At 69.6% G+C, this 113,025-nt stretch carries 108 protein-coding genes (2 of these 108 running past the window's edge); 64 read left to right on the top strand and 44 right to left on the bottom strand.

Annotated elements, in window-relative coordinates:
- Positions 1-447 carry the 3' portion of a maleylpyruvate isomerase N-terminal domain-containing protein gene (locus AB0M56_RS00765; RefSeq protein ID WP_364169374.1) on the top strand. It extends 183 nt beyond the left edge of the window, so 447 of the gene's 630 nt are visible here — the last part of the coding sequence; the start codon falls outside the window, past its left edge; the stop codon is at positions 445-447.
- On the opposite strand, the gene AB0M56_RS00760 is transcribed toward AB0M56_RS00765, so the two are convergent.
- A complete protein-coding gene (locus AB0M56_RS00760; protein WP_364169372.1) occupies positions 444-1,358 on the bottom strand; it encodes an aldo/keto reductase in 915 nt (304 codons plus the stop codon). The two genes, AB0M56_RS00765 and AB0M56_RS00760, sit on opposite strands and share 4 nt — an antisense overlap.
- Before the next feature lie 61 nt (positions 1,359-1,419).
- Here AB0M56_RS00760 and AB0M56_RS00755 point away from each other — a divergent pair, with 61 nt between their 5' ends.
- Positions 1,420-2,241, top strand: coding sequence for an LLM class F420-dependent oxidoreductase (locus AB0M56_RS00755; protein ID WP_364169369.1), 822 nt, complete (start codon positions 1,420-1,422; stop codon positions 2,239-2,241).
- A gap of 113 nt (positions 2,242-2,354) precedes the next feature.
- Entirely contained in the window at positions 2,355-3,386 is a 1,032-nt protein-coding gene (gene fbaA, locus AB0M56_RS00750) for a class II fructose-bisphosphate aldolase (protein WP_364169366.1), read from the top strand.
- A gap of 80 nt (positions 3,387-3,466) precedes the next feature.
- Here fbaA and AB0M56_RS00745 read toward each other — a convergent pair whose 3' ends face one another.
- Positions 3,467-4,660 (bottom strand): hypothetical protein, encoded by a 1,194-nt coding sequence (locus AB0M56_RS00745; RefSeq protein WP_364169364.1) that lies wholly within the window; start codon positions 4,658-4,660, stop codon positions 3,467-3,469.
- Positions 4,661-4,892: 232 nt separating this feature from the next.
- On the opposite strand from AB0M56_RS00745, the gene AB0M56_RS00740 reads away from it, so the two are divergent.
- The 4 genes from AB0M56_RS00740 (at position 4,893) to AB0M56_RS00725 (ending at position 7,004) form a co-directional block, all read left to right on the top strand.
- Positions 4,893-5,303, top strand: a complete 411-nt coding sequence (locus tag AB0M56_RS00740; protein ID WP_220245289.1) for a DUF3151 domain-containing protein — start codon at positions 4,893-4,895, stop codon at positions 5,301-5,303.
- Positions 5,304-5,532: 229 nt separating this feature from the next.
- Positions 5,533-6,030 (top strand): DNA topology modulation protein FlaR, encoded by a 498-nt coding sequence (locus tag AB0M56_RS00735; RefSeq protein ID WP_364169361.1) that lies wholly within the window; start codon positions 5,533-5,535, stop codon positions 6,028-6,030.
- A gap of 49 nt (positions 6,031-6,079) precedes the next feature.
- Positions 6,080-6,544: an FxsA family protein gene (locus AB0M56_RS00730; RefSeq protein WP_364169358.1), complete on the top strand. Its 465-nt coding sequence runs from the start codon at positions 6,080-6,082 to the stop codon at positions 6,542-6,544.
- A gap of 28 nt (positions 6,545-6,572) precedes the next feature.
- Positions 6,573-7,004: a very short patch repair endonuclease gene (locus AB0M56_RS00725; protein WP_364169355.1), complete on the top strand. Its 432-nt coding sequence runs from the start codon at positions 6,573-6,575 to the stop codon at positions 7,002-7,004.
- Here the strand turns inward: AB0M56_RS00725 and AB0M56_RS00720 are convergent.
- Entirely contained in the window at positions 7,001-8,095 is a 1,095-nt protein-coding gene (locus tag AB0M56_RS00720) for a DNA cytosine methyltransferase (protein WP_364169353.1), read from the bottom strand. The genes AB0M56_RS00725 and AB0M56_RS00720 overlap by 4 nt on opposite strands.
- A 291-nt stretch (positions 8,096-8,386) precedes the next feature.
- Here AB0M56_RS00720 and AB0M56_RS00715 point away from each other — a divergent pair, with 291 nt between their 5' ends.
- Genes AB0M56_RS00715 through AB0M56_RS00695 form a run of 5 tightly spaced genes read left to right on the top strand, consistent with a single transcriptional unit; the run spans position 8,387 to position 15,591 of the window.
- Positions 8,387-10,969 (top strand): Z1 domain-containing protein, encoded by a 2,583-nt coding sequence (locus AB0M56_RS00715; protein WP_364169350.1) that lies wholly within the window; start codon positions 8,387-8,389, stop codon positions 10,967-10,969.
- Complete coding sequence (locus AB0M56_RS00710; protein WP_364169347.1) at positions 10,969-11,970, top strand: PD-(D/E)XK motif protein; 1,002 nt, start codon at positions 10,969-10,971, stop codon at positions 11,968-11,970. Before AB0M56_RS00715 ends, AB0M56_RS00710 begins: the two co-directional genes overlap by 1 nt.
- Positions 11,967-13,919 (top strand): hypothetical protein, encoded by a 1,953-nt coding sequence (locus tag AB0M56_RS00705; protein WP_364169344.1) that lies wholly within the window; start codon positions 11,967-11,969, stop codon positions 13,917-13,919. The genes AB0M56_RS00710 and AB0M56_RS00705 overlap by 4 nt, the downstream gene beginning before the upstream one ends.
- Positions 13,916-14,812 (top strand): hypothetical protein, encoded by an 897-nt coding sequence (locus tag AB0M56_RS00700; protein ID WP_364169342.1) that lies wholly within the window; start codon positions 13,916-13,918, stop codon positions 14,810-14,812. Before AB0M56_RS00705 ends, AB0M56_RS00700 begins: the two co-directional genes overlap by 4 nt.
- Positions 14,812-15,591: a DUF6339 family protein gene (locus AB0M56_RS00695; protein WP_364169339.1), complete on the top strand. Its 780-nt coding sequence runs from the start codon at positions 14,812-14,814 to the stop codon at positions 15,589-15,591. Before AB0M56_RS00700 ends, AB0M56_RS00695 begins: the two co-directional genes overlap by 1 nt.
- Position 15,592: 1 nt before the next feature.
- Here AB0M56_RS00695 and AB0M56_RS00690 read toward each other — a convergent pair whose 3' ends face one another.
- Complete coding sequence (locus AB0M56_RS00690) at positions 15,593-16,195, bottom strand: SCP2 sterol-binding domain-containing protein (RefSeq protein WP_364169336.1); 603 nt, start codon at positions 16,193-16,195, stop codon at positions 15,593-15,595.
- Positions 16,196-16,214: 19 nt separating this feature from the next.
- Positions 16,215-16,847, bottom strand: coding sequence for an SCP2 sterol-binding domain-containing protein (locus tag AB0M56_RS00685; RefSeq protein WP_364169333.1), 633 nt, complete (start codon positions 16,845-16,847; stop codon positions 16,215-16,217).
- A gap of 116 nt (positions 16,848-16,963) precedes the next feature.
- On the opposite strand from AB0M56_RS00685, the gene AB0M56_RS00680 reads away from it, so the two are divergent.
- Positions 16,964-17,620 carry a TetR/AcrR family transcriptional regulator gene (locus AB0M56_RS00680; RefSeq protein WP_364169330.1) on the top strand — a complete coding sequence of 219 codons (657 nt, stop codon included), beginning with the start codon at positions 16,964-16,966 and terminating at the stop codon, positions 17,618-17,620.
- A gap of 362 nt (positions 17,621-17,982) precedes the next feature.
- Here AB0M56_RS00680 and AB0M56_RS00675 read toward each other — a convergent pair whose 3' ends face one another.
- Together AB0M56_RS00675 and AB0M56_RS00670 are read right to left on the bottom strand one after the other, a co-directional pair.
- Entirely contained in the window at positions 17,983-18,819 is an 837-nt protein-coding gene (locus AB0M56_RS00675; protein ID WP_364169327.1) for a MaoC/PaaZ C-terminal domain-containing protein, read from the bottom strand.
- Positions 18,820-18,821: 2 nt separating this feature from the next.
- The gene (locus AB0M56_RS00670; protein ID WP_364169325.1) at positions 18,822-20,156 is read right to left on the bottom strand and encodes a 3-oxoacyl-ACP reductase; all 1,335 of its coding nucleotides are present in this window, start codon (positions 20,154-20,156) and stop codon (positions 18,822-18,824) included.
- 94 nt (positions 20,157-20,250) lie between these two features.
- Between AB0M56_RS00670 and AB0M56_RS00665 the strand changes: the two genes are divergently transcribed.
- On the top strand, positions 20,251-21,540 hold the full coding sequence (locus AB0M56_RS00665) for an acetyl-CoA C-acetyltransferase (RefSeq protein ID WP_364169322.1): 1,290 nt from the start codon (positions 20,251-20,253) through the stop codon (positions 21,538-21,540).
- Between the two features lie 33 nt (positions 21,541-21,573).
- On the opposite strand, the gene AB0M56_RS00660 is transcribed toward AB0M56_RS00665, so the two are convergent.
- Entirely contained in the window at positions 21,574-22,077 is a 504-nt protein-coding gene (locus tag AB0M56_RS00660; protein WP_364169319.1) for a DoxX family protein, read from the bottom strand.
- 178 nt (positions 22,078-22,255) lie between these two features.
- Here AB0M56_RS00660 and AB0M56_RS00655 point away from each other — a divergent pair, with 178 nt between their 5' ends.
- From AB0M56_RS00655 to AB0M56_RS00635, 5 genes are all read left to right on the top strand, one after another.
- On the top strand, positions 22,256-23,005 hold the full coding sequence (locus AB0M56_RS00655; protein ID WP_364169317.1) for a MerR family transcriptional regulator: 750 nt from the start codon (positions 22,256-22,258) through the stop codon (positions 23,003-23,005).
- Between the two features lie 1,251 nt (positions 23,006-24,256).
- Complete coding sequence (locus tag AB0M56_RS00650) at positions 24,257-25,447, top strand: ATP-binding protein (RefSeq protein WP_364169314.1); 1,191 nt, start codon at positions 24,257-24,259, stop codon at positions 25,445-25,447.
- A 257-nt stretch (positions 25,448-25,704) separates the two neighbouring features.
- On the top strand, positions 25,705-25,854 hold the full coding sequence (locus tag AB0M56_RS00645; protein WP_162836041.1) for a hypothetical protein: 150 nt from the start codon (positions 25,705-25,707) through the stop codon (positions 25,852-25,854).
- A gap of 246 nt (positions 25,855-26,100) precedes the next feature.
- Positions 26,101-27,030, top strand: a complete 930-nt coding sequence (locus AB0M56_RS00640; protein WP_364169310.1) for a bifunctional helix-turn-helix transcriptional regulator/GNAT family N-acetyltransferase — start codon at positions 26,101-26,103, stop codon at positions 27,028-27,030.
- Entirely contained in the window at positions 27,031-27,318 is a 288-nt protein-coding gene (locus tag AB0M56_RS00635; RefSeq protein ID WP_364169307.1) for a hypothetical protein, read from the top strand.
- Here AB0M56_RS00635 and AB0M56_RS00630 read toward each other — a convergent pair.
- Complete coding sequence (locus AB0M56_RS00630) at positions 27,306-27,875, bottom strand: peroxidase-related enzyme (RefSeq protein WP_364169304.1); 570 nt, start codon at positions 27,873-27,875, stop codon at positions 27,306-27,308. The genes AB0M56_RS00635 and AB0M56_RS00630 overlap by 13 nt on opposite strands.
- Positions 27,876-27,946: 71 nt before the next feature.
- Between AB0M56_RS00630 and AB0M56_RS00625 the strand changes: the two genes are divergently transcribed.
- On the top strand, positions 27,947-28,600 hold the full coding sequence (locus AB0M56_RS00625; protein WP_364169301.1) for a hypothetical protein: 654 nt from the start codon (positions 27,947-27,949) through the stop codon (positions 28,598-28,600).
- Between the two features lie 15 nt (positions 28,601-28,615).
- On the opposite strand, the gene mctP is transcribed toward AB0M56_RS00625, so the two are convergent.
- Positions 28,616-30,277 (bottom strand): monocarboxylate uptake permease MctP, encoded by a 1,662-nt coding sequence (mctP, locus tag AB0M56_RS00620; RefSeq protein WP_364169298.1) that lies wholly within the window; start codon positions 30,275-30,277, stop codon positions 28,616-28,618.
- On the bottom strand, positions 30,274-30,552 hold the full coding sequence (locus AB0M56_RS00615; protein ID WP_364169295.1) for a DUF3311 domain-containing protein: 279 nt from the start codon (positions 30,550-30,552) through the stop codon (positions 30,274-30,276). Before AB0M56_RS00615 ends, mctP begins: the two co-directional genes overlap by 4 nt.
- Before the next feature lie 281 nt (positions 30,553-30,833).
- Between AB0M56_RS00615 and AB0M56_RS00610 the strand changes: the two genes are divergently transcribed.
- Positions 30,834-31,121 (top strand): helix-turn-helix transcriptional regulator, encoded by a 288-nt coding sequence (locus AB0M56_RS00610; RefSeq protein ID WP_354865441.1) that lies wholly within the window; start codon positions 30,834-30,836, stop codon positions 31,119-31,121.
- On the opposite strand, the gene AB0M56_RS00605 is transcribed toward AB0M56_RS00610, so the two are convergent.
- From AB0M56_RS00605 to AB0M56_RS00565, 9 genes are all read right to left on the bottom strand, one after another.
- The gene (locus AB0M56_RS00605; protein ID WP_364169292.1) at positions 31,118-31,693 is read right to left on the bottom strand and encodes an EndoU domain-containing protein; all 576 of its coding nucleotides are present in this window, start codon (positions 31,691-31,693) and stop codon (positions 31,118-31,120) included. The genes AB0M56_RS00610 and AB0M56_RS00605 overlap by 4 nt on opposite strands.
- Before the next feature lie 147 nt (positions 31,694-31,840).
- Complete coding sequence (locus AB0M56_RS00600) at positions 31,841-33,118, bottom strand: DUF6297 family protein (protein WP_364169290.1); 1,278 nt, start codon at positions 33,116-33,118, stop codon at positions 31,841-31,843.
- A 43-nt stretch (positions 33,119-33,161) separates the two neighbouring features.
- A complete protein-coding gene (locus AB0M56_RS00595; RefSeq protein ID WP_364170698.1) occupies positions 33,162-33,767 on the bottom strand; it encodes an ABC transporter ATP-binding protein in 606 nt (201 codons plus the stop codon).
- A 140-nt stretch (positions 33,768-33,907) separates the two neighbouring features.
- Positions 33,908-35,728 (bottom strand): phosphoenolpyruvate carboxykinase (GTP), encoded by a 1,821-nt coding sequence (locus AB0M56_RS00590; protein WP_364169287.1) that lies wholly within the window; start codon positions 35,726-35,728, stop codon positions 33,908-33,910.
- Between the two features lie 347 nt (positions 35,729-36,075).
- A complete protein-coding gene (locus tag AB0M56_RS00585; RefSeq protein WP_364169284.1) occupies positions 36,076-36,771 on the bottom strand; it encodes a hypothetical protein in 696 nt (231 codons plus the stop codon).
- A gap of 99 nt (positions 36,772-36,870) precedes the next feature.
- The gene (locus AB0M56_RS00580) at positions 36,871-38,697 is read right to left on the bottom strand and encodes a dynamin family protein (protein WP_364169281.1); all 1,827 of its coding nucleotides are present in this window, start codon (positions 38,695-38,697) and stop codon (positions 36,871-36,873) included.
- Positions 38,694-39,023, bottom strand: a complete 330-nt coding sequence (grpE, locus tag AB0M56_RS00575; protein WP_364170696.1) for a nucleotide exchange factor GrpE — start codon at positions 39,021-39,023, stop codon at positions 38,694-38,696. The genes AB0M56_RS00580 and grpE overlap by 4 nt, the downstream gene beginning before the upstream one ends.
- 204 nt (positions 39,024-39,227) lie before the next feature.
- Positions 39,228-39,854 (bottom strand): hypothetical protein, encoded by a 627-nt coding sequence (locus tag AB0M56_RS00570; protein WP_364169278.1) that lies wholly within the window; start codon positions 39,852-39,854, stop codon positions 39,228-39,230.
- Between the two features lie 32 nt (positions 39,855-39,886).
- Positions 39,887-41,386, bottom strand: a complete 1,500-nt coding sequence (locus AB0M56_RS00565; RefSeq protein ID WP_364170694.1) for a dynamin family protein — start codon at positions 41,384-41,386, stop codon at positions 39,887-39,889.
- Between the two features lie 198 nt (positions 41,387-41,584).
- Between AB0M56_RS00565 and AB0M56_RS00560 the strand changes: the two genes are divergently transcribed.
- The 8 genes from AB0M56_RS00560 (at position 41,585) to trmB (ending at position 48,858) form a co-directional block, all read left to right on the top strand.
- Positions 41,585-42,784, top strand: a complete 1,200-nt coding sequence (locus AB0M56_RS00560; RefSeq protein WP_364170692.1) for a histidine kinase — start codon at positions 41,585-41,587, stop codon at positions 42,782-42,784.
- A complete protein-coding gene (locus tag AB0M56_RS00555; protein WP_364169276.1) occupies positions 42,781-43,437 on the top strand; it encodes a response regulator transcription factor in 657 nt (218 codons plus the stop codon). The genes AB0M56_RS00560 and AB0M56_RS00555 overlap by 4 nt, the downstream gene beginning before the upstream one ends.
- Positions 43,438-43,640: 203 nt before the next feature.
- The gene (locus AB0M56_RS00550; protein ID WP_364169273.1) at positions 43,641-44,582 is read left to right on the top strand and encodes an ABC transporter ATP-binding protein; all 942 of its coding nucleotides are present in this window, start codon (positions 43,641-43,643) and stop codon (positions 44,580-44,582) included.
- A 38-nt stretch (positions 44,583-44,620) separates the two neighbouring features.
- Positions 44,621-45,370 (top strand): ABC transporter permease, encoded by a 750-nt coding sequence (locus AB0M56_RS00545; protein ID WP_364169270.1) that lies wholly within the window; start codon positions 44,621-44,623, stop codon positions 45,368-45,370.
- Between the two features lie 160 nt (positions 45,371-45,530).
- Entirely contained in the window at positions 45,531-46,439 is a 909-nt protein-coding gene (locus AB0M56_RS00540; protein ID WP_364169267.1) for an ATP-binding cassette domain-containing protein, read from the top strand.
- A complete protein-coding gene (locus AB0M56_RS00535; RefSeq protein ID WP_364169264.1) occupies positions 46,436-47,179 on the top strand; it encodes a hypothetical protein in 744 nt (247 codons plus the stop codon). The genes AB0M56_RS00540 and AB0M56_RS00535 overlap by 4 nt, the downstream gene beginning before the upstream one ends.
- A 356-nt stretch (positions 47,180-47,535) precedes the next feature.
- Positions 47,536-48,030, top strand: coding sequence for a hypothetical protein (locus tag AB0M56_RS00530; RefSeq protein WP_364169261.1), 495 nt, complete (start codon positions 47,536-47,538; stop codon positions 48,028-48,030).
- 120 nt (positions 48,031-48,150) lie between these two features.
- The gene (gene trmB / locus AB0M56_RS00525; protein WP_255638557.1) at positions 48,151-48,858 is read left to right on the top strand and encodes a tRNA (guanosine(46)-N7)-methyltransferase TrmB; all 708 of its coding nucleotides are present in this window, start codon (positions 48,151-48,153) and stop codon (positions 48,856-48,858) included.
- A gap of 221 nt (positions 48,859-49,079) precedes the next feature.
- Here the strand turns inward: trmB and AB0M56_RS00520 are convergent, their stop codons facing one another.
- Positions 49,080-51,344, bottom strand: a complete 2,265-nt coding sequence (locus AB0M56_RS00520; RefSeq protein ID WP_364169257.1) for an ABC transporter permease — start codon at positions 51,342-51,344, stop codon at positions 49,080-49,082.
- Positions 51,341-52,036, bottom strand: a complete 696-nt coding sequence (locus AB0M56_RS00515) for an ABC transporter ATP-binding protein (protein WP_364169255.1) — start codon at positions 52,034-52,036, stop codon at positions 51,341-51,343. The genes AB0M56_RS00520 and AB0M56_RS00515 overlap by 4 nt, the downstream gene beginning before the upstream one ends.
- Before the next feature lie 179 nt (positions 52,037-52,215).
- Between AB0M56_RS00515 and AB0M56_RS00510 the strand changes: the two genes are divergently transcribed.
- A complete protein-coding gene (locus tag AB0M56_RS00510; RefSeq protein ID WP_364169252.1) occupies positions 52,216-54,003 on the top strand; it encodes a histidine kinase in 1,788 nt (595 codons plus the stop codon).
- Positions 54,000-54,653 (top strand): response regulator transcription factor, encoded by a 654-nt coding sequence (locus AB0M56_RS00505; protein ID WP_364169250.1) that lies wholly within the window; start codon positions 54,000-54,002, stop codon positions 54,651-54,653. The genes AB0M56_RS00510 and AB0M56_RS00505 overlap by 4 nt, the downstream gene beginning before the upstream one ends.
- 60 nt (positions 54,654-54,713) lie before the next feature.
- Here the strand turns inward: AB0M56_RS00505 and AB0M56_RS00500 are convergent, their stop codons facing one another.
- Positions 54,714-55,727 carry a CHRD domain-containing protein gene (locus AB0M56_RS00500; protein ID WP_364169247.1) on the bottom strand — a complete coding sequence of 338 codons (1,014 nt, stop codon included), beginning with the start codon at positions 55,725-55,727 and terminating at the stop codon, positions 54,714-54,716.
- Between the two features lie 141 nt (positions 55,728-55,868).
- Here AB0M56_RS00500 and AB0M56_RS00495 point away from each other — a divergent pair, with 141 nt between their 5' ends.
- Positions 55,869-56,348 carry a hypothetical protein gene (locus tag AB0M56_RS00495; RefSeq protein ID WP_364169245.1) on the top strand — a complete coding sequence of 160 codons (480 nt, stop codon included), beginning with the start codon at positions 55,869-55,871 and terminating at the stop codon, positions 56,346-56,348.
- Between the two features lie 34 nt (positions 56,349-56,382).
- On the top strand, positions 56,383-57,690 hold the full coding sequence (locus AB0M56_RS00490; protein WP_364169243.1) for an amidohydrolase: 1,308 nt from the start codon (positions 56,383-56,385) through the stop codon (positions 57,688-57,690).
- Positions 57,691-57,703: 13 nt separating this feature from the next.
- Here the strand turns inward: AB0M56_RS00490 and AB0M56_RS00485 are convergent, their stop codons facing one another.
- The 6 genes from AB0M56_RS00485 to AB0M56_RS00460 form a co-directional block, all read right to left on the bottom strand.
- On the bottom strand, positions 57,704-58,381 hold the full coding sequence (locus tag AB0M56_RS00485; protein WP_364169240.1) for an SDR family oxidoreductase: 678 nt from the start codon (positions 58,379-58,381) through the stop codon (positions 57,704-57,706).
- Between the two features lie 17 nt (positions 58,382-58,398).
- Positions 58,399-60,069, bottom strand: a complete 1,671-nt coding sequence (locus tag AB0M56_RS00480; protein ID WP_364169237.1) for a hypothetical protein — start codon at positions 60,067-60,069, stop codon at positions 58,399-58,401.
- 88 nt (positions 60,070-60,157) lie between these two features.
- Positions 60,158-61,624 (bottom strand): SdrD B-like domain-containing protein, encoded by a 1,467-nt coding sequence (locus tag AB0M56_RS00475; RefSeq protein WP_364169234.1) that lies wholly within the window; start codon positions 61,622-61,624, stop codon positions 60,158-60,160.
- 56 nt (positions 61,625-61,680) lie between these two features.
- Positions 61,681-63,753 (bottom strand): PhoX family phosphatase, encoded by a 2,073-nt coding sequence (locus tag AB0M56_RS00470; RefSeq protein WP_364169232.1) that lies wholly within the window; start codon positions 63,751-63,753, stop codon positions 61,681-61,683.
- Positions 63,754-63,845: 92 nt separating this feature from the next.
- The gene (locus tag AB0M56_RS00465) at positions 63,846-65,066 is read right to left on the bottom strand and encodes an MFS transporter (RefSeq protein WP_364169229.1); all 1,221 of its coding nucleotides are present in this window, start codon (positions 65,064-65,066) and stop codon (positions 63,846-63,848) included.
- Positions 65,056-65,562 (bottom strand): MarR family transcriptional regulator, encoded by a 507-nt coding sequence (locus tag AB0M56_RS00460; RefSeq protein ID WP_364169226.1) that lies wholly within the window; start codon positions 65,560-65,562, stop codon positions 65,056-65,058. Before AB0M56_RS00460 ends, AB0M56_RS00465 begins: the two co-directional genes overlap by 11 nt.
- 65 nt (positions 65,563-65,627) lie before the next feature.
- Here AB0M56_RS00460 and AB0M56_RS00455 point away from each other — a divergent pair, with 65 nt between their 5' ends.
- Positions 65,628-66,269: an HAD family phosphatase gene (locus tag AB0M56_RS00455; protein WP_364169223.1), complete on the top strand. Its 642-nt coding sequence runs from the start codon at positions 65,628-65,630 to the stop codon at positions 66,267-66,269.
- A 56-nt stretch (positions 66,270-66,325) separates the two neighbouring features.
- Here the strand turns inward: AB0M56_RS00455 and AB0M56_RS00450 are convergent, their stop codons facing one another.
- Together AB0M56_RS00450 and AB0M56_RS00445 are read right to left on the bottom strand one after the other, a co-directional pair.
- Positions 66,326-67,414, bottom strand: coding sequence for an inositol-3-phosphate synthase (locus tag AB0M56_RS00450; protein ID WP_285971412.1), 1,089 nt, complete (start codon positions 67,412-67,414; stop codon positions 66,326-66,328).
- Positions 67,415-67,486: 72 nt separating this feature from the next.
- Positions 67,487-68,032 carry a PadR family transcriptional regulator gene (locus AB0M56_RS00445; protein WP_360606298.1) on the bottom strand — a complete coding sequence of 182 codons (546 nt, stop codon included), beginning with the start codon at positions 68,030-68,032 and terminating at the stop codon, positions 67,487-67,489.
- Positions 68,033-68,299: 267 nt separating this feature from the next.
- On the opposite strand from AB0M56_RS00445, the gene AB0M56_RS00440 reads away from it, so the two are divergent.
- The 3 genes from AB0M56_RS00440 to AB0M56_RS00430 all read left to right on the top strand — a co-directional run bounded on the left by AB0M56_RS00440 (position 68,300) and on the right by AB0M56_RS00430 (position 74,715).
- Entirely contained in the window at positions 68,300-68,701 is a 402-nt protein-coding gene (locus tag AB0M56_RS00440) for a DUF5318 domain-containing protein (protein ID WP_326567307.1), read from the top strand.
- A 100-nt stretch (positions 68,702-68,801) separates the two neighbouring features.
- Entirely contained in the window at positions 68,802-71,831 is a 3,030-nt protein-coding gene (locus AB0M56_RS00435; RefSeq protein WP_364169219.1) for a transglycosylase domain-containing protein, read from the top strand.
- Between the two features lie 268 nt (positions 71,832-72,099).
- The gene (locus AB0M56_RS00430) at positions 72,100-74,715 is read left to right on the top strand and encodes a transglycosylase domain-containing protein (protein WP_364169216.1); all 2,616 of its coding nucleotides are present in this window, start codon (positions 72,100-72,102) and stop codon (positions 74,713-74,715) included.
- A 129-nt stretch (positions 74,716-74,844) separates the two neighbouring features.
- Here AB0M56_RS00430 and AB0M56_RS00425 read toward each other — a convergent pair whose 3' ends face one another.
- The gene (locus tag AB0M56_RS00425; protein WP_364169213.1) at positions 74,845-75,909 is read right to left on the bottom strand and encodes a Gfo/Idh/MocA family oxidoreductase; all 1,065 of its coding nucleotides are present in this window, start codon (positions 75,907-75,909) and stop codon (positions 74,845-74,847) included.
- A gap of 57 nt (positions 75,910-75,966) precedes the next feature.
- On the opposite strand from AB0M56_RS00425, the gene AB0M56_RS00420 reads away from it, so the two are divergent.
- Entirely contained in the window at positions 75,967-77,034 is a 1,068-nt protein-coding gene (locus AB0M56_RS00420; RefSeq protein WP_364169210.1) for an ROK family transcriptional regulator, read from the top strand.
- Positions 77,035-77,070: 36 nt separating this feature from the next.
- Entirely contained in the window at positions 77,071-78,654 is a 1,584-nt protein-coding gene (locus AB0M56_RS00415) for a glycosyltransferase 87 family protein (protein ID WP_364169207.1), read from the top strand.
- Here AB0M56_RS00415 and AB0M56_RS00410 read toward each other — a convergent pair.
- Positions 78,651-79,424: a deoxyribonuclease IV gene (locus AB0M56_RS00410; RefSeq protein WP_364169205.1), complete on the bottom strand. Its 774-nt coding sequence runs from the start codon at positions 79,422-79,424 to the stop codon at positions 78,651-78,653. The genes AB0M56_RS00415 and AB0M56_RS00410 overlap by 4 nt on opposite strands.
- Before the next feature lie 111 nt (positions 79,425-79,535).
- On the opposite strand from AB0M56_RS00410, the gene AB0M56_RS00405 reads away from it, so the two are divergent.
- The 15 genes from AB0M56_RS00405 (at position 79,536) to AB0M56_RS00335 (ending at position 91,601) form a co-directional block, all read left to right on the top strand.
- Positions 79,536-80,372, top strand: a complete 837-nt coding sequence (locus AB0M56_RS00405; RefSeq protein WP_364169203.1) for a hypothetical protein — start codon at positions 79,536-79,538, stop codon at positions 80,370-80,372.
- A 138-nt stretch (positions 80,373-80,510) separates the two neighbouring features.
- Positions 80,511-81,500, top strand: coding sequence for a hypothetical protein (locus AB0M56_RS00400; protein ID WP_364169200.1), 990 nt, complete (start codon positions 80,511-80,513; stop codon positions 81,498-81,500).
- Positions 81,501-81,528: 28 nt separating this feature from the next.
- Entirely contained in the window at positions 81,529-82,428 is a 900-nt protein-coding gene (locus AB0M56_RS00395) for a hypothetical protein (protein WP_364169197.1), read from the top strand.
- 104 nt (positions 82,429-82,532) lie between these two features.
- Positions 82,533-82,859 carry a 30S ribosomal protein S6 gene (rpsF, locus tag AB0M56_RS00390; protein ID WP_220245346.1) on the top strand — a complete coding sequence of 109 codons (327 nt, stop codon included), beginning with the start codon at positions 82,533-82,535 and terminating at the stop codon, positions 82,857-82,859.
- A 17-nt stretch (positions 82,860-82,876) separates the two neighbouring features.
- Positions 82,877-83,395 carry a single-stranded DNA-binding protein gene (locus AB0M56_RS00385; protein ID WP_364169194.1) on the top strand — a complete coding sequence of 173 codons (519 nt, stop codon included), beginning with the start codon at positions 82,877-82,879 and terminating at the stop codon, positions 83,393-83,395.
- A 42-nt stretch (positions 83,396-83,437) separates the two neighbouring features.
- The gene (gene rpsR / locus AB0M56_RS00380) at positions 83,438-83,686 is read left to right on the top strand and encodes a 30S ribosomal protein S18 (RefSeq protein WP_003098744.1); all 249 of its coding nucleotides are present in this window, start codon (positions 83,438-83,440) and stop codon (positions 83,684-83,686) included.
- Positions 83,687-83,697: 11 nt separating this feature from the next.
- Complete coding sequence (gene rplI, locus AB0M56_RS00375) at positions 83,698-84,159, top strand: 50S ribosomal protein L9 (protein ID WP_220245348.1); 462 nt, start codon at positions 83,698-83,700, stop codon at positions 84,157-84,159.
- A 153-nt stretch (positions 84,160-84,312) separates the two neighbouring features.
- Positions 84,313-84,909 (top strand): DUF3558 domain-containing protein, encoded by a 597-nt coding sequence (locus AB0M56_RS00370; RefSeq protein WP_364169191.1) that lies wholly within the window; start codon positions 84,313-84,315, stop codon positions 84,907-84,909.
- 168 nt (positions 84,910-85,077) lie between these two features.
- Positions 85,078-85,737, top strand: a complete 660-nt coding sequence (locus AB0M56_RS00365; RefSeq protein WP_364170690.1) for a DUF3558 domain-containing protein — start codon at positions 85,078-85,080, stop codon at positions 85,735-85,737.
- 5 nt (positions 85,738-85,742) lie between these two features.
- Complete coding sequence (locus AB0M56_RS00360) at positions 85,743-86,105, top strand: hypothetical protein (RefSeq protein ID WP_364169189.1); 363 nt, start codon at positions 85,743-85,745, stop codon at positions 86,103-86,105.
- 7 nt (positions 86,106-86,112) lie between these two features.
- Positions 86,113-86,709: a DUF3558 domain-containing protein gene (locus tag AB0M56_RS00355; RefSeq protein ID WP_364169186.1), complete on the top strand. Its 597-nt coding sequence runs from the start codon at positions 86,113-86,115 to the stop codon at positions 86,707-86,709.
- Positions 86,710-86,751: 42 nt separating this feature from the next.
- Entirely contained in the window at positions 86,752-88,131 is a 1,380-nt protein-coding gene (locus AB0M56_RS00350; protein ID WP_364169183.1) for a hypothetical protein, read from the top strand.
- Between the two features lie 11 nt (positions 88,132-88,142).
- Positions 88,143-88,940 carry an ESX secretion-associated protein EspG gene (locus AB0M56_RS00345; RefSeq protein WP_364169180.1) on the top strand — a complete coding sequence of 266 codons (798 nt, stop codon included), beginning with the start codon at positions 88,143-88,145 and terminating at the stop codon, positions 88,938-88,940.
- 701 nt (positions 88,941-89,641) lie between these two features.
- Complete coding sequence (dnaB, locus tag AB0M56_RS00340) at positions 89,642-91,048, top strand: replicative DNA helicase (protein ID WP_360607003.1); 1,407 nt, start codon at positions 89,642-89,644, stop codon at positions 91,046-91,048.
- Between the two features lie 7 nt (positions 91,049-91,055).
- Positions 91,056-91,601 carry a GNAT family protein gene (locus tag AB0M56_RS00335; RefSeq protein ID WP_364169178.1) on the top strand — a complete coding sequence of 182 codons (546 nt, stop codon included), beginning with the start codon at positions 91,056-91,058 and terminating at the stop codon, positions 91,599-91,601.
- Between the two features lie 9 nt (positions 91,602-91,610).
- Here the strand turns inward: AB0M56_RS00335 and AB0M56_RS00330 are convergent, their stop codons facing one another.
- Both AB0M56_RS00330 and AB0M56_RS00325 read right to left on the bottom strand, forming a co-directional pair.
- Positions 91,611-92,027, bottom strand: a complete 417-nt coding sequence (locus AB0M56_RS00330; RefSeq protein ID WP_364169175.1) for a hypothetical protein — start codon at positions 92,025-92,027, stop codon at positions 91,611-91,613.
- Between the two features lie 23 nt (positions 92,028-92,050).
- Positions 92,051-92,506 (bottom strand): MarR family transcriptional regulator, encoded by a 456-nt coding sequence (locus AB0M56_RS00325; protein ID WP_364169172.1) that lies wholly within the window; start codon positions 92,504-92,506, stop codon positions 92,051-92,053.
- 65 nt (positions 92,507-92,571) lie between these two features.
- On the opposite strand from AB0M56_RS00325, the gene AB0M56_RS00320 reads away from it, so the two are divergent.
- Both AB0M56_RS00320 and AB0M56_RS00315 read left to right on the top strand, forming a co-directional pair.
- Positions 92,572-92,958, top strand: a complete 387-nt coding sequence (locus AB0M56_RS00320) for a MarR family transcriptional regulator (protein WP_364169169.1) — start codon at positions 92,572-92,574, stop codon at positions 92,956-92,958.
- 69 nt (positions 92,959-93,027) lie between these two features.
- Positions 93,028-93,795, top strand: coding sequence for a class III extradiol ring-cleavage dioxygenase (locus AB0M56_RS00315; protein ID WP_364169167.1), 768 nt, complete (start codon positions 93,028-93,030; stop codon positions 93,793-93,795).
- A gap of 63 nt (positions 93,796-93,858) precedes the next feature.
- Here AB0M56_RS00315 and AB0M56_RS00310 read toward each other — a convergent pair whose 3' ends face one another.
- Positions 93,859-97,005: a PE-PGRS family protein gene (locus AB0M56_RS00310; RefSeq protein ID WP_364169164.1), complete on the bottom strand. Its 3,147-nt coding sequence runs from the start codon at positions 97,003-97,005 to the stop codon at positions 93,859-93,861.
- Positions 97,006-97,226: 221 nt separating this feature from the next.
- Positions 97,227-98,291 (bottom strand): hypothetical protein, encoded by a 1,065-nt coding sequence (locus AB0M56_RS00305; RefSeq protein WP_364169161.1) that lies wholly within the window; start codon positions 98,289-98,291, stop codon positions 97,227-97,229.
- A gap of 332 nt (positions 98,292-98,623) precedes the next feature.
- Between AB0M56_RS00305 and AB0M56_RS00300 the strand changes: the two genes are divergently transcribed.
- Genes AB0M56_RS00300 through AB0M56_RS00290 form a run of 3 tightly spaced genes read left to right on the top strand, consistent with a single transcriptional unit; the run spans position 98,624 to position 101,666 of the window.
- Entirely contained in the window at positions 98,624-99,835 is a 1,212-nt protein-coding gene (locus AB0M56_RS00300) for an AI-2E family transporter (protein ID WP_364169159.1), read from the top strand.
- Positions 99,832-101,019: a DUF5931 domain-containing protein gene (locus tag AB0M56_RS00295; protein ID WP_364169156.1), complete on the top strand. Its 1,188-nt coding sequence runs from the start codon at positions 99,832-99,834 to the stop codon at positions 101,017-101,019. Before AB0M56_RS00300 ends, AB0M56_RS00295 begins: the two co-directional genes overlap by 4 nt.
- Positions 101,016-101,666: a response regulator transcription factor gene (locus AB0M56_RS00290; RefSeq protein WP_364169153.1), complete on the top strand. Its 651-nt coding sequence runs from the start codon at positions 101,016-101,018 to the stop codon at positions 101,664-101,666. The genes AB0M56_RS00295 and AB0M56_RS00290 overlap by 4 nt, the downstream gene beginning before the upstream one ends.
- 3 nt (positions 101,667-101,669) lie before the next feature.
- Here AB0M56_RS00290 and AB0M56_RS00285 read toward each other — a convergent pair whose 3' ends face one another.
- Entirely contained in the window at positions 101,670-102,629 is a 960-nt protein-coding gene (locus AB0M56_RS00285; protein ID WP_364169150.1) for a hypothetical protein, read from the bottom strand.
- Positions 102,630-102,788: 159 nt separating this feature from the next.
- Here AB0M56_RS00285 and AB0M56_RS00280 point away from each other — a divergent pair, with 159 nt between their 5' ends.
- Positions 102,789-103,442: a DUF1707 domain-containing protein gene (locus tag AB0M56_RS00280; protein ID WP_364169147.1), complete on the top strand. Its 654-nt coding sequence runs from the start codon at positions 102,789-102,791 to the stop codon at positions 103,440-103,442.
- A 59-nt stretch (positions 103,443-103,501) separates the two neighbouring features.
- Here AB0M56_RS00280 and ptsP read toward each other — a convergent pair whose 3' ends face one another.
- From ptsP to AB0M56_RS00265, 3 genes are all read right to left on the bottom strand, one after another.
- On the bottom strand, positions 103,502-105,139 hold the full coding sequence (gene ptsP / locus AB0M56_RS00275) for a phosphoenolpyruvate--protein phosphotransferase (protein ID WP_364169144.1): 1,638 nt from the start codon (positions 105,137-105,139) through the stop codon (positions 103,502-103,504).
- A 754-nt stretch (positions 105,140-105,893) separates the two neighbouring features.
- Positions 105,894-106,766, bottom strand: coding sequence for a ribokinase (locus AB0M56_RS00270; protein ID WP_364169141.1), 873 nt, complete (start codon positions 106,764-106,766; stop codon positions 105,894-105,896).
- Between the two features lie 261 nt (positions 106,767-107,027).
- Complete coding sequence (locus AB0M56_RS00265; protein WP_364169138.1) at positions 107,028-108,038, bottom strand: hypothetical protein; 1,011 nt, start codon at positions 108,036-108,038, stop codon at positions 107,028-107,030.
- Positions 108,039-108,136: 98 nt separating this feature from the next.
- Here AB0M56_RS00265 and AB0M56_RS00260 point away from each other — a divergent pair, with 98 nt between their 5' ends.
- Both AB0M56_RS00260 and AB0M56_RS00255 read left to right on the top strand, forming a co-directional pair.
- Positions 108,137-108,547: a hypothetical protein gene (locus AB0M56_RS00260; protein WP_364169136.1), complete on the top strand. Its 411-nt coding sequence runs from the start codon at positions 108,137-108,139 to the stop codon at positions 108,545-108,547.
- A 9-nt stretch (positions 108,548-108,556) separates the two neighbouring features.
- The gene (locus tag AB0M56_RS00255; protein WP_364169133.1) at positions 108,557-109,294 is read left to right on the top strand and encodes a TetR/AcrR family transcriptional regulator; all 738 of its coding nucleotides are present in this window, start codon (positions 108,557-108,559) and stop codon (positions 109,292-109,294) included.
- A 10-nt stretch (positions 109,295-109,304) separates the two neighbouring features.
- Here AB0M56_RS00255 and AB0M56_RS00250 read toward each other — a convergent pair whose 3' ends face one another.
- Positions 109,305-110,042 (bottom strand): SDR family oxidoreductase, encoded by a 738-nt coding sequence (locus AB0M56_RS00250; protein ID WP_364170688.1) that lies wholly within the window; start codon positions 110,040-110,042, stop codon positions 109,305-109,307.
- 169 nt (positions 110,043-110,211) lie between these two features.
- Here AB0M56_RS00250 and AB0M56_RS00245 point away from each other — a divergent pair, with 169 nt between their 5' ends.
- On the top strand, positions 110,212-111,087 hold the full coding sequence (locus AB0M56_RS00245) for an ATP-binding cassette domain-containing protein (RefSeq protein ID WP_364169130.1): 876 nt from the start codon (positions 110,212-110,214) through the stop codon (positions 111,085-111,087).
- A complete protein-coding gene (locus AB0M56_RS00240) occupies positions 111,084-111,866 on the top strand; it encodes a hypothetical protein (RefSeq protein ID WP_364169128.1) in 783 nt (260 codons plus the stop codon). The genes AB0M56_RS00245 and AB0M56_RS00240 overlap by 4 nt, the downstream gene beginning before the upstream one ends.
- On the opposite strand, the gene AB0M56_RS00235 is transcribed toward AB0M56_RS00240, so the two are convergent.
- The gene (locus tag AB0M56_RS00235) at positions 111,863-112,486 is read right to left on the bottom strand and encodes a hypothetical protein (protein WP_364169126.1); all 624 of its coding nucleotides are present in this window, start codon (positions 112,484-112,486) and stop codon (positions 111,863-111,865) included. The two genes, AB0M56_RS00240 and AB0M56_RS00235, sit on opposite strands and share 4 nt — an antisense overlap.
- Before the next feature lie 86 nt (positions 112,487-112,572).
- Positions 112,573-113,025, bottom strand: the end of a protein-coding gene (gene leuS / locus AB0M56_RS00230) for a leucine--tRNA ligase (protein ID WP_364169123.1). Its footprint extends 2,445 nt past the window's final position; 453 of the gene's 2,898 nt are visible here — the last part of the coding sequence; the start codon falls outside the window, past its right edge — the gene reads right to left on this strand; its stop codon occupies positions 112,573-112,575.

Raw genomic sequence — 113,025 nt, 5'->3', positions numbered from 1 at the left:
ACCCTGCCGGTGCTCGCCGCGGTCGACGAGCACTACGCGCGGGCCGCCTGGGTCACCTCGACGTCGCTCACCGACCAAGCCAACGACCGCACCACCGACGACGCCGAGGCCGCCCTGGGCTTCGACTGGATGCTGTCGCGGTACGACGCCGATCTCGCCGCGGTCGCGCAGCTCTTGCGCGGCGAGGCGGCGGAGCGGGTGGACATTCCGTGGCAGGGCTGGTCGTTGCGCCGCAACGACTTCCTGCACACCCGCCTGCTGGAGCTGGTCGTCCACTCCGCCGATCTCGCCGCGAGCGTCGACCTGCCGGCGCCGGACTTCCCCGACGCGGCCTTCACGCCAGTACTCACGTTGCTGTCCCGGCTCGCCGTCCGCCGGCACGGTCAGGGCGCCGTCGTCGGCACCCTGACCCGCCGCGAACGGGCGCGGAACATCAGCGCGTTCTAGACCGACGCCTTGTTCAGCGCCTCGACCTCGGCACCCGTCAGCTCCAGCGCCACCGATGCCACGAGATCCGTCAGCTGCTCCGGCGTGCGCGCGCTCGCGATGGGGGCGGCGACCGTCGGCTGCACGCGCAACCAGGCCAGCGCCACCGAGGCGACGGACGCGCCGTGCGCCGAGGCGATCGAGTCCAGCGCCGCCAGCACGCGCTCGCCGCGGTCGTCGAGGTACGCGATGGCCCTCGGGGCGCGCGGGGAGTCGCCCGGCTCGTCGGCCGAGCGGTACTTGCCGGTGAGGAAACCCTTGGCCAGAGCGAAATACGGCAACGTCGAAAGCCCCTCGCGCGAGACCGTCGGCGCGAGGTCGGTCTCGTAGTCCCGCTCCACCAGGTTGTAGTGCGGCTGCAGGGCCACGTACCGCGCGTAGCCCTCACGGTCCGAAATGGACAGTGCCTCGGTCAACCGCTCGGCCGAGTAGTTCGACGCCGCGATGTAGCGGACCTTGCCAGCGCGCACGAGGGAGTCGAAGGCCGACAGCGTCTCTTCGAGCGGAGTGTCCTGGTCGTCCTTGTGTGCGTAGTACAGGTCGATGTGATCGGTTTGCAGGCGCCGCAACGAATCCTCGGCCGCGGCCGTGATGTTGGCCGCCGACAGGCCCTTGCGCTGCTCCCACGCGCCGACCTTCGTGGCGACCACGATGTCGTCGCGGCGGCCGCGCTTGGTCAGCCAGTTGCCGATGATCGTCTCCGAACCACCGCCACCGCCGTACACGTCGGCGGTGTCGAGGAAGTTGCCGCCGGCTGAAGCGTAGGCTTCGAGGACCGCGTGGGAAGTCTCTTCGTCCGCGGTGAAGTTGAAGACGTTGCAGCCGAGGTTGAGGCCGTATACGTCGAGGTCCGAGTTGCCGAGCTTGGTCATGCCACGAAACTAGCCTTCAGACCCGGAAGAATCCGCCGGGCATCGGGTGTTGGGAAGGTTTATGGCTATCGAACTGGGCAGGGTCGGCATTTGGCGTAGTGCCACGCAGACGAACGGCGAGTTCGCGGCGGAGGTGGAGAGGCTCGGCTACGGCGCGGTGTGGCTGGGCGGTTCGCCGGGCGGCGACCTGGCGATCGCCGAGGAACTGCTCGACGCGACCGATCACCTCGCCGTCGCGACCGGCATCGTCAACATCTGGGCGGACACGCCCGCGTCCATCGCGAAGGCGTTCCACCGCATCGAGGCGAAGCACCCGGGCCGCTTCCTCCTCGGCGTCGGCGCGGGCCACCCGGAGGCGACGCAGGAGTACAAAAAGCCCTACGCCGCCCTCGTTGAATATCTCGATGGCCTCGACACGGCGGGCGTCCCCCAGGCGTCCCGCGCGCTGGCCGCGCTGGGCCCGAAGGTGCTGAAGCTGGCGGGCGACCGCACGGCCGGCGCGCACCCGTACCTGACCATCCCGGAGCACACGCGCTCCGCCCGCGAGATCCTCGGCTCGGGCCCGCTGCTCGCCCCCGAGCACAAGGTCGTGTTCGACACGGACCCGGAGCGCGCGCGGGCGCTCGGCCGCAAGACCGTGCAGTTCTACCTGCAGCTGTCCAACTACACGGCCAACCTGCGCAAGCTCGGGTTCACGGAGGAAGACCTCGCCGGCGAGGGCAGCGACCGCCTCGTCGACGCCCTGGTCCTGCACGGCGACGCCCCGGCCATCGCGGCGGGCGTGCGCGCGCACCTCGACGCGGGCGCTGACCACGTGAACGTCCAGGTCCTGAACGAAGACCCGTTCCCGGCATACCGGGCACTGGCGGTCGAGTTGTTCTGAATCGTTCCACGTGAGGATGTCCATAGGCGTCCCTAATGAGGTGGACCGGCCCACGCGGCCGGTCCACCTCGTACGATGCGGCTGAGAAGACAGTCAGTTCCGAGGAGGAAACGATGCCCATCGCCACCCCCGAGGTCTACGCGGAGATGCTCGACCGGGCCAAGGCGAACGAGTTCGCCTACCCGGCCATCAACGTGACCTCGTCGGAGACCGTGAACGCCGCGATCCGCGGGTTCGCCGAGGCGGAGAGCGACGGGATCATCCAGTTCTCCACCGGCGGCGCGGAGTTCGCGTCCGGGCAGAAGGTGAAGGACATGGTCACCGGCGCGACCGCGCTGGCCGAGTTCGCACAGGTCGTGGCTGCCAAGTACGACGTCAACGTCGCGCTCCACACGGACCACTGCCCGAAGGACAAGCTCGACGGCTTCGTCCGCCCGCTGATCGAGATCTCGGCCGAGCGCGTGAAGAACGGCCAGAACCCGCTCTTCCAGTCCCACATGTGGGACGGCTCCGCGATCGACCTCGACGAGAACCTCGAGATCGCTACCGAACTGCTGGCCAAGACCGCGGCCGCGCACATCATCCTCGAGGTCGAGATCGGCGTCGTCGGTGGCGAGGAGGACGGCGTCGCGCACGACATCAACGAGAAGCTCTACACCGCCGAAGGCGACTTCCTGAAGACCATCGACGCCCTCGGCTCGGGCGAGAACGGCCGCTATCTGCTGGCCGCGACCTTCGGCAACGTCCACGGCGTCTACAAGCCGGGCAACGTCAAGCTCCGCCCCGACGTGCTGAAGGGCGGCCAGGAAGCGGCCGCCAAGAAGCTCGGCCTCGACGCCGGCGCCAAGCCCTTCGAACTCGTTTTCCACGGCGGCTCCGGCTCCCTCCCGGAGGAGATCCGCGAGGCGGTGACCTACGGCGTCGTCAAGATGAACGTCGACACGGACACCCAGTACGCGTTCACGCGCCCGATCGTCGACCACTTCTTCAAGAACTACGACGGCGTGCTGAAGATCGACGGCGAGGTGGGCAACAAGAAGGTCTACGACCCGCGTTCGTACCTGAAGGCCGCCGAGGGTGGCATGGCGGCTCGTGTGGTCGAGGCTTGCCAGGCGCTGGGCTCGGCCGGGACGAAGGTCAAGTAAGTCCTGTTCGACTGAGGTTGGTAACACATGAAACGGCCCTTCCCCCGGCGTCTCGGGGGAAGGGCCGTTTTTTGCTCTGGCTAGGCGACCAGTTTCTCGGGGGTCACCTTCCGCCGCGCGATCCAGCGGCGCGTGACCGGCCCGGCGCCCGCCCACAGGACGAACACACCGACCAAAGCCACCGCCACAGTCCAGTACGCCACCGGCGGCGCCGACTCCGTGTGCGCGTCACCCAGGAACCACACCCGGAACTGCGACTGCACCCACAGCGCCCCGTACCCGAACGCCGTCACCAGCAGCGCCCCGATCGCGGCCGTCGCGACGCGGTGACCCGCGCCGATCGTCACCGCGAGGTCCACGGCGAGGCCGACTGCCAGCAGGTAGAACGGCACCGTCGACACCGGAAAACCCAGCCCCAGCAGCAGCGGCCACATCACGCACCGGTAGGCCACATAAGCACCGGCCACGGCCAGCCCCGCCCAGCGGAACCGCAGCGTGTGGCGGGCGAGGGCGAGGATGAGCGCGGTGACGGCGATGCCCCACAGCGGATAGACCCACTCCGGGATCGGCATCGTGAAGTGCAAGATCGCCGTCCGGTCCACCGGATGCCCGATCTGGTTCGCGGCAAAGCTCAGCAGCGAAGGCTCCGCCTCCGGCGCCCCGCGCTCCCACGCGCGCAGGCCGAGGATGCCGTACTCCTGCTGGCCGTTGGGGAAAAACGTGTTCTCCAGGAAGAACGCCCACAGCGCCAGCAGCACACCCGTCCGGAAGCGCCCCGGCGGCGCGAGGCGCACCCAGCCGAGCAGGACGCCGGCCTGCATGATGCCCGTGCCGAGGTACAGCATCATGTGCGACGGGCTCCACGCGGTGAGGTCGAGGCCGTTCACGCGGTGGTTGATCACGTCCAGCGGCGCCGCGACGAGGAACACCACGAGACCTGTCTGCATCAGCCGCAGCGACGGTTTGTCGCAGCCCAGGCCCGTGTAGCTGTGGATCGCGACGAGCACGATGATGATCACCGTGCCGACGGTGTTGATCAGGTGCGGGGGCGCCAGGTCGTCGCGCAGCCACATGAAGTGCCACGACATGTCCCACGACGAGCCCACCAGCTTGAACCCGAACGCCGCCAGCCACATCCCGTAGCAGAACCGCAGCACCCACGCGGGCGTCGGCCGGCCGGCCGCCCCGCGGTGCCAGTGCCGCTGGAAGAACAGCCGGGTCTTCCCGACCGGGCTCCGCGGGATCACGTCTACCTGCGTCATGGCCGTTATCATTCCCGGCCCGCGGGCAGCGGTGGTGCGGAAGGTGGCAAACCGCTCGAAAACCAGGGTTCACCCCTACGGGTGGCGGATTTGCCTCGGCGGTCTTTTTCACGGCAGGGTGTCGCGCCATGATGCCGAAACGAGTTGTCGCCGCAGTCGTCGTCGCCGCCCTCGTGCTGGCCGGCGGAGGCGTGCTGACGAGCCTGTTCCTCTGAGTCCGCGCGGGCGTAGGCAGAATGTCGGTATGACGCACAACCTGCTTGGCCCCGAGCCGACGTTGCTGCCCGAGCACACCGCCGCCCAGGCCGCCCTGGACGCGGGCACCGACCCGTCGGCCGTCGCCGCCGAACACCCCGAATTCAGCGCCGCGTGGGCCGCCCTCGCCGAGAATGCCCTCTCGGACGGCGAGACCGTCGCGGCCTACGCCTACGCCCGCACGGGCTACCACCGCGGCCTCGACCAGCTCCGCCGCGCCGGCTGGAAGGGCTTCGGCCCGGTGCCGTGGTCGCACCGCCCCAACCAGGGCTTCCTGCGCGCGTTGGCCGCCCTCGGCATCGCCGCCGGGCGCATCGGCGAGACCGACGAGTACGACCGCGTGAAGACCTTCCTCAACGAGTCCGACCCGGCCGCGGGTGAGGCGACGGGGCTGAAGTGACGGTTTTGGCCTGACACTGCTGCGAAGGGCTGCTTCGCCATTGCGCGCGGAGCCCTTCGCGGCGTGCCTTCGGGTGTTCTCGAATGCGGGCCAGAGTGTCGACTTTCTGCGCCTGTGCCGGCTTTCAAATAATCAACAGCGTTCTTGCGGGGAAGACAAAACGGTCGGGGTAAGCCATTGCCACCCATCGCGATCGGAATGGTGCTGCCGGCTTCTCTAGGGTGGACGCGTGCGTCGTGTCCTCATCCTCGGCCCCGCCGGCAGCGGCAAATCCACTCTCGCTCGCCGCCTGGGCGCGGTACTGGACATGCCCGTCACCCACCTGGACCAGCTGTATTGGCGCCCCGGCTGGGTGCCGGCACCGCCTGAGGAGTTCCGCGCCGCGCAGGCCGCCGCCGTCGCCACGGACGGCTGGGTCATCGAGGGCAACTACAGCTCCGGTTTCGACCTACGCCTGCCGCTGGCCGACACCGTCGTTTTCCTCGACGTCGGCCGGACGACCAGCCTGCGCCGCGTCCTGCTGCGCCACCTGCGCGAACGCGGCCGCGACACCCAGGCCCCCGGCTGCGTCTCGAAGCTCGACCTCGAGTTCGTCAGCTGGATCTGGAACTGGCCGCGTACCCACCGCAGCCGCGTCTTGGCATCGGTGGCCGCGGACGCGCCGCAGGCCTGCCACCACCTGCTGCGCACCCGCGCGGACGTCGCGGCTTTCCTGCTGTCGGTCTAGCCGTCTTGCGGGTCGGGAGAAAACCGGACACCTCGTTCGTTGAGAAGGTATGGCTGTCGCGTTCCTGCTCTACGTCATCGCCGAGGTCGCCGCGATCTGGGCCGTGGGCTCCCTGGTGGGCGTCCTCGGCACGATCGCGCTGCTCATCGCGGGCGCCTTCGTGGGCTCCTGGCTCGCCCGCCGCGAGGGCGCCAAGGCGATGCGCGCCTTCGTCACCAAGGCCCAATCCGGCCGCCCCGCCGACAAAGAACTGACCGACGGCATGCTCATCGCCGTGGGCGGCATCCTGATCATGGTGCCTGGGTTTGTCAGCGACCTGTTGGGGTTGTTCGTCCTGCTGCCGCCGTCACGCGCGCTCGTGCGCCGCTGGTGGCTGCGTCGGGCTGAGAAGCGCGCGATCCGGTACGCGAACACCCGCCGCGGCCCGGTGATGGTGGTGGACAGCGAAGTCGTCGCCGAGGATCCGCGACCGACCACCCACCCGATCATCGAGGAACGCGTCGTCGAAGGCTGACAACCCGCGACAGTCCTTCGATGCCACAATGGCCGCCGTGGACAGCCTGAACACCACGTCCGCGGTGCGCGCCCGCATGAGCAAGCAGAAGTCCCGCGACACCGGGATCGAAATCGCCTTGCGCAAGATCCTTCACGCTGCCGGCTTCCGCTACCGCGTACACCGCCGACCAGTGAAGGGCGTCCGCCGCGAGGCCGACCTGGTGTTCGGCCCAGCCCGCGTCGCGGTCTTCGTGGACGGCTGCTTCTGGCACGGCTGCCCCGACCACGCCACCTGGCCCAAGAACAACGCCGACTTCTGGCGCACGAAAATCGAAACCAACCGCCGTCGAGACGCCGACACGGACACCCGCCTGCATGACGCCGGCTGGCTCGCGGTCCGCATCTGGGAACACGAAGCTGTGGACACCGCTGCGGATCGGGTGATCGCCGCAGTCAGCGAGCGGCGCTCGAAGATCTAGTCGGGGTTCTTGACCAGACCTTCCACGCCGTTGCGGGTTTCCTTCCAGCTCTGCTTGACGCACGCGTCCAGGACTGCGTCATCGAGCTCTTTGCCCAGCGCAGCAGCGAGGACGTGCGCGCCCAACCGTGGCGGGATCGCATTGCCGATCTGCTGCGCGATGGCCCTCCCCGACCAGGGATAGTCGTGCGGGAAGGTCTGAAGCTTGCCTGCCTCGTGATCCGCGAACCGTTCAGGCAGCCCTTTCGCCCGGCCGACGAGACGGTTGCGAGAAACCTTGCCGGTCACTGTGAAGGCCGGCTGTGAGGAATCCCGCTCGCCACGCAACTTCGGATCACCCCCGGTGCCGTAGTTGGACACCACCGTGAACTGGTCCGACCATCCGAGTGCCTCGCCCATCGTCTTCCACGGGCGCAGGTTCGCGTCGCCCTCGCCGCGAGCTCGACCCTTGCGGTAGCGACGATGCGTTGGAGCGGGCAGTTTCGCCACGCCGGTCAGCCGAGCGATCAGGATCGCCCGCCGGCGGGTCTGCGGAACGCCGAAGTCCTCCGTGTGGAGGATTCCGCAGTCGACGCTGTAGCCGCGAGATCTGAGGACGCGACCGAACGCCTGCCACACAGGGAGCACAGCAGGGACCTGCTCCAGGAGGATCGCCTCGTAAGGGACTCCGCGATCAGCCGCGTCGAGGGCCCACCGCAAGGGCTCCAGAACCAGCCCAGTTCGCTCGTCCTTCAGCTTTCGCAACGCCGGAAGTACGTCGTTGCCCTCTTCCATCGCTTCGACAAACCTCAGCACACGGTCGAGCGCTTTTCGGCCCTCGCCTTTCCCGGCGACCGTGTACGTCTGGCAGGGCGGGCCTCCGGTGAGGATGCGGGCCTCGGGGTAGTCGATCGGCTTGGAATGGCGCACATCGCCGTGTTTGGTGCGCAGCCCGGCTTTTTTGCGGGTCTCGCAGGCGTCGTCGTCCCACTCGACCCCGGTGACCGACACACCGAGCCAATGCGCGGCGACATCGAGGCCACCGGGACCGGCGAAGAGGTCCACCATCTCGACCTGCGCAGATGTCGGCGAAGGCGGCTGTCCGTCGGTCATGGAGCGGAAGTCTATAAGCCGAGTACGACAAGTCCGGACCAGTCCCGAACCCGACACGCCGGCGAGCGTTTCACTCCACGCTCATGTCAGCGTGACGCGTTCGTGACCACACGGAGTAACAAAGGCGGCCGCCCGTGCGACGACCGATCACGGAGCGCGTTGCGTTGCGAAGGGCATCGCCCCGGTCAGGGGTCGCTCTTCGAACATCCCTGACGGGCCCGCCGACAAGTCCTACCGTGGATCGGGTCGGCGTGGACCGTCGGCGCGCCCGGACACGCAGATGGAGGATCGGTGACCGACAAGTTCGACCAGCAGTACGCGACATTCCTCGACCTGGTGGACACGGGCACCCCGGAGAGCGCGCTCAAGAAGATGGAGCTGGTCGGAGCTCCCGAGGAACTCCTGCAGCAGATCGCCGAACGGCACGAACAGGAGACCATCAGAGTCAGGGAGCGCGAGGAACCGCACAGCGTCGTCGTCGACAACCGGCTCACCTGGTACAGCGGCCCGCGACCGAGAGACAGGTGCTGGCCGGCACTGGAAGAGTTGCTGCGGAAGTCGGGCTGGTCGGAGAAGAGTCTCGAAGACCTCGACGGCGCCTCGACCAAGGTCGTGTCGCTGCTGAGCCACCCGCGGGAGCGGGCATTTTCGACCAAGGGCCTGGTCGTCGGCTACGTCCAGTCGGGCAAGACCACCAACTTCACCGCCGTCACAGCGAAAGCGGCTGACCGTGGCTACAAGCTCTTCATCGTCCTCGCCGGCATCCACAACGGCTTGCGCAGGCAGACTCAGCTCCGGCTCGTCGAGCAGCTGGTAAAGCCGAACCCTTCGCGGTGGCATCAGCTCACCGACCCGGACAAGGACTTCACGCCACCCGCCAACGCCGCGTCCTACCTGGCCGACAGCAGCAAGCAGTACGTCCTGTGCGTGATCAAGAAGAACCCCCGAGTCCTCGAGAAGTTCTCGGCGTGGCTCGAAACGGCTTCGGAGTACCTGGCCGACTGCCCGGCATTGATCATCGACGACGAAGCCGACCAGGCCACCGTCGCCACCGAGACGATCAACCCGCTCATCATCGAAATCCTCGGCCGGCTGCCGAAATCCGCGTACGTGGGCTATACCGCCACTCCGTTCGCGAACCTGCTGATCGACCCGTCGGCCAAGGACCTCTACCCCGAGCACTTCATCGTCAACCTGCCCAAACCGCAGGGACACTTCGGCACCGAGGTGCTGTTCGGCCGAGACGTGATGGACGGGGAGGACCCCGAGGACGTCTTCGACGGTTACGACATGATCCGCGAGGTCCCCGACTCCGAAGTGGACCTGGTGCGCCCGAGTTCACGCGCCGATGCCGACGGCTTCCAACCGGTCATGACGGAGTCGCTGCGCACCGCGATCCGCTACTTCTGGCTCAGCACCGCTGCGCGCCGGGTGCGCAAGACGGGCAACCCGCACGCCACGATGCTGGTGCACACCAGCGTGAACACCGCGGTCCACAACAGCTTCGAGTACCCGCTGACCAAGCTCCGCGACGAGAACGAAACCCTGCTCCGGGCAGGCGACACCCGGCTCCTCGACGAGCTGCGCGAGCTGTGGGAGAAGGAAACTTCGAGGGTGCCCGCGGAATTGTTCGGCGAACACCCGGTGCTGTTCGAGGAGCTGGAGCCGCTGCTGCCGAGTGTCCTGCATGACTGCCGGATCATCATGGACAACTCCGGCAGCAAGGACCGTCTGGACTACGAGAACGGCCCTGTTGTCGCGATCGCGGTCGGCGGCAACACCCTGTCCCGCGGCTTGACGCTGGAAGGCCTCGCGGTCAGCTTCTTCGTGCGCTCGGTATCCGCGTACGACACGCTCCTGCAGATGGGGCGGTGGTTCGGTTTCCGCAACGGCTACGCCGACCTGCCCCGAATCTGGATGACCGACGAGCTGCGCGACTGGTTCCGCCACATCGCGACCGTCGAGAGCGAGATGCGCCGTGACATCGACGTCTACATGGTCGAGGACAAGACGCCGATGACCTTCGCGGTCCGCCTGCGCACGCACCCCTCGTTGCGGGTGACAGCTGCCGCCAAGATGACCAACGCGGTGCCGTCCGCGTCGGCGTACGGCGGCAAGCGGGTTCAGACCCGGTACTTCCACACAGACCACGAGTGGCTTGACGCCAACCAGGCAGCGGCTCGCAAGCTGGTCGAGAAGGCCGCGCTGGAAGGTAGTCCCGACACCTCGGTGACCGACGGAAATCATCTCGTCCGCGGAGTTCCGCACGACCTCGTGACCGATTTCCTCCGCGAGTACCAGTTCGACGCACGGTCGCAGGAGTGCGACTCGAAGCTGTTGACCGAGTACATCGCCAAACGCATCGGCAAGTCCGGAGCGCTGCGGAAGTGGAACGTCGCACTGATCGGTGGGTCGGCGGGCAAAGATTCCGACCCGAGGGCGTTCACCTTTGCCGACGACTTCACCGTTCGCATGGTCACGCGTTCGGCGTTGGACGGCGACGACCCCGCCTCTGTCGACATCAAGACGCTCATGAGCCGTCGAGACGCTGCAATCGATCTTGACACTTCTTCGGTACGCGGCGAGTTGACCGAGCAGATGATTTTCGCGCTCCGACTACAGCAAAGCCCCGAGACTGCATTGCTGGCGCTCTACGCGATCGACAAGGATTCCCGGCCCAAGGAATCGAAGGCTGAAGCCCGCGTCCCTCGCCGCGGACTGAACGCGGCGGCCGACGTCATCGGCGTCGGACTCATCTTCCCGGCACCGACTTCGGACGACTCGACGGTCGAGTGGCAGTACGTGGCCACGAACCTGTCGAAGGTCCGCATCGAAGAGGAGGACCTGAGCGCCCTCGACGCGGTGGACGACTGATGTCCGCACCGTTGCGGAAGGTCGTCGACGACCACTGGGAGCAACTCGAGGAGGAGCCCGTCTCCGGCCCGGACCACGTGCGCACCTCGGACCTGCCGGTGACGACACCGCTCGGTCCGGTGCTCGCAGCCGTGGACCACGTGGGAAACCGCCACGTCCTCGTGCCGTTGACCGCACACCAGCACGTCCGGCCGGACCGAGGCGCAGCTGCGCTGACCGTCCGCGAACGGCCGCTTGAGAACGGCGAGGTCTACGAGCGCTACGCCGATCTCGGTTGCCTGCGCAGGGATCTCGACGAGGTGTTCACCGGCCTTGTCGTCGACGTCCTCGCTGCCGTCGAAGAAGCGCCCGAGCGACCCCTGAAAGCCCTCTACACGGTCCTGGCCCGGTGGCGGGCCCTGTTCCAGCACTCACCGGCGCCGCTGATCGCCGATCGGCTGGCAGGGCTCTTCGGCGAACTTGTGGTGCTCAACGAGCTGCTCGCGGGCGACAGCACGGCGGTCGACTTCTGGACGGGACCGTCCGGACACCGACACGACTTCACCGTCGGGACGCAGGGCATCGAGGTGAAGACCTCCACCGCCACGACCGACCGGAAGGTTCGCATCCACGGCGTCGAGCAGCTCCTGCCGCCGCCGCACGGAGACCTCGACCTGGTGTGGGTCCGACTCGAACGGGTTGCGGAGCAGGGCCGGACGATCGCCGACCTGGTCGAGGACACCCGTCAGGCCGGCGACGACGACAACGGGCTGCTCTTCAAACTCGCCGAAGCCGGCTACCGCCCGGCCGACGCGGACCTGTATCGGGAAGTGCGCTTCACCGTTCGCGAACAACGCTGGTACGAGGTCGGCAAGGATTTCCCACGCATCGACCCCTCGTCGGCGCCTCCGGGGATCTCCGACCTCGACTACACCCTCGACCTCGATCAACAGCAGCCGCAGGTCACGGACGACAACGACATCCGCGATCGGGTCATTCGGATCACCCAGGAGAACAAGTGACCGAACCAGCCTGGCACTCCCAGACGTTCCCGCCCGAAGGCGCGAGCGCAGCCGAGGGGATTCGCAACCAGCTCGGCAGGCCCGAGCTGGACCTGCTGACGATCCTCGTGCGCGAGTCGGCCCAGAACAGCTGGGACGCGCGAGCCGGCGACACCACGGTCTACTACCACCTCGACTTGAAGGTCGTCAGCCCGGCGCACGCGCCGGCGTGGCGGGAACTGCTCACCCGAGGCGTTCCCGCCCACGAGAACCTGCCGCTCCGGCAGGCGATCTCGAGCCCGGCGATCCGCGTCCTGACAGTCTCGGACCGCGGAACGACCGGCCTGGGCGGACCGACCCGTGCGGACAACGCGGTAGTCGAGAACCACGACTTCGTGTCCTTCATCCGGAACATCGGCGAGCCGCGGGACACCGAGCTCGGCGGTGGCACCTACGGCTTCGGCAAAGGGATCTTCTATCTCCTGAGCAAGCCCGGCACCGTGCTCATCCACACACGATGCAAGGTCCCGGGTGGGTTCGAGACCCGGTTGATGGGCTGCGCGCTCTGGAAGAGCTATGCGGAGGGCGAAGGTCTGTCCGGACGGCGGTACACCGGTCGCCACTGGTGGGGCGCCGTCTCCGCGGACGGCGTAGTCGAACCGCTCGTCGGTGCTGAAGCCGACGCCACCGCGGAACGGCTGGGTCTGCGCGCCTTCGGCCGCCAGGAGACCGGCACGACGGTCGTCGTCATCGACCCCGACCTCGGGGAGCTGGAGATCCACGAGGCCGGCGAGTACCTCGCCGAGACGATCGCCTGGAACCTCTGGCCGAAGATGCTGACCGGACCCGACGACCACATTCCTCCGATGCGGTTCTCGGTGCAGTGCGACGGGATCACGGTGCCCGTCCCTGACCCGCGCGAGACCACGCCGCTGGACATGTTCGTCGCGGCGCACGACGCGATGCAGTCGGACGAGGACCACAAGGAACTGCGCTGCTACAACCCCAAGGCGAAGCTCGGCAACCTGGGGCTCGAGAAGCGCTTCGTTTCACCGTTCGCCGAAACTCCGGCCGGTGTTGCGGCAGGCATCGGCAGCACTGTCCACCACGTCTGTCTGATGCGGACTGCCGAGTTGGTGGTCACCTACCACGCCGGCCCCAAGCCGCCGGCGGAGTATGTCTCGTACGCGGGTGTTTTCCGCGCCGACGCCGAGCTGGACAGCGCGTTCGCCGCCTCGGAACCACCGACGCACGACGCCTGGCACTGGCAGTCCCTCGAAGGGCGCGACAAGACTTTCGTCAAGACGACTTTCACGCGGATCAAGGAGTCCGTCGAAGAACTGATCGATGTGGATGGTCGGGTCAAGACGGGATCGTCCGAGATCGCTTTGGGCGCAGCCAGCCGCTCCTTCTCAGACCTGGTCGCGGGTTCCTGGGGTATCGGCGGCGCGTCCGACTATCGACAGGCGTTCAAGCCGGTCGCTCCCACCGCACAGACCAGCGCCTCTCAGCGTTCCGGCGACTTGTTCGACTCCGGCGCCGGCGGGGTCTCCGGAGCAGGCAGCGACGACGGGGCGAGCTCGACACCGGGTCCGGATGTCCGTCCCGGACCCGGTACGTCGACCGGACGGCGGCCGAGGGTGGAGTACGTGGAATCGCCTTCTTACGAGATCCGCGCCGGGCGCGTCGTGCTGACCCAGGCGTTCCGGATCACCACACCCGGCCTGCATCGGTGCGTCGCCGATCTCGGTGTTGCGTTGGCAGGCACCAGCAGTCGTGAAACCGATCCGCCGCGGGGAGCCGACGAACCGCAGTTCTTCGGTTGGGAAGGTCCGGACGGCGCGCTTCGCACGGAGCCGAGCCAAGTCCTCGAGGGCAGCGAGGACGTATGGCGCGTTCTGGTCCGACCGGCACCGGACACGACAACCGAGATCACGGTGACCGCCCGGCGTGAGGAGGCGCTTCGATGAGCACCCAGGCTCCGCCGTATCGCACGGCACCGCACGGCTCAGTTGTTCCCGGACCGTGGCAGTGGCTCATCGACGACGTCCCGACCGAGCTGCCGGACGCCTTGCCGGACTGGGACTACCGGACGGACTTGTCGTTGCGGCAGTCGGTCACCGTCGACGTGGATCTCGTGCGACATGCCACCGGCCTTCCGCCTTCGGCGAAGTTGACCCTGGCGGTGGTCTGGACCGCCTCAGGCTCCGGGTTGAAGGCCGCCGGCGACCGCATCACCCTTCCGGGGTCGGGCATCGCCAACGTGGAGCTCGGCGCGATTCTGCAGGGAAGTCAGCTCGGCGGCGTGCTGAAGCTGGAAACGACACTGGTGCTCGCCGAGTACTCCGAGGCCGGCGCGTTCGCCTCACCTCGACGAGCCGGCTCCATCCTGTGGTCCGGCGACTACAGCACCCGGCTCCAGGGCGACGCGCCGCTCTTCCCGATCGCTGTGGTCGATTTCTCCAAGACGCAGTACCCCGAAGGCGCCGGTTGGCATGTCGAAATCGGCGGTGACTTCGAGACGGCCACCATGGGAGCGCTACTCCTGCTGGTGAATGAACGCAAGCAGGTGCTCGTCGAAGCCATGCGGAACGCAGCCAAGCCGCGGGCCGTAGATCGTGTGGTGCTGTCGACGGTCCACACGGACGTCGCCCGCACGCTGGTCGAATACGCGTTGCAGGACGAGGACTTCAGTCTGGAGGCCGACTACGGCGAGGAAAGCATCGGCAGCACGCTGCAGGCTCTCGTCGGGCGGTTCTTTCCCGGCCAGAGCGTGAATCACCTGCGCCAGAGCCGAGAACAGTCGCCGACCACGTTCGCCACCGAGCTGCAGCACGCCGTTCGGATCTTCGAGGAGTCCTGATGAGCGTCCTGTTCCCGCGTCTGCTGCCCCGCCAGGCACAAGCGTTGTACGACCAGTACAAGTCGCTGACGATCGAGGAGCTCGAACAGCAGGTTGCTCTGCGCCACGATTCCGCGGTCTATGCCGCGACGGGCGGAGACCGCGTCCGGGAGAAGGACCTCGAGAAACTCCGCCAGGCGATCGTCTCCGCAGCGCGCGAAGCGGGTTTCCCCGGCCGAGCGACGACGAACGGTCAGACGAACTTCGACCGGAAGATCGCTGCGTTGCTGCACCAGACGTCGGGTCTGGCGCCCGCGGAGGCGGCCGCGCGGGACATCTGGGCGTTCCTCGCGCTCGTCGTACTGCCGGACGTCTCCTTCTGGAGGTTCGAGAAGCGGACCGACGAACGCTTCCTCGCCAAAGACCTCACTCGGCACGTTTTCGGCCGCCTCTGGTGGCGTGCTCACCTGGTCCACGATCCCGACAGCAGCGAGCCCTACGCTGCCTTGAACATCCTCGGAGAAGCAGCGTTCGACCAGATCTACGCACGCCGGCGAGCACTCGGTGGCAGCCCGCAGCTGGTCCGGTCGATCCTCCACGTGTGGCAAGAGATCGACACCGCAGGAGTCAACACCACCGACCTGTTGAAGGACTTCCTCAAGCGCCTGCTCCGACTCGGCGCCTTCATGTCCTTCGAGACCCTCGAAGACGAGCAGCTCGCCGCCGAGGTGCGCCGCGCCGCGCACGATTCGCTGCACGCCTTCGCCGCGGAACGCGGGCCGCGGCACGCGCTCAGCTGACTTACCCGCCAGTGCTCGGCTTCGGGATGTCGAAGTAGCTCGAGAACCGCACCGCCGGTGCGTACTCGCCCTTAACCTTCACGCGGCCCGTCACGAACATCGCCGCGGGGGCGGAGGCGCCGGTGGCCATGCGGATGAAGTCGTCCACCGAGAGGGTGAGGGTGGTGTCCGCGGTGCGGGACAGGTCGGTGCTCGAGACGCACGCGCCGGATTCGATGACGGTTTGGAAGCGGTCGTAGCCGTCGTCGCCGGTGCCGCCGGAAAAGCGCCAGGAAAGGACGAAGTCGACGTGGCGGGCGCGGTCGGCGCGGAAATGCTCGGACATTCTGCGGAAAATCTCGTCGAGGAAGACCGCGCGTAACTCGGGGTGGTCGGCCAGGGCCTTGAGTTGGTCGCGGGAGGCGCGGTGGACGACGTCGACCAGGGCCTGGGTGGTCAGGCTGCTCAGTTCGATGCCGGCGCCCGCGTTTCCGAGCATGTGCAAGGTTTCCAGGACCTGCACGAACTGCGCGGGCGTGAGCTTGCCGACGTCCAGCTTGCGGGCGAAGCCGTTGACCGCGTGCCCCTCGGAGGCGGTAGAACGGGAACGCGAGAAACGGGACACGGAAACGGAGTCTAACGGCTCAGGCGGGCTTCGGGAGGTCGAAATAGCCGATCAAGCCGGCCGCGAATGCGAGGTCGCCTTTCACCTTGATTTTGCCCGTCACGAACAACACGGCGGGAGTTGCTTGGTGCGTGATGAGGCGGAAGAAGTCGACCGGCGACAGGGTGATGGTGACGCGGGGGCGGGCGCCCTCGACGGTCCGCGAGACCGTGCACGAGCCGCCGGAGATGGCCGTCGCGTAGCGGTCGTAGCCGCCGGCGCCGGTGCCGCCGGAGAGGCGCCAGTGGATGACGGCGTCGAGCGCGCGGGCGCGGTCCACGCGGATGTGCGCGCCCATGCGGGCGAAGATCTCGTCGAGCACGCGTTCGCGCAGGGGGCGGGAGGCGACCACGGCCTCCAGCTGCGCTCGGGACGCGCGCGAGACGAGCGTGGCGAAGCGGGTCGGGTCGACCTTGGCCAGGGAGAACGCCGGGGCGTCTTCCGACAGGCGGATGAGGGACGAGAGCAGGCGGCGGAAGTCGTCGCGGCCGAGTTCGCGGGGGTCGATGGCGTCGGCGACGGTGTTGACGTCGAGGCCGTCGAGCGCGACGCGGTCGAGGGCGTCGAGCAGGGCGGCGCCGCGCAAGCCGGCGACGTCAGAACCGTCGGCCATCCCAAGCCCCTTCCGTGATCTTCCAGCAAAGGCTACCCATGAGTAGGTAAGCGGGCAAGCACGCGCCGACCACGGCGGCAGGTACCGTCTCCTGCTGGCGAGAGGGAGGTCGGAGAGTGCCCGACGAAGATCAGCGCCCGCCCGAGCGGGCCCGGCGGCTGCCGCGCGCGGTGCGTGAGCGGCAGATCCTGGACGCCGCCGTGCGCGTGTTCTCCCGCCACGGCTACCACGCGGCCTCGATGGACGAGATCTCCGACGTCGCGGGCGTCTCCAAGCCGATGATCTACACCTACCTCGGCTCGAAGGAAGACCTCTTCGGCAAGAGCATCCAGCGCGAGGCGACGCGCCTGCTCGAGGCCATCCAGGCGGGCGTCCAGCCGGATCTTCCACCTGACATGCAGCTTTGGCACGGGCTGCGGTCGTTCTACCGCTTCGTCGCCGAGTACCGCGAGTCGTGGACGGTGCTGCACCGCCAGGCGCTGACCGTCGGCGGCGCGTTCGCGGCTGAGATCACCGCGATGCGCGGGCGGGCGATCGAGCTCGTCGCCGCGCTCGTGGTGTCGGCGGGGACGCGGAAGGGGCTCGGGGAGCAGGCCGAGTTCTCCGGCGCCGGGCTGGCCGCCGCGCTGGTCGGTGCGGCGGAATCGTTGGCTGACTGGGCGTTGGACCATCCGGAGATCTCGGACAGCGTGCTTGCGTCGTGGCTGATGAACCTGGTGTGGCTGGGCTTCAACGATCTCATCGAAGGTCAGGTCTGGAAGCCGTCGGAATGACGGTCGCCGCCCTGGTCGTCTCGACCTGCGCGCTCTTGTTCACGGTCGTCTCGTTCTGTCCAAGGGCTTCGGCTTGCCCTGCTCGGCGAACCTGCGGTGGACCCAATCGATTGGAGCATGACGCACTGGACGCCTGAAACCGATCGGAAGTCCCTGCACTCTTCGCAGTGACAGGGCGAAGCGTCCTTCGAATGTTCGTGGAGTTCGAGGCGACGGGGCCAGCTCTTGGGCATCAAGATCGCAAACTTCACGTAGAAGCGAAACTTTCGCACAAGGCCAAGTGGCGGCGGGTAGGAAGCTGCACCTTGCACGGGTCGGCGATCATCAACCCGAAGGTCTTGATCACCTGGCGGAACTCACCGTCAGACGGCTGAGATCACGCCGTCCAGGTGCGGTTTCGGCTTGCGCGCCTGCCATAGCTCGAACGCCCAGCCCTCGTCCGTCGGCCAGGCGGTGAAAGCCGCGCGGGCCGGGAGCAGCACAGGGTGCTTGAAGCGGACGTCCACCGTGTACGCGTCGGGCAGCCGGCCCTCGAAGGACGCCAGGGCGTGGGCCTTCGTCCACATGCCGTGGGCGATGGCGCGGGGGAAGCCGAACAGGCGCGCGGTCAGTGGGTGCAGGTGGATGGGGTTGCGGTCGCCCGAGACCTCGGCGTAGCGGCGGCCAATGTCGCCCGAAACGGTCCACAGGGCGGTCGGCGTCGGGGGGACCAACGAAGCGCGCGGCCGCGAGGAACCCGAGGAACCCGAGCGGCGCAGATAAGTCGACACCTCCGACCACACCAGTTCCGTGCCCGCCCACAGCTCGCTCACCATGTCGAACTGTCGGCCCTTCTCGTGCGGCCGCAGGTTTTCCGCCCGCACCCGCGCGGAAAACGTCTCGCTCAGCGACAGCGGGCGACGGACCGTGATGGAGTTCGCCACGTGCACCAGGCCGAGCAGCGGGAACGGAAAGTCCGGCTCCGTCATCAACGCCATCTGCAGGCCGAAGACCAGCATGTGCGGGTAGGTCGCTGGCAGTACATCCGAATACCGAAACCCGCACACCTCCGCGTACGCAGCGACGTGCGCAGGGGAGACCGTGACCGACGGCCGCACCAGCTCCGTCTCCGGCAGCGTCGAACCGCGGCCGCGGCGTAGCAGGGCCTTCGGGTACAGCGTCGCCAGGCTGGGCGCGCTGGACAGCTCGCGAACCGACATCGTCACGCTCCCAGCAGGGCCTGGCCGCACACGCGGACCACGTTGCCGTTGACCGCGGCCGACGCCGGGTTGGCGTACCAGGCGATGGTCTCGGCGACGTCGACCGGCAGGCCGCCCTGGCCGAGGCTCGACACGCGCCGCCCGGCTTCGCGGATGAACAGCGGGACGGCGGCGGTCATCTTGGTCTCGATGAAGCCCGGCGCGACGGCGTTGATCGTGCCGCCGTACTCCGCGAGCTGGGGCGCGCCGACGTTGACCATGCCGATCACGCCCGCCTTCGACGTCGCGTAGTTCGTCTGGCCGACGTTGCCGGCGATGCCCGCGATGGACGAAACGCCGATGATGCGGCCGTTTTCGCGCAGGACCTTGTCGGCGAGCAGCTTGTCGTTCACCGCGAGCTGCGCGGCGAGGTTCACGGTGAGCACGGCGTCCCAGCCGCCCTCGGTCATGTTGCCCAGCGTCTTGTCGCGCGTGATGCCGGCGTTGTGCACGACGACGTCGACGCCGCCGTGGCGCGTGGTGAGGTACTCGGCGAGCTTGGCCGGCGCGTCGGCCGCCGTGATGTCCAGCTGCAGCGCGGATCCGCCGACGCGATTGGCCACTGTGGACAGATCCGCGCCCTGAGCCGGGATGTCCAGGGCGACGACGTGGGCGCCGTCGCGGGCGAGCGTCTCCGCGATGGCCTCGCCGATGCCGCGCGACGCGCCGGTGACCAGCGCGACCTTGCCCGCCAATGGCTTTTCCCAGTTCGCCGGGGCCGCGGCGGAGGTGCCGTGCGTGCCGACGCGGATCACCTGCGCGTCGACGAACGCCGACTTCGCCGAGAGCAGGAACCGCACCGTCGACTCGGCCGCGGCTTCGGCGCCTTCGGCCACGTACACGAGCTGCGCCGTCGCACCGCGTTTCAGCTCCTTGCCGACAGAGCGCACGAAGCCCTCCAGCGCCCGTTGCGCGATCCGCTCGCGACCCTCGACCAGCTCCGGCGGCGTGCCGAACACGACGACGCGGCCAGACGGCCCGACCTTGCGGATCACCGGGTGGAAGAAGCGGTAGACCTCACGCAGGTCGGCGGGATCCTTTATGCCGGTGGCGTCGAAGACGAGGGCGGCGTGGCGTTCGGCCGGGACTTCGAGAACCTCGATGCCGGCTTCGGAGACCTGACTCTTCAGGATCTTTTCGAGCCGTCCGCCCGGCGCGGCGCCGAGGAGTGCGGGACCCTCGAGTGCGGGCTGGCCGGCGCGGTAGCGGCGCAGCGTGGCGGGGTTGGGCAGGCCGAGCTTCGGCACCACGAACTTCCCCACCGGGGTTTTCGTGAACTGCTGGTACCTGTCAGCCATCGAGCGCCTCCCGTGCCGTCTGCGTCACGTCGCAGTCTAACCTACTCGCTAGTAGGTTACAGTGTGAAAGCACCGACTCAGAGAGGTGGACGTCATGGCGACCAGGAAAACCGCCGCGGTCCGCAAGGTCGCGATCATCGGTGGCAACCGCATCCCCTTCGCGCGGTCGAACGGCCCCTACGCGAAGGCGTCGAACCAGGACATGTTCACCGCCGCGCTCGACGGTCTCGTCAGCCGCTTCGCCCTGCAGAATGAGGTGATCGGCGAGGTCGCGGCGGGCGCGGTGCTCAAGCACTCCAAGGACTTCAACCTCGCGCGCGAGAGCGTGCTCGGCAGCCGGCTCTCGGCCGCGACACCCGCGTCCGACGTCCAGATGGCGTGCGGCACGGGGTTGCAGGCCGTGATCAACGTGGCGCACAAGATCTCGCTGGGGGAGATCGACTCCGCCATCGCGGGTGGCGTGGATACGACGAGTGACGCTCCACTGGCCGTGAACGCCGACCTGCGCAAGATCCTCGTGCAGCTCAACTCCGCGAAGACGCTGGGCGACCGGCTCAAGCTCCTCACGAAGCTGCGGCCGGGCCAGATCGTGCCCGAGATCCCGCGCAACGCCGAGCCGCGCACGGGCCTGTCGATGGGCGAGCACGCGGCGCTGACGGCGAAGGTCTGGGACGTCACGCGCGAGGCGCAGGACGAGCTCGCCGCGGCCAGCCACCAGCACCTCGCCGCCGCGTATGACCGCGGGTTCTTCGACGACCTCGTGACGCCGTTCCTCAAGCTGGCCAAGGACCAGAACCTGCGGCCGGATTCGAGCGTCGAGAAGCTGGCCAAGCTCAAGCCTGTGTACGGCGGCGCCGACGGCACCATGACGGCCGGCAACTCGACGCCGCTCACCGACGGCGCGTCGACCGTGCTGCTCGCGACGGACGAGTGGGCGAAGGCGCACCACCTGCCGGTGCAGGCGTACCTGACGTTCTCGCAGACAGCGGCCGTCGACTACGTCCACGGCGCCGAGGGGCTGCTGATGGCGCCCGCGTACGCGGTGCCGCGGATGCTGGAACGCGCGGGACTTTCCTTGCAGGACTTCGACTTCTACGAGATCCACGAGGCGTTCGCGTCGCAGGTGCTGGCCACGTTGAAGGCGTGGGAGGACCCGGCGTTCGCCAAGGAGAAGCTGGGTCTCGACGCGCCGCTGGGCTCGATCGACCGGGCGAAGCTGAACGTCAACGGCTCGTCGCTTGCCGCCGGGCACCCGTTCGCCGCGACGGGCGGGCGGATCGTGGCGACGCTGGCGAAGCTGTTGCACGAGAGGGGATCCGGGCGTGGCTTGATCTCGATCTGCGCGGCCGGGGGCCAGGGCGTGACGGCGATTCTGGAGAAGTGAACCCGGGCCCCGTTGTGCGGGGCCCGGACCTCTTCAGCTGAGCTGCTTTTCGGCCTTCTTGCTCAGCTTCTCGGCCTGCTTGCCGGCCTTCTTCGCGGCGCGGCGGGCGCGCCAGCCGAGCGACGGCTTGCCCGCCGTGTCGCCCGCGGCCAGCAGCAGACCGCCGGCGATGCCCGCGTTCTTGAGGAACTGCACCTGCTGCGCCTGCCGCTCGGCGGGGTCCTTGATCTCCCAGAACCGGTGCGAGGAGGCCGTCGTCGGCACGAGCGTGCCCAGCAACGCGAGCGACGCCAGCCGCGGCGCCTTGCCCGCCGCGAGCGCGAGGCCGGCGCCGATCTTCACGGCGGCGTCGATGCGCACGAGCGTCGCGGGATCGCGCGGCACCTGCTCGGGGACGAGGCCCTCGACCTTGTCGAACGTCTCGGTGAGGAACGGCTCGATCGCCTTCGCGTGCCCTTGGGTGTCGCGGAGCATGCCGATACCGCCGTAGATGAATATCGACGCGAGCAGTGGACGGGCCACCCGGCGCAGTATCACGGTCGTCGCCTTTCCTGCGAGGTCTTCGGTGCTGGTCGAACCTACAACCGGCATTCCCCGTGGGCGGGTCGCCGAACCGCGCTAGTTTTGCCTAGGTGTTTATCGTGTTTTTACTAGATTTGCATAGACGGTTTTAGCGGTTGACTTTGACGCTGCGTCAACTTCTACGGTTGCCGGCATGGAGTGGTCGATCCAGGACATCGCCCGCGCGGCGGGCACGACCAGCCGGACACTGCGGCACTACGACGCCGTCGGGCTGCTCGCGCCCAGCCGCATCGGCGGCAACGGCTACCGCTATTACGACTCGGCCGCCCTGGTGCGGCTCCAGCGGATCCTGTTGCTGCGCGAGCTCGGCCTGGGGCTGCCCGCGATCGCCTCCGTGCTCGACGGCGAGCGCGACAGCGTTGTCGCTTTGTCGATGCATCTCTCGCTGCTGGAACAGGAGCGGGCACGGATCGGGCGGCAGATCGACTCCGTGCGGACCACGTTGAGGAAACTGGAGGGAGGTGAACCACTCATGGCGGAGGAAGTTTTCGACGGCTTCGACCACACGGTGCACGAGGCCGAGGTGACGTCCCGCTGGGGCGCTTCGGCTTATCGCACTGGTGACCAGTGGTGGCGGTCGTTGTCGGCTTCGGAGCGTGCGGCACATCAGCGGGAGCAGGGCGAGATCGCGGCTGGTTTCGGGGCGGCGCGGGCTTCGGGGTTGTCGGTTCAGTCTGCCGAGGTGCAGGCCGTCGTCAGTCGGCTCCACGCTTGGTTGCGGCCGGCGGTGAAGACGGTGTCGCGCGGGTATTTCGTGGGGTTGGGGCAGTTGTATGTCGATGATCCGCGGTATGGAACCTACGACGCTGATTTTGGCCCGGGCACCGCGGAGTTCATCCGGGACGCGATGCGGATCTACGCGGAGCGGAACCTGGCGGAGTAGTGCGGCGTCGGAGTGAGCGCTGGGGGTGGGGATGGTCGGGGCTGCAGACCCGCCCATCCCTCTGGCCTGGGTTGTTTGGTGTCGGCGGGTTGGCTTGGGTTGGCGCGCGTGGTCCGGTGGTGGCCAGGAGACTGGCACGAACGGTCCACCCGCGTGGTGCTGCGCCCGCGAACGGTCCAGTCGCGGATGCGGTTCGGTGCGAACGGTCCACTCGCGTTTTGCCGGGCCCTCGAACGGTCCAGTCGCGGATGCGGTTCGGTGCGAACGGTCCATTCGCGCACGCGACCTGGCGCGAAAGGTCCCCTCGCGCGCAGGGCGAGCGGCGGATGGTCCGGCGTCCCGACTGACCGGGCACGAACGGTCCGCTCGCGCGCGGGGCTCGGCGCGAAAGATCCCCTCGTGTCGCGTCGGGGTGAACGGTTCACCCGCACCCTCCACCCGGCGCGAACGGTGCCTTTATGCGGCGCGATGGCAACGAACGGTCCACTCGCACACACGGCTCGGCACGAAAGATCCATTCGCGCATCCCTCCTGGCGAGCGCGGGCCCGGCATGCGGGAGCGCGAACGGGTCCGGCGCCGCGTCAGCGGTCCATCGGTGCAATGGGCGACGCGTGAGACGTCCCGTGACGACGGGCCATGGGGCCGAACGCCTCCATTCGCACACGCGACTCGGCACGAACGGTCCACTCGCGCACTCGACTTGGCGCGAGAGGTCCACTCGCGCATCGAGGCAGCGGCGAATGGTCCGTTGGTCCCGGCTGGGCACGAACGGACCGTTCGCACGCGCGGCCTGGTGCGATAGATCCGTTGGCACGGTGGTGCCGGTGCGAAAGGTCCGTTCGCGCGGCAGGACCAGGGCGAAGGGTCCGCTCGCGCGCGGGGCTCGGTGCGGAAGGTCCGTTCGCGTGGCGGGACCGGGACGAGAGGTCTGCTCGCGCGCACGGCTCAGTGCGGAAGGTCCGCTCGCGCGGCAGGACCGGGACGAGAGGTCCGCTCGCGCGCACGGCTCGGTGCGGAAGGTCCGCTCGCGCGGCGAGACCTGGGCGAAAGGTTCACTCGCGCGCACGGCCGGGTGCGGAAGGTCCGTTCGCGCGCCGAAACCTGAGCGAAGGGGCCGGTCGTGCGACCCGCGCGGGGTGAGGGGACCAGTCGTGGAGCCCGCGAAGCCCGAGCGCAGTGATCGGCGACACGCGCTAGCGGGATATGGCGCAATATCGGGCCCGCGCTAGATACCCCGATACGGTGGCAGAGTGGACCCCATCCGCAATCCGTTCGCGCCCGGGGCTGGGCAGCGGCCGCCTGAGTTGGCGGGGCGGGAGCGTGAGCTGGGGGCGTTCGAGGTGGTCCTGGAGCGCGTCGCGAGGGGGCGGCCGGAGCGGAGTCTGGTGTTGACCGGGCTGCGGGGGGTCGGGAAGACCGTGTTGCTCGGGGAGCTGCGCTCGATGGCCATTCGGCACGGGTGGGGCGCCGGGAAGATCGAGGCGCGGCCGGATGCGGAGCTCAGGAGGCCGTTGTCGGCTGCCCTGCACAGGGCGATTCGGGATCTCGCGGTTCGGCACAGGGCGCCGGATCGGGTTGAAGAGGTCCTGGGGGTGCTGAAGGCGTTCGCGTTGAAGGCGAACAAGGCCGACTCGAAGCTCAAGGACCGGTGGCAGCCGGGGATCGAGGCGCCGGCCGCGCAGGGGCGGGCTGATTCCGGGGACATCGAGATCGACCTGGTGGAGCTGTTCACGGACGTCGCTGAACTCGCCGCCGACGTCGGCACCGGGGTGGCGCTCCTCATCGACGAGATCCAGGATCTGCAGCCCGACGACGTCTCCGCTCTTTGCGCCGCGTGCCACGAGTTGTCGCAGTCGGGGGCGCCGCTGGTTGTGGTCGGGGCGGGGTTGCCGCACGTGCCGGCCGTGCTGAGCGCTTCGAAGTCGTACTCGGAACGGCTGTTCCGCTACGCGCGCATCGATCGCCTCGGCCGCGAGGACGCCGACTTCGCCGTGATGGCGCCGATCGAACGCGAGGAAGCCGGCATCGAGCCCGAGGCGCTCGACGCGCTGTTCGACGCGTCCGGCGGGTACCCCTACTTCATCCAGGCCTACGGCAAAGCGGCGTGGGACGCCGCGCCCGCGGATCCGATCACGGTGAAGGACGTGCAGGTCGCGGCGCCCGAGGCGGAGTCCGAGCTGGCGGTGGGGTTCTTCGGCTCGCGTTACGAGCGCGCGACGCCCGCCGAGCGCGAGTACCTGATCGCGATGGCCGAGCTGACGCAAGGCCGCGACGAGGCCGCCGGCACCGCCGACGTGGCCGTCTACCTGGGGCGCAAGCCCTCCTCGCTTTCGCCGGCGCGCGACAGCCTCATGAAGAAGGGCCTGGTCTATTCCGCCGAACGCGGGCAGATCGCCTTCACGGTGCCCCACTTCGGGCACTACCTGCTCGGCCGCGACTGACGGCCGTCTTCACCCTCGCTACCGCTCTATGACGTTGCCCAGTGATATCTAGCAAATCAGCTATACAACCCAAGAGGCCATTAGCCTGTTACTTGAAAGTGACCCGAGACACGCGATCTGTCCGGTGATCACCCACAAACAGCCGATGATTCGTCGGCAAGTAAGCCACATCACCGTTGATTCGTTGGCATCCTTGTGAAAAAAGGCGCATACTAGAGACACAACCACCGAGAACCTCCAAAGGGGATGCAGACACAATGAGCAACATCGCCGCCAAGCTCCGTGCTCGTCGCGCCGAGGCTCGTACTCGCCGGGCACTGAACCGGGCGATCGACACCGCGGCCACCTCGACGGTGCGCCAGGAGCTCATCGCCCTCGCCCAGGCGCGTCAGCCGTTCATGCGCTGACGCAGCCAACAACTGGTTAGTGTGTCACTCACATGAGTGACCTAGACCACAAAGTGCTGTGGGTGTAACGTCGCGCCTCGCGGCATCGATACCCACTACGACCCCGTGATGCTGGCGGACCCCCGACCTGGCAGCATCACGGGGTTTCCACATGTCTGGACCCTTTGTCCGATTTCGCAAAACCCTTGCGCGATCCGGCTTGCGGCGCGATGCTTGACTCCGTCAACGATTTGGTTGAGGTGGTCAATGAACGACGTAAGCCTGGCGGAGCGCGTCGCCACCGTGCGCGCGTTCAACCGCCTTTACACCGGGGTGATCGGCGTCCTCGACGAAGGACCGGCCGACGCCGAGTACTCGCTGAGTGAGGCGCGGGTGCTGTTCGAGGTCGCCCAACAAACCGAGCTCCACGTGAGTGACCTGCGAAAACGTCTCGATCTCGACGCCGGCTACGCGAGCAGGCTGCTCAGCCGCCTTGAAAGCCGCGGCCTGGTCCTGCGCGAACGCAGCGGCGAAGACGCCCGCCGCCAGATCGTCCGCTTGACCGACGCCGGCCGCGAAGCGTTCGCCGACCTCGACAGCCGCTCGGTGCGCCAGATCGGCGGCCTCCTCGAACGCTTCCCCGACGAAGACCAGCGCCGCCTGCTTGGCGCGATGGGGACCATCACGCAGCTCGTCCGTGAGAAAACCGCAGATCCCACACTCGTGTTACGCACCCCGCGACCGGGTGACCTCGGCTGGGTGGTCCACCGCCACGGGACCCTCTACGCCCGCGAGTACGGCCTCGACGAACGCTTCGAAGCCCTCGTCGCCCGCGTCGTCGCCGATTTCGCCGACCACCGCGACGACCCGCGCCAGGCCGCGTGGATCGCGGAGCTCGCCGGCGAACGCGTCGGCAGCGTCTTCTGCATGCCCAGCGCGGACGAACGCACCGCCAAACTCCGCCTCCTGCTGCTCGAACCCGCCGCGCGCGGCCACGGCGTCGGCAAACGGCTCGTGCACGAGTGCGTCGAGTTCGCCCGCGGCCGCGGCTACGCGGCGATGGAGCTGTGGACCCTCTCGGCCCTCGACGCGGCCCGCGGCATCTACCGCAGCGCCGGGTTCAGGCTGGAACACGAGGAGCCCACCCGCGACTTCGGTCCGCCGGTGATCGGCGAGACCTGGCGGATGGAGCTCTAGATGTTCGTCGTCTACTGCGCCGTCTGCGACCGCCGCACACTGCTCGGCGTCGACGAGGTCGAGTGGGTCGAGAACCTCACGCGCGGCGTGATCTCCGTGTCCGGCCACTGCCCGCGTGGCCACGACGTGGTGCTCCTGACCGGCGACGCGTTCACCCCGCACGAAGACCCGCGCTACTTCGGGCCGGCGCCACGCATCTGGACCAAGCCGATGAACAAGCTGCGCTCCTGGCTGCGCGGCCATTTCGAGGTGAGCCGCGACCTGCCCGGCCCGTTCTACCGCTTCTGACGCCCCATCAGGAAGAACTCCGGGTTCGGCTTCAACGCCGTGAAGTGCGCCAGCCGGTTGGACATCGCGAACAGCGCCGTGATCGCGCCGACGTCCCAGATCTCGTCCTCGGTCAGTCCCGCATCACGCGCCGCCTCGAGGTCGGCTTCGCCGAACAGCGCGGAATCCTGCGCGAGCGCCAGCGCGAGGTCGACGATCGCCCGGCCGCGCTCGTCGAGCTCCACCTGCCACGGGTTCGCGGCGACGCGGTCGGACAGCTCCGGGTCCTTCGCGCGGATCCGCAGGATCGCCCCGTGCGCGACGATGCAGTAGGTGCAGTGGTTCGCCCCCGACGTCGCGACGACGACCAGCTCGCGCTCCGCCTTCGTCAGTCCGTCTTCGCGCTCCATCAACGCGTCGTGGTAGTCCATGAACGCCCGCAACTCCGCCGGCCGGTGGCCCAGCGCGCGGAAGATGTTCGGCGTGAAGCCGGACTTCTCCGCGATCGCACCCACGCGCTCGCGCAGGTCTTCGGGCAGGTCTTCGAGTTCGGTCACGGGGAACCGGCTGTCGCTCATACCCCAACCTAACGCGGAAACCCGCCACCCTTGGCACCGCGCGTTCACCCGGGTGGAGTTTGCTTACCCCCGTGAACTGGACCGCATACGTGGACGGTTACTGCGAACGCCTCGCGCCCGGGCTGTGGGGCGAGCCGCTGAACGACGTCACCAACCTGGCGTTCCTCGGGTCCGCCATCGCGGTGTGGTGGCGAGCCGACGGACGGCGGACCGGGCGAACGCTCGCGGTGCTCGTCGGGCTCGTGTTCCTGGCCAGCACGGCGTTCCACCTGCTCGCGACGCGCTGGGGCGGGGCCGCCGACTCCGGCTTCATCCTTGTGTTCGTGCTCTACTACGCCGCGAAGTTCCCGCAGGTGTTCTTCGGTGTGCCCCTGCGCAAGTCGTGGCTGGCGGCGCCCGCGTTCGTGGTGCTCACGGCCGCGCTGGCGGCGCTCGGCGGCGGGCTGTACCTCCCGGCGCTGATCGGGCTGGCGGTGTTCGCGGGTGTGCTCGCGTACGCGCGCGACCCGTACTGGACGCACTTCGCGGTGGCGGGCGCAATGTTCGCGTTGTCGCTGGCTTTGCGCACCATCGACGGCGTCGTGTGCGGAGATTTCCCCGTCGGCACGCACTTCCTGTGGCACCTGCTCAACGCCGTGGTGCTCTACGTGGTGTCGAACGCGATGATCGGCAAAGAGAAAGCCCCCTCACCGGAACCGGTGAGGGGGCCGTCCACAGTGGACTAAAGCGTGGCCTGAATCTCAGTGCACGCCGATGGGCCGCAGGTCCTTGTCGTGCTCGTCCGCGTGGTAGTCCGCCGGCTGGGTCTCGTCGACACCGGGGTTCCACTTCGCCGCGTGCGCGATGGCCGAGACGATCACGGCCACCAGCACGTTGGCGATCAGCGCTACGAAGCCCGGGTAGATCTGCACGGTCGTCAGGCCGGTGCCCGAGAACGGGTGCCAGCCGAAGATCGACAGGTTGCCCATCGCGAGCGCCGAGCCGCCGAAGTGCAGCTTTCCGTTGGCGGGGTTGGGGATCCCGTACAGCATGATCAGGCCCCAGCCCATGCCCACGACCCAGCCGGCGATGAGGCCGGCCTTGTGCAGCCACCGCGTGTACAGCGCGAGCGCCACGGCGGGCAGCGTCTGCAGGATCAGGACACCGCCGATGAGCTGCAGGTCGATGGAGAACTGCGGGTCGATCAGGATGATCACCAGCACCGCGCCGAGCTTCACGATCAGCGACGCGAGCTTGGCCTGCTTGGCTTCCTGCTTCGGCGTCGCGTTCTTGCGGATGTACTCCTTGTAGATGTTGCGCGTCCACAGGTTCGCCGCCGCGATCGACATGATCGCGGCCGGCACCAGCGCGCCGATGCCGATCGCGGCGAACGCGATGCCGGCGAACCAGTGTGCGAACTGCGAGTCGAACAGCAGCGGGACGATGGTGTTGCCGTCGGGCTTGCCGGTCGCGTTGTTGGTCAGCGGCTTCACGCCGGCGCTGATCGCGACGTACCCGAGCAGCGCGAGCAGGCCGAGCACCAGCGAGTACGCTGGCAGGGCGACCATGTTGCGCTTGATCACGTTGCGCCCACGCGAGGCGAGCACGCTCGTGAGCGAGTGCGGGTAGAGGAACAGCGCGAGCGCCGAACCGAGGGCCAGCGTGGCGTACTGCAACTGGTTGGCCGACGTCAGCAGGATCGAGCCCGCCGGCTTGCCCGTGGCCGGGCTCGGCGTGGCCAGCTTCGTGGCGGCCTGGTTGAAGATGTGGTCCCAGCCGCCGAGCTTCGAGGGCAGGTACACGATCGCCACGATGATCACGATGTAGATCAGGATGTCCTTGACGAACGCGATCAGCGCGGGCGCGCGCAGGCCCGACTGGTACGTGTACAGCGCCAGGATCAGGAACGCGACCAGCAGCGGCAGGTGCCCGACGATGCCGGAGCCGTTGATGCCCATCGTGCGAAGCACGGCCTCGAGGCCCACCAGCTGCAGCGCGATGTACGGCATGGTCGCGACGATTCCGGTGATGGCGATGAGGAACGCGAGCGTCGGCGAACCGAACCGGCCGCGGACGAAGTCGGCCGGCGTCACGTAGCCGCGCGAGCGGCTGACGGACCACATGCGCAGCGCGGGCAGCAGCACGATCGGGTAGACGACGATCGTGTAGGGCAGCGCGTACATGCCGAGCGCGCCGGCACTGAACACCAGCGCGGGCACGGCGACGAACGTGTACGCCGTGTAGAGGTCCCCTCCGAGCAGGAACCACGTGATCCACGCGCCGAACTTGCGGCCGCCGAGGCCCCACTCGTCGAGGTGGTCGAGGTTCGCGCCGGCCTTCCAGCGCGACGCGACGAACCCGAGCACGGTGACGAGCGCGAAGAGGATGACGAAGATGGTCAGCTGGACCCACTGGATGGTCATCGGCTTTCACCCTCGTCGAGGTCGTCCACGCTCAGCTTGTCCGGCTCGTCAGTGGTCGGCTCCTTGCGGGTCGCCCAGTAGACGATGCCGGTGCACAGCACGCCGGCGGCGACGAACACGAGCTGGAACCAGTAGAAGAACGGCATGCCGAAGAGGCGGGGGCCGTCGAAGTTGAACAACGGCGTGACCAGGATCAGCAGCGGGACGATCAGCAACAGGTTCCACGGGCTGAATTGGAACCCGCGCACCCGCCCGTCCTGTTTGGTTGTGGACATCGGACCTCACTTAACACTCACGCAACACACAACGGGCCTGACCCTAGGACTTCAGCCACGTGGACGTCACACAAACCGGGCAACGATTTGGCCATTCCAGGTCCAGCTGTGGACAACCTCGTGGACAGCTGTCCGGGACCGGTTTCGGTGTTGATCTAGGGGCGGTAGCGGCGGTCAGCACAGGCACCAGGTGTTGTGGTTGCCTGGCCGGAGCGAGTTTCCACACCTTGTGCACAGAGTTGTCCACAGGCAGTGGACAACTTTCGACTAGACTGCGGGGCATGGTTCGGGTCCCGTTGACGGATGAAGAGCGCTCCCGCGGTGAGCGCCTCGGGGTGGCGCTGCGCGCTGCCCGCGCGGGCCGCAGCATGGTCGACGTCGCGGCCGAGGCCGGGATCTCGGTGGAAACGCTGCGGAAGATCGAGACCGGGCGCATCCCGACGCCGGCGTTCTTCACGGTCGCGGCGATCGCCGACGCGGTGGGGGTGCCGCTCGACGTGCTGCGGACGGCGTGCGAAGACGCCGAAGCGGACCCCGCGTTCAAGGCCGCGTTGTCCCAAGCCAGCTAGGCGCGCAGCTTCCCCAGGATGTGCTCCCGGTCGTTGATGAACGCACACGCGCGGACCGGAAGGTCGAAGGAGTTCAGGAGCTTCTCGAAGTCCGAGGTCTCGTCCGGGCTGAGCGGCACGTCGGCGATGGTGATGTGGGCGGCGAGGGTGTCGGTGAGTTCTTCCCATTCGCCGGACCACTGCAGCGTGCGGTAGTGGGCCAGGTCCTCGACCGGGAGGCGGTCGGCCAGCAGGTCGAGCAGGCTGTCGGTGAAGTAGCTGATGCGGTTCTCGGCGCGGTCGGCCACCGTCGGGTTCGCGGGGTCCCGCGCGGTGTCCGGGTTGCGGATCACGCCCGCGCCGGCGACGGGGTATCCCGTGTGGACGAAGCCCTCCGGGTCGACCAGCACCACGACCTGCACGCCGTAGCGTTCGCCGACGCAGCGCCAGCGGCCGTTGTACTGCCGGGTGCGGGGTTCGCTCGGATCGTTGGCGACGTCCTTGATCACCGCGATGATCTGCTCGTCGGTCCAGCCGGGTGGGAACTCGCTGGTCGCCCGGCGGCCGGTGCCCGGAGCGTGTGCACCGCCCACGTCAGCTCCTCTCGTCCGGTGGGAGCCTACTGTGCCGATCGTTACTAAGCCGACCACAGTCACGGCCGAATGACTTCGTAGCGACGGTTGCGCGCCGCTTGGGGGTCGGCCTACTTTTGGCCGGATTAGTAACCCGCCGGGCGCGGCTCAGCCGAGCAGCGAGAGGGCCGCGATGCCGAGCACGAGGAGGTCAGGTCCGCGGAAGAGCTGGCGAGCGAGGTTCGCGGGCAGCGGGCCCGCCGGCGTGTCGACGAATCCGGCGCTGCTGTAGTCCACGGGCTTGCGCGTGACCGTGCGCAACACCGACAGCACAGCGAGTGCCACGGTCACCCACGACAGCGCGTCGACCGACGTGCCGAGCGCCGCGAGCGCGGCCGCGAGCAGCGCCGACCACACGACGGCGACGACGGCGAGCACCGCGCCGTGAGCGATCACGAGGTCGGAATCCGTGGAGCCCAGCCAACGCCGGCGGCCGGGGTTGCGCCACAGGACGCCGAGGCCGGCGCCGAACGGGGTCAGCGCGACGTAACCCCCGAGGCCGACGAGCACCGAACCCGGCAGCGTCGGCACGGCCACGTGCCCCACCGCCACGGCGAGCGCGACGAGCAGCAGCATCCCCGCGTAGCGCGAGCGCCCCGCGATGCCCGCGACGGCCAGCCTGAGTGGCGTCGGCCGAGCCAGCGACCACCGGCCCGACGCCGTGGCTTCGGGCAGCATCATCATCGGGTCGAGGAACGTGACGGCGACCGAGCGCAGCACGCGCGCGTTCCAGCCGTCGAGCAGGCTCGCGCGGCCCGCGCGCGTGACCGGTTCACCGCCGAACGACAACGCGACGGCGCAGAGCAGGATGCCGGCGCCCGCGTACTGCACCGCGATGGGCCCGAGGTGCGCGGCCGCGATCACGACGCCCACCACGGCCAGCAGCACCGGCCCGCCGACGTCGATGCGCAACGCCGTGCGCCGCGCGGTGGCGAACACCAGCACGGCGCTGCTCACGACCAGGGCGAGCGCCGCGCGCCACAGGTCGAGCGAGCTGCCACCCACGGCCAGCATCAGCCCGGCGAGGTAGGCGACGACGATGACGAAGCCGGTCAGACCGCCCGCCAGCCGGCTCGCCACCACGCGGCGGCGGTCTACGCGGGCGAAGTCCATCCAGGTGAGTTCCGCGGGTTCGGTCCAGACGAAGCCTCGCCGAAGCAGGCTGCGCCAGCCCACCGCGCAGCAGAGCGTGACCAACCCGAGGACGGCGGGATAGTCCACAGGGGACGGTCCGAAAAGGACTCGGTGCCACGCGTCGGTGCGGAAGAACGCGGTGAAGAGGAAGCCGACGCCGAAGATGAGGACGAAGGTGGCGCTGTCGCCGCTGAAGATCCCGCCGAAGCGCTTCCGGCCGGGGACGCGGAGGCGGGTGCCGAGGGCTACCACGGAGTGACCCCGCTTTCGGCCGCGCGGGTGGGGGAGGCCGGGGTCACCACAGTTCGAGGACGCTGTCGGCCGCGTCGAGGAGGGGTTGGTGGTGAGTGGCGACCACGACGGCGGCGCCGGAGGAGGTGGAGCGTTTGATCAGGTCCACGAGCCAGTCTTTGCCCGCGGTGTCGAGGGCGCGTTCGGGTTCGTCGAGGAGGAGGACCTTGTGCGGGCGGGCCGTGACGCCGAGGAGCAGCAGCCGGCGGCGCTGGCCCGCGGAGAAGTGGCCGGCGGTGACGCGCGCGCGGTCGGCGAGGCCGGCATCCGCCAGCAACGCGTCGAAGTCGCCGAGATCAACACCGAAGGAGCCGGCCAGGAGTTCCAGGTGCTGCATCGGTGTGAGCTCCGCGAAGAAGTCGGAGTCGTCGAAGAGCACGGAGACCTTGCGGCGGAAGGCGACGCTGCGTTCGTCGGGCTTCTCGCCGTCGATGTGGACACGGCCGCGCTGGGGGTCCTGCATGCCGTACAGACACCGGAGCAGGGTGGACTTGCCGACGCCGTTGGGGCCGACGAGCACGGCGCACTCGCCGGGGTCGACGGAGAAGTCCAGGTCGTCGAGCAGCCACAGGTCGCCGGCCTTCACGCCGAGGCCGCGGGCGTCGATGATCATCGGCGGGACCACCGTTGCGCGAAGGCTTCCATGCAGCTCACGCTACCGGGCACCCCTGACGATCTTGAGGCTGCCGGAGCACGAAGGGGACGTTCGCACCACAACGGCACGAACGTCCCCTTCGGACGGACAGAACGTCAGCTCAGGCGATGGGCCAGCGCGTCGAGCTCGTCACGCAGGGAGGTGGGCACCTCGCCGATCTTCTCGAACCACTCCTCGATCAGCGGCAGCTCCGCGCGCCACTCTTCGGCGTTGACCTGCAGAGCCGCCTCGATGTCCGAAGCCGGCTCGGTGAGGCCCTCGGTGTCGAGGTCCTCGGCGCGCGGTACGAAGCCGATCGGCGTCTCGACCGCGTTGCCCTTGCCCTCGACGCGCTCGACGACCCACTTGAGCACGCGCGAGTTCTCGCCGAAGCCCGGCCACAGGAACCGGCCGTCGTCGCCGCGGCGGAACCAGTTGACGTAGAAGATCTTTGGCAGCTTGTTCGCGTCGGCGTTCTTGCCCAGCGTCAGCCAGTGCTTGAAGTAGTCACCGGCGTGGTAGCCGAGGAACGGCAGCATCGCCATCGGGTCGCGGCGCACGTTGCCCACCGCGCCGGCCGCGGCGGCCGTGGTCTCCGACGACATCGTGGCGCCCATGAACACGCCGTGCTGCCAGTCGCGGGCCTCGTTCACCAGCGGCACCGTGGTCTTGCGGCGGCCGCCGAACAGGATCGCCGAGATCGGCACACCCTGCGGGTCGTCCCACTCCGGCGCGAGGATCGGGCACTGCGACATCGGCGTGCAGTAGCGCGAGTTCGGGTGCGCGGCCTTCTCCTCGGACGCCGGCGTCCAGTCCTGGTGCTTCCACGACGTGGCGTGCTCGGGCGTGTTCTCCATGCCCTCCCACCAGATGTCGCCGTCGTCGGTGAGGGCGACGTTCGTGAAGACAGTGTTGCCCTTTTCGATGGTGCGCATGGCGTTCGGGTTGGTGTGCCAGTCGGTGCCCGGCGCGACGCCGAAGAAGCCGAACTCCGGGTTCACGGCGTAGAGACGGCCGTCTTCACCGAAGCGCATCCACGCGATGTCGTCGCCGAGGGTCTCGGCGCGCCAGCCCGGGATGGTCGGCTGCAGCATCGCGAGGTTGGTCTTGCCGCAGGCGCTCGGGAACGCCGCCGCGACGTAGTGGACCTTGTCCTCCGGCGAGATCAGCTTCAGGATCAGCATGTGCTCGGCGAGCCAGCCCTCGTCGCGCGCCATGACCGAGGCGATGCGCAGCGAGTAGCACTTCTTGCCCAGCAAGGAGTTGCCGCCGTAACCCGAGCCGTAGCTCCAGATCGCGCGCTCCTCGGGGAAGTGCGAGATGTACTTGGTGTCGTTGCAGGGCCAGGCGACGTCCTTCTGGCCCGGCTCGAGCGGCGCGCCCACGGAGTGCAGCGCCGGCACGAAGTCGCGCTCGGTGCCGTCCGGGTTGATGAACTTGTCCAGCGCCGCCTTGCCCGCGCGGGTCATCACGCGCATCGACGCCACGACGTAGGCGAAGTCGGTGATTTCCAGACCCAGCTTGGGGTTCTCGTCGGAGAGCGGACCCATGCAGAACGGGATCACGTACATCGTGCGGCCCCGCATGCACCCGCGGTACAGCTCGGTCATCGTGGCCTTCATCTCGGCCGGCGCGACCCAGTGGTTCGTGGGGCCGGCGTCCTGCTCACGCTGCGAGCAGATGAAGGTCCGGTCCTCGACACGAGCGACGTCGCCCGGGTCGGAAGTGGCCCAGTAGGAGTTCGGCTTGGCCTTCAGCTTTACGAAGGTCCCGGCCTCGACCAGCTCGTCGTTGATCTTCGCGGCCTCTTCGTCGGACCCGTCGACCCACACCACGCGGTCCGGGGTGGTCAGCTCGGCGACCTCCCGGACCCAGGACAGCACGCCACTGTGCGTCGTCGGCGCATTGTCCAGTCCGGGGATGGCGACTGCGGTCATCTCTACTCCTGACTTCCGACGACAAATAAGCCCACACGCCGGACCGCGGTGTCCGGGTGCGGGCCTCGTTGCCGGCGACCGAATGGCTTCGCACACCGGGGGTGAGCCGGTGTGCGGGTTTTGGGATTCCTCGACTGTAGCCGGATGACCGGCAGGTAACCGAGAGCTGACCTGTCGGTTCTCTCACAAGAACGATAAGGGAATCGATTCAGTTGTCACCGGATTGGTCCAGCGCCGGAAATCCTTTCGATGCGGGGTGCTCAATTCGGGCGAAGATCACTGCGTTCGGCGAAACGACAACGGGCCCGGCGAGTGCCGGGCCCGTTGTGACGTGAGTTACAAATGGGTCAGTTGGGGCTGATCCATTGTCCGGTTCCCGAATCGATCTTCGCGACTCCCGAAAGCAACTGCGTGCCGTCGCCGCCCCAGGCCGCGTCGCCGGCCGGGTCGGCCGCGCGGACGCCGGCGGCCTCGGCCTCGGTCCACTGGCCGTCGCCGGTGTGCTCGTAAGTGTGCGTGCTGCCGTCGGCGCCGATCTCCACCGCGACGTCGGCCTCGCCGTCGCCGTCGGTGTCGGTGAACGCCATCGTGCCGCCGTCCTTGGTCTCGACGATCGCGGTGTCGCTGTGCCCGTCGTGGTCGGTGTCGATCGTGGCGACGCCGGCGTCGACCTCGCCGTCGGGCAGGTCGGCGTGGATGTGGCCGGTCGTGGAGTTGTCCTGCGAATGCGGTTCGGTGCCGCCCGGGTGCTCAGCACCGCCGGACTCGACCCACGCACCGCTCGATTCATCGTAAACCGCCTGGTCCACGACGTGGCCGGAGCTGTCCAGCACGGCGTACTGGTCGGCGACGCCGTCGCCGTCCGAGTCGATGAACGCCTGCGCTGTGCCGTCGTCGTGCTCCACGATGGCGGTGTCGTTCACGCCGTCGGAGTCGACGTCGTAGTTGACCTCCGCCTGGTAGTCCTGGCCCTCGACGTGGACCGTCATGTCCTCGGGCCCGCTGGCGTCGGTGTCGGTGCCGCCACTCTCGTCGACCCACATGGGAAAAGCCCCCTTTTAGGACCGGGTCTCGCCGGCTGCGTTCAGCTGTCGATCGGTAGGACTCACGTTAGGCCGGTTCGGTTCCGGTCCACAAGCTGATCAACCCCGGTCACGCAGCGTTCGGATGCGCCCGAGCAGCGATTCCGCCCTCGCGTGGCCGTCGGTGGCCTCCTTCAGGCGCTTCGAAACGATCGCGATGTTCTTCGCCCGCTCCTGCGCGCCCATCTTGATCGTGCGGTCCACGTCCTTGAGCTCGGCCTCGATCGCCTCGATGCGGCGGCTCAGCGCCTCGTCGAGCGCCATCGACAGCTGCTGCTCGGCTTCGATGAGCTGCTCGGCCACGAGCTGGTCGAGCGTGGAGCGTGCGTCGGCGATGGCCTCCACCAGCCATTGCTTCATGTGCTGCTTGTCGGCGGCGTGCTTGCGCGTGCGGGCCATCCACCAGCCGGCACCGAGGCCGATGATGATCGTGGCCGGCAGCACCACCGGGTTCAGGATCGCGACGCCGGCCAGCGGCAACGCGGCGATCTTGCCCGCGCCGACGCCGCCCGAGATGCCCATGAACACCAGCAGCTTGTCCTCGGCCGTCGGCGGCTTCTTGTCCGGCGGCCGCAGCACGACGGGCGGCCCGCCGGCCCGCGCGAACTGCGCGCGGATCACGTCGAGCTCCTCGGGGGAGAACAGCTCGGACAGCGCCACGTTGGTCACGTGGTTCAGCCGTTGCGAAAGCAGCATCGAGACGCGCTGCGACGTCGTCTGCAACGCGAGGTCCACCTGCTGCGGCAACGCGGCCAGCTCGTCGCGCTTCGCCGAGTCGATGCGCTGGCGGAAGTGGGTCTGGGCGTCGCGCATTTCGCGGCTGCTCTCGTGGCCGACTTCCACGCGGGTGCGCTGGATCTCGCCCCGCAACTTCAGCTGCCAGCCGCGGGTGGACGAGCGGCGTTCGGCCTGCAGGTGGTCCCGGCGTTCGCGCAGCTGTTCCGCCTCGGCCTCGCCCGCCGAGAGCGCCCGGCTCTCGGCCTGCAGCTTCGCCTTGATGCCGGCCAGCGCGCTGGAGAGCGCGCGCAGGGTGTTGGCCTCGGCCAGCATCATCGAGCGGCCGACGAGCATCTCCTGCAACGCGACCTGCACGGCGGCGATACCCGACTTCTCGCGCAGCATGGCCGCGACCTGCTCGTTCGGCGCTTTCGCGGCCGTTTCGAACACGCGGGCCGAGACGGGGTGGAACACCGCGTCGGCGAAGCGCGGGGCGTGCTCGGCGAGCAGCTGCCGGTCGGCCTCGAGGATCTCGCGCCAGCCGCGGAACGCGTCGGTCTTGGCCAGCACGAACAGCACGGTTTCGACGCGGTCGGCGACGTCGCGCAGGAACTGCAGCTCGGTGGACGTGAACGGCGCCGACGCGTCGAGCACGAACACCAGCGCCGTCGCGCTCGCCGCCGCCTCGCGGGCCAGCTCGCCGTGCAGCGAGTCGAGGCCGCCGACGCCCGGGGTGTCGACGAGCGTCACGCGCTCCAGCAGCGGCACCGGCCCGGACACCTCGACGTAGCGCGGCGGGATCTGACCCGGCGGCAGCTCGTGGGCGGCCGAGACCCAGTTGACCAGCTCGGTCAGCTGGATCGGCACCGGCGCGAGCTGCCCGGGGTAACAGGCCTGCGCGCCCCACTGCTCCGCGTGCTCGAAGACGAGGTAGGTGGCGGTGGCGACGTCAGCGTCCACAGGGGACAGTCCTGGAGTCGCGAGCAGCGCGTTGACCAGCGTGCTCTTGCCGCGGTTGGTCTCGCCGACGACCACGACCGACGGTTTCGCCGCGCGCACCCGGCGCACGTCGTCCACCCACTTGGCAGCCTGCGGATCGGCGTCGCGGACCACGGTGAGCAGCTGCTCGCGCGCGGCCTGGACCTGGGCGGGAAGGCTGGGTGAGGTCACTGGGCTCGCTTCGCGTAGACGGTGACGATGGGCGCGCGCAGCAGCCGCTGGCCCTCGGCGAACCCGATCACCTCGGTCTCGGCGACCACGCCGTCGAGCGCCGGGTCGTCGGTGGGGATCGCGCCGCCGGCCTCGTGGCACGCGGGGTCGAAGCGCTCGCCGTCGGGGCGCAGCGCGGTGACGCCGATGTCGGCGAGGCCATGTTCGAGCCGCTGGACCACACCGCCGCTGCGGGCACGGTCGAGCGCGTAGAGGCAGAGCTGGATGAGCGCCTGACGATCGGCCAGCGCGCGTTCGAGATCACCGGGGGCAGCTACGACGTCCACATCCGTGTTCGACGCGGACGTGTCGGTGGTGGTTCCGGGCTCCCCGTCGGCGGGTTCCGTGCCGCGGTTGCGGAACCAGGCCACACCCCTCACCCCCGCCTCGTCCCGCGGACCGCCCGTTCGGCCCGCCGGGATTCCACCAGTCCGGAGCAGATCTTCGCCAGTCGGGCGCGAATCCGGGAGCGCAAACGCTTGCGCGCGCCGTCAGGCGAGGTCGCGGATCACCGAGCGCATCGCCTGCTCCAGCGAAGGCACGTCTTCGGCGAAGCGGGAAGACACGAGGATCTGGTCCTCGGCGGTCCGGAGCCAGACGCGGCCCGCCACGGAGATCTCGATGACCGACAGCCGAAAGGGCCGCGCACGCCGGCCGAGGTCGACTTCGGTCTCGCGGACGAGCTGCCCCAGCCGGTCGCCCGCCACGATCTGCCGCCGGTAGAAGCCCGCGGCGCCCAACGCGGCGTGCAGAGCCGGCCGGCGAGCCTCCGTGAAGTGGCGCGCGGCGGCGGATGTGAAGTGCTGGATGGCCAGGTCGATGGCCGAGCCGTCGCCGGGCGCGGGCCGGCCGAAGCGGCCGCGGGGCGTCCGCGAACCCGATTCGCCGCGGAGCCGGATGAACTCCAGGAGATCGGTCCACCAGTCCGCCCACTGGGCCTGAACGGCGGCGCGGTCGATGGCCGGCGGCACGCGCACCGGCACCGCGGGCTCTACCGGCGGCAGCAGCTGGCCCTCGGCGACCGACAACGCGAGCACGTCCCGGAGGTACAGAGCGATGTCGATCTCCTGCTCGCTCCCCCAGGACGCCCGCCACGAGGTGGTGTTCTCCAGCCGCACGAAATCCACCCTACGCGTGAACGACGACAAACCTAGGGCATGCGGATCTGTTGCCAGATCAGGAAATAGGCCCGGTGAACGACGTGCGCCACGCGGCTCTGCGCGGGCGTTGCGCCGAACGAAGCAAAGGAGCGCCACCAGCCCGCGCGTTCGAGGGCGTGAGCGGCCAGTTCCGGCCGGGCGGCGCCGGGGAGCCCGAGCTGTGCGCCGAGGTCGGCGTTGCTGCCGACGCGCAACACCTCTTCCGCGAGGTCCTCCGGCATGTCGACGGCTCCGGAGGCCACCAGCGTCAACGCCTCCAGCAGCCGCAGCTGATGTGCCTCCGGCTTGGCGAGCAGGACCTCGATCGCGTCGTGCACGCGCTGGCGTTCGCCGGGATCGCCCGACGCGTGGGCCAGCGCGGTCACCGACGCCAGCGCCGCGGCGGCCTTGATCCCGTCGGCGCGCGCCGCGAAGACGATGGCCAGGCGCTGGCGCACCGCGTCGAGGCCCGACGCGTCGAGCAGCACCCGACGCAGAGCTCCCGCGGTGATGGCGGGTTCGGCGCGGATCGCGTCGACGGCGCGGCGGACGCCGTAGAGGTCGAGCTTCTCCAGCAGCCGCAGCCGGACGCCGGCGGGCACGTCGCACTCCCAGCTGGTGAAGATGTCGGCCGAGATGAGCATGGTCTCGAGGACGTCGTCGTCGAGGTCGGCGAGCTGGTGCAGCGCGTCGGCGTCGGCCGAGGTGAAGCCGCCCGACTCGGCCGACTCGGCGATCAGGCCGATCACCGGCAGCACGTCGGCGACGCGCGGCTTGAGCGTGCTCGCCTGCTTCTCCGCGAGCAGCTTCGCCGCCACCCAGATGTCGCCGCCCGAGCCCTCGACGGTCTCCGCGACGATCGTGTCCGCCTTGTTCAGCACCGCGATCGCGTTCACCGGGCCCGCCTCGCGGCTCGCGGTGGCGGCGGTGAACGCGGCGAGCGCCTGCTGGTCGTCGGCCCGCACGCCCTGCGTCACCACGTAGAGCACGGCTTCCGCGCCGGCGACGGCATTGCGGGAGGTGTCGTCGAGGTCGTCCGAACCGGTGTCCTCCCGCGCGGCGCCCAGCAGCTGCTCCGTGCGCGAGACGGACGCGGCGTCGAGCGAGCCCAGGCCCGGGGTGTCGATCACGGTCATGCCCTGCAGCACCGCGTTGGTCAGGTAGGCCTCGAGGTGCGAGACCTTCGTGACGTCCACGCCGAGCTCGGCCGGGATCGACCCGTCGGCCGCGAAGGGCAGCACCTGCTTGGTGCCGTCGGTGAACACGACCTCGACGCGGTCGACCGTGCCGTACTGGAAGCGGGTGACCAGGCGCGTGCACTCACCGACGTCGGTGGGCGCGACCCGGCGGCCGATCAACGCGTTGACCAGCGTGGACTTGCCCGACTTGATCCGCCCGGCCACGGCCACCTGCAGCGGCGCGGCGAGCCGGCGCTGCACCTCGGCGAACCCGGCGGCCGTGCGCGGCGAGACCTGCGAGGTGAGCCGGTGGCACAGGTTGGCGACCGACATCGACAGCGGGCCCGCGAGGCGACCCAGCTCCGTCACGGCCCTGGTCCCCTCTCGTCAGTCGTTCCGCCGGGAAATCGTGCCATGCCCGACCACCGCGAGTGCGACCGACAGTGCTACCCGAGGATGACGCGCCGTGCCCGAGTGCGGACCTAATCTTGTCGGGTGCGACGGCTGAGCCTCTGGATGCGTGCCCACCCCATGGTGGGGGACACACTGCTCGCGGTGGTCCTGCTGTTCATCGACTTCGTGCTGTTCGTCGGCGGCAGCGTCGGCCACGAGAACCACCCGCCGCCGTGGTTCATCTCGCTGCCGATCGACGTCGCCATGGTGGCGCCGCTCGTATTCCGGCGGAAGAAGCCTCTGGTCTCGGCTTACGTCGTGTACTTCGTCGCCATCGCGCACGGGGCGCTGTCGCTCGGCTTCTCCTCCGTCGCGGCGCTCGCGATGAGCCTGTACTCGATCCTGGTCTATATCGGGCGCAAGCAGGGGCTGATCTATGTCGGCGCGCTCGTGCTGATGACCGGCGTCGAGGTGTTCACCGACAAGTCGACACCGTGGCTGGGCAACGCGCTGTTCACCGCCTTCGGCATCGCGCTCTGCTGGACGCTCGGCGAGTTCGTCGGTGCGCGGCGCGCGTACCAGCTGGAGGTGGAAGCGCGCCTGCACCTGCTGGAGACCGAACGCGACCAGGCCACGCGCATCGCCGTGGCCGAGGAGCGCGGCCGCATCGCGCGCGAGCTGCACGACGTGGTCGCCCACTCCGTGAGCGTGATGGTCGTACAGGCCGACGGCGCGGCGCTCGCCCTGCCGACCAACCCCGAGCTGGCCGGGCGCGCCCTGCAGACGATCTCCGAAACCGGCCGCGGCGCCCTCGGCGAGCTGCGCCGGCTGCTCGAGGTGCTGCGCGGCGACCACGGCGACGGCGAACCCCGCGTGCCCCAGCCCGACGCCAATGCCCTGGGTGAGCTGGCCGAACGCATGCGTGGCGCCGGCGTTCCCGTGGACCTGCGGGTGGACGACGGCCTCACCGACTTACCCGCCGGCGTCTCCCTCGGCATCTACCGCATCGTGCAGGAGTCGCTCACGAACACGCTCAAGCACGCCGGCACCGGCGCGCGCGCCGAGGTCCACGTGCGGCGCACGACCGAAGGCAAGAACGACACCGTGGAAGTGCTCGTCCGCGACGACGGCGCCGGCCGCGCGCGTCAACTCGAACAGGTGACGGTGGGCGCCGGAGCGCCGTCGAAGAAGGCCCCGCGACTGCAGGTCGCGGGCGGGAACGGACTGATCGGGATGCGGGAGCGCGCGAACGTGTACGGCGGAACGCTGGAGGTGGGCCCAGCGCCCGCCGGTGGGTGGCAGGTGCGGGCCGTGCTGCCCGTTAGGTTGGCGCCGTGATCAAAGTGGTGGTCGTGGACGACCAGGAACTGATGCGCGTCGGCTTCCGCATGGTGCTGGGCGCGCAGGCCGACATCGACGTGGTGGGCGAGGCCGGTGACGGCGCGCAGGCCATCCGCCTGGCCGACGAGCTGCGGCCCGACGTCGTGCTCATGGACGTGCGCATGCCGGTGCTCGACGGGGTGGAGGCCACGAAGCAGATCGTGACCGCCGGGACCGCGCGCGTGCTGGTGATGACCACCTTCGACCTCGACGAGTACGTCTACGCGGCCCTGCAGGGCGGTGCGTCGGGTTTCCTGCTCAAGGACACCCCGCCCGACCACCTCGTGTCGGCGCTGCGGTCCGTCGCTTCGGGCGACGCCGTGGTGTCACCCTCGGTGACCAAGCGGCTGCTCGACCGCTTCGTGGGCGCCGGCGGCTCGCCGGTGCGCGACGCGCGCGAGCTCGACGTGCTGACCGACCGCGAACGCGAGGTCCTCGTGCTCATCGCGAAGGGCATGTCGAACCTCGAGATCGCCGAAACGCTCTTTCTCTCCGAAGCCACGGTGAAGACGCATGTCGGCCGTATCCTGGCGAAACTCGACCTTCGCGACCGCGTGCAGGCCGTCGTGCTTGCCTACGAAACCGGCCTCGCGCGCCCCGGCCTCGGCTGAGTTCTTGATCCACTGTGCTGGTCTTCGGGCGCTGAAGTTCAGGGTCGTCTCAGGGGTTTCACCGATCGCACATCAACCGCGGAAGCGGTTGGGTACTACTCAGGTCGGGTGACGAGTTCGACCCACAGGATGACGCGGAGACCGGTCCACCTCGGTCAGGATATTGCCGGTAAGCGGCCCAGCCGTAGGAGAGGGAGCAGGGGATGATCGAGGCATCAGGTCTCACCAAGCGGTACGGGAACACGCTGGCGGTGAACAACCTGTCGTTCAGCGTGGCCACGGGGAAGGTCACCGGCTTCCTGGGCCCGAACGGCGCCGGCAAGTCCACGACCATGCGCATGATCCTGGGGCTCGACAACCCCACCGCCGGTGAGGTCCGCATCGGGGGCAAGCGGTACCACGACCTGAAGGACCCGCTGCGCACCGTCGGCGCACTGCTCGACGCAAAGTGGGTGCACCCCAACCGCTCCGCCCGCGCGCACCTGATGTGGATGGCGAAGTCCAACCGCATCCCGGCGTCGCGGGTGGACGAAGTGCTCGACGTCGTGGGTCTCACCAGCGTGGCCGGCAAGCGCGCCGGCGGGTTCTCGCTCGGCATGTCGCAGCGGCTGGGGATCGCGGGCGCGCTGCTGGGCGACCCGGAGGTGCTGCTGTTCGACGAGCCGGTGAACGGCCTCGACCCCGAGGGCATCCTCTGGATCCGCAAGTTCATGCACCGCCTGGCCGACGACGGCCGCACGGTGTTCGTGTCGAGCCACCTGCTCTCGGAGATGGCGCTGACCGCGAGCGAGCTCGTGGTGATCGGCAAGGGTCAGCTGATCGCGCAGTCGTCCACCGAGGAGTTCGTGGCGCGCGCCGCGGAGAACACCGTGAAGGTGCGCTCGCCGCAGCTGCCCGTGCTGCGCGAGGCGCTGGTGCGCGCCAGCGCCCAGGTGACCGACTCGGGCGAAGCGCTCATCGTGTCCGGGATGGACAGTGCCAAGATCGGCGAACTCGCGGCCTCCGCGAACGTCGTGCTCCACGAGCTGAGCCCGCAGACCGGGTCGCTCGAGCAGGCCTTCATGCAGATCACCGGCGACTCCGTCGAGTACCACACCGGGCTCGAGGCCGAGGCGCAGCAAGCCCTCCAGCCCACCGCCCGCTGACGACTACTCGTACAACAAGGATTCCGGGGATAAGAACCATGACTCTGCTCGCGGTCGAACGCATCAAGCTGTTCACCACCCGCTCACCGTGGTGGTGCGCCCTCATCGCCATCGTCCTCACCGCCGGCTTCTCCGCCCTCGTGGCAGGCGCGGCGCCGAGCACGGCGACCATCGACGTCGCGACGACGCAGTTCGGCTACCAATTCGGCATCGCCGTGATCATGGTGCTCGCGGCGCTCTCGGTGACCACCGAGTACCGCTTCGGCACCATCCGCACCACGTTCCAGGCCGTGCCGGGCCGCACCTCGGTGCTCGTCGCCAAGGCCACCGTCGTCGCGCTGCTTTCGCTCGTGATCGGTGAGATCGGCGCGTTCGGCGCTTGGGCACTGGGCTACGCCATCCGCCCGTCGGACGCGCTGGCGCTCGACACCTCGGCCGAGTGGATCAACGTCGCCGGCGTCGGCGTGCTCTTCGCGCTCGCCGCGGTGATCGCGGTGGCCATCGGCATCCTGATCCGCCACAGCGCCGGCGCGATCGCGCTGCTGCTGATCTACGTGCTGGCTGTGGAAAGCCTGGTGCAGCTCATCCCGACCGTCGGCCCGAAGATCCACGAGTGGCTGCCGTTCAACGTCGCGGAGAAGTTCCTCCGCGGTGCGGGCGGGGCGGTGCAGGGGCCGCCGCCGTCCGACGCGGTGCTCTCGCAGGGCTGGTCGCTCGCCTACTTCGCCGGCATCGCGATCGTGCTGCTGGCCGTCGCGATCGGCGTCGCGAAGAAGCGCGACGCCTGACAGGAAGACCCACCACAGGGACGTTCGGGCGGAGGCGGCGGGGGCCGAAACCGGCTGAACGGGGGGAAAAGGGGATAGAAGAAAGATCCGGGTCGCCACTTCGGGGGGCGACCCGGATCTTTTCGTTTTCGGTACGCGCTCGGCTCGGTAGGGTTCGCGCGTGCTGGAGACCCACGGGCTGACCAAGTCCTACGGCGAAACCCTGGCCGTCGACGACCTCACCTTCACCGCCGAAGCCGGTCGCGTCACCGGCTTCCTGGGCCCCAACGGCGCCGGCAAGTCCACGACGATGCGGCTGCTGCTGGGCCTCGACACGCCCACGGCCGGCACCGCGCACATCGACGGCCGGCCCTACCGGCAGCTGGCCGATCCACTCCGGACAGTCGGCGCCCTGCTCGACGCGACCTGGCGCCACCCCGGCCGCAGCGCCCGGCAGCACCTGCGCTGGCTCGCCGCGACCAACGGCCTGCCCGACCGGCGCGTCGGCGAGGTCCTCGAGCTCGTGGGCCTCGGTTCCGTCGCGAAGAAGCGCGCGGGCGAGTTCTCCCTCGGCATGCTGCAGCGCCTCGGCATCGCGACCGCGCTGCTGGGCGACCCGAAGGTGCTCCTGTTCGACGAACCCGTGAACGGTCTCGACCCCGAAGGCGTGCTGTGGGTCCGGCAGCTCATGCACTCGCTCGCCGCCGACGGCCGCACCGTGTTCGTGTCGAGCCATCTGCTGCCGGAGATGGAGCAGACGGCGCAGGACCTCGTGGTGATCGGCCGCGGCCGGCTCACCTACCAGGGCACCATGGCCGATTTCGTCCAACGCGCCGGCTCGCGCGGCGTCCGCGTGCGCACGCCCCAGGCCGACGCCCTGCGCACCGCGCTGACCGAGCGCGGGATCGCGTTCACCGACGAGGGCGACGCGCTCTTGGTGTCCGAAGTGGACAGCGACACTTTAGGTGATCTCGCGTTCACGGTCGGTGCCACCCTCCACGAGCTGAGCCCGCTGGCCGGGTCGCTGGAGCAGGCGTACCTGGAGCTGACGGGCCAGACGGCCGCGTTCACGAGCGGAGGTACCCGGTGAACGTGCTGCGGGCCGAACGGATCAAGCTCTTCTCCACCCGCGCACCCTGGTGGTGCGGCGCGTTGTCGGTGCTCGCGCCGCTGGCGTTCACGACGCTGTTCTTCGCGCTGGCCGGCTCGGAGATCACCGCGAGCGTCGGCAACACCCAGCTCGCCACCGGGATCGGCCGCACGGTGGCTCTGGTGCTGGCCGTGCTCGCCGCGACCTCCGACGCGAGCTGGGGCACGCTACGGCTGACGTTCCAGGCCGTGCCGGCGCGCGTGCCCGCGCTGCTCGCGAAGGGTGCCGTGGTGGTGGCCGTCTGCGCGGTGCTCGGGCTGCTCGCGGGCGTGGGCTCGTGGGGCATCGCGTCGCTGGTCCGCCCGGACGCGGATCTCGCCCTGCACTCGGCGAGCGACTGGCGGCTGGTGCTCGGACAGACCGTGACGTTCGCGCTCACCGGGCTGCTCGGCGTCGGCGTCGGGCTGCTCCTGCGGAGCACCGCGCTCGCGTTGACGCTCGTGCTCGTGTGGACCCAGCTCGTGGAGGGGCTGGTGCTGCTGATCCCACGCGTCGGCCCCGACGTCTACCCGTGGCTGCCGTTCTTCGCGGCCGGGCAGTTCGCCGGTGGGGATTTCACCCAAGCGGCGCTCAACGTGACGCCCGCTTTCGGCCCGTGGGGCTACCTCGCGTATTTCGGCGGCATTTGTCTCGCGTTCTACGTCGCCGGCGTGCTCACCGCGAACCGCCGCGACGCCTGACGAGAGCACATTCGCGTTAATCTGCACGTGCAGAACAGGTGTCCACGAGGCAAACGGATTAAGACCGTGTTAAGTCGTTGTGGCTTCTCTCACAGGGAGCGGACATAATGGCAAAGTCCCCAGGATATTCGAGATCAAGAGCGTGCTCGTCCGTCTCAGCTCCCCGGAGGTGAACCTTGACGGTGGACGCTGGTCAGGGGCTCATGAGTCCCATTCCCACAGCCCGCAGCGAAGCGGCACCACAAAATCACGGCGAAGCGGCACCACAAAATCACGGCGACGCGACACTTCGAAGTGACCGTGAAGCGGCACCCCAAAGTCACCGCGCAGCGCCGCGCCAGCCCCGGCTCGAGCCGATGCTGGACCTCGAATGGTCGCAGGCGATCGAGCTGCCGCGGTTCGCGTTGCCCGCGATGAAGCCCGGCGACCTGCGCCAGGCGTGGGTGCACCGCGCGGCCGAAGACCTCGTGCTCGCCCTCTACCGCAGGGCCAGCGGCATGCAGGGCCCGCTGCCCGCGCCGTGGTGGCTGCGCGCCGTCGCCAGTGGCCGGCTCGAGTCGCGTGAGCTCGGGTTCCGCATCGAAGACCGCATCCAGCAGCTGCTTTCCCGCCGCTCCGGCTGGGAGTTCGTGCCCTGGGCCGCCGACGGCGAATCGGGCTACTGGGAGTTCATGCCGTCCGAGCGCGGGAAGTCCGGGCACTCCGTCCCGACGACGGTGCTGAACACCGATCGTCACCCCGGCTGGATCGACGTGCTGCCGGCCCACACGGGCACAACGCCGCACCCGATCGCCGTGTCCGGGCTCGCCGGACTGCGCTCCCGGCTCGGGGAGTTCGAAGCCGTCCGCTGATCAGCCCAACTGTGCCGACGGATACTGATCCGACCACAGACACGGCCGAATGGCTTCGTACAACGGTTACGTGCCGCGTGGGGGTCGGCCTGCTTTTGGCCGGATCAGTATCGTGTCCGGGTGGAGAACGAGGACCAGCCCCGGCTGCGCAGCGTGGTCAGCTTTGTCAACCGCGGCGGCCGGATGACCGTCGGCCAGCAGCGTGCCTGGAACGAACACTGGCCGCGGCTGGGCCGCACGGTCGCCGACCTGCCGGCCGGACCGGTCGACTTCGCCGAGTGGTTCGGCCGCGAGGCGCCGGTGATGCTGGAGATCGGCTCCGGCATGGGCGAGACGACGTCGCAGCTCGCGGCCGCCGCGCCCGAGCTCAACTACGTGGCCGCCGAGGTCTACGACCCGGGCCTGGGCCAGCTGATGCTGCGCGCGGAGAAGCTCGGCGTCGAGAACCTGCGGCTGATGCACGGCGACGCGGTGGTGCTGCTGACCGAGCATGTCGAGCCCGGCGCGCTCGCCGGCGTGCGGCTGTACTTCCCGGACCCGTGGCCGAAGAAGCGCCACCACAAGCGCCGGATCGTGCAGCCGGATTTCGTGGCTCTCGTCGCGTCGCGGCTCGCGCAGGGCGGCACGTTCCACCTCGCCACCGACTGGGAGCACTACGCCGAGCAGATGCTGGAAGTGTGTTCAGCCGAGCCCGCATTGCGCAACCGCTACGCGGATGAACCGGGCGGCTGGGCGCCGAGGCCCGAATGGCGGCCGCGGACGAAATTCGAACAGCGCGCCGACGTCGAAGGCCGAGTGTCACACGACCTCATTTTCGAGAAACGCTGACTGTGCTGCTGCTTGCCAACCCGACCACAGTCACGGCGGGGATGGTTGCGAAGCGTCGTGACCTCCGGTTGGGTCCCCGCCTGCTTTTAGCCGGGTTGGCAAGTGCAGTGGAAAAGACACCGCAAAAAGGCCGCTGCCGGGTCCCACCCCCGGCAGCGGCCTTTTTTCTCCCCTTTTTCACCCCCGGCGTCCGCCCAACCCCGCGAAGGGCGGACCGCCCGCTACTCGTCGGCCAGCGGTTCCGCCTGCACGCGCCGCAGGGCGGGCGTGCAGATCGAGGCCCCGAGCAGCGCCACCCCGACGCCGAGCACGACCGGGGCGAAGATCCACGGGCTGAAGACGATGTCGCCTTCGCCTGCAGTGCTGAACAGCCCGACCCCGACGAGGATGCCGACCACGCCGGCGCCGACCGTCGCGACCAGCGCGGGCAGCGCCGTCTCCATCCGCAGCGCCCTCGAAAGCACCTTCACCGGTGTCCCGGCCGCCATCAGGGCACCGAACGTCCGGCGCCGGTCCATGATCGAGCCGGCCGTGGCGACGGCCGCGCTGCAGCCGGCAAGGATGCCGGCGGCCACCAGGCCGATCACGGTCACCCGGCGCAGGTCCGACAGCTGCGTCTGCTGGTCGTAGAGGTACTGGTCGCGGCTGCCGACCTCCGCGCCCGTCGCGGCCGAGGCCAGTGCAGTGCGGACGATCTCGCGGTCGGCGTCCGTCGTCGGGGCGATCACCGTGGCCGCGCCGAGCTTCACGCCCGCCGGCAGCGCCGCCGGGTCGAGCAGGTAGGAGCTGCTCACGTCGTCGCCCATCTTGAACGTCCCGACCGGCACCGAGCCGAGCGGCTGCCCCGGGTCGGTGGGCTCCGGGTCGCCGACCACGTGGTACTCGGCGGCGTTCAGCTCGTACGGCGCATACAGCCCGACGCCGGGCTTGCAGTCGGCCGCGGTGATCCCCAGCCGCGTCAGCCGGGCGGCGTCGGCGCAGGACATCACGAGTGCCCGCTGGTAGGACCGCTGGTCGCCCGTGCCCTGCACCAGGTACACCTGGCCCACGGCGACCGCGCGTTCCTGCTGGCCGTAGCGGGCCAGCGCGGCGTTGGTGTGGTCCACCACGGCCGCGGCCTTGTCCGGGCTGCTGTCGGCGTAGAGCACCGAGTCGGCGTACGTCCGCCCGCCACCGGCGAGCGACTCGAACGAGGGCAGCAGCGTGAGCGCCATCGAGCCGGTGAACACCGCGAGCACGATGCCCGCCGTGGCGCGGTAGGCGCCCTTCGGGTCGTCGCGCAGCCGGCGCCCGGCCAGCAGCGCCGACGGTCCCCGCCACCCCCGCACGAACGTGCCGCCGACCGCCGAGGTCACCCACGGACCGACCACGATCGCCGACGCGACCAGCAGGAACAATCCGACCAGGATCAGGGTGGCTCCGCCGCCGTCACCGGCGCTGGTCACGGCGTAGAGGAAGAACAGGCCCGCCACCGGCAAGACGAGCAGCCGCCACCAGCGCAGCGGCTTCACGCTGTGGCCGCCGGTCGCGAAGAGCGGGTTGCGCAGCACTCGCCGCAGGCCGAGCACGCCGGCGAGGACCACGAGCGCCGGGATGGCGATCACGATGAAGACCGCGAGCGCGGTCGGCAGCGTGAAGTCCGTGGCCAGCCAGGTGCCGCCGCCCCACGGGACGAACGTCGCCAGGCCGTGCAGCGCCGGACTGATCCCCAGGCCGAGCAGGGCCCCGACACCTGCGGACAGGATCGTTTCCCCGGCGACCATCGACGTGACCTGCCCCGGCGTCGCGCCGGCCAGACGGATCGCGGCGAGCCGGCGTTCGCGCCGGGCCGCGGTGAGCCGCGCCGAAGAAGCGACGAGAACCAGGCTTGGCACCAGCAGCACGATGATGCCGACCCACGCCAGCAGCGTGAGCAGCGGATCTGCCTTCGCCTGCTGGTCCGGGAACGCGCTCACCGGCTGCGCGACGGCCTCCGTCGCGCGTTCGGTCTCCGTGGAAGTGAGCTCCTGCTGGCTGTGGCCGACGAGCGCCACGAGCTGCTCCGGGTACTTCAGCGCCTGGTCACCGAGTGCAGCGACGGGTTTGCCGAACCGGTCGCCGAGCTGGTTGGCCGGCGTGTTGTTCAGCAGCCGGCCCAGTGCGGGCGACACGAGCGTCTCACCCGGTCCAGGCAGCTTCGGGATCCCTGCCGGCAGCTTCAGCCCGGCCGTGTTGCCGGTGGCCGCGACGTCGACGCGGGTGATCTCCTGGTCGTGGAAGTAGTCCTTGGCCCCGCTGACCAGCATGACCGGCGTGCCACTGGTGTCGAAGTTGTCGTACGACTGCCAGATGCCGCGCTGTTCGCGCACCTGCGTCGCGAAGGGCAGTGACGCGAGCAGCAGCACGAGCCCGGTCGCGACTGCGACGCCGACCGCCGTGAGGATCGCCGAGGTGCGGGTCCGTCGGTCGACGCGGAGCACGCGCAGGGCGAGCTGGAGCGAGTTCATGCGGCCAACCTCGTCGCGATGAGGCCGTCGCGGATGGCCACAGTCTTGGGCATCGACTCGGCGAGCTCGCGGTCGTGGGTCACGACGATCACGGCGGCGCCGGACTCCTGCGCGGCACCGAGCAGCGCCTGCATGGTCTCGCGGCCGGTGCGCGTGTCGAGGGCGCCGGTGGGCTCGTCGGCGAAGATCACCTTCGGCCGGTGCGTGAGCGCCCGGGCGATGGCCACGCGCTGGGCCTCACCGCCGGAGAGCTCACCCGGGCGGCGCGTTTCCTTGCCGGCGAGGCCGAGGCGCGCCAGCCACTCGCGGCCCGCCGCGACCGACTCGCGCCGGGCCTTGCCCGCGAGAAGCGACGGCAGCGCCACGTTCTCCTCGGCCGTCAGCTCGGACACGAGCATCCCGGACTGGAAGACGAACCCGAACTCCGTGCGCCGCAGCTCGCTGCGCTTCTTCTCGTTCAGGTTGTCGATGCGCCGGCCCATGAGGTGGATCTCGCCGCCGTCGGCGCGCAGGATGCCGGCCAGCACGTGCAGCAGCGACGTCTTGCCCGACCCGGACGGGCCCACGATGGCCACCGCGTCCCCGGGCTGGATGTCGATGTCGATACCGGCCAGCGCGTACTGCCCGCCGTACCGCTTCACCAGCCCCCGCCCCGACAGCACCGGGCCGGAAGTCCACTGTGGATTGCTCATCCGGGGGTCTCTCCCTCATTGGTCTGCGACTTCGTTGGGAATCACCTTCACGGATCGGGGCGGGTGTCCACTTCGGGCAGACGGCCAGTCCGACGATCACCGGCATCGGCCGATCGGCCGATGCGGCTCGAACCACCTGGCCAAGGTGCGCGCCGCCAGAGATCCTCTACCGTTCGGTTGTGTCCCAAGCTCCGCCGTCTTCGTCCTTTTCCGCACGCGTGACCGAGCTCGTGCGCCGCCTCGGCATGCCCGTGGTGGTGCTGCTCGCGGCGCTGCTGTTCGACCTCGTGTTCGTGACCGACGCCGCGCTCGACGACGTCGGGCCGCGCTGGGTCGACTTCGCGCTGCTGCCCGGCATCTTCGCGATGGTCGGGTGTGCGATCTGGGCGCGCCGGCGGGCGGCCGTGGCCGCGATGGTCGGGGCGTTCGCGCTGGCGTTCTTCACGATCTTCATCCGCTACCTGCACACGCCGACGTATTCGAGCGTGCTCGCGAACCTCTCGATCACCGAGGTCGTGGCGGGGACCGAAATGGTCTTCTACGTCGCGCGCAAGGTCCGCCCGGGGGCGGCGTTCGCGGCGATCTCGTCGCTCGTGGTCGGCGCGTTGATCGCGGTGTTCGGGCGCTACACGTACGGCGACCTCTCGTACTCCACGATCCTGCAGGCACTGCTGTTCGGCAGCTTCCTGCTCGTCGCGGCCGTGGTGATCGGGGCTTCGGGCCGCACGCGGACCGTGCAGCGTGAGCAACGGCTGCGCCGGCTTCGGCGGATCAACGCGCTGGCGAAGGGGCAGTGGCCGCTGATCGGCGCGCTCGCACTTTCGCTGCTGTTCGAGTTCGGCTTCACCTACGACAGCGGCACGAGCGGCTTCCCCGTGCTGTTCTGCTCGATCGGCGCGGCGGTGATCGCGGTGCTCTCGCCGCGCCGCCCCGCCGATGCGATACTCGGCGTGGCCGGGCTGATTCTGCTCTCGGCCCTCGTGACGCCGTTCCTGCGCCTCGGCTACGACTACCAGTTCCCGGGCGGGATCCCGCCGGCGCAGATGGTGGCCGGGATCGGCGTGGTGGTGAACCTCGTCCGGGCGATGCCGCTGATCAAGGCGTGGCCGCGGATCGCCGTGCTGACGGCGGCGGTCGGCGTCGGCGCGATCCTGAACGCGAAACGCCCGGGTTTCCGCCCGCTGACCGATCCGCAGGAAATCGGCGGGCTCGTCGTGGCCGCGGGCCTCGTGCTCGGCATCGCGATCGCGGTCGGCCTGTTCCTGCGCTCGCGCGACTCCGAGCGCACACAGGTGATGAAGGCCGCGGTCACCGACGCGCAGATCACCGAGCGGATGGCGCTCGCGCGCGAGCTGCACGACGTGGTTGCCCACCACGTCACCGGCATCGTGGTGCAGGCCCAGGCCGCGCGAATGATGGGCGAGAAGAACCCGCAGCTCGCGCTCGAAGCCATGGGCCGCATCGAGGACGCGGGCACGGAAGCGCTCGCGGCGATGCGCCGGCTCGTGCGCAGCATGCGCGGCGACGCGCCCGCCGGCGCGAGCGACCTGAGCGAGCAGGCCACCACAGATCTGGACGCCGACCTGCGCAAACTCGCCGACGGCGCCAACCACGGCATCAAGACCACGCTGATGCTTGACCTGCCGCCGGACCTGCCGCACGAGGTCGGGCGCTCGGCGCTGCGGCTGGTGCAGGAGTCGCTCACCAACGTCGGCAAACACGCCGCCGACGCGACGGAAGCGCTGGTGCACGCCGAGGTCACCGGCCGCGAGCTGCACCTGTCGGTGCGCGACAACGGCCGGGAGCAGGCTCACCGACCGGCCGGCGGGTCGGGCGGCTACGGTCTGGTCGGCATGCGCGAGCGCGTTGCCCTGCTGCACGGCCGGATCACGGCCGGGCGCGGGCCCGACGGCGGCTGGCGTGTGGAAGCTTGGCTGCCACTCGAGGCGAACGGGGATGACGGGTGATCCGGGTACTGATCGCGGACGACCAGGAGATGGTGCGGATGGGGTTTCGCATGATCCTGGACGCGCAGGACGACATCGAGGTGGTGGCCGACGTCGCCGACGGCGTCTCGGCCGTCACCAAGGCGCGGGAGCTGCGCCCGGACGTCTGCCTGCTCGACATCCGCATGCCGGGCCTCGACGGCCTCGAGGTCACGCGGCAGCTCGCCGGCCCGGACGTCACCGACCCGCTGAAGGTCGTGGTCGTGACCACCTTCGACCTCGACGAGTACGTGCACACGGCGCTGCGCAACGGCGCCAGCGGCTTCCTGCTCAAGGACGCCGGCCCGGCACTGCTGATCGAGGCCATCCGCGCGGCCGAACGCGGCGACGCGCTCGTGTCGCCGCAGATCACCGTGCGGCTGCTCAAGCACTTCGACGCCGCAAACGGGCACAAGCGCGACGTGCCCCCGCCGTCCGAACCGCTCACCGCGCGTGAGCTCGACGTCGTGAAGGCCGCCGCTCGCGGTCTGACGAACACCGAGATCGGCGCGGAGCTGTACTTGTCGCTGTCGACGGTGAAGACGCACCTGGCTTCGGTGCAGGGCAAGGTCGGAGCGCGCAACCGCGTGGAGATCGCCGCGTGGGCTTGGCGCAGCGGGGTCGTGGACTGAGTTTCTCGCTGCGGAAAACGGGGGCCGGCTGGTGAGCCGGCCCCCGTTTTTGGTGCCGGCTCAGAAAAGCTGGCCACGCGCGGCGCCACCCGGGAAGGCGGCGTCGTGCAGGTTCGCGTAGTACGACAGCGGGTGGCGGGCGATGTCCTTCACCAGGGCCGAGTCGAGGCCCGTCGCGGTACCGGACACGGCGAACACGCCCGCGGGCACGGTCGTGCCGATGAGGGGAACCACCACGGCGCCGTTCTTGCCGAAGGTGCCCTTGTGGATGTGGGCGAGCGTCGGCTGGAAACCGAACCACGCGAAGGAGAACTGCACCTGCGTGCCGGTCGGGCGGACGAACGCGACGGCGTTGGCCTTCGGGTCACCGGCCTTCGGCTCGCCCGGAGCGGCCTTGACCTCCTGGTTGCCGGACATGAACGCGTGCAGGCCACCGCCCTGCAGCAGCTTCAGCATGTCGACCGACGAGCGCAGCGGCGTGAGCTGGCCGCGCACGGCGCCGCCGGGGAACTTGTCGGTGTGCAGGTTGAGGTAGAAGTTCGACGGGTTCTTGCGCAGGCCGTCGGCCGTGGCCTGGTCCGTGATCGTGGCGGTGCCGGCGGCCGCGGTCACGGTGGCGGGCATCGCAGTGCCGAAGAGCGGCACCTTCACGTCGCCGTTCACGCCGGCTTTGCCCTCGTGGATGTGGCCGAGGGTGGGCGCGCTGATGCCCTTCCACGAGAACGCGTAGGTGACCTTGTTGCCCTGCACCTCGACGATGCCGGTGGCGCTGCCCTTCGGGTCGCCGACGGCGGGCTTGCCGGCCACCGGGACCTCGTTGGCGCCGGTGAGCTTGGCCTGCAGGAAGATCGGCTTCTGCTGGGAGCGCTGGATGGCCGTGGACAGGCTGGCCGGCGCCTTGGCCGGGGTCGAAGCGCCCTGGCCGGACATGTCCATCCCGGGCATGTCCATGTTCATGCCCGGCATGTCGGGCGTGGTCGGGGTGCCGGGCATCGGGCTGGCGGTGGCGGTGACAGCGCCGAGCAGGCCGAGGCCGGCGGTCATGGCGGCCAGTGCCGCGATTCGTGCTCGCATCAGGTTCGTCCTTTCACGTCGGATTCCGCAGCCGACACGGAATCCAGCGGTGGGCGGTTCAGAGGAAAATTCGATTGAACCGTTTCGCTGCGCCCGCCGTGTCTCGTCCCGAATTCGACGTGAATCGGTGGAGGAGTTCTCATGCGTGTCTCGATCGTCCTGGCCGGTGCCGCCCTGCTCGGCACCCTCGCTGCCTGCGGAAGCACCGCGACCAGCGGATCTGCTTCCGCTCCCGAAGGTTCGTCACCGGCCTCCCCGGCGTCGTCGGGTGAGGTGAAAATCGGCCAGTCCGGCCTCGGCCCCATTCTCACCGACTCCTCGGGAAGGACCCTTTATGCCTTCGCCGATGACATTTCGGGCACCAGCACGTGTGGCGACGATTGCCTCGCCACGTGGCCCGCGCTGACCGGTGACAAGGATTTCCACGCGGGCGCGGGCGCGGATCAGAAATTGCTGACGGCGACCGAACGGACGCCGGGTGTCGAGCAGGCGAAGTACGGGAAGTGGCCGCTGTACTACTACGTCGGCGACCAGGGTCCGGGTGACGTCGACGGCCAGGGCGTGGACAACCTCTGGTTCGCCGTGGGCGCCGACGGCAAGCTGATCAAGAAGACACCCTGACCACAGGCGTCTGGGACGCCCGTACTATCTCCGCATGTCACACCGTTTCCACGCGCCCGTTGTCCTGCCCGCCGATCCCGCCTGCTCGCTGCTGCGCGACGCCGTCGTGGACGTCGACGACAGCGGCCGGATCACGTTCGTGGGCCCGGTCGCCGAGGCACCCGAGTTCACCGGCGAGGTGACGCGGCTCGGCGGGATCCTGCTGCCCGGCCTGGTGAACACCCACGCGCACAGCCCCATGACGCTGCTGCGCGGCATGGGTGGCGACCTGCCGCTGCTGCGGTGGCTGCGCGAGATCATCTGGCCGACCGAGGCGAAGCTGCGGCCCGAGGACGTGCGCACCGGCATGCTGCTGGGCTCCGTGGAGATGCTGCGCCACGGCGTCACGACCAGCGCGGAGATGTACTTCGAGGGCGAGCAGCTCGTGGACGCGGTGCTCACCACCGGCGGGCGCGTGCTCGTGGCGCCGCCGGTGATCGAGCTGCCGGGCCTGGACTGGCGCACGTCGCTGGCGGCCATCGACCGCTGGATCGACACCGACGGCCTGCGCTTCGGTCCCGGCGACCGGGTCGAGCTGGGCTACGGCCCGCACTCCGCGTACATGCTCAACCCTGAGGGGTTGCGCGCCACCGCGGAATCGGCGGCCGCGCGCGGCGCGCTGGTGCAGATCCACGTGGCGGAGGCTGCGAACGAGGACCTGGTCCAACGCAAGGAGTACGGCTCGGTGCCGGCGCTGCTCGATTCGCTCGGCGTGTTCGCCGGCCGCACCCTCGCCGCGCACTCCATCCATCTGTCCGACGAGGACATCGCGCTCTTCGCCGCCCGCGGCGTCGGCGTGGCCCACTGCCCGGGCTCGAACGCGAAGCTCGCGTCCGGCATCGCCCGCATCAAGGACCTGCGCGCGGCCGGCGTCGCCGTCGGCCTCGGCACCGACGGCCCCGCGTCCAACGACGACATCGACCTGTGGGAAGAGCTCCAGCTCACGGCCATGCTCGCCCGCCTCGCCAACGACGACTCCACGGTCCTGACCGCCGCCGACGTCTTCGTCATGGCCACCCGCGGCGGCGCCGACGCGTTGGGCCGCACCGACATCGGCGCCCTGGAGCCGGGCCGCTGGGCCGACCTCGTCCACGTCGACCTCGACGACCCGGCCTTCGCCGCCGGCCTGGACGTGCCCGACGAGCAGCTGCTGTCCAACCTCGTGTGGGCCGCGGGTTCCCGCCGCGTCCGCGACGTGTGGGTCGCCGGCGAGCAGGTCGTCGCCGACGCGGAGCCGACGCGCGTGGACCGCGCGAAGATCCAGGCGTCCGTCGCCGACACCGCGGCTCGCCTGCGCGGCTGAAGCGTCAACGCCCTCAGCGAGGGCGGAGGATCACTTCCGTCAGGTGCGCTTCCGGGCTCGCGCTCACCGCGGTGAGCACCGCCGTCGCCACGGAGTCCGGGCGGAGGAAGCGCGCCGGGTCGTACTCGCCGCCCTCGTGGGCGATGACGGCGCGCTGCATGTCGGTGTCGGTGCGGCCCGGATAGACGGTGGTGACGCGCAGGTCCGGCTCTTCGTCGCGCAGCGCGTCGGCGAAGGCACGGGCGGCGAACTTCGATGCGGCGTAAGCGCCCCAGCCCGCGCGGGCCGTACGGCCGGAGCCGGAGTTGATCACGACGACGTGGCCGTGGGCGGCGCGCAGAGCGGGCAGCAGCAGGCGCGTGAGCTCGGCGACGGCGACTACGTTGACCTCGTAGTTCACGCGCCAGTCTTCGGCCGACCCTTCGGCGATCGTGCCGAGACGGGCGGCGCCGGCGGAGTGCACGAGGACGTCGAGTCGCTCGATCTGCGCGGCGGCGGCCGCCAGCGAAGCGTCGTCCGTGAGGTCAACACGCCACGGCTCTGCGCCCGGCAGCTCGGCGGCCACCTTCTCGAGCGCGGCCTCGTCGCGGCCGCCGAGGAGCAGGCGGTGCGTCGGGGCGAGCTGGTGGGCGACGGCGGCGCCGATGCCACGCGAGGCACCGGTGACCAGGGCGAGCGGAAGATCGGTCATGCGATCCACCGTAAGCGTCAGCAGGACGCCGCGACGCGGGGGTCGCGGTCGAACCGGATGCCCGTGCGGGTGAAAGATCCCGCGAAATTGTCGACAAACCGACCGAAGGTCAACGGATTGCGCGTCGAGGTGAGCGCGTCCTGCTCGCCCTGGCAGCGCAGCGCTTGGCGGGCGGCTTCGATCTCGGCCGGGGTGAAGACGTGCATCCGCCCGTCGGTCGCGACCTCGCCGTGGCCGGCGTCGGCGATCTCCCACGCGGCCGTGAGCCACTTCGAGTGCCCAGGCCGCCCGCCGGGGATCGACGTGGAGTGCGAGCCGAGGTCGCTGGCGAGGCCGTAGCCGTCGTGGACGCGCACGTCGAGCGACACCAGGTTGCTGATCGCGCCCATGCTGTCGGCCGCGAGCGTGACGTACGGGCGGTCCGTCGGGAACGTGTACCAGCGCTTTTCCCCGTAGCTGTACACGAGCACGGCCGGTGCGCGCGTCGCGTCGGTGACCTCGACGGCCGTGCGCATCACCGGCTCGCCCAGGAAGTCCGACGCCAGCACCGGGTGCTCGTGCCCGGTGACCCACGACCAGTACGCGCGCTCGTCGGTGACGCCGACAGCGGCGTGATCGTTCGCGTACGGCACGCGCAGCCACCCGGCCGCGGCCACCGACCAGACGGCGACGCCCGCCAGCAGCGCGAACGTCTTGCGCGTCAACGGCACCGCCATCACCGGCAGGAGCAGCGCGAACAACGCGGGCAGCAGCATCCGGCCGTGCATGAAGTCGCCGCCGACGCGCACCACGTACGCGGCCAGCAGCACCGCGCCCGCCACCGGCGCGAGCGTGAGGATCCGCGACTTCCGGCTCAGGAACGCCGCGACCGCCAGCATCGGGATCGGCAGCCAAAGGTAGTACGGGTCGACGAGGTCGAGCAGGTAGTCGAACCCGCGTGACCAGTTGCTCGTGCCCGCTTCCTTGGCCAGCGCGGTGTTCGGCACGAGCAGGCCGTAGTAACCCATGCGGAAGACCTGGTACGCCGCCGGCAACGCGATTCCGACGCCCAGCCAGCCGAACCCGGTCCGCAGGCTCGGCCGCCGCAGCAAGGCCAGCGCTGCGAACGCGACGATGCTGAACAACGCCAGATCAGGCCGCACCAGCACCCCGAGTCCGATGACGAACGCCGTGGCCTTGGGCGCCTTGCCGCGCACGAGCAGCCACCACGTCAGGCCGATCCAGAGCATCGCCAGCCCGGTTTCGAGGCCGGACGTCGCGAAGTCCCGGAACGGCGGCAGCGCGCACACGATCAGCGCCCCTGCCGGGACGACCGGGCTGTCGTAGAGGCGGCGGGCGCCGTCCATCGCGAAGAACAGCCCGCCGACGGCGCAGATCAGGCCGGTGACGACCGACAGCCACTCCAGCGCCGGGCCCGGGATCGTCCCAAGCGCGGCCAGGAGCCAGGTCCACAACGGGCTGGTGCTGGCCTCGACCCGCTCGCCGACGTTGAACACGGGCCCGTGACCGGCGAGGATCTGCCGGACCGTGCGAAGGACGAGCAACCCGTCGTCCGACATCCAGCGGCGGCGCCACGAGAGGTACGCGTAGAGCGCCAGCGTCGCGAAGGTCAGCCAGGTGGTGGGGGACTTGAGCCACGGCGTGGGTGCCGCCACGGATTTCGTCGTGGCGGTGGTGGCTGTGGTCATGGCCCCTCTCCCCGGTGGTCTTTTCCCAGTCTCGCATCCGGGGGTACGGGTGGCTCGCGGCGCTGGTCGCAGCGATGCCGTGATTGTTTCAGTGCGTGGGTGCCGGGCTCGCCGAAGGGGCCGGGGTTTCCGTAGGTGCCGGGGTTTCCGAAGGCGGTGGCGGAGTCGTGCTGGATGTAGGGACCGGTGCCGGAGGCGGCGGGGGCGGCGGTGCCAGCCCCAGGTCCGCGTTGAGGTTCTCGTGCGTCGTCCCGCCGAGAGTGAACCCCGCCGTGCAACCCGTGGCCGGGTCGACGTCGGAGTCGCGCGCCGCGTCGCCGGCGGCCTGCCGCGTCACGGTGAGCCCGTCCGGCAGGTGCGAGATGTCGAAGCAGACCTGGTAGGTCCCGTCCTTGCGCTTGTCGAACAGGTACGAGCCGTCGGCCGCGGTTTTCGTGGTGGCCAGCGTGCCGCCGGCACCGTCCTTGAGCGTCACGGGAATGTCGGCGACGTCGGGCTCGCCGTCGTCCTGCAGGCCGTTGCGGTCGGTGTCGCGCCACACGCGGTCGCCGATCTTGTCGATCAGCGGCAGCGGCGTCACGGTGATCGCCGCCGTGGCCGACTGGTCGGTCAGCGCGCCGCTCGGCGACGTGACGCCGGTGATCCGCACCTTGTTCACGTGGCCGGTGTCGTTCTCCGCCAGGTTCGGGTGGTCGCAGGGCACGGCGTTCGAGGCGCCGGGTGCCAGGCCGAACGCGGGCGGCAGCGACGAGCACCACGAGTCCTTCAGCAGTACGCCGGTCAGCGGCTGCGAGCCCGAGTTCGTGACGGTCGTGCGGTAGTGGGCGGTCTCGCCGGCGGGGATCGTGGCCGACGGCCCCCACTCGCCGGTCGCGGGGTTCTGCACCTCCAGCTTCACCGTGTACGCGGCGAGCTGCAGGTCCACGCAGTCCCACATCACCCAGTTGCGGTTGGTGGTCGCGAAGAACACCACCGACGTGGTCTTGTCCGGCGCCGTCTGCGCGGGGAAGTCCTGGCGCGCGAGCTTGCCGTCGGACTGCACGTCGTGCGTGACGTTCTGCGATTTCTCCAGCAGCGCGCGCCCGGCGGAATCGGTGAAGCGCAGGCCGGTCGACTGGGCGTTGGCGCGGTCGGCCAGCGCCGAGCCGACGGAACCCGTCGCCGCCGAGAGCGTGTAGATGCCGCCCGGCGCCGCGGGAAGGGTCTGGGTAGCGGAGCTGACGCGGCCGTCGGGCGTCTGGATCTGCGCGTTGAGCTTGCCGTCGGACGCGTGCGCGGCGTCGGTGACGAGCTTCGGCACCTTGTCCGCCGGCGTGCTGCGCGGCACGGGCGCGGCAGGCGTGAACACGTAGCCCGCCGGCGCTCCGCCGGGCGCGTTCGCCTGCTCCACGCTCGGGTTCGGGGCCACTCCGCCACACGCCGGGGTGTCGGCCGCCGGGGTGTCGGCCGCCGGCGCGGAGGCCGGGAGGACGACGACGAGCGCACCGGCCAGCACCAGGGTGCAGGCCGACGCGCCCGCCGAACGTCCGATCGCGACTTTTCCTGCCCGCCTCACCCAACCGAAGCTATTACTCCGCACGGGTTCGGCGCAGTGGAAGCCACTCCAAAGAGTTACCGCACGCCGATGCGGCCGGCGAGCCCGAACCGGCCCTTCCGCCACACCGAAACGATGGCCGGGCGCGGCTGCGAGGTGCCGCCGTCGGGCCAGTGCGACGACGGGTTCGCCGAGCTCACCGCGTTCTCACCCGGGTGCTGCACGGCCACGAGCACCAGGTGGTCGGTGACGACCGGCCCGCACGTCTCCGCACCGATCGGCACGGACAGGAACTGCTTCACGTGCCCGCGTTCCGGACCCGACACGGGCACGGAGAACAGGCCGTCGTTGGCGCCGAGCGTGTTGCCGTCGGTGGAGATCCACAGGTTGCCGTGGGGGTCGAACGCGACGTTGTCCGGACACGAGATCGGGCTGACCTGACTCTTCGGGAAGCCGCCGAAGTAGGTGTCGGCCGTGGCCGGGTCGCCGCAGACCAGCAGCAGGCGCCAGGCGAACCGCGTCGACGCCGAGTCGCCGCGCGCTTCTTCCCACTCGAGCACGTGGCCGTTTTTGTTGCCGACCCGCGGATTCGCCTCGTCGACGCCCGCCTTGCCGGCCGCTCCGCGGTCGGTGTTGTTGGTCAGCGCCGCGTAGATCCGGCCGTTCACGGGGTTGGGCTCGATGTCCTCGGGCCGGTCCATCTTCGTGGCGCCCGCCTTGTCGGCGGCCTGGCGCGTGAAGACGTACACCTCCTCGGCGGTAAATCCGTCCACAAACGACTTGTTGCCACTCGCCAGCGGGATCCACTCGCCGGCGCCGTCGAACTCGCCGTCTTCCGGGAGCTTTCCGGTGCCGTCGATCTCCGCGGCCGGGCTGTCGCCGGTGAACTTCGCGACGTAGAGCGTGCCGTCGTCCAGCAGTGCCGAGTTGTGGCGGCGGGCCAGGGCGGACGTGCCCTTCTTGTACTTGCCCTTCGACACGAACTTGTAGATGTACTCGAAGCGCTCGTCGTCACCGGAGTACACGGCGACGCGGCCGTCGGCGGTGATCTTCACGTTGGCGGCCTCGTGTTTGAACCGCCCGAGCGCGGTGTGCTTGACCGGCGCGGCGTGCGGGTCGTTCGGGTCGATCTCCACGACCCAGCCGAAGCGGTTGGGCTCGTTGGGCTCGCGTGGCACGTCCCAGCGCTTGTCGAAGCGTTCCCACTTGCGCGTGCTCTCGCCGGTGCCGATCACGTACCGCTTGAGCCGCGCGGCCTGCGCCGGGTCGGTCACCTTGTCGGCGTTGGCGAAGTACTGGTGGAAGTTCTCCTCACCGGAAAGCACGGTGCCCCAAGGCGTGACGCCGCCGGAGCAGTTGTTCTGCGTGCCGCGCACGCGTTTGCCCGACGGGTCGGCCGACGTCTTGAGGTACTTCGAACCGGCCGCCGGGCCGCGAACCTCGAAGATCGTGTCGAGCGTGATGCGGCGGTTCAGCGGGCTGGGCACGGTGCGCAGCCCGCCGCCGATCGGGTCGCGCAGCGTCTGGACCACGGACAGGCCGTGGGCCGCCCACGCGATCTTCACCTGCTCCTCGGTCGGGTTGGCCGGGTCGTACTGGTCGGCCGGGAACAGGTGCACCTCGGTGGTGTACTCGTGGTTGACCACGAGCAAGTTGCGCAGCCCCAGGGAATCCTGCGGGATCAGGCCGACGAAGTCGTTGTTGTAGCCGAACTGCTTGGCCTGCGCGGCCGCGGTCTGCGCGCGGAAGTCGAACTCCGGCGCACCCGGCACCACGGCGTCTCCCCAGCGGATGACCACGTGCTGGTCGTAGCCCTCGGGGATGCTCACGCGGTCGAGCTTGTTGGGCGCCACGGCGTCGAAGTCGGTGCCCGGCACCGGACGCGGGTGACCGCCGCCGTGCGCGGGAGCCGCGGCCGCCGTGCCGGGCAGCGCGGCGAACCCGCCGGCCGCCGCGGCCATCACGGCACCGGCCTTGAACACGCCACGCCGAGAGACACCCTTCGCGACGTCACCGAAGTACTCGTTGCCCGAGGGGTTCGGCGCTTCGTGCGCGCACGCGTTGCCACAGCGGTATTCGCAGGTCAGGGGAGAACGCCCGCCGGGGTGAGTGGCGAACAGGGGCAGCAGCCGCCCGCGTTCCGTGGACACAGGGCCTCCAGGTCGCTTCAGTAAGGGAACAAAGCGACCATATTCGGCCAAATCGAATCTTCAGGTGAACAATAGATGTATTCGACGTGGGTTCAGAGTTCCTCTTCGCCCACCAACGCGGCTTCCTTGGGCACCTCGTGCGGGTCGGTTTTCTTCTCCCGCAACGACAGCAGCACCGCGGCGATGACGCACAGCGCGGCCGCGATCACGAACGGCCCCTGCTCCCAGCCCAGCCAGTCGGCGACGTGCCCCACGAGCGTGGCCGCGACGGCGCCGCCGAGCCACCGGCAGAAGTTGTAGCCCGCGCTGGCGACCGGGCGCGGCGCGTTGCTGATCGACATCGCGGTGCCCGTGAACAGCGTGTTCAGCAGCCCCGAAACCAACCCCGAGAGCACGATGCCGATGACCACGACCGTCTTGTTCGGCACGGCCAGCACCAGCATCAGCACGGTGTAGCCGACCACGGCGAGCGCGGCCGCGTGCCGTTCGCCGAACCGCGCGGCGAGCTTCGGCGCCAACGCGACGCCGGCCACCGCCACGCACAGGCCCCATCCGCAGAAGATCAGCCCGACGGCGATCGCGCTCCAGCCCAGCACGAACGGCGACCAGGCCAGCACCGCGAAGAACGCCGCCGTGTACAGCGCCGACGCGACCGAAGTCCGCAACAGACCGGGGTGCTTCAACGCGCGGATCGGGTCGAGCAGCTTGATCGGCTCGCGCTTCTCGTGCGAATCGCTCTTCAGGAACACCGAGCACAGCACGAGCGCGCCGGCCATCAGCACCGCCGTGCCCAGGAACGGGCCGCGCCACGAGATCGTGCCGAGCAGCGCGCCCAGCAGCGGGCCGACGGACAGCCCGACACCCAGCGCCGCCTCGTACAGCAGGATCGCGCCGGACTGCCCGCCCGTGGCGGCGCCGACGATCACCGACAGCGCGGTGGCGATGAAAAACGCGTTGCCGAGACCCCACACCGCACGCAGGCCCACGAGCTGCTCGATCGAACCGGCCGCGGCGCACAGCGCGGTCGCGGCGACGATCAACGTCAGCCCGACCAGCACGGTGCGCTTCGCGCCGAAGCGCGCGGACATCGAACCGGTGAACAGCATCGCGATCACCTGCACGCCGAGGTACGACGTGAACAGCAGCGTGACCTGCGACGGTGACGCGTTCAGGCCCTTGGCGATCGACAGCAGGATCGGGTCGACCAGGCCGATGCCCATGAACGCGATGACCGCGGCGAACGCCGTGATCCACACTTGCTTGGGCTGGCCCTTGATCGCGTCCAGCAGGCTCGAGTGGTGCTCAGCGCTCATCGCTGATCAGTTCCTCCTCCGGGTTTTCGGGTAACTCCCTCTTGGGTTGGTCAGCCTTCGGTGCATCACTGTGGAAATCGCTGATCAACTTCGTGAGAGCGGGCAACGCGGCGTCGATCGCGGCGCGTTCGGCGTCGTCGAGCACGATGAGCCGCTCGCGCACCTGCGCCTCCCGCGCCGCCAGCAGTTCGGCGTAGAAGCGCTCGCCCGCCTCGGTGGCTTCCACGAGCACGGCCCGGCCGTCGTCCGGATCGGGGCGGCGGCTCACCATGCCGAGGCGCTCCAGCCGGCCGACGACGTCGGTCATCGACGGCATCCGCACGCCTTCGAGCTGCGCGAGCCGGCTCATCCGGCTCGGACCGCCGCCCACGAGCTCGGCCAGCACAGACCCCTGCGTGAGCGTCAGCAGCTGCGGGGTTTCACGGCGCACCAGGTAGTACAGCCGGAACACGACTGGCCGGAGCCGGTGCGCGAGGTCGACGATCGGGGAAGTCACTTAGCCAGGCTAACAAATTTAGTTAGGGTAGCGAAGTAATTCGCCTCACAGACTAGGCTGCAGCCATGGACGCGGTGATCTTCGACCTCGACGGCGTGCTGGTGGATTCGGAAAAAACTTGGGACGAGGTGCGCCGCGCGGTGGTCGCGGAGCACGGCGGTACCTGGTTACCCGAATCGACCAGAGAACAGCAAGGGATGAGCACCCCCGAGTGGGCTGCCTACCTGGTCGGCACGCTCGGCGCACAGCTGACGCCCGACGAGATCGCGCGGACCGTGATCGACCGGATGGCGCAGCGCTACGCCTCGGGACCGCCCGTGATCGACGGCGCGCCCGACGTGGTCCGCGCCGTCGCCCGCCACTACCCGGTGGCGATCGCGAGCTCGTCGCCGCCGGTGCTGATCCAGGCGTTCCTGCAGGCGTGCGACCTCACGTCGCTGGTGCCCGTCGCCGTGTCGAGCGAGGAGGTCGGTGCCGGCAAACCGGCGCCCGACGTCTACCTGCGCGCGGCGAAGCTGTTGAACGTGCCGGGCGAGCAGTGCGCCGCCGTGGAGGACTCGACCAACGGGCTGAAAGCCGCGCTGGCGGCGAAGATGGCCGTGTACGCGGTGCCGAACCCGCACTTCCCGCCGGACCCGGCCGTGCTGAAGCAGGCCACCGCCGTGGTGCGCGACATCAACGAACTCCCGGCGGCGTTGGGACTCTAGACGCCGAGAAGGGCTCCCCGGAACACCGAGGAGCCCATCTGCCGGCGAGAAACGCGTCAGCGCTCCAGCTCGCCGCGGATGAACTTGTCGACCGCGTCGCGCGCGGTGGAGTCGTCGTACTGCTCCGGCGGCGACTTCATGAAATAGGACGACGCCGACAGGATCGGCCCGCCGATGCCGCGGTCCTTCGCGATCTTCGCGGCACGCACGGCGTCGATGATGATGCCGGCGGAGTTGGGGGAGTCCCACACCTCGAGCTTGTACTCCAGGTTCAGCGGCACATCGCCGAACGCGCGGCCCTCGAGGCGCACGTAGGCCCACTTGCGGTCGTCGAGCCACTGCACGTAGTCCGACGGTCCGATGTGGACGTTGCCCTTGCCGAGCTCGCGGTCGACCTGCGAGGTCACCGACTGGGTCTTCGAGATCTTCTTCGACTCGAGGCGCTCGAGCTCCTTCATGTTCAGGAAGTCCATGTTCCCGCCCACGTTGAGCTGCATCGTGCGGTCGAGCTGCACGCCGCGGTCTTCGAAGAGCTTCGCCAGCACGCGGTGCGTGATCGTCGCGCCGACCTGCGACTTGATGTCGTCACCGACGATCGGCACGCCGGCGTCTTCGAACTTCTTGGCCCACACCGGGTCGGACGCGATGAACACGGGCAGCGCGTTCACGAACGCCACGTTGGCGTCGATCGCGGCCTGCGCGTAGAACTTGTCGGCCTCTTCGGAGCCCACGGGGAGGTAGGAGACGAGCACGTCGACCTTCGCGTCGCGCAGCGCGCCGACGATGTCGACGGGCGCCTCGTCCGACTCCGAGATGGTCTCGCGGTAGAACCGCCCGAGCCCGTCGTAGGTGTGCCCGCGCTGCACCGGCACGCCGAGCGGCGGCACGTCGGCGATCTTGATCGTGTTGTTCTCGCTCGAGAAGATCGCCTCGGACAGGTCGTGGCCGACCTTCTTGGCGTCGACGTCGAACGCGGCGACGAAGTCGATGTCGCTGACGTGGTACTCGCCGAACTGGACGTGCATCAAACCGGGCACGCGCGTGCCGGGATCCGCGTCGCGGTAGTACTGCACACCCTGGACCAGCGAGGAGGCGCAGTTGCCGACGCCCACGATGGCCACCCGAACGCGGCGGTTCTCGCCCATGCCGGTTTCTCCTTCAATCCGTTACTTCATCTGCAGGTCTGGCCGCGACGTTGCGGCCCGAGCGGCGCGCCCTCACTCCTGCGGGCCACGCTGCTCGGCTTGTTCGTGCGCGATCAGCTCGTTGAGCCAGCGCACCTCCCGCTCGCTCGACTCGAGTCCCAGCCGGTGCAGCTCGCGGGTGTAGCGGTCGATCCTCTCCTCGGCCCTGGCCAGCGCCTCGCGCAAACCCTCGCGACGCTCTTCCACGCGACGCCGCCGGCCCTCCAGGATCCGCATCCTGACGTCGGCCGGTGTCCGCGAGAAGAACGCCAGGTGGACGCCGAACCCTTCGTCGTCCCAGGTCTGCGGACCCGCGTCACCGAGCAGTTCGGCGAACCGCTCCTTGCCCTCGGCGGTGAGCTTGTAGACGCGGCGGCCGCGCCGGGACCAGGCCCGGTCGTCCGCTTCGTCGAGCTCCTCGACGAGGAATCCCGCCCGCAGCAACCGACGCAGGGTCGGGTACAGCGAGCCGTACGAGAACGCCCGGAACATCCCGAGCGTCTCGTGCAAACGCTTGCGCAGCACGTACCCGTGCATGGGGGCTTCGTGCAGCAACCCGAGGATCGCGAGTTCGAGCACACCGCACCCCCTCACGGGAACAAACCGCAGCAGCCGCCGTTGCCCCAGTGGCTGGTGGGACCTACTGGCGCGACCGCCTCCGTCAACCTACTCGGCAACTATATCGCGCCGATACATCGAAGTGGCGGAAGTAACCCCCGGAAGTGGCCAGACCAGGGCGAACGTCACCAGAGAGTTATCGAATTTCCGGCGTGTCCGAATGGTCGCCCTGGGTGGCCTCCCGCAGGGGGCACTGCACACACAGGAAGAGCCCGTACTCTGTTCCTCGTGCTTACCCAGCGGCAGGTCGTGGACTACGCCTTGCAGCGCCGTGCGCTGCTGGCCGGCGTCCGCTCCGGACGCGTCGGCGACCATGAGGTGTGCGACGCGACCCCGTACCTGCTCCGTGCGGCGAAGTTCCACGGCAGGCCGGACGACCGCGCCTGTCCGATGTGCCGCCGGACGCCGTTGACCCTCGTGTCGTGGGTTTACGGCGACGAGCTGAAGCACGTCTCGGGATCGGCGCGGACACCCGACGAACTGGCCCGCATGGCGGGGCTGTTCGGCGAGTTCACCGTCTACGACGTAGAGGTGTGCCGGACGTGCCACTGGAACCACCTGGTCCTGTCCTACGTCCTCGGCACGGGCGAGCCCCAGCCCACCCGGCCGCGGAGGACAGCCGGCCAGTGACGAGTACCAAAACCGCTGCAGAGCACAGGGCGGCGCACTCCGGCTTTTCCCGGACTCCGGTGCCGGCAGTGCCGGCAGTGCCGCCTTCGGAGGCCCATTCGTGAACGACGATCGCAACCGCTCCTGGCCTGGCCAGGAGCCAGATGCACCTCGCCGTGCCCAATGGCCGGAGGAAGAACCGGGTCCCGCCTGGCCGGGTGAGGACGCCCCGCGTCGCCCGCAACGGCAGGCCCCGCCCCCCGCCCGCCGGGCCCCTCGCGGCAACGCACCGCGGCCGCCTCGCGCGGCCGCCGGTGGCGGCGCCCCGGAATGGCCCAGCGGCGACGAGCCCCGGCGTGGTTCAGACCCGCGTGGTTCAGACCGGAGCGGCGGCGATCCGCAATGGCCTGCTGACGAACCACCCCGCCGGCCGCAACGGCCTCCGCAGCGCCCCCAGCAGTCCCAGCGTGTGCCGAACGGCAACGGACAGGCGGGAATGCCGCCGCGCCGGCAGGCCCCGCCACCTCCGCCGCCCCCCGGTGGCCGCCCGCCCGGCCCCGGTGGCCCAGGTGGTCCGGGTGGCCCAGGTGGTCCGGGTGGTCCGACCGCGAGCCCGCCGCAGGGGTTCCGCCAGCCGGGCCCGCCCGGTCCCGGTGGTCCAGGCCGCAACGGCGCGGGTCCCGCCCGCCGTCCGCCGCAGAGCCGTTCCGCGGTTCCGCCGGCAGCTCCGGCGTATCCCGACCGCGAACCCGAGCTGATGACGCACCAGGTGCACAACGGCACGGAGTTCGGCTACGACCCGTACGACGACCGCTACGACGATCAGTACGACAGCGCCGAGCACCCTCAGTACTCCGACGAGGACGACTTCGAGGACGAAGGCCCCGAGCTCGACGAGAACGGCAAGCCGATCAAGCCGCCGCTCACGCCGAAACAACGCAAGAAGCGCCGCTGGAAGATCATCCGGCGGATCGCGTACGCGTGTGTGGGTCTGTTCGTCGTGGTGCCGGCCGTCGCTTTCGTGATCACGTACTTCATGGTGAAGGTTCCTTCCCCGCAGGACGTGAAAGCGTTGCAGAGCCAGCCCATCACGTTCTACTACGCCAACAACCAGGTGATGGGGCGCAGCGTCCCGCCCGGCGGCGACCGCGAGCTGCTGCAGCCGAACCAGATCCCCGACGTCGTGAAGCACGCCGTGTACTCGGCCGAAGACAAGACGTTCGAGACCAACTCGGGCTTCGACGTCAAGGGCATCCTCGGCGCGGTGTACAACCAGGTCACCGGTGGTACCGGTGGTGGTTCGACCATCTCGCAGCAGTACATCAAGAAGGCCACGGAGAACGAAGCTCCGACGCTGACCCGTAAGTGGACCGAGCTCGCGAAGTCGTTCAAGCTCAACAACGAAGAGTCCAAATCGGACATCATCACGGGCTACCTGAACATCGTCTACTTCGGCCGCGGCGCCAACGGCATCGCGGCGGCCGCGAAGGCCTACTACGGCAAGGACGTCAGCCAGCTTTCGCCCTCGGAGTCGGCGCTGCTCGCCGGCTTGATCCAGCTGCCGAGCAAATCGGAAGACCCGGCGTACACGCAACGGCGCTGGTCTTACGTGCTGGACCAGATGGTGGCCAACGGCTGGCTCTCGAAAGCGGATCGCGAAGCCGCGACGTTCCCCAAGCTGATCCCCAAGGGCGCTCAGGCGAAGGAGAACGCCGGCACCCTGGACTACTTCATCCAGCAGCGCATCATGGACGAGCTCGAAGCCAAGGGCTACGACCAGGACAAGCTCTACTCGAGCGGCGCGAAGATCTACACAACGATCGACCCGGCCGCGCAACAGGCGGCGGTGCAAGCCGTGCAGGACAACATGAAGGGGCAAACCGACCCCGACATCCTGGGAGCTCTGGTCGCCGTCGACCCGAGAACGGGAGGGGTCATCGCCTACTACGGTGGCCCGAACACGGTTAAGGACGAGAACGGCAAGGACACGCTGGCCAACGACTGGGCCAACACCCCGCAGAACCCCGGCTCGTCCATGAAGCCGTACGACCTCACCGCGTTCCTCAAGATGGGCAAGGGCCTCGGCGAGACCTTCGACGGCACCAACAACCGCGAGCTCGGCGGCCGCATCGTCCGCAACGCGGGTGAGAGTGCCAGCTGTGGCCCGCAGTGCACGGTCAAGAAGGCCATGGAGGTCTCGGCCAACACCGTGTTCTACGACATGGTGCTGAACGTGACGAAGCCCGCGCCGGTCGCCGAAGCCGCGAAGGAAGCCGGGGTGCAACCGGCGCCGAAGGGCAAGGCCAAGCTCGGCACCAACGACGCGAACATCGCGCTCGGCGGTGGTGAGACGTCGTTGACCCCGGAAGACCAGGCCGCGGGTTACGCGACCTTCGCCTCGGGCGGCATCTACCGCCAGCAGCACTTCGTCTCGAAGCTCACCAACTCCCAGGACGAGGTGGAGTTCGACGAGACGACGCTGGCGGGCAAACCAGCGTTCGACCCCGACGAGCAGAAGAGCCAGCAGATCGCGGGCAACGTCACCGACGCGCTCGGGCCGGTCATCAAGGAATCCCATCTGAAGTGCCCCACCGGCCACGACTGCGCGGGCAAGACCGGTACGCAGCAGTTCGACCCGGGTAGCGCGAAGAACCTGCCGAAGGGTTATGCGGACCGCAACGCCCAGACCTGGATGGTGGGTTACACCCCGTCGGTGTCGGCGGCGGTGTGGATCGGCGGTGACGGCAACAAGCCGTTGCACGACAAGAACAACAAGCCGATCTTCGGTGCCACCATCGCCGGTCCGGCGTGGCAGGACTTCATGGACACCTACCTCAAGGGCAAACCCACGGAGAAGTTCCCGAAGGTCGACCCGATCGGCAAGGACGCCGACACGGTCACGCCCACGACCAGCAGCAGCAGTCGCTCGGTGACCACCACGACGACGCCCAGCACGACGACGAGCACGCCGACCAGCACGTCGAGCACGACCACGAGCGAGACGACGTCGTCGGAGACCACCACCAGCCGTCCCGGTGGCATCTTCGGCGGTGGTCCCGGCGACGGTGGCGGTCCCGGCCGCAACGGCGGTGGCGGCGACGGCGGAGGCGGGGTCGAGGTGACTCCACCACCGAAACAGCCCGGCGGGTAGCGACCCGCGGTTCCTCGAAGAGGGCTCCTTTCCGGTTCAGGAGGGGAGCCTTTCTTCGTGACCGAAGCCCCTGCACCTCGAAGTGACCCAGGCGACATCGCTCAGCCGTCACCCTGGGCGTAGTTTTGTCCGGTTCACACCGCGCCGGGGCCGTTACCCAGAGATACGTCCCGCCGGTCGAGTGAACCGACCCCACCCGCGGTGCGTCCCCTTGTGGAGAGGGGATCTGCGCCCGCAGCACGCCCGCGTCCGAGAAGAGGATCCGCACGTGAACGACGACCGCAACCGCTCCTGGCCCGACCGGGATCCCGATCCGCGGCGTCAACCACCCCCCGCGGACCGTCAGGGACCGCCGCCGTGGGCGCGCAACCAGCCGCCTCCGGGTGGTGCCCCTCGGACGCCCCCGCCCGGCACTCCCGCGCAGCCCGGTCAGCCGCCGCGCGCGCCCCGGAACCGTCCCGGCACGCCGCCGCCCGGCTTCCGGCAGCCGCCGCCCCCGGGCGCGCGCCGCCCGACCCCGCCGCCGCGTCGTGAGCCGGAGCTGATGACGCACCACGTGCACAACGGCACCGCCGACGACGGCTACGACGCCCGGTACGACTCCGGGGGACCGCTCGACCCCGATGACGTCTACCCGGAGGAGCCGGAGCTCGACAAGAAGGGCAGGCCGGTCCTCACGGCCGCGCAGAAGAAGAAGCGGCGCTGGAAGATCATCCGGCGCAGCATCTACGCGTTCGTCGGTGTCTTCATCGTGATCCCCGCGATCGCGTTCGTCATCACGTACTTCAGCGTCGACGTGCCTTCGCCGCAGAGCGTGGCGCAGGGGCAGAGCCAGGCCGTCACGTACCTCTACGCCGACGGCAGTCCGATGGGCAAGGACGTGCCCCCGGGCGGCAACCGGCAGATCCTGACGCCGGACCAGATTCCCGACGTCGTCAAGCACGCCGTGACCGCGACCGAGGACGCGTCGTTCGAGACCAACTCGGGCTTCGACGTCACGGGCATCCTGCGCGCCGTCTACAACCAGGTCACCGGCGGCACCGGCGGTGGCTCGACGATTTCCCAGCAGTACATCAAGAAGGCCACCGACAACGACGCGCCCACGCTCACCCGTAAATGGACCGAGCTGGCGAAGTCGTTCAAGATGAACCAGACGTACTCGAAACAGGACATCATCACCTCGTACCTCAACATCATCTACTTCGGGCGCGGTGCGTACGGCATCGGCGCGGCGTCGCAGGCCTTCTTCCACAAGGACGTCAAGGACCTCAACTTCTCCGAAGCCGCGCTGCTCGCCGGCCTCATCCAGCAGCCGGGCCGCTCGGAGAACTCGAAGGTGGCCCACGACCGCTGGAACACCGCGCTCGACCGCATGGTGGAGAACCACTACATCACCGCGGCCGACCGCAAGGCCGCGCAGTTCCCCACGCCGATCCCGCTGTCGGAGAGCAAGGACGACTCGGGCGCGCCCTACGCCTTTATCTCCGACCAGGTGAAGACCGAGCTCGCGGCCCACGGCATCCCGGAGGACAAGTACTACGCCGGCGGCTACACGATCCAGACGACCATCGACAAGAAGGCGCAGGACCTCGCCGAGCAGGCGGGTGCCGACGCGCTGGCGAAGCAGTCGGACAAGCGGCTGCTCGACGCGCTCGTGGCCGTGGACCCGAAGACCGGCGGCGTGCTCGCGTACTACGGCGGGCCCACGATCGTCGATGTGAACGGCCAGAAACAGGCCGCGCGCGACTGGGCCGACACGCCCCAGAACCCCGGTTCGTCGATGAAGCCGTACGACCTCACGGCGTTCCTCAAGATGGGCAAGGGGATCAACTCGACCTTCGACGGCCGCAACAACCGCGAGTTCGACGGGCGCATCGTGCGCAACGCCGGTGACAGCGACAGCTGCTCGGAGCAGTGCACCGTCGCCGAGGCCATGAAGATCTCGGCGAACACGGTGTTCTACGACATGGTCCTCAACGTCACCAAGCAGGGCCCGGTCGAGCAGGCCGCCGAGGAAGCCGGGGTGAAGACCAAGGACAACGGCGGCGGCAACTCGCAGATCGACATCTCGAACAACAACATCTCGCTCGGCGGTGGCGACACCAAGATCACTCCGGCCGACCAGGCGTCGGGCTACGCCACCTTCGCGGGCGACGGCCAGCAGCGCGACCGCCATTTCGTGCTGAAGGTGACGAACTCGCAGAACGAGGTGGCGTACGAAGCCCAGGCGCAGCCGGCCAAGTCGGCGTTCGCCGACGGCGACTCCGACCTGAGCAAGCAGATCGCGGGCAACGTGACCGAGGCGCTCAAGCCCGTGATCGGCTTCTCGAAACTGAAGTGCCCGTCGGGCCACGAATGCGCCGGCAAGACGGGGACGCAGCAGCACACGAAGCGCGCGGGGGAGCCCGCCTCGGCTGCCAACGCCAACGCGCAGACGTGGATGGTCGGCTACACGCCTTCGGTCTCCGTGGCGGTGTGGGTCGGCGGCGACGGCGACCTGGACCTGCACGGCAAGGGCAGCGCGCCGATCTTCGGGTCCACGATCGCCGGCCCGCTGTGGCAGAAGTTCATGACGACCTACCTCGCGGGCAAGCCGGCCGAGCGCTTCTCCCAGGTGGATCTGATCGGCGACGCGGCCCCGCCGTCCGGCCCGCCGAGCGACACGAACACCCCGCCGGGGGACATCACGCCGACCGACAACCCGGACGACCCGAACAACCCCGGCGGCAACGGCAACACCCCGGTGAACCCCGGCGACCCGAACGGCCCTGGCGGCAACTTCCCGTCGTTCCCGTCACACACGCCCAAGCCGCCGAAGCATCCGCCGTCAGGTGACCCCACCGACACGGGGGTTCCCGGCGACACGGGCGATCCCACCGAATAGCCAGGGCGTCGCAAGAGAAAAGGCTCCCCCCATCCGGGTTTCCGGACGGGGGGAGCCTTTTTCGCGCCCGCAAAGGAAAAGCGGGGAGGCCGCGAGCTCGACACTGGGGGTTGCCGAGGTCGCGGCGAGCTACTCGAGCCTGATCACGCGGCCTTCGGCGCCGGAGCGGTGGGCCGCCTCGATCACGCGCAACGCGGCCACGGAACCGGCCGGATCCACGGGGAATGCCGCTTCGCCGCGCAACGCGTCGCGCACCTGGGCGTAGAAGTCCTCATAGCGGCCGACTTCGGTGGGCACGGTCTCGGTGTGGTCCGTGCCGTCGTCAACGCCGAGGGTGCCGGCGTCGGCTGCGGGCTCGACGCCCCAGCCCTCGTCACCGGGGCGCAGGCCGTCCTTGATCTGGGGTTCTTGCACGTCGAGGCCGTACTTGGTGAAGGCGGCGCGGTCGCCGAGCACGCGGAACCGCGGGTTGCGCGTGGCGGCCAAGGCGGAGGCCCACAGGTGCGAGCGGACTCCGTTGGCGTGGTGCAGCGCGACGAAAACGTCGTCGTCCACCTGCACGCCGGCACGGCGGCGGTCGACCTCCGCGTAGACCTGTGTGACCGGGCCGAACAGCTGCAGGGCCTGGTCGACGATGTGCGCGCCGAGGTCGTAGAGCAGGCCACCGGCCTCGGCGGGATCGCCGAACTCGCGCCAGTTGTCCTTGATCTTCGGCACCCAGCGGTCGTAGCGGGACTCGAAGCGGAACACGTCGCCGAGTCGGCCGGACTCGATCACATTGCGCACGGTGAGGAAATCGGAGTCCCAGCGGCGGTTCTGGAAGACGGTGAGGCCGACGCCCTTGGCCTTCGCCGCCGCCACGACCTGCTCGGCCTCGGCCGCGGTCGGCGCGAACGGCTTGTCCACGACCACGGGCAGTCCGAGCTCGACGGCGCGCAGCGCGAGCGGCACGTGGGTACGGTTCGGGGTGCTCACCACGACGAGGTCGAGGTCGCCCGCCTGGGCGAACAACGCGTCGGCGTCGGGCACGATCTCTGTGCCGGGGTACTCCGCGCGGGCCTGGCCGGCGCGTTCCGGGTTCGCCGTCACGATCGCCGCGGGCACCAGACCCGGCGTCGAAGCAACCAGCGGCGCGTGGAAGACGCGGCCCCCGATGCCGTAACCGAGGATGCCGACTCGCAAGTCATCAGCCATGCCGCTCATTAAACAACACTGTTGCGTAACTAGCCAGTTCTTCGGGAGGATCTCCGGATGGCCGAAACCGGAGTCAACCTGCGTGGGCTGCGCCGCTTCAACAGAGCGCTGCTGCTCGGTCACATCCTGCGCGCGGGCGGGCTCAGCCGCGTGGAGCTGGCCGAACGCACGGGGCTGACGCAGCAGGCGGTGTCGAAGATCGTCGCCGAGCTGCTCGAGACGCAGCTGCTCGACGTCGAGCGCCAGGCCGCGGCCGGAGTCGGCAAGCCGCGCACGCAGCTGCGGATCCGGCCGTCGGCGAAGTGCGCCCTCGGCGCGCAGCTGGACCGCGACGGGTTCCTCGTGCTGCGCACGGGCTTGTCCGGTCAGATCGAGGACACCGTCGAAGGTCCGCTCCCCGTCGGTTTCACGCCCGAACAGGCGGTGGCCGCCGTGGTGGACGCGACGCGCAAGCTGCTCGCCGACGTCGACCCGGCGCGGGTGCTGGGCCTCGGCGTCGGGGCGGTGGGACCGCTCGACCGCCGCGAAGGCCGCGTCCGCGACGCCACGAACATGCCGGGCTGGCACGACGTGCCCCTTCGCGACCTCCTCGCCGAGCGCACGGGACTGCCCGTGACGCTCGACAAGAACACGAACTCCGCCGCGGTCGCCCACACGTGGCCCGACACGCCGGAGACCGCCACCGCCGTGGTGCTCGTGGGCACCGGCATCGGCGTCGGGCTGCTGGTCGACGGCAACGTCTACCGCGGCCCGCGCACCAACGCCGGTGAGTTCGGCCACACCACGATCTCCTACGACGGCCCGCGCTGCGCCTGCGGACGACGCGGCTGCGTCGAGATCATGCACCGCTCCGCGGCCACCCCCGCCGAGGCCGCGCGGCTGCTGGGGATCGGCCTCGCCGACCTCGTGCAGGTCCTGGACCTGGAGCGGATCGTGTTGTTCGGCCGCGCCATCCGCGCGGCGCCCGACGTCTACCGGGACACGGTGGCGGCGGAGCTGAGCGAGCTGCTGCCGGTGCCGCACTGGCAGCGCATCGACGTGGAGCTGAGCGACCTCGGGGAGGAAGCCGTGGCCCTCGGTGGGGCTTTCGAGGTGCTTGCCGGGTTCTACTCCGACCCTAAATGACAGGCGCCTGACCTGCGGGCAGATAGCATCCGCGACGTGCCCGACCAAGCCACCGCCGAAGAGCCGGACGCGGCTCCCCGCACGCTGACGCCAGCGGAGCGGATCGTGCCGAGCTGGAACGACCCGCTGGCCGCCGCGGCGACCAGACCGATCGGCGGTCCGCTCGGTGAGCACGCGGCCGTGGGCCGGCATTGGTTCTGGTCACCGCAGCGCGTGGGACTGGGCCTGGCGATCCTCGCGCTGGTGCTGTGCTGGTTCGGCAAGGCGTCCTGCATCCAGCAGTACCAGGACTCCACGGGCGCGTCGCAGCTCGACTGGCGAGCGGGCCGCCCGTTCGTCGCGATGTGCTACTCGGACATCGTGCCGCTCTACAGCTCCGAGCGGCTCAACGACCCGAAGACCTTCCCGTACGTCACGTCCTGGAAAGAGGACACGCAGACGGCGGAGAACCAGACCCGGTACATGGAGTACCCGGCTTTGACGGGCCTGTTCCAGTGGGTCAACGCGAAGCTCGCCGCGGGCTGGCTCTCGGTCGCGAACTCCGGCTGGCTGCCGGGCGCGCTACCGGTGGCGATCTACTTCAACATCTCCGCGTTCTGGCTCGCGCTCGCGTGGCTGATCACGGTGTGGGCGACCGGGCGCACGATGAAACGCCGGCCGTGGGACGCGGTGCTGGTGGCGATCTCGCCGCTGGTGCTGGTGCAGGCGTTCACGAATTTCGACGCCATCGCCACGGCGTGCACCGCCGCGGGGATCCTCGCGTGGTCGCAAAAACGGCCGGAGATCGCCGGCGTGCTGCTGGGGCTCGGTGCCGCGGCGAAGCTGTACCCGTTGCTGTTGCTCGGGGTGCTGTTCGTGCTCTGCCTGCGCGCGGGGAAGCTGCGTGCGTGGGGCAGAACGGCGGCGTTCATCCTGCTCACGTGGCTGATCGTGAACGTGCCGTTCATCCTCGTGGCCACGCGCGGGTGGTGGGAGTTCTTCCGGCTCAACACGTTGCGGCCGATGGACCCGGACTCGCTCTACAACGTCATCTCCTACACCACGGGCTGGACCGGCTTCGACGGCGTGCTCCAAAAAGGACAGACGCCGGCGATCCTCAACACCGTGATCGCCGTGCTGTTCCTGCTCTGCTGCGCCGGAATCGCGTACGTCGCCCTCACCGCGCCGCGGCGGCCGCGCTTCGGCCAGCTCGCCTTCCTCGTGGTGGCGGCGTTCCTGCTGACCAACAAGGTGTGGAGCCCGCAGTACTCGCTGTGGCTCGTGCCCCTGGCGGTGCTCGCGATCCCGCGCTGGCGGCTGCTGCTGAGCTGGATGGTGATCGACGCGCTGGTGTGGGCGCCGCGGATGTTCTACTACCTCGGCATCGACCACAAGGGACTGCCGGAGGGCTGGTTCCTCGGCACGGTCGTGGTGCGCGACCTCGCCGTGGTGGGCCTCTGCGTGCTGGTGATCCGCGAGATCTACCGGCCGCGCACGGACCTCATCCGGCTCGCCGGAGACGACGACCCGGCGGGCGGCGTGCTCGAACGGGCGCGTGACCGCGTGAAGTTCGCGGGCTTCGGGAAGCACCGCCGGGCTGTGCCGACGATGCCCCCCGCGCCTCCCGTTCCCGAGCCCTAGGCGGTCTGCTTGCGCAGGAAGGCGATGTCGGCCGCCTGGCCCTCGCTCGGCGTCTCCACGACGACGGGCGCGCCGGCCTTGCGGACGACGTCGGCGAGCAGCTCGGGGTCGATGGTCCCTTCGCCGCCGACGACGTTGGCGTGGCGGTCGCGGTTGGAGCCGAACTCGTCGCGCGAGTTGTTGAGGTGCACCAGGTCGATGCGGCCGGTGATGGCCTTGACCTTCTCGACGGCGTCGGCCAGCTCCCAGCCCGCGGCGTAGGCGTGGCAGGTGTCGAGGCAGAACCCGGCGCCGAACTCGCCGACCTCGTCCCACAGGCGCGCGATCACGTCGAGCTCGCGGGTCATCGCGTTCTCGCCGCCCGCGGTGTTCTCGATGAGGATCGGCACGGCGAAGCCACCCTTGTCCGCTTCGCGCTCGAAGAGCTTGCGCCAGTTGACCAGGCCCTCGGCCACGTCGTCGCCCGCGCCCACGTGGCCGCCGTGCACGATGAGTCCCTTCGCGCCGATTGCGGCGGCGCCGGTGGCGTGCTGCGCGACGTTCTTGCGCGACGGGATGCGGATGCGGTTGTTCAGCGACGCCACGTTGATCAGGTACGGCGCGTGGATGAACACCTCGACCGGCGACTCCTTGATCGCGTCCCCGAACGGGTGCGGTTTCGGAGCCTTCCACCCCTGCGGGTCGGACAGGAAGAACTGGACGACGTCGGCTTCTCGCTCGGCTACGGCGGCCAGCGGATCGTCGTCGCGGACATGGGCGCCAATCTGCATGCCAGCACGCTACCCCCGGGTGAATCCGCACCTGACGCCCCAGTTGGTGACGCTCGTGGAGTACCGTGAGCGCGTTCCGTGATCCAGTTCGGGCCGTCGGAGGGGTTTTGCATGGGGAAGCACGCCGCCCGGATCACCACGTTGGGGATCGCCGTCGCGATGCCGGTTCTCTCGGCCGCACTCGCGCTCCCCGCCACGGCTTCCGCGGACCCCAGCCCCACGCTCGACGGCGACTGCTCGGCCACGCTGCAGAACGGCAAGTCCGGCAACGGCCTGTCGCTCGACGCGGGCGCGCCGCTCAACGCCCCCGACCGCCTCACCGTCGGCCTCGACTCGAAGGCCAAGCAGTCGGACGGGAACAACCCGCTCTTCACGCTCCCGGTGGGCGATGTCGTGCGCGGCCTCGGTGTCGGCGAGGTGCCGGTGGTCGGTGACGCGACGACGAACGCCGTCTGCCCGCTCGCGCAGAACACGGCGAACGGCGTCGGCAACACCACGCAGAGCCTGGTCGGCGGTGTGACCGCGCCCGTCGTGCCGGCGCCGCCCACCGACAACCCGCCGGACGACAACCCGCCCGGGACGCCTCCCGGCACCCCGCCCGGTGGACCTGGCGGACCGGGGCAGCCCGGCGCCCCCGGCAGCAGCCTCGACCCGGTGATCACCGGCTCGGGCGACCTGTCCGGCCTCGACTCCATCGCGGGCATCTTCACCAACGCCGCCATGCTCCCGTCCGGGCTCGTGCAGGCGCCGCCGGTGATCACGCAGGTCATCCCGGGCCAGCTGCCCGCGGACCAGGTGCCGACCGTCGACGCGAAGAAGTCGGGCACCGCCGAAGCACTGCCGGCCGTGACGCCGCCGGCGAAGCTGCCGATGCTCATCGCGGTGCTCGCGCTGGCCATCGTCGCGGCGGCACTCGTGCGGGCGTGGCTGCGCCGCAAGACCGCCTGATCGACACGTGCGGTGACACCCGCTTCCACCCGAATGCCTGACATCGGTGGCTGAGCGGGCGTCACTCGTTCCCGTTACCGTCGTTGTCCAGGGGAGACAGGTTCGGACCGGACCGGGGTACAGGGGTCGGAGGGCTCGATGGCCAGGCAGCACCGCACACGCAGGGCCACCGCGGTGGGAGCCGCCGCCTTCGTGCTGGCCGGCTCGGCCGCGCTCGCCGCGCCGACGACCGCTGTTGCGTCTCCGGAGACGATCGTGGCCAAGTGCGGCGACACGATCACCGCGCATCCGGGAGACACGGTCCAGGTCAAGCCCCTTCTGGGCCTGCCGGTCGACCTCGGTGTGGTTGGCAAGGTGTCCGGGGTGCTGACCGGGGCCGTCGACTCGGTTCTCGGTGCCCTGTGCAAGGTCACGGTGAACGTGGTCGACACCGTCGTCGCGCCGGTGCCCGTGGTCGGTGCACCGGCCGCGGGGGCGCTGAACCAGACCGTCTCGGGAACCACGAACACGCTGCAGCAGGGCGTCGATTCGACGCAACGCGCGCTGACGGGCGGGGCGCCCGCGCAGCAGAACCCCGGCAGCCCGCAGCAGCCGCCGGCGACCGGTCCCGGCGCGCCGCAGGGCGGCACTCCCGCCGGGCAGACGCCGATCCCGCCGGTGAACAGCCCGTTGCTGCCGTTCTCGGGCGGTGGCGGCGGCGGTCTCGCGTCGCTGTTCCCGGGCTTCGCGAACTTCTCGAACCTGCCGTTCAGCACCGGCTACGCGCCGATGCGCGATTACAGCGACATCCCGATGGCAATGGCCGGGCTGTTCTCGCCGTCGCCCGCGCTGCGCTACGGCAGCCAGATCCCGGGGTACGCGCCGCAGTACGGCCTCTCGAACCCGGCTCAGCCGTCGGCCGGGAACGCCAGCGTGCAGAACGCGGGCGAGGCGCAGGCGTTACCGCCCACCGGGGATAACCACACGAACGGGTTGGACTGGCCCGTGCTGGTGGCAGTTCTTGCACTCTCCGGAGTCAGCGCGGGCCTGGTTCGCACCTGGGTCCTCCGCCGAATGGCCGCTGCGAGTCAGGCCGACTCACCAGTATCTTTTCGGGGTCTCCTTCGTTCTACCTGTCGCGATGGTTGACGCCCACAGATCCTGGAGGACCACGCTCGTGCCGAAGAACCCCACCTGGCTGAGAACTCGGCGCGTACTCAGCGTCACCGCGCTGGCGGCCCTGGTGACCGGCGGCGCGTTCCTCGGCTCGGGCATCGCTTCGGCGGCCACGACCCTCGCCAACCAGTGCACGGGCTCGGTCAGCGGCAGCATGGGCGACACCGTCGCGTTGCCGGGCTCCTCCGTCAGCGCGCTCGCGAAGCAGGCCGCGGCGGCGAAGCAGCAGTCGCTGCTGTGGATCATCCCGCTCAACGGCGTGGACCCCAACGGCGTGGCCAACGCGCTGTCCGCGAAAACGCTCACGATCGGCACCGTGCCCAGCTCGTCCGGCGGCACCATCGACGGCAAGACCATCGGCAGCGCCGTCAACGAGGCGCTGCAGGGCAACGCCTCGCTCGGCTGGAGCGCCGACACGAAGAAGCAGGTCCTCGACGCGATCACCAGCTCGGTCACCTCGAACTGCGACCTGACGACGCTCGCCACGAACTACACACCGCCGACCTCGTCGTCGACGCCGCCGAGCAGCAGCTCGCCTTCGACCAGTACCTCGCCCTCGAACTCCGAGGGCGGCCCGCTCGCGAACCTGATCCCCGGGTCCGCCGGCACCGCGCCGCAGCGCGACTACAACGGCATCCCGACCGCGACGCCCGGCACCGCCGTCGCCCCCGGCATCCGCTACCCGGCCAACGGCACGCTGCCCGGCTCGGCCGCGCCCGTGACCGGTGGCCAGGACACGCAGAGCCAGGGCCCGGACGTGCGCAACGCCGGCAACGCGGAGTCGCTCGCGACCTCCGGCGGCGCGTCCGACATCCAGCTGCCGATGCTGCTCGCGGTGATCGTGCTGGCGGGTGTGACGGCCGGGCTGGTGCGCACCTGGGCGCTGCGCCGGGCCTCCTGACAGGCCTCCCGGCAAGACTGTCGGCACCCCCAGGTACTCTTACCTGGACAAACCCTCCTGCCACGGACAGTCCGTGGCCGCGAGCCCATAGGAGGTGAGTGGTTGTGTCACGCCATTACGAGGTAATGGTCATCCTGGACCCCACGCTCGACGAGCGCACGGTCGCCCCCACGCTGGACAACTTCCTCAACGTGATCCGCACTTCGGGCGGAAGCGTCGAGAAGGTCGACGTCTGGGGCCGTCGTCGCCTGGCGTACGAGATCAAGAAGCACGCCGAGGGCATCTACGCGCTGCTCGACCTGAACTCCGACTCCGACGCGGTCAAGGAACTCGACCGTCAGCTGTCGCTGCAGGAGACCGTGCTGCGCACCAAGGTCATGCGCCGCGAGGTCAAGCGCGCCGCGGCCAAGCCCGTCGCCGCCAAGGCCTGAGCCGAAGGGACGTCCCCGTGGCTGGAGACACCGTCATCACGGTGGTCGGAAACCTGACCTCCGACCCGGAACTGCGTTTCACCCCGTCCGGCGCGGCGGTCGCGAACTTCACGGTCGCGTCCACCCCGCGCACCCTCGACCGGCAGTCCGGCGAGTGGAAGGACGGCGAGGCGCTGTTCCTGCGCTGCAACATCTGGCGCCAGGCGGCGGAGAACGTCGCCGAGTCGCTCACCCGCGGCGCCCGTGTGGTCGTGCAGGGCCGGCTCAAGCAGCGGTCCTTCGAGACCAAAGAAGGCGAGAAGCGCACCGTCGTCGAGCTCGAGGTCGACGAGATCGGGCCCTCGCTGCGGTACGCCACGGCGAAGGTCAACAAGGTCAGCCGCGGTGGCGGCGGTGACTTCGGCGGCGGAGGCGGTGGCGGCGGCAACCGCGGAGGCGGCGGTGGCGGCGGCATGCCGGCCGACGACCCGTGGGGCTCCGCGCCCCCCGCAGGCGGCGGTGGCGGCGGCGGTTTCGCCGACGAACCCCCGTTCTGATCTCGTACTTTTACACCCAAGATTTGAATCCAGGAGAACACAGTGGCCAAGCCACCCATCCGTAAGCCCAAGAAGAAGGTCTGCGTGTTCTGCAAGGCCGAGAAGAAGGGCCGCCCGGAACTGATCGACTACAAGGACACCAACCTGCTGCGGAAGTACATCTCCGACCGCGGCAAGATCCGTGCCCGTCGCGTCACCGGCAACTGCAGCCAGCACCAGCGTGACATCGCCATCGCGGTGAAGAACTCGCGCGAGATGGCGCTGCTGCCCTACACCTCGACCGCTCGCTGAGGAGGCTCGTCATGGCGAAGATCATTCTCACCACCGACGTGGCGAACCTCGGTGGCCCCGGCGACATCGTCGAGGTCAAGGACGGTTACGCCCGCAACTACCTGCTGCCCCGCGGCTACGCCATCGTGGCCAGCAAGGGTGCCGAGAAGAACGTGCGCACCATCCAGCGCGCGCAGGAATCCCGGCGCATCCGCGACCTCGACCACGCCAAGGAAATCAAGGCGACCCTCGAGGGCCTCGGCGCCATCCAGCTGACGGGCAAGGCGGCGGAGGGCTCGAAGAAGCTCTTCGGCTCCATCACCGCCGGCGAGATCGTCGACGCGATCAAGGCCCAGGGCGGCCCGCTCCTCGACAAGCGCGTCCTGGACCTCCGCGACCACATCAAGACGGTCGGCAAGCACTCCGTCAACGCCCGCCTCCACCCCGACGTGAAGGTCGACGTCCGCCTCGAAGTCAAGGCGACTTCAGTCTGACGGTTTTGTTCTGACGAAGCGCCCCCGGGTTTCGGCCTGGGGGCGCTTTCTCTTGCGTCGGTCCGGCCACACAGCGGATCCGATCGACGACTGTTCGTTATCGTCAGAGCTGATCTTCGATCCGCTGGACAAGGCTGGAGTCCGATCGCCACCATGCCGCCCCGCACCGTCCGCTACGCCGCCTCCACCGCCGCTGCACTCACCGCGGCCATCCTGCTCGCCGCGTGCAGCGGCAGCTCGACCACTCCGCCCGGCCCGGCAAGCTCCGCAGCGGGCAGCACCGTCGAACCAGTACTTGAGATCTCGACCCCGCTGCCCACCGACGCGGTGTTGAACGATCCTTGCTCAGTGCTGAGCGCGGTCCAGGCCGCACAGATCGGCCTCAAGCGCGACGGCAAGCTCGACGACCGGTCTCCCAAGGCGTGCACCTGGGAATCCTCCGGAAACGCCGAGAACTCAGTGGGAATCGGCGCACTGCCGCAGAACAAGAACGGCCTTTCCGACATCTACTCGGGAAAGTCGTCGGCCGCCTACTTCACCCCGACCACGACCGGCGGATACCCGGCCGTCTTCACCGACAAGACCGACGACCGCTCTACAGGCTCGTGCCAGCTGTGGATCGGCATCACCGACCACCTCGCCGTCTCGGTGGGCACAGTGATCAACGTCGGCGCGAACAAGGCGGACCCGTGCCGGATTGCGCAGAGGGCAGGGCAGGCAATGATCGACCACCTCAAAGGCGCGGCGTAGCGTCGTCGAGGCCCTTTCGGGTGACCGACGCTGCGGAAGGAAATGGAGTGAATTCGGTGCGTTATCCTCGCGCTGATCTTGCTCGGCTTCGCGCACCGGGGGTTCCGCAATGGCACGCCGCCCTGTCCCGCTGATGGCCGCGGCCGCTGCGGCCGCCCCGCTGACCTCGTGCAGCGGACCCGCCAAACCTGCCGCCCCCACCACCACAGCGAGCGCCTCCGGTCCGCGGGTCCCCAAGCCCCTCCCGACCGACAGCTTGCTCAACGATCCGCGCAACGTCCCCTCCGCTGCCGAAGCCGCCCAAGTCGGCCTCGCTTACCCGGCCGACTCGTCAAAGAGACGCTCACGAGCTGCGCGTGGACCTCGTCGGGGAGCAAGCAGAACTTCGTTCACATCACCGCCCTTCCGCAGAACGATCACGGAATCAGCGACCTCTACAACCTGAAGTCCAACCAAGCATATTTCGAACCGACCTGGATCGCCGGTTATCCGGCGCTCTACGCCGACACCCAAGATGGTCGCAACGACGGCACCTGCACGCTGTGGGTGGGGATCACCGACAAGCTCGCGGCGTCGGTCCTCCCGCAAATCGGCATGGGCCGCACCAGGGACAATCCGTGCGGGGTCGCGCAGCAGGTCGCGACAGTGGTGATCAACCACCTGAAGCCCAATCCCGACCGCCCGGAACCCCAGGTCCAGGCCACCACAAGATCGATTTCGACCTGCTCTCGAACTCGCCTGAACCCGAGCGGGAACCAACGGCCGTGCGTTACCATCCAACCTGCTGATCTCGCCGTTTGGGGAGCGAGAGGTAGCCCAAGGGGGTAACGCCGATGTCCGAGATTCCACCTACTCCTCCGATCAAGGTGGGCAGTTACGGGACCGCCGGCGGGTATCAGTTCGAAGACGATGAGATCGACTCGGTCATCAAGCAGTGGCAGGACCTGCACGATCATCTGGGAGACGACCTCGTCGAGGCGCAGAAAATCGCCTACGTCAAGCCACCGGCCGACGAGTTCGCCAGCCACGACTTCGTGGACAAGGGCGCGAACCCCTCCGGGTACACACTGCTCGATCAGCACCAGCGCATGGTCGACTACGTCGCGGCTTTCATCACCGCACTGACGGCCGCGAAGAACAAGATCACGGTTCACGAACAGCAACAACGCGACAATCTCAACAAGACTGGAGCCTGAGCCCCGCATGCTGCCCCGCACCGTTCGCCTCACCGCTGCAACGATCGTCGCGCTCGGCCTGCTGACCGCTTGCAGCGGGGAAACCGGCGGCTCTGCCGATCCCTCGGCTTCTCCGAGCTCGAGTGGCGCGTCGAGCAGCGGCTCAGGCCCCAAAGTCCCCGCCGCGCTGCCCACCGGTGACCTGCTGAACAACCCGTGCAACGTCCTGAACGCGAGCGAAGCGGCCAAAGAAGGCCTCATGTTTCCGGGGCGAACGGTCAACGAGTCTTCCGTCAGTTGCTCGTTCAAATCCACGGGCAACCCGTTGAACTCCGTCAGCATCGGTGCGCTGCCCCAGAACAAGAACGGGATCAGCGACATCTACGACCAGAAGGCGCAATCCGCGTACTTCGAACCGGTGACGGTGAATGGCTATCCCGGCGTGCTCGCCGATGCTCATGACGGCAGGCCGTCAGGCAACTGCCAGCTGTGGCTCGGTGTCACCGACGAGCTCGCCGTTTCGATCATCCCGCAGATTTCAGCGGGCCAGCACAAGGCCGACCCGTGCGGTTTCGCGCAAGAGGTCGCCGGTGTGGTGGTCGACCATCTCAAGGCGGCGGCGTGATCACCACGCAGCCAGTATTCGGCTCGGAAGGAGTGGCGCATCATGGGGAATGACGCCAACACCATGGGCAAGGAGCTCAAGGGCATGGCGATCGGCGCGGGCTATGGTGCCGCGATCGGGTCCGTTGTGCCTGGGGTCGGTACCGCGGTCGGTGCCGGTGTGGGTGCGGTCGTCGGTGGCTTGGTCGGTATCTTCAGCGGCGGGCCCGAGGCACAGCAGCAGTCGGCCAACGTGGGCGGCCGGTCGATCGACGCATACACGATCTACCAGCGGATCCACGCAGGCGACCCGACCTCGCTCAACACCGGTGTCAGTGGCGCTGTGAACCTTCAGAAGATTCACAGCGGCCGGGTCACCGAAATCGACAACCTGAACAAGAAGATGGACGCCGCCTGGCAGGGCGGCGGTGCGACGGCCGCTCAAGCCGGAGCCCACCCTCTCGGTCTCTGGTTGCAGGACTCGGTCAACAACCTCGGTAAGAGCCACACCTACCTCAACACGCAGGTCGACTGCTTCGGCACCGTCAAGTCGAAGGTGCAGGACATCCCGAAGGACCCGCCGTCGGCTGGGTTTCTCGACGGTGTCAACCCGTTCAGCGACAAAGACGACGAGATCAACTCGTACAACAACAACGCGAAGGCGAACGTCGACGCGTACAACAGCTACTACAGCGCTTCAGGCGCGAACGCGCAGGGCTTGCCGCAGTACAGCGCTTGGCAGGGCAACAATCTGTCGAACGGACCGGGTGGCCCGAATGTGCCGGGCGGGCCCGGCGGTGGCGGCAAGGTCCCGAGCGTGGGCGGCGGTCCTGGTGGTGGCGGAGGCAGCTTCAACCCCGCGAACATGCCCAAGTTCGACGCCAAGCCCACCGACTTTTCCACCAACCACACGGGCGTCAACGACCCGAACAACCCCAACAACACCGGCATCCCGACTGGGACCTACACCCCGCCCGGCTCCGACTCCACGACCGCGCAGGGCTTCACGCCCTCGTCGTTCGACTCGAGCGGGTTCGGGCCCGGTGGGGCCGGCGGATTCGGGCCGGGCGGCGGCGCCGGAAGCTTCGGGGCCGGTGGCAGCGGCGGCGGGTTCGGTGGTGGCGGCGCCGGCTCCGGTGCTGTTGCCGGCTTCGGGCCGGGGGCGTTTGGCGCCGGCGCGGGCTTCGGTCCCGGCGGTGCCGCTTCGGGTGCCGCAGAAGGGCTCGGCGGAGCCGGGGGCGCCCGCGGCGGGGCGATGGGTGCCGGAATGGGGGCGGCCGGCAAGGCCGGTGCCTCGGGCATGGGCGGCATGGGCGCCGGCGGCGCGAAGGGCGGCAAGGGCACCGAGGACGAGGAACACCAGACCAAGTACCTCGTCGAAGAAGATGCCAACGAGCTGTTCGGCACCGACGAGTTGACCGCGCCACCCGTGATCGGTGAATGAGGCCTAACGACGTGATCACCCTTGATCAACCGAACAAGTTCACCCTCCCGACGCTGTTCAACCTGATCAAGCGCCGGGGCGGTGAGCCGCACCAGGTCATCGCGGACATGCCGGTCTTCCTGGACCCGGATGCCGAGCGGACGATCGACCAGGACGTGAACAATGTCCTGACCGAGATCGGGCTGATGGGTCCGCGCGGCATGGACCGCGACCTGCTTGCGCTCGTCGAGTCGATCTGTCACCCGCAGATCGAGTACTACGGCTGGTTCGACGGGCAGTTCGACGACGGCAGCCCCTCGAACTACGCCGTGCTGGTCGGTAGCGGCAACGGCGGCGGCTTCGCGCTGCTCCGGGTCATCGGCGAGCAAACGGTCACCGTCACGCGGCAGCGGCCCGACCTGCTGCTGCCGACGTTCCTCGACCTGCTCCCCTTCGCTCAAGGGGCACAGGGGCAGCCTCTGGTCACGAGCAAGTCCGAGTTCGAGAGTGGCCACGCCGCGGGGTCCGAGGACGTGTCGCAGCGGTCGATCATGCAGACCGGGCGGAACGAGGCGCTCGCGCCTTTGAAGGAGATTCAGCGGATCCTGAAGGCGCCGCGGACCGGGGCGGGGTCGTTGTACGTCGCGGCGCGGTCGAACGGGGGGCGGCGCCGGCGGATTCCGAAGCCGATCAACTTCGTGGACACCGCCGAGGGGCGCTGGTTGATGGAGGAGCGGCCCGGGCGGGACGATTCGCTCGTCGTGTTCACGCCGGGTACGCCGAAGGCGATCGGGGATCGGTTGCGGACCGCGCAGAGCGCGTTGGGCTGACCCGTTAGAGCGCTACTCCGGGTGGGATTTCGAGTGCGGCACGTTCAGATGGCCGCCAGGTGAACCCCACCCAGTTTTTGTATTGCGACCGGCCTACCAGCGTGTTCTCACTCAGCGGTTACTCAGAGCACCAAAACGCCGGTGCGCGGCCGGTGCGATCGCTCGTTCAGCCCACCGTGTCACGCTTCTACGCTCCGTAGCATTCATCCACAGGCATGTGCGCACCCGCCCGGGCGACACGCCGAACGACGCGCCACGCGCGACACGCCGGACGAGTTTCGACAAAGTTCTCCACAGTCTCTACACAGGGCTTGACCTGGGGTTTCCTTGAAGCTGATCAGCACTGTCCCCAACTTGTCCACAGCGTGGCGGCTGCCTGTGACTGGTTACCTCCAGTCGTCCACAAGTTATCCACAGGACGGTCAACACCCGGAATTGCGCTCCTCCGTCCGGGGGATCTAGCGTGCCCTCTCGGCCAGCACTCACGGTGGCGCCCGGCGTGGCAAGTCATCGGTGAGGGGGACGCCGGTCCATCATCAACGAGGGCCCGGCGGTTGGGCTGGGAAAGTCGGAGAGGATCCGGCATACTCGAACAGGTGTTCGCACGAGGAGAGCTCGCGCGACACCGTTCGACACAGGACGTGACGAGTGGCAGGGGATGACCGCGGCTTTGCCCGCCGGTCGAGGAGGTGTCCGGGGCGGTGGCGCTGACCGACGACCGCGGTCCGATGTACGACGCGGACTCCGACCCGGGGCCGAGTGACCCGGGGCCGGGCGGGTTCGACCGGCAGCCGCCGCAGGACATGGCGGCGGAGCAGTCGGTGCTGGGCGGCATGCTGCTGTCGAAAGACGCAATCGCCGACGTGATCGAGGCGCTCGGGCCCGGCGACTTCTACCGGCCCGCGCACCAGGCCGTGTACGACTGCATCCTCGACCTCTACGGCCGCGGCGAGCCCGCCGACCCGATCACAGTGTCGGCGGAGCTGGAGCGCCGCGGCGAGCTCGGCCGCGTCGGCGGGGCGCCGTACCTGCACACGCTCATCGCGACCGTCCCCACCGCGGCCAACGCCGGGTACTACGCCGAGATCGTCGCCGAGAAGGCGGTGCTGCGCCGGCTTGTGGAGGCAGGCACGCGCATCGTGCAGTACGGCTACGGCGCGGCGGCCGCCGACGGCGCCAACATCGACGAGGTCGTCGACCGCGCGCAGGCCGCGATCTACGACGTCACCGAGCGCCGCACCAGCGAGGACTACGTCGCGCTCGAAGACCTCCTGCAGCCGACCATGGACGAGATCGACGCGATCGCGTCGCGCGGTGGCCAGTCGCAGGGCATCCCGACCGGGTTCGCCGACTTCGACGAGCTCACCAACGGCCTTCACCCCGGCCAGATGATCATCGTCGCCGCCCGCCCCGGTGTCGGTAAGTCGACGCTGGGCCTGGACTTCGTGCGTTCGGCGTCGATCCGCCACGGCCTGACCAGCGTCATCTTCTCGCTGGAAATGAGCCGCACCGAGATCGTGATGCGCATGCTCTCGGCCGAGGCCAAGATCCGCCTCGCCGACATGCGCGGTGGCAAGATGTCCGACGACGACTGGACGCGTCTGGCCCGCCGCATGAGCGAGGTCTCGGAGGCGCCGCTGTTCGTCGACGACTCGCCGAACATGACGATGATGGAGATCCGCGCGAAGGCCCGCCGGCTCAAGCAGCGCCACGACCTCAAGCTCGTGGTCGTCGACTACCTCCAGCTGATGACGTCGGGCAAGCGCGTCGAGTCGCGGCAGCAGGAAGTCTCGGAGTTCTCGCGGCAGCTCAAGCTGCTCGCGAAGGAAATCGAAGTGCCGGTCATCGCGATCTCCCAGCTCAACCGTGGTCCGGAACAGCGCACCGACAAGAAGCCGATGCTGTCCGACCTCCGTGAGTCGGGCTCCCTGGAGCAGGACGCCGACATCGTCATCCTGATCAACCGCCCCGACGCCTGGGAACGCGACGACCCCCGCGCCGGCGAAGCCGACCTGATCCTGGCAAAGCACCGCGCCGGCCCGACGAGCACGATCGTCGTCGCGCACCAGCTGCACTACAGCCGCTTCGCCGACCTCGCGCACGACTAGCCCCGCCGTGTCCGAAGCGGTCCCCACGTTCGGCGACGTGCGACTGCGCGCCTTCGAAGACCGGGACGTGGACATGATCATCGACTTGTCGACCGAGCCCTACATCCCGACCATCGGGTCCCTCTTCGGCAACTCCAACCGGGACGACGCCCGCGCGTACCTCCGGCGACAGCACGACCGCCTCGACGTCGGGCTCGGCTACGCGTTCTGCGTGGCGTCCGCGAGAACCGACGAAGCGCTGGGCACGATCGGCCTGCACCTCGCCGCCCTCACCGCCGGCCGGGCGACCGCGGGGTACGCCATCGCCCCCGCCCACCGCGGCAGGGGGTTCGCGCGGCAGGCACTCACCGCGCTGACGCGGTTCGCCTGGTCGATCCCGGACCTGCACCGGATCGAGCTGTACATCGAACCGTGGAACGTCGCCTCCGTGCGCACGGCCGAGGCCGCGGGCTACGAGCGCGAAGGTCTGCTCCGCAGCCACCAGGAAATCGGCGGCCGACGGGTGGACATGCTGCTGTACGCCGCGATCAAGCAGGCTGACCAGCCGAGGTAGCCAGGCGGTTCAGCTGGGACGCCAAGCGGCCATTGCGGTGTATTCGGCACGCAGCACGGGCGGCAGAGTCGCCGCGGCGGCCTGTTCCGATTCAGACAGGTAAGTGAACATCTCCACGAAGCCGACCGCGATCGCGTTCCCGACCTGGGGATCGGACTTGAACTCGGCAGCCAGCACGGCCGCGACGGCGCCGGCCTGCTCGAACTGATCGGGATCGACATCGCGGCGGTGCCAGGCGGCGAGGTACCAGACGCCGAGGGCGTCGAAGTACATCGTCGGCAGCAGTTGGCGGTGGTCGCCGAGGTGTTCGGTCATCAGGGCCGCCGCGTGCGGTGCCGCGTCGGCGGCGGCGCGGGCCACGCGGGGCTGCTCGGGGGACGCGAAAGGTTCGGCTCCCGCGCGGTCAGGGTCGTCCATGTCGATCACCCAGCCACCGTGGCTCTCGGCGGTCAGCGGCCGAGAGCCTCGTAGTTCGTGATGAAGCTCGTCAACAGGCGGGCGAACGTCGCGCGATCCTCGGCGCTCCACGGCGACATCGCCTCCGCGAAGACAGTCCTGCGGAACGTGTGCAGCGCGTCGAGCCGGGCGCGGCCGGCCGGGGTCAGCGCGAGGACCGTGCGACGGCCGTCGGATTGGTCGGCTTCCCGCTGCAGGTCGCCCTGGTCGACGGCGCGGGCGACGAGACGGCTGGCACGCGGCTGGTCGACGCCGAGCGCCAACGCGAGCGACGTGACGGTCGCCGGATCGTCACGGTCCGCGAAGTCCTCGACGACGTCGAGCAGTTCGATCACCGGGTCCAGGGCGTGCTGGCCACGGCCACGGGCGATGCGGGTGAGGGCGCGGCGCTGCTGACTCCGGCGGATGGCGATCATGGCGCGCTCGACATCGGCCACCGGTTCCGGCATGGGGGTCCCCTCACGGAAGTACATGTACATTTACATGCAGTTGCTCTTCGACATAGGGAGTATCCATGAAACCCATCGGCTACTGGCTGCGGCACAACCACGAGTTGCTCGAAAAGGCCTTCGACCAGCCGCTCGGCACCTACCACCTCACGCGCCGCCAATGGCAGGTGCTCAACGCGGTCGCGCAAGGGGCGCACACCGTCGAACAAGTCGACGAAGCGCTGAAGCCCTTTGTCGCCCAAGAAGGCAGCATGGCCCGGCACCTCGGCGAGCTGCACCACCGAGGCTGGCTCACCCCGGACCACCAGCTCACCGCCGGAGGCCGGCGAGCCCATCAAACAATCGAGGCCGAAGTCCGAGCCTTCCGCGCCCGAGCCACCAACGGCATCGACGAGCAGGACTACCTCACCACTGTCCGCTCCCTGGAACGGATGGCCGAAAACCTCACCTGAGGAAATATCGCCGGGCCTCGCAGCGTCGCGTACTGTAGTAGTTGAAGTTTCAAACACTTGGAGGCACGCATGGCCCGCACCCCGGTTCTCTACCTCAGCCACGGTGCGCCGCCGCTCGCGGACGACGCGAGGTGGACGCGGCAGCTCGCCGGCTGGTCCGCGGACCTGCCGAAGCCCCAGGCGATCCTCGTCGTCTCGGCGCACTGGGAGGAAGCGCCGCTGACGCTCGGGGCGACCGAGACCGTCCCCCTCGTGTACGACTTCTGGGGCTTCCCCGACCGCTTCTACCAGGTGAAATACGCCGCACCGGGCGCGCCCGAACTGGCCGCGAAGGTGCGCAAGCTGCTGCACTCGACCACGCCCGTGCACGACGCGCCGGACCGCGGCCTCGACCACGGCGCGTACGTGCCGCTAGTCGAGATGTACCCCGACGCCGACATCCCCGTGCTGCAGGTCTCGATGCCTTCGCTCGACCCGCAGGCGCTGTTCGACCTCGGCCGCAAGCTCGCGCCGCTGCGCGACGAAGGCGTGCTGATTATCGGCAGCGGCTTCTTCACCCACAACCTCAGCGCCATGCGCGAGACCGACGGCACCGACGGCACGCCACCGCAGTGGTCCACCGAGTTCGACCACTGGGGCGACGAGGTCATCCAGCACGGCGACTTCGACGCACTGCTCGACTTCCAGCACAAAGCGCCGGCCGCAGCCGTCGCGCACCCGCGCATCGAGCATTTCGCACCGCTGTTCGTCACGCTCGGCGCGAGCGAGACGACCGGCCGCACCGTGATCGACGGGTTCTGGCACGGCCTCGCGAAGCGTTCGCTCGAATTTTCCTGACGCACAAAGAAACGGGCCCGGAAGCTGGCTGCTTCCGGGCCCGTTTCGGGTTCAGCTACATGCTCACTTCTTGAAGAAGCCGGTCACCTTCGCGGCCAGCTGCTGGATCATCGCCAGGGGCGAGGAGTCCATGCCCGACAGCGCCGGGACCTGAGCCACGGGCAGCGCCGGGACGGCGGGCAGCGCGGGCAGAGCCGGCAGACCCGCGGTCGGCAGCGCCGGGACACCCGACGTCGGCAGCGTGGCGGGCACGCCCGGCAGAGCCGGCAGCGCCGTCACGGCGGGGAGCTGCTGCAGCGTCGGCAGGTTCGCCTTCACCGGGAGCTGAGCCGGGACGGCCGGCAGGGCCGGCATGTCCGCGCGCTCGCCACCGACGGGCAGACCCGGCAGGTGCACGCCGCTACCCAGACCCGACACGGTCGGCAGGGAGGTGGCGCCCTTGAGCTGGCCCAGCTCGTTCAGGGCCGACAGCCCGCTGACCGGCAGGTCGGCGCGCTCGGCACCCGGCAGCATCGCCATGGCGGGCAGGCCCGGCAGAGCGCCGGCGGCCGGCAGGGCCGGCAGACCCGGCAGCGCGGGCAGACCCGGCGTGGCACCGGCGGCCGGCAGCGCCGACAGGGCCGGCAGCGCGGGCAGCTGAGCCGCACCGAGCTCGTTGCCGAGCGGGGTGTCGATCGACGGCTCGGACACGACGGTGTTGTCGGTGCCCTCCGCGGTCGCGGTGCCCAGCAGCTCCAGCGGGACGCCGAAGACCGGGACGTTGACCGGCAGGTGGTGGTAGAAGTTGTAGCCCGAGAGCGCACTTCCGTCACCGTCGGTGGTGGGGGTGCCACCGTTGGTCGCGGTGATGTTGTTGTCACCGGTCGCGTGGGCGACACCGGCCGCGGAAACGGCGTTGGTCACCACGTGCGGCACCGCGCTGACGGGGATGTCGAGGATGTTGCCCGAAACCGAGCCCTCGAGACCCGACGTGGTGTCGTCACCGGCAGCGGTCACGTCCTGCGTGTTCATGCTGTCGGCGGAGGACACGCCCGCCGCGGAAACCGAGTCCGCCACGACCGGGACGGCCGCCAGCGGGTCGGCACCGATGACGTTGCCCGCCACCGCGCCCGCGTCACCGTTGGTCAGCGCGGAGCCGCCCGCGGTCGACGCGACGTCGTTCGAACCGGCCGCGTGGCCCAGCGCCGCACCCGCGACACCGGTACCCGACGGGTTCACCGCACCGGCGACCGGCGCCTTGATGATGTTGCCGGCGAGGCCGCCGCCCTGGCCGTCGGTGCTGGCGTGGCCGCCCGCGGTCGAGTCGGTCAGGTTGTCGGCCTGCGCGGTGCCGATGCCGGCCACCGCGCCGCCGATCCCGTGGCCCTGGACGGGCAGCGAGACCGGGGCTTCGATGATGTTGCCCGCGCCCGCACCCTTGGTGCCGGTCGCGTGCGTGTCCCAGCCGGCACCCGAGGTGGTGTCGCCGGTGGCGTTGCCGTGGCCCTGGCCCACGAACGCGCCGCCGATGCCGAAGACCTGCACCGGGGCCGACACCGGGACGGTGCCGAGGTTCGAGCTCAGGAAGCCGTTGTCGTCGGCGGTGTTCCCGCCGCCGCCGGCCTGGACGACCTTGGTCTCGTGCGCGTCGGCCGAGCCCTGGCCGATGAACGAGCCGCCCACGCCGAAGACCTCGGCGGGCACGCCCACCGGGACCTGGACGACGTTGCCCGAGCCCGAGGAGTCGTTGCCCTGGCTGCCGTCGTAGCCACCGGCCGTGACGGTCTTGGTCTCGTTCGACGTGCCGGAGGCGTTGCCGATGTGGCTGCCGCCGATGCCGTGCACCTCGGGAGCGCCCGCCACCTGGCTGTTGACGACGTTGCCGCCCAGCACGGTGTCGTTGCCGCGGGTGTAGCTGCCGTTGCCCGCGTTGGCGTCGGTGGTGTTGTCGCACGCGGCGTGCGCGTTGCCGATGTAGGTGCCGCCGACGCCGCACGCCTCGACGGGCAGGGCCACGGCCGGGTCGACCACGTTGCCCGCGCCCGCGGCCTGCTGGCCCGAGGTCTTGACGAAGCCGCCGGAGTCGACGGTGCTCGAGTGCGAGCTGCCGACGGAGCGCTCGGGCGACATGCCCGTGGTCGCGTTGCCGATCCACGAACCCGCCACGCTCGCGACGTTCGCGATCGGGCTGAGCTGCGCGGCCGCGGCGTTGCCGCCGAGGAACGACTGGTCACCGTCGGTCTCGAGGTAGGTCGGCGTACCGCCCAGGCTGCCCGGCCGCTTGTCGCCCGCCTTCGCGTCGGCCGAGGAGGAGGACGTCGCGTCGGCGTCCGAGCCCCACACGCCACCGGCGTTGCCGTTGAACTTCACCGGCAGGGCGATGGGCGCGCCCACCACGTTGCCGGTGCCCGCGCCGCCCTTGCCGTCGGTCAGCGCGGAGCCGCCCGAGGTGGCCCTGGTGTCGGCGGTGTACTGGCTGTAGCCGTTGCCCAGGATCCAGGACGCGGCGTTGCCGGTCACCTGCACCGGGGTGGCGAACTGGCCGGCGACGACGTTGCCGGAGAGGCCAGAGCCCTTGCCGGTGGTGTCGATGTTGCCGGTCTCGGTGGTGCTCTGGCTGGCCGAGCCGCCGTGCACCGCACCGGACCCGCCCGCGAGGCCGACGCCGTTGCCGGCCAGCTGCACGGGGAGCGCCCAGTCGAGGGCGACGACGTTGCCCGCGAGCCCGGAGTTCTTGCCGGAGGTCGCGATGTCCTGGTTGTGCGAGTAGGTCTGCTCGTGCGACTTGCCGTCGACGTTCGCGTCACCCAGCACACCGACGGCGTTGTCGACGATCTGGATCGGCACGACGAGGTCGCCGGAGACCTTGTTGCCCTTGAGGGCGTCGTGGGTCGGCGTCAGCTGCCGCGGCGCATCGGCCTTCGGCAGGCTGTCCGTCAGGTTGCTCGCCGCACCGCCGGGGCTCTTCGCCGAAGCGAGCGCGTCCTTCACGGCGGAGGTGACGGGCTTGGTGCTGACCTCACCCTGGTAACCAGGAACGTCCACCTGACCCAGCGGGGTGCCGATGGCGTTGTTGTCGACGTCGACCGGAACGGTGACGTTGAGGTCGAGCGGGGAGGCCGGGGTGTCAGGGTTGACGTTTTCGTCGGCCGAGGCGATGCCGGTGCCCAGCATCAACAACCCACCCGTGACCAACGCGGTCTGGAGTCCGCGCTTTGCCCAGGTCTGCATGGGGTTTTTCTCCTTCATTTCGGGTTCCCTTGCGGGCTTGTGGAGGTGCGCTTTTCGCCGTGTTCATCGAGGGGAAATGCGCACCAGAGGGGTGGTGCGGTGCGAGCGCGGAAAAGGGCGCATCGCGAGAAAACCCGCGGGGTTCAGTCGGTGACGCGAAGCAGGCACGACGAAGGTGCTCGAGCTTCAGGGCGCGTCAACGACCCCGCGGGTGAGGTGAATCAGTCAGGAGTGACGCCGGGCTGGTGGCCCGGGCTGAGCGGCGTGTGCCGCACACCGGCACGGGTCGAACCCGCCACGGCGTTGTCGACGGCAGCGGTGACCCAGGAGGGGACGCCGAAGTTGAGGCCGTCGAGGTGACCACCGGGGGCGGTGTTGTTGCCGCCGCCGGGGACAGTCGGGATGGAGGGGGGCGCCATCGGAAGCTGCGCCGGGGAGAACGGGGCGGGCTGGTTGCGGTGGTCGCCACGCGAAGACGTGTCGACACTCTCGCCTGCTGCCGCGAAGTCCTCGTGCGCGGAGCGGGAGAAGATCGCCCGCAGCGCGTCGGAGGTGGAAACCGCTGCGGCGCCGAGGTTCTGCGCCGTGTCACCGGTGGTGCCGGTGGCGGCCGAGACGGGAGCGGCCGGCTCGACGGGCGAGCCCGGGAGCTCGGGGAGGTTCACCAGCGACCCCGTGTGGCTCGGGTCGAGGAGGTCCCACACCTTGCGGCCGAAGTCCTGCGCCTCGGGCGACGGGGCCGTGGCCTCGTCGATCACGCGGCGGGTGTCCTCGGGCTTGCGGGCGATGTGCTCGATCGCGCCGAGCGTGCGCGACGCCGGGTGCAGCACTGCGTCTTCGCCGAGGTCGGTCACGGCGTCGCTGACGCGCCCCGACACCTCGTGGTCGGCCGTGGTGCGCACCTGGTCGCGGTGCGGCCCACCGATGTGGTCGCGCGGGTCGAGCGAGCAGATCGGCCGGTCGTGGCCCGGCTCGGACCACGTGGTGGCGTCCTGCTCGCACGCGGAGACGTTCTGCACGGCGCCCGCGGCGGCGCCGGCGACGCTGCCGGCGAACTGCGAGACGCCGCCCGTGACGTCGCCGAGATTGGCCACGGTCGCGTCGGTCACCGGGGTGACGCTCGCACCGACCTCACCGGCCTGGATGGTGTCGGCCGAGGCGGCGGAGGAGGAGACGGCCCACGCGGCGGCGGTCGCGGCGACCGCGCCACCGAGGACGAACAGCGCACGCGACGCGAGACGGCCGACGCGCTTGGCGTCCCGCCTCTCGTTCGCCGCGTTCGTCACTCGTGCTTCTCCTCGACTCGAAACGTCTGACTCGAAATGTTTTCGGGCTTTTCGCTTTCCGAGCGACACTGAATCGTCGGAATTGCGTTCCCCATCGCCGGGTGTGCGACCGAGAAAACCAGGAGCCACACCCGTCACGCATCCTTGACACGACTTGATGCCACCATCGTGTGAACAACACAGAGTGTGGCTTGATCTCACGTTCGGTGATCACCACTGGCGGAGCGGGGTTACTGCGCAGTCGGCTGTCAAGCGCCACTTCGGGCGAACCGGCGGACGCACCGCCGTGGTTGGGCCCGGAAATGTCGGGGTAGACCGATACGGTGGGCACCGTGAGCCAGCCACCACGCGGACGGCGCGAGCAACCGTTCCTCACCGAGCACAACGACATCACCGGCCTTGTCCCGCGCGGACTGCGGGTGGCCGCGGCCCTGGGCTGGCGGTTCATCGTCGTGATCGCCGCGCTGTACGCGGTGGTCTGGCTGATGGGGTACCTGGCGGCGGTGGTCATTCCAGTGTCCATCGCGCTGCTGCTCGCGGCGCTGCTCGCGCCCGCCGTGGAGAAGCTGGTGCGCGTCCGCTTCCCGCGCGGGTTGGCCACGGCCATCGTGCTGATCGCCGGCCTGGCGGTGCTGGGCGGGCTGCTGACGTTCGTCATCACACAGTTCTCCAGCGGTCTGCCGCAGCTGCAGCAACAGCTGAACAACAGCCTCAACCAGATCAAGGACTGGCTCACCAACGGCCCGATCCACCTGCGTCAGGAACAGATCCAGGACTTCCTGAGCAATGCGATCGGTTTCATCCAGAACAACCAGGCCTCGCTCACGAACACCGCGCTGACCACGGCGGGCACCGTCGGCGAGATCCTCACCGGCTTCGTGCTCACGCTGTTCGTCACGATCTTCTTCCTGGCCGGTGGCAACCAGATCTGGTCGTTCCTCGTGCGCGGAATCCCCGCGCGGGTGCGCAAGCGCGTGGACGTGGCCGGGCGCCGCGGTTTCGCGTCGCTCGTCAGCTACATCCGCGCGACGGCCGCGGTGGCCGTGGTCGACGCCGTGGGCATCGGCATCGGGCTGTGGATCGTCGGCGTGCCGCTGGTGATCCCGCTGGCGACGCTGGTGTTCCTCGGCGCGTTCATCCCCATCATCGGTGCCGTGATCGCCGGTAGCGTCGCGGTGCTGATCGCCTTGGTCACCAAGGGATTCATCGGCGCGATCATCGTGCTGGCGATTGTGATCGGCGTGATGCAGCTGGAAAGCCACGTGCTGCAGCCGCTGCTGCTCGGGCGCGCCGTGCGGCTGCACCCGCTGGCCGTGGTGCTCGCGATCGCCACCGGCCTCGTCGCCGCGGGCATCGCCGGCGCGCTGCTGGCCGTGCCGCTGCTGGCCGTGCTCAACGCGGGCATCCGGTCGCTGCTCCACGAACACAATCCCGATCCCGAAGCCGTCGACGTGCTCCACGACCAAGCGGCGCAACCCAACGACGCCGAACCGGGCTCCGACGACGCCGAAGTGCCGACTCGGGGCGACGACGAGGAGAAGTGAGCACGCCGGCCACCCGCGACCCGGCGACGCCGCTGTGGCGTGGGGTCGTGCTGCTGCGCGTGGTCACGTGGGCGTTCGCGCTCGGCGTGGTGATCGCGCACCGCGGTGAGTTCCAGCGCGCGTGGCTGGCGTGGGCCGTCGTCGGCGCGATGGGCGGATGGACGCTGGTGTCGGGCGTCGCGTACCTGCGCGAAGGCGGCCGCCGACGGTGGCTGGTGGTGCTCGACGTCGTGCTGACGACCGGGCTGATGTTGTTGTCGCCCTTCATCTTGTCGCCGACGCAGTACGCCGAGGCCGCGCCGCTGATCACCACGGTGTGGGCCGCCGTGGGACCGATCGCGGCGGCGACGCGCTTCGGCGCCGGCGGCGGGGTGCTGGCGGGACTTGTGGTCGCCGTCGGCACCGGCGTCGCGCGCGAACGCCTGGACCTCGACGTCTTCCGCGACGGCGTGCTGCTGTGCGCGAGCAGCGTGCTGATCGGCATGGCGGCCACCACCGCGCGGCGTTCGGCGGAGGCGCTCGCGCTGGCGTTGCGCACGGAAGCCGCGACGGCCGAACGCGAACGGCTCGCACGCTCGATCCACGACAGCGTGCTGCAGGTGCTCGCGCGCGTGCGTCGGCGTGGCATGGAGGTCGGCGGCGAGGCGGCAGACCTGGCGCGGCTGGCCGGTGAGCAGGAGATCGCGTTGCGCGCCTTGGTGACCACCGAACCGTCGTGGGCGGTGGCGAGCAACGGAACCGCGGACCTGCGTTCGGCGTTGCAGTTGCTGGCCACGCCGTCGGTCCAGGTCGCGACGCCCGCGGGGACCGTGGACCTGCCGGCGCACGTGACTTCGGAACTGGTGGCCGTCACGCGCGAAGCACTGTCCAATGTGGAGAAGCACGCGGGACCGGGCGCCTGCGCGTGGGTGCTGCTGGAGGACCTGGGCGGCGAGGTCGTGGTGAGCATCCGCGACGACGGCCCGGGCATTCCCGAAGGCCGGCTGGCGCGTGCGGAGGCCGACGGGCACCTGGGTGTGGTGGAGTCCATCAGAGGCCGGGTGCGCGATCTCGGCGGCACCGCGGCCCTGGACAGCGCTCCGGGCCGCGGCACGGAATGGGAGGTGCGTGTGCCGAACACGCCGGTGCCGAACAAGACCGGGCGAAAGGTAACCGTGCCGAACAAAACGAGGGGCGGACGATGACGATTTCCGTGATGGTGGTCGACGACCACCCCATCTGGCGCGACGGTGTCGCCCGCGACCTGGGCGAAAACGGCTTCGACGTCCGCGCCACGGCGCCCGACGCCCCCGCCGCCGTACGCATCGCCCGCACGGTCCGCCCGGACGTCGTCCTGATGGACCTCAATCTCGACGGCACCTCCGGCGTCGACGCGACGCGCGAGATCACGACGGAACTACCGGACACGCGGGTGCTGGTGCTGTCGGCTTCCGGAGAGCACTCCGACGTGCTGGAGGCGGTGAAGGCGGGTGCCTCCGGCTATCTGGTGAAGTCGGCGTCCGCGGCGGAGCTGGTGGACGCCGTTCGCCGCACGGCCGAGGGCGATCCCGTCTTCACGGCGGGTTTGGCTGGGCTCGTGCTGGGTGAGTACCGGCGGATGGCCGACGCGCCTTCCTCCGCCGAGCCGGCGCCGCCGCGGTTGACCGAACGCGAGACGGACGTGTTGCGGCTGGTCGCGAAGGGGCTGACCGCGCGCCAGATCGCGGAGCGGCTGGTCCTGTCGCACCGGACGGTGGAGAACCACGTGCAGTCGACGCTGCGGAAGCTGCAGCTGCACAACCGCGTGGAGCTGGCGCGGTACGCGATCGAACACGGCCTCGACGAGGACTGATCGCTACGAAGCGCTGACCGCGGCCGTCTGCAGAGCGCCGGTCAGCTTGGCTTTCCCGAGCCGCCACGCGGGTTCGCCCGGGTGCCAGGCCGCGACGACCCCGTCGTCGAGCACGAGGTCGCCGTCGTCGGTCCAGTCCAGCGACGAGTGCTTGAGGTTCTCGGTGGAGAACGGCATCGACGGTGACTGCTGCCAGGTCAGGTCCGTGAGGTCGAGCAGCCACACGTCGCGGGTCTGGAGGTCGGAGCTGTGCCACGCGGGCGAGCCGAAGTCGACGGCGGCGTAGGTGCCGTCCCGGCTCGGGACGACCAGGGGATTGTTCTGGACCACCGGCGGCTGGACCTTCTCGCGGCTCCCGTCGCGCAGGTCGACGACCGTCAGGTCCGTGAGGCCGCCGAGGACCAGCCGGTCGCCGATCGCGGCGAGGATGCTCGGGGCCTGCTGCACGGTGCGGCCGGTGTCGGGGTCGATGAGGACGTCGACGGTTTCGGCGGTGCCGTTGTTCACGGTGATCAGCAGGCCGCGGGAGGTCTCCTCCCGCAGGATCGTGGTGCAGCTCGCCGTGTTGCCGCCGCCCAGCTCCGAGCCGGCGAGCGACACGTGCTCGAGCCGGCAGCTGTCCGGGGCGTCCTGGCGGATGACCCACACGCTCTTCGCGTCGGCACCCGGCGCGAGGCTCACTGCCTGGCCGAGCGGCGTGGCCACGCCCGCGTAGGCGTAGACGTCGAACGGCTGGCAGGTCTGCTGGCACCGGGGCGAGGTGAGGATCACCGGGGTGCGGCCGACGCGCTGCATCCAGACCAGCCGATCACCACCCGGCACGCCGGGAACGGTGCCCTTCGCGCCGGTGTCGGCGTCGAACAGGGTCGGTGGTGACGTGGCGAGCAGCAGCTGCACGTCGATCCCGCCGGTGGCGACCGACCCGGTGAGCCCGCTCGGTGGTGGCCCGCTCGGCCGGGGCATCGTCGTGGGGTTGGGGCTCGGAGCAGGGGTGGGGATCCCGCCCGTACACGCGGCCAGGAGGAAGCTCGTCGCAACGAGGGCGACGCCGGCGCGAAATACGGGTCTGTTCAGGGTTTTTCCCCGATCTGACGAGGGAAATACGGTTCTACCATCGTATGCATGGCCGAGGAAGAGACGACCGGCGCGGAGACCGCGACCGAGACGAAGCCGTTGACCGCACGCGACATCCGGGTGTCGGACGACGAGCGCGAACACGTCGTCGCCGTGCTGCAGAAGGCGATCGGGCTGGGGATGCTCAACCTCGACGAGTTCACGGAGCGCACCGACAAGGCGCTGGCGTCGCGCACGCGCGGCGAGCTGAACGCCGTGCTCACGGATCTGCCCGGCCTCCTGCACCCGGGGGCGGCGCCGAGTTACCCGGCTTACCAGCCGCCGACCAGCACGTATGCACCCGGTCAGCGGCTCGAGCTCAACGCCAAGTACTCGTCGCTGCAGCGCGGCGGCCCCTGGCTGGTGCCGCCGGCGATGGTCGTGCGCAACAAGTACGGCAGCACGAAGCTGGACTTCACCGAGGCCCAGGTGTCGACGCCGGTCGTCGAGATCGAGCTGGACTCCAAGTGGGGTTCGGTCGAGATCATCATCCCGCCGCAGGCCGCGGTGGACTACAACGCGATCACCGAGATCAAGTTCGGTTCGCTCGACGACAAGACCGGCAGCAACGGCCGCGCCGGCAACCCGCGCTACGTCATCACGGGCCGCATCCACGGAGGCTCGCTGGTCATCCGCAACCCTCGGCGGGGCTTATTCGGCTGACCGGCGATGCGGTGCCGGGCCCGGTTTTTCATCCGTCGGCCGGGTCCGGCTCCGTCTTTTCAGTTCGCCGCCGCGCGCGCCGCGCCCGGATCGGCGCTGGCCAGCGCGTTCGTTGCTTTCGCTTCCGCCTCGGCCAGCGTGACCGTGGCCAGCGAAGCGCCGACGGCCCGCACCGCCGCCGCGTTCATCGACAAGCTCGTGAGGCCCAGGCCCGCGAGCACCACGGCGAGCCGCGGGTCGGCCGCCGCTTCGCCGCAGACGCCGGCGGGCTTGCCCGTCGCCTTCGCCGCGTCGCCGATCAGCTTGAGCAGCCGCAGCAACGCGGGCTGCCACGGGTCGTTCAGCTTCGCGACGGCGCCGAGCTGACGGTCGGCCGCGAACGTGTACTGGGCCAGGTCGTTGGTGCCGACGGACACGAAGTCGACGACGTCCAGGATCTCCCGCGCGGACAACGCCGCCGCCGGGATCTCGATCATCACGCCCGCGCGCTCGATGCCCGCCGCGCGCACGCGTTCGGCGAACCACGCGGCTTCCTCGGCCGTCGCGACCATCGGGGCCATCACGGAGACCAGCGCGCCTGAATCCTGGGCCGCGCCCGCGATGGCCTCGAGCTGGCGGTCGAGCACCTCGGGCCGGTCGAACGCCACGCGCAGGCCGCGCACGCCCAGCGCCGGGTTGGGCTCGTCGTCGGGGTTGAGGAAGGCAAGCGGCTTGTCGGCACCCGCGTCGAGCGTCCGCACGATCACCGGCTTGCCGCGGAACGGCGCCAGCACCGCCGCGTACGCCTTGCGCTGCTCGTCGACGGACGGCTCCGCCGGGGCGTCGAGGAAGCTGAACTCGGTGCGGAACAGGCCAACGCCCTCCGCTCCCGCGTCCGCGGCCGCCTGCGCGTCGGCCGGCGAGCCGACGTTGCCGTAGACCTTGACCACGTGCCCGTCCGCGGTGGCGCCGGTGCCGTTCCACTCCGCGGGCCCCTGCGCGACGGCCGTGATGATCGGGTCGGCCGGGTCGGCGCTTTGGACGAGGCCCGTGTCGCCATCGACAGTCAGTGCCTTCGGGTCGAGCTCCAGGATTCCCCTCACAGCCACCACCGCCGGAATCCCCAGCGCGCGAGCGAGGATCGCCGTGTGACTCGTCGGGCCGCCCTCTTCGGTGACCAGCGCGAGCACCTTCGCCGGATCCAGCCCCGCCGTATCCGCCGGCGCCAGGTCCCTCGCCACGAGCACGCTGGGCGCCGCCAACTCCGGCACTCCCGGCGGCGCGACACCGAGCAACTCGGCCACCAGCCGGTCGCGCACATCGCGGACGTCGCGCACCCGCTCCGCCATGTACCCACCCGCTGCGGCCAACGCCTCGGCAAACCCCTCGGCCGCCTGGTACACCGCGCGCGCCGCGGGCAAGTTCTGCTCCGTCACCAGCTTCTTGGCCTGCGCGGCCAACGCCGGGTCGCCCGCCATGGCCGCCGTGGTGATCAGGATCGTGGCGGCCTCGCCGGTCGCCACCTCCGCCTGCGCCTCCAGCCGCTTCGCGACGACCTCCGCCGCCGGCTCGATCCGCGCCGCTTCCACCTGCGCATCCCCGGGCGCCGGCGTACTCGCCGGCTCGCCCATGGGCTCCGCCACCCGCACGACAGGCCCCCTCGCCCGCCCCGGACTCACCGCAACCCCGCTCAGCCCCGCTGCCGCGCTCTCAGACATGGTCTAGACCATATCCCAGATGCGCGCGGACGGCTCGCGGTGTCGGCCACACCACCCGGCTCTCCTGGCTGTGTTGCACCCGCGCCACCTCCTGACTCGCCCCGATCCCGTGTGACGCTCGCTCTTCCCCGCCCCGGTACACAACCCCCGCCCTCTCCGGGGGGCTGCCCCGATCCCATTTTACCGAGGTCAGGGGCCTGAAAACGGGTGGTGACGAATCTGTGGACAACTCGGGGTCGGCGGGGTCAGCTGTGGACAACCCGGGATGGGGCTGGGGATGGGGATGCGGACGCAGCGGCTGGGACGCAGCGGCTGGGACGCAGCGGCAGGGCCGCAGGGGGTGAGCCGGGAAACGGAACGGTGGGGTCGCTGGGCGGCCAGGTCAGCAGTAGTGGGATGCGCGCCAAAGGAGGCACGCAGACAGAAGGCCAGTTCAGGTCCGCACGCTCGCACGGACCTCGGCGCACGTCGTCAAGATTCGGGTCAATCCGCGGCAGCCGCGGAGCACCGCCATGACCACGGAGCCGTAACTACCGAACAGAGCAGCTCGACGACTACAGGGCCCGCTGAGCGAGGTGACCGCACAACCGAGGATCAAAACCGCCTTCCACCGGGCCGAAACACGACAGCCACCGGCGAGAGTCCGTGCAACCGCCTCACACGCCGCACAGTCAAAAAGGCGAAAGACCCACCGGCGCGAGTCAGCCCAGCTTCGCAGCCATCGAGCAGAAGAGAAGCCGACGACAGCGCAGACTCAGGCCATTTCGGCGGCCGTCGGGTACGAGGGCTGCGCGCCATGTCGGGTGACGCTCACCGCGGCGACGGCGGCCGCGCGGTGAGCCGCGTCCACGAGCGAAACGCCAGAAGCCAGAGAAGCCGCCAGAGCGCCGGCGAAAGCGTCCCCGGCCCCGGTGGTGTCGACGGCCGCCACGGCGGGCGAGGAGACCGCGGTAAGGCCAGAGGAGGTGACGACCACGGCACCACGCGAACCGAGCGTCACGACGGCCGCGCGCGGGCCCAGTTCGAGCAGCTTGCGCGGATCAGCGCCGGGGGAACCGAGGAGATACGCGGCCTCGTGTTCGTTGACCAGCAACACATCCACCGCGGCCAAGGTCGAAGCCGACAGCCGGGCGGCCGGGGAGAGGTTCAGCAGCACCGTCGCTCCAGCGGCAGAAGCGCGGGCGACGGCGTGCTCCACCGTCGGCAGAGGGACTTCCAGCGAAAGAACCACCACAGCAGCGCCGGCAAGAGCCTCGGAGGTGATGTCGGCGGGCGTCAGAGCCGAATTCGCACCAGGCGAGACCAGGATCGAGTTCTCGCCATCGGGCGTGACGGTGATGTACGCGATGCCGGTCGGGCGATCGACGACAAGCAGAAAAGCCGTCGAGACGCCCGCGCCGGTCAGGGAATCGCGCAGAAGAGCGCCGTAAGGGTCCGAACCCACGGCGCCCAGCAGAGCCACATCCGCACCCAGCCGGCCCGCCGCGACGGCCGTGTTCGCGCCCTTGCCGCCGGGGGACAGGACGGTGTCGCCGCCCAGGACGGTTTCGCCGCCGGCCGGGCGGCGGTCGACGGGGACGACGAGGTCGGCGTTGGCGGAACCCACCACCAGCACGGCTGCACACATGGTCGACACCTTGCCACGGGTGCGCTCGGGCGCAGGTCACCCACCGTCCGTGCGCAAAAGTGAAGGTTTTTGTAACTTATCCGGCGCCCAGTGCGACAATCAGGCGAGCAGCGGCTGCCCGTCACTCGATCGGGGGATCCATGTCCCCCAGGCGTCACTTCTGACACGGGTTCCGCTCTTGTGGAGCGTCACTGTCCTTGAGCCAGTGGCGTTGCCCCGACCGGAAGCGCACCGGAGAGGGCATCGGGTCGTCGGCGCCGATCACGTAGCCCCCCGAGTGATCGGCGTCGGCGGCGCCCCGAGCAGCGCGGCCACGGTCCGCGCGGCCGGCATCGAAACACCCGAAGCCAGTACGAAGTCACCGCCGTCGCGCGAGGTCACGCGCACGACGCCGCCCGCCTCGGCCGTCACGGCGGAAATCTCGTCGCGCCGCACCACGACCCCGTTGTCGTACCGAGGAATCCACGTGACGCCGAAGCCGTCCACGGTGAACACGCCCCGTGTGCCGCGGTGCCGGGTCCAGACCAGTGCGGCGACGCACAGCGCGACCGCGATCAGCCCGGGCACCGTGACCGGCAGCCACGTCCGCACGATGAGCACGGCCGCGAGCAACGCCACCGTGCCCCCGATCGCCGCCTGACGCGCGCCCGAAGCCTTGCTCGCGCGCACCGTCACGCTCTCGCCGGCAGCCGGCGCGCGCTTCACCGAGGCCCACCGCACCACCGTCGTCGCCGCACGTTGCAGGCCGAACCCGCCGCGCCGCACCTCCAGGGACGGCCACCGCACCAGCCCCGGCCGCACCGTCTCGACGGCGGCAGCCAGCCGGTGGGCCTCGCCGGGTTCGAACAGCGTCGACAGGACGAAGCCGTGGGGACCACGGCGGCCGAACCGGCCGGCCAGGCGATCCTCGGCAGAAGGAGCCAGGTACACCTCGACCCGCTTGTGCTTCTCGACCAGCACGACCGCGCTGACGTCGTCCCACGGCAGCACGAGCCGCGCGTCGCGAACGGGGAACCGCAGGCCGCGCGAAGCGACCTCGACACTCAGCCGCTCCTTTCGCATGCCGCGCCGCCCGACGGGGATGCAGCCCAACAGCACGAACCCCACCAGTGCGATCACGGACCCGGCGTACAGACCGGCGCGGCTCGCCGTCATGAGCACGCCGCCGAAGCCCGCGATGAGGAGCCCGGGAACCAGCAGCAGCAACGTCGCCAGCCGCACCTGGTCCGGCGGGACGGGTGCGGGGTAGGTGACCGTGGTGATTTCGTCCATCTCGGACGAAGTGTGACAGAACGCGCCCGGGATTTCCCTACCTCGTTCGGCGGACGACCGGGTGTTTTCGCAGCTCAACGACCCCTAGCGTCGAACGCATGAAGATCTCGGACTGGAAACGAGTGGTCTACGCCCTGCTCGCCCTGCCCGCCTGTTTCGGCGGCAGGCGCGCCCGGCAGCTGCTCGCGGAGCGACTCTTGAACGTCCCGCCGCGCGAAGGTACCCCTCGCTACCTGGCCGCGGCCGGGGTGAGCGTGGTGGCCATCCCGTTTTCGCTGCTCATCGGGTTCCTGGTGTGGCGGATCGCGACTTACGGCCTGTTCTGGGACCCCTCGACGGCCGGCGAATCGTGGGGCGGGCCGTCGCTCATCGGGGCCTGGCTCGTGCACTTCTGGTGCGCCCAAGGCATGGTCGTGGTGGCCATGTGGGTGCTGCGTCCGCTCACCGATCTGCAGGCCCGGCTGCTCTCCGGCCGCGTTGTTACGGGAACAACGGTGCCGACCACCTAGAATATCCGGATGAGCAGCCCCACGCGAAGGGGCCGCGCGCGAGCGGCTACCGAGCAGGACATCCGCCGGACCGCCCGGAGACTGCTGGTCGAACAGGGTCCGGACGCCGTGACGCTCCGGGCGATCGCCCGGGAGCTGGGCATCACCGCGCCGGCCCTGTACCGCTACTACGAATCGCGCGACGACCTGGTGGAGAAGCTGCGCCTCGACGTGATCGCCGACCTCGCCGCCGAGCTCGCCGACGACATCGCCGTGCTCCCCGACGACGGCATGGCGCAGCTCTTCGCCATCTGCAAGGGCTTCCGCCGGTGGGCGCTCACGCACACCAAGGAGTTCACACTGGTGTTCGCGTCGCCCACGGGCGGCGTCGGCACCACGGCGGGCAGTGCGCTGCACCGCCTCGACGAGCCGTTCGGCCGCATCTTCCTCGCCGCGGCCGGCCAGGTCCTCGCCACACACGACCTGGTCATGCCGCCGAACGACGTCGTCCCGCCCGAGCTGCGCGACGACCTCACCGCGTTCCAGAGCGAGCTGCTCGCCGTGCTCGGCGAGGCGGGCCGCGCGATCGCGCCCGAGAAGCTGGACCTCGGGCTCACGTACCTGATGATCCAGTTCTGGGCGCGCCTCTACGGCCACGTGACGCTCGAGGTGTTCGGCAACTACCCGATCCCGGTGTCGAAGCCGGACATCCTCTTCGAGGCCATCCTCACGGATCTGGCTCGTGACGTGGGGCTCTACTCGGGCTAGCCAAATACAGCTAGGCCGCGTGCCCGCCGTCGACCGACAGCGTCGCGGCGGTGATGTACGCGCTCGCCGGGCCGGCGAGATACGCCACTGCGTCGGCCACCTCACCGGCCGACCCGTAACGCCCGACGGCGGTCAAGGACCTCTGGTCGTCGGCGAACGGACCGTCGGCCGGGTTCATGTCGGTATCGGTCGGCCCCGGGTGCACGAGGTTCACGGTGACACCCCGCGGCGCGAGCTCCCGCGCGAGCGCCTTGGTCAACCCGACCATCGCCGACTTGCTCATCGCGTACAGCACCATGCCCGGCCCGGGCGCGCGATCGGTGACGCAGCTGCCGATGGTGACCACGCGCCCGCCGTCGCCGAGGTGCTCGGCCGCCGCCTGCGTCGCCAGGAACGCGCCACGCACGTTGACCGCCAGCACCCGGTCCACGTCCGCCAGCGCGGTCTCCGCGACGGGCGCGACGAACCCGACGCCCGCGTTGTTGACCAGCGCGTCCAACCGCCCGAACTCCGCAACCGTCGTCGCCACGGCAGCCCGCACGGCCTCGGCGTCCGCGCTGTCCGCCGCGATCGCGATCCCCCGACGGCCGAGCGCTTTGATCTTATCGACGACGTCCGCCGCCAGCCTGGCCCCGCTGACGTAGGTGAGGGCTACGTCCGCGCCTTCCTCGGCCAGCCGCACCGCCGTCGCCGCGCCGATGCCCCGGCTGCCGCCGGTCACGAGCGCCACCTTGCCGTCGAGCTTCATCCCCAGATCTCCTTCGTGGAAGCCGGTTTTCCTCATGGCTGCATCGAATCGCCGGGGGTGCGGCGGTGCTGGCGCGTTTCGGCCCTGGCACTCGAAGGTTCGGTTTCGCGCACGGCCGGACACGGGTTGTGACAAACTCAGCTTCGGATCTTGAAGGGGAGGGCCGGGGTTGCTGCACGTCCAGGGGCTGGTGAAGGACTACGACGGCCGCCGCGTGGTGGAGAACGTGTCGTTCTCGCTGCAGCCGGGCACGGTCACCGCGTTCCTGGGCCCGAACGGCGCCGGGAAGTCGACGACGCTGCGCATGATCTGCGGCCTGACCCGCCCCACGGCGGGCACGGCGACGATCGCCGGGCGGCGGTTCGCGGAGTGGCCCAACCCGGGACACGTCGCGGGCGTGCTGCTCGACGCGGCCGCCGTGCATCCCGGCCGCACGGGCCGCCATCACCTCGTGAACGGCGCCAAGCTCATGCGCCTGCCCGGCTCGCGCGCCGACCAGGTGCTCGCGCAGGTCGGGCTCAGCGACGCGGCGAACCGGCGAATCGGCAAGTACAGCCTCGGCATGCGCCAGCGCCTCGGGCTCGCGCACGCGCTGCTCGCCGACCCGCCCGTGCTGATCCTCGACGAGCCCATCAACGGCCTCGACCCCGAAGGAATCCGCTCCACACGGCAGCTTCTGCGCGGCTACGCCCAGCGCGGCGGCACCGTGCTGCTCTCGAGCCACGTGCTGTCCGAAGTGGACCAGACGGCCGACCGCATCGTGATGATCGGCCACGGCCGCGTCGTCGCCGACGGACCGCTCGCGAGCTTCGCCGGCCCCGCGCGGACGGTCGTGCGCACCAACGACGTGCCCAAACTCGGCACGGCCCTGCAGAGCGCAGGCCTCGACGTCCGCCAGACCGGCCCCGACGCCCTTTCCGTCGCCGCCCCGACGGAGCGCGTCTCGGAGATCGCGTTCGCCGCGCAGGTACGGGTGCTCGGGCTGGCCGAGGAACAGCAGAACCTGGAAGAGCTCTTCTTCCGCCTGACCGGAGGTCCGCGATGATCCCGATGCAGACGCCTGTGCAGCAACAGCCGGCGTGGGCGACCGGTGCTGCGAAGCGCGCTTCGTTCGGCACTGTGGTGGGTGTCGAGCTGCGGAAGTTCACCGCCACCCCGGCCGACAAGATCCTTCTGGTCGCCGGGCCGATCGCGTTGGTGCTGCTGTCGATCCTGTTCATGGTCGACCCGTTCAACCCGGTGACCATGCGCAAACAGCTCGGCACCGTGGTGACCACGGTGCGCCTCGCGGCGATCCTCGTGGACGTCGCGCTGGTCAAGCTCATCGCGAGCGAATGGCACTACCGCAGCGCGCAGCCGACCCTGCTCGTCCAGCCTTCACGGCTTCGGTACGCGCTCGCTCAGGGCACAATCGCCTTGTTCGCGTGGGTGCTGATCGCCGGGCTGCACATCCTCATGACCTACACCTACTTCGCCGGAGTGCTCGACGACCACGACGCCGCGAACCTGCTCGCGATCCGGACCGGCGCCACGATCGGCGTGTGCTTGCTCGGGTCGTTCCTGATGACCCTGCTGGCGGTCTCGATCGCCTGGCTGATCCCGAACACCGCGGGTGCCATCGCCACCTACTGCTTGGTCTCGATCCTCTTCCTGATCGTGCAGGCCAACCAGGACTTCGCGGGCTGGGTCGACCCGATCGAGCCCGCGCGGCAGCTGGGCGGGCTCTCCGTGCACGGGCCGATCGCGCTGGCGACCTCGCTGGTCCTCTGGCTCGGCGTCACCGCGCTGGGAATCTTCCGCGCCGCGCGGCGGGAAGCGGCCTAGCGCGCGAGCGAGCCGCCGCCCGGGTCCACCACGGTGAGGTAGTCGCTCACGACCTTCCGGACAGTGGGGCAGAACTGGTCGGCCCTCGCGCGCCGGGCAGTGATGGAATCGTCCGAGCTCTGGCGGTACTGGTAACCGAGATCCAGGGTGAAGGGCAGCGGAGAGCCGGTGTTCACCGTGATCTGGCAGCCGTTGGAGCTGACCGTGGTCACCGCGTAGTAGCGGTCCAGCACCAGCTCACGGCGGAAGTGGTCGACGATGCCGGATTCGCCCATCCACGCCTCGACCCACGGGGTGTCGTGGCCTTCCTCCTGCTTCGGCTGCTGCAGCACGAGGAAGCCGTTGTCGGAAATCGGCACGACACAGCTGTGGGTCGACGGGTCGTTGACCGGCGGATCAGTGGCGGCGAAGGTCTTCACCAGGTCGGGGTGCTGCGCGAACTGGTCGCACGTGCCGGGGAACAGGTTGGGCCGAGTGGCGATCAGAGGCAACGTGTCGTAGGCGATCGAGTCGGTGGGTAGCGCCGGCGCCGGATTGCCCGGGGCAGGAGCTGACGCGACGGCGCACCCCGCGAGGGTCAGCAACAGCAGCGGCAGAACGGTGATCGATCGACTACGCACGGCGAGCACGTTACCGGCCCGGGCACGAGACCCGGGCCGGAACGCGCGAATTCACCAGCGCCGATTCACCGGCTCACCGCGCCGATTCACAGCACGATGTTGACCAACCGCCCCGGCACCACGATCACCTTGCGCGGCGTCTTGTCGCCCACCAGCGCGGCCACCTTCTCGTCCGCCAGAGCCGCGGCCTGCACGGCCTCCGAAGCGGCATCCGCCGGCACCGTGACGCGCGCCCGGACCTTGCCGTTGACCTGGATCGGGTACTCCACCGAGTCCTCGACCAGGTACTGCTCGTCGACGACCGGGAAGGGGCCGTGGACCAGGGAGTCGACGTGGCCCATGCGGTGCCACAGCTCCTCGGCGACGTGCGGCGCCAGCGGAGCCAGCAGCAGCACCAGCGGCTCCGCCACCTCGCGCGGGGTGCCGGCAGCCGAGCCGTACACCTTCGTCAGGTGGTTGTTCAGCTCGATCAGCTTCGCGCCCGCGGTGTTGAAGCGCATCTCCGCGTAGTCCTCGCGGACGCCGGCGATGGTGCGGTG

It is taken from the genome of Amycolatopsis sp. NPDC051372, from assembly GCF_040682095.1.
Taxonomy (GTDB): Bacteria; Actinomycetota; Actinomycetes; order Mycobacteriales; family Pseudonocardiaceae; genus Amycolatopsis.
Note: the sequence above shows the minus strand (reverse complement) of the source record. Positions and strands in the feature narration are given on the sequence as shown.

Coding starts and splice junctions, on each gene's coding strand:
- AB0M56_RS00265 (WP_364169138.1), bottom strand. CDS start 108,038: ATGGACGAAATCACCACGGTCACCTACCCCGCACCCGTCCCGCCGGAC.
- AB0M56_RS00270 (WP_364169141.1), bottom strand. CDS start 106,766: ATGTGTGCAGCCGTGCTGGTGGTGGGTTCCGCCAACGCCGACCTCGTC.
- mctP (WP_364169298.1), bottom strand. CDS start 30,277: ATGACCATCCAGTGGGTCCAGCTGACCATCTTCGTCATCCTCTTCGCG.
- AB0M56_RS00710 (WP_364169347.1), top strand. CDS start 10,969: ATGTCCGCACCGTTGCGGAAGGTCGTCGACGACCACTGGGAGCAACTC.
- AB0M56_RS00675 (WP_364169327.1), bottom strand. CDS start 18,819: ATGTCGGTTCGCGAGCTGTCCAGCGCGCCCAGCCTGGCGACGCTGTAC.
- AB0M56_RS00370 (WP_364169191.1), top strand. CDS start 84,313: ATGCCGCCCCGCACCGTCCGCTACGCCGCCTCCACCGCCGCTGCACTC.
- AB0M56_RS00285 (WP_364169150.1), bottom strand. CDS start 102,629: ATGCCCCGGCCGAGCGGGCCACCACCGAGCGGGCTCACCGGGTCGGTC.
- AB0M56_RS00655 (WP_364169317.1), top strand. CDS start 22,256: ATGGAGTGGTCGATCCAGGACATCGCCCGCGCGGCGGGCACGACCAGC.
- AB0M56_RS00485 (WP_364169240.1), bottom strand. CDS start 58,381: ATGACCGATCTTCCGCTCGCCCTGGTCACCGGTGCCTCGCGTGGCATC.
- AB0M56_RS00425 (WP_364169213.1), bottom strand. CDS start 75,909: ATGGCTGATGACTTGCGAGTCGGCATCCTCGGTTACGGCATCGGGGGC.
- AB0M56_RS00585 (WP_364169284.1), bottom strand. CDS start 36,771: ATGTGGGTCGACGAGAGTGGCGGCACCGACACCGACGCCAGCGGGCCC.
- AB0M56_RS00645 (WP_162836041.1), top strand. CDS start 25,705: ATGAGCAACATCGCCGCCAAGCTCCGTGCTCGTCGCGCCGAGGCTCGT.
- AB0M56_RS00640 (WP_364169310.1), top strand. CDS start 26,101: ATGAACGACGTAAGCCTGGCGGAGCGCGTCGCCACCGTGCGCGCGTTC.
- AB0M56_RS00760 (WP_364169372.1), bottom strand. CDS start 1,358: ATGACCAAGCTCGGCAACTCGGACCTCGACGTATACGGCCTCAACCTC.
- AB0M56_RS00740 (WP_220245289.1), top strand. CDS start 4,893: ATGACGCACAACCTGCTTGGCCCCGAGCCGACGTTGCTGCCCGAGCAC.
- AB0M56_RS00250 (WP_364170688.1), bottom strand. CDS start 110,042: ATGAAGCTCGACGGCAAGGTGGCGCTCGTGACCGGCGGCAGCCGGGGC.
- AB0M56_RS00455 (WP_364169223.1), top strand. CDS start 65,628: ATGGACGCGGTGATCTTCGACCTCGACGGCGTGCTGGTGGATTCGGAA.
- AB0M56_RS00695 (WP_364169339.1), top strand. CDS start 14,812: ATGAGCGTCCTGTTCCCGCGTCTGCTGCCCCGCCAGGCACAAGCGTTG.
- AB0M56_RS00360 (WP_364169189.1), top strand. CDS start 85,743: ATGTCCGAGATTCCACCTACTCCTCCGATCAAGGTGGGCAGTTACGGG.
- AB0M56_RS00255 (WP_364169133.1), top strand. CDS start 108,557: ATGAGCAGCCCCACGCGAAGGGGCCGCGCGCGAGCGGCTACCGAGCAG.
- AB0M56_RS00530 (WP_364169261.1), top strand. CDS start 47,536: ATGCTGGACCTCGAATGGTCGCAGGCGATCGAGCTGCCGCGGTTCGCG.
- ptsP (WP_364169144.1), bottom strand. CDS start 105,139: ATGTCTGAGAGCGCGGCAGCGGGGCTGAGCGGGGTTGCGGTGAGTCCG.
- AB0M56_RS00670 (WP_364169325.1), bottom strand. CDS start 20,156: ATGGCTGACAGGTACCAGCAGTTCACGAAAACCCCGGTGGGGAAGTTC.
- rplI (WP_220245348.1), top strand. CDS start 83,698: ATGGCGAAGATCATTCTCACCACCGACGTGGCGAACCTCGGTGGCCCC.
- AB0M56_RS00465 (WP_364169229.1), bottom strand. CDS start 65,066: ATGAGCGCTGAGCACCACTCGAGCCTGCTGGACGCGATCAAGGGCCAG.
- AB0M56_RS00280 (WP_364169147.1), top strand. CDS start 102,789: ATGGCCGAGGAAGAGACGACCGGCGCGGAGACCGCGACCGAGACGAAG.
- AB0M56_RS00545 (WP_364169270.1), top strand. CDS start 44,621: ATGACTCTGCTCGCGGTCGAACGCATCAAGCTGTTCACCACCCGCTCA.
- AB0M56_RS00630 (WP_364169304.1), bottom strand. CDS start 27,875: ATGAGCGACAGCCGGTTCCCCGTGACCGAACTCGAAGACCTGCCCGAA.
- AB0M56_RS00565 (WP_364170694.1), bottom strand. CDS start 41,386: ATGTCGGTCGCCAACCTGTGCCACCGGCTCACCTCGCAGGTCTCGCCG.
- AB0M56_RS00490 (WP_364169243.1), top strand. CDS start 56,383: ATGTCACACCGTTTCCACGCGCCCGTTGTCCTGCCCGCCGATCCCGCC.
- AB0M56_RS00320 (WP_364169169.1), top strand. CDS start 92,572: ATGAAACCCATCGGCTACTGGCTGCGGCACAACCACGAGTTGCTCGAA.
- AB0M56_RS00515 (WP_364169255.1), bottom strand. CDS start 52,036: ATGAGCAATCCACAGTGGACTTCCGGCCCGGTGCTGTCGGGGCGGGGG.
- fbaA (WP_364169366.1), top strand. CDS start 2,355: ATGCCCATCGCCACCCCCGAGGTCTACGCGGAGATGCTCGACCGGGCC.
- AB0M56_RS00500 (WP_364169247.1), bottom strand. CDS start 55,727: ATGCGAGCACGAATCGCGGCACTGGCCGCCATGACCGCCGGCCTCGGC.
- AB0M56_RS00665 (WP_364169322.1), top strand. CDS start 20,251: ATGGCGACCAGGAAAACCGCCGCGGTCCGCAAGGTCGCGATCATCGGT.
- AB0M56_RS00685 (WP_364169333.1), bottom strand. CDS start 16,847: ATGGCCGACGGTTCTGACGTCGCCGGCTTGCGCGGCGCCGCCCTGCTC.
- AB0M56_RS00730 (WP_364169358.1), top strand. CDS start 6,080: ATGGCTGTCGCGTTCCTGCTCTACGTCATCGCCGAGGTCGCCGCGATC.
- AB0M56_RS00420 (WP_364169210.1), top strand. CDS start 75,967: ATGGCCGAAACCGGAGTCAACCTGCGTGGGCTGCGCCGCTTCAACAGA.
- AB0M56_RS00590 (WP_364169287.1), bottom strand. CDS start 35,728: ATGACCGCAGTCGCCATCCCCGGACTGGACAATGCGCCGACGACGCAC.
- AB0M56_RS00450 (WP_285971412.1), bottom strand. CDS start 67,414: ATGGGCGAGAACCGCCGCGTTCGGGTGGCCATCGTGGGCGTCGGCAAC.
- AB0M56_RS00495 (WP_364169245.1), top strand. CDS start 55,869: ATGCGTGTCTCGATCGTCCTGGCCGGTGCCGCCCTGCTCGGCACCCTC.
- AB0M56_RS00315 (WP_364169167.1), top strand. CDS start 93,028: ATGGCCCGCACCCCGGTTCTCTACCTCAGCCACGGTGCGCCGCCGCTC.
- AB0M56_RS00260 (WP_364169136.1), top strand. CDS start 108,137: ATGAAGATCTCGGACTGGAAACGAGTGGTCTACGCCCTGCTCGCCCTG.
- AB0M56_RS00410 (WP_364169205.1), bottom strand. CDS start 79,424: ATGCAGATTGGCGCCCATGTCCGCGACGACGATCCGCTGGCCGCCGTA.
- AB0M56_RS00480 (WP_364169237.1), bottom strand. CDS start 60,069: ATGACCACAGCCACCACCGCCACGACGAAATCCGTGGCGGCACCCACG.
- AB0M56_RS00290 (WP_364169153.1), top strand. CDS start 101,016: ATGACGATTTCCGTGATGGTGGTCGACGACCACCCCATCTGGCGCGAC.
- AB0M56_RS00355 (WP_364169186.1), top strand. CDS start 86,113: ATGCTGCCCCGCACCGTTCGCCTCACCGCTGCAACGATCGTCGCGCTC.
- AB0M56_RS00560 (WP_364170692.1), top strand. CDS start 41,585: ATGGTGGGGGACACACTGCTCGCGGTGGTCCTGCTGTTCATCGACTTC.
- AB0M56_RS00310 (WP_364169164.1), bottom strand. CDS start 97,005: ATGCAGACCTGGGCAAAGCGCGGACTCCAGACCGCGTTGGTCACGGGT.
- AB0M56_RS00700 (WP_364169342.1), top strand. CDS start 13,916: ATGAGCACCCAGGCTCCGCCGTATCGCACGGCACCGCACGGCTCAGTT.
- AB0M56_RS00240 (WP_364169128.1), top strand. CDS start 111,084: ATGATCCCGATGCAGACGCCTGTGCAGCAACAGCCGGCGTGGGCGACC.
- AB0M56_RS00405 (WP_364169203.1), top strand. CDS start 79,536: ATGGGGAAGCACGCCGCCCGGATCACCACGTTGGGGATCGCCGTCGCG.
- AB0M56_RS00720 (WP_364169353.1), bottom strand. CDS start 8,095: ATGACCGACGGACAGCCGCCTTCGCCGACATCTGCGCAGGTCGAGATG.
- AB0M56_RS00400 (WP_364169200.1), top strand. CDS start 80,511: ATGGCCAGGCAGCACCGCACACGCAGGGCCACCGCGGTGGGAGCCGCC.
- AB0M56_RS00610 (WP_354865441.1), top strand. CDS start 30,834: ATGGTTCGGGTCCCGTTGACGGATGAAGAGCGCTCCCGCGGTGAGCGC.
- AB0M56_RS00725 (WP_364169355.1), top strand. CDS start 6,573: ATGGCCGCCGTGGACAGCCTGAACACCACGTCCGCGGTGCGCGCCCGC.
- AB0M56_RS00325 (WP_364169172.1), bottom strand. CDS start 92,506: ATGCCGGAACCGGTGGCCGATGTCGAGCGCGCCATGATCGCCATCCGC.
- AB0M56_RS00615 (WP_364169295.1), bottom strand. CDS start 30,552: ATGTCCACAACCAAACAGGACGGGCGGGTGCGCGGGTTCCAATTCAGC.
- AB0M56_RS00550 (WP_364169273.1), top strand. CDS start 43,641: ATGATCGAGGCATCAGGTCTCACCAAGCGGTACGGGAACACGCTGGCG.
- AB0M56_RS00745 (WP_364169364.1), bottom strand. CDS start 4,660: ATGATAACGGCCATGACGCAGGTAGACGTGATCCCGCGGAGCCCGGTC.
- AB0M56_RS00755 (WP_364169369.1), top strand. CDS start 1,420: ATGGCTATCGAACTGGGCAGGGTCGGCATTTGGCGTAGTGCCACGCAG.
- AB0M56_RS00520 (WP_364169257.1), bottom strand. CDS start 51,344: ATGAACTCGCTCCAGCTCGCCCTGCGCGTGCTCCGCGTCGACCGACGG.
- AB0M56_RS00635 (WP_364169307.1), top strand. CDS start 27,031: ATGTTCGTCGTCTACTGCGCCGTCTGCGACCGCCGCACACTGCTCGGC.
- AB0M56_RS00350 (WP_364169183.1), top strand. CDS start 86,752: ATGGGGAATGACGCCAACACCATGGGCAAGGAGCTCAAGGGCATGGCG.